General features: G+C 46.7%; 101 protein-coding genes, 9 tRNA genes, 6 rRNA genes and 2 riboswitches (2 of these 118 cut by a window edge). Of the genes, 37 read left to right on the top strand and 79 right to left on the bottom strand.

The genetic code is table 11. The features are described 5' to 3' along the window. A protein-coding gene (btuB, locus tag VEA_RS02770) for a TonB-dependent vitamin B12 receptor (protein WP_012841303.1) crosses the window boundary here: on the bottom strand, nt 1–1,407 show its 5' portion. The gene continues 429 nt to the left of window position 1, outside the view; only the first 1,407 of its 1,836 coding nucleotides appear in the window; the start codon lies at nt 1,405–1,407; its stop codon lies beyond the left edge, outside the window. A 56-nt stretch (nt 1,408–1,463) separates the two neighbouring features. After that, nucleotides 1,464–1,661: riboswitch (cobalamin riboswitch) on the bottom strand. A 186-nt stretch (nt 1,662–1,847) separates the two neighbouring features. On the opposite strand from btuB, the gene trmA reads away from it, so the two are divergent. Next, nucleotides 1,848–2,957 carry a tRNA (uridine(54)-C5)-methyltransferase TrmA gene (gene trmA, locus VEA_RS02765; RefSeq protein WP_012841302.1) on the top strand — a complete coding sequence of 370 codons (1,110 nt, stop codon included), beginning with the start codon at nt 1,848–1,850 and terminating at the stop codon, nt 2,955–2,957. Nucleotides 2,958–3,023: 66 nt separating this feature from the next. Here trmA and VEA_RS02760 read toward each other — a convergent pair whose 3' ends face one another. Both VEA_RS02760 and fabR read right to left on the bottom strand, forming a co-directional pair. Continuing rightward, on the bottom strand, nt 3,024–3,389 hold the full coding sequence (locus VEA_RS02760) for a YijD family membrane protein (protein ID WP_005378634.1): 366 nt from the start codon (nt 3,387–3,389) through the stop codon (nt 3,024–3,026). Beyond that, the gene (gene fabR, locus VEA_RS02755; RefSeq protein ID WP_005378632.1) at nt 3,389–4,030 is read right to left on the bottom strand and encodes an HTH-type transcriptional repressor FabR; all 642 of its coding nucleotides are present in this window, start codon (nt 4,028–4,030) and stop codon (nt 3,389–3,391) included. The genes VEA_RS02760 and fabR overlap by 1 nt, the downstream gene beginning before the upstream one ends. 293 nt (nt 4,031–4,323) lie before the next feature. Here fabR and sthA point away from each other — a divergent pair, with 293 nt between their 5' ends. Next, the gene (sthA, locus tag VEA_RS02750) at nt 4,324–5,724 is read left to right on the top strand and encodes a Si-specific NAD(P)(+) transhydrogenase (RefSeq protein WP_012841301.1); all 1,401 of its coding nucleotides are present in this window, start codon (nt 4,324–4,326) and stop codon (nt 5,722–5,724) included. A 57-nt stretch (nt 5,725–5,781) separates the two neighbouring features. Here the strand turns inward: sthA and dinF are convergent, their stop codons facing one another. The 3 genes from dinF to lexA all read right to left on the bottom strand — a co-directional run bounded on the left by dinF (nt 5,782) and on the right by lexA (nt 8,795). Next, nucleotides 5,782–7,131 carry an MATE family efflux transporter DinF gene (dinF, locus tag VEA_RS02745; protein WP_012841300.1) on the bottom strand — a complete coding sequence of 450 codons (1,350 nt, stop codon included), beginning with the start codon at nt 7,129–7,131 and terminating at the stop codon, nt 5,782–5,784. Nucleotides 7,132–7,186: 55 nt separating this feature from the next. Continuing rightward, nucleotides 7,187–7,981 (bottom strand): class I SAM-dependent methyltransferase, encoded by a 795-nt coding sequence (locus VEA_RS02740; protein ID WP_005393777.1) that lies wholly within the window; start codon nt 7,979–7,981, stop codon nt 7,187–7,189. A 190-nt stretch (nt 7,982–8,171) separates the two neighbouring features. After that, entirely contained in the window at nt 8,172–8,795 is a 624-nt protein-coding gene (gene lexA, locus VEA_RS02735) for a transcriptional repressor LexA (RefSeq protein ID WP_005393778.1), read from the bottom strand. Between the two features lie 368 nt (nt 8,796–9,163). On the opposite strand from lexA, the gene plsB reads away from it, so the two are divergent. Beyond that, nucleotides 9,164–11,590 carry a glycerol-3-phosphate 1-O-acyltransferase PlsB gene (plsB, locus tag VEA_RS02730; protein ID WP_006742756.1) on the top strand — a complete coding sequence of 809 codons (2,427 nt, stop codon included), beginning with the start codon at nt 9,164–9,166 and terminating at the stop codon, nt 11,588–11,590. Between the two features lie 67 nt (nt 11,591–11,657). Here plsB and ubiA read toward each other — a convergent pair whose 3' ends face one another. Beyond that, entirely contained in the window at nt 11,658–12,512 is an 855-nt protein-coding gene (ubiA, locus tag VEA_RS02725) for a 4-hydroxybenzoate octaprenyltransferase (protein WP_005393780.1), read from the bottom strand. Further along, on the bottom strand, nt 12,513–13,052 hold the full coding sequence (locus VEA_RS02720; protein ID WP_005393781.1) for a chorismate lyase: 540 nt from the start codon (nt 13,050–13,052) through the stop codon (nt 12,513–12,515). Between the two features lie 161 nt (nt 13,053–13,213). On the opposite strand from VEA_RS02720, the gene VEA_RS02715 reads away from it, so the two are divergent. Continuing rightward, on the top strand, nt 13,214–13,624 hold the full coding sequence (locus VEA_RS02715; protein WP_005393783.1) for a flagellar basal body-associated protein FliL: 411 nt from the start codon (nt 13,214–13,216) through the stop codon (nt 13,622–13,624). 58 nt (nt 13,625–13,682) lie between these two features. Here VEA_RS02715 and glpG read toward each other — a convergent pair whose 3' ends face one another. The 6 genes from glpG to ftsY all read right to left on the bottom strand — a co-directional run bounded on the left by glpG (nt 13,683) and on the right by ftsY (nt 19,252). Next, nucleotides 13,683–14,525, bottom strand: a complete 843-nt coding sequence (gene glpG / locus VEA_RS02710; RefSeq protein WP_006742755.1) for a rhomboid family intramembrane serine protease GlpG — start codon at nt 14,523–14,525, stop codon at nt 13,683–13,685. Then, nucleotides 14,525–14,845, bottom strand: a complete 321-nt coding sequence (gene glpE, locus VEA_RS02705) for a thiosulfate sulfurtransferase GlpE (protein WP_005378691.1) — start codon at nt 14,843–14,845, stop codon at nt 14,525–14,527. Before glpE ends, glpG begins: the two co-directional genes overlap by 1 nt. 493 nt (nt 14,846–15,338) lie before the next feature. Beyond that, nucleotides 15,339–16,196, bottom strand: coding sequence for an RNA polymerase sigma factor RpoH (gene rpoH, locus VEA_RS02700; RefSeq protein WP_005378693.1), 858 nt, complete (start codon nt 16,194–16,196; stop codon nt 15,339–15,341). Nucleotides 16,197–16,373: 177 nt separating this feature from the next. Beyond that, nucleotides 16,374–17,342, bottom strand: coding sequence for a permease-like cell division protein FtsX (gene ftsX / locus VEA_RS02695; protein ID WP_005393793.1), 969 nt, complete (start codon nt 17,340–17,342; stop codon nt 16,374–16,376). Then, on the bottom strand, nt 17,332–18,006 hold the full coding sequence (gene ftsE / locus VEA_RS02690; protein ID WP_005393800.1) for a cell division ATP-binding protein FtsE: 675 nt from the start codon (nt 18,004–18,006) through the stop codon (nt 17,332–17,334). Before ftsE ends, ftsX begins: the two co-directional genes overlap by 11 nt. Nucleotides 18,007–18,028: 22 nt before the next feature. Further along, nucleotides 18,029–19,252 carry a signal recognition particle-docking protein FtsY gene (gene ftsY, locus VEA_RS02685; RefSeq protein WP_006743021.1) on the bottom strand — a complete coding sequence of 408 codons (1,224 nt, stop codon included), beginning with the start codon at nt 19,250–19,252 and terminating at the stop codon, nt 18,029–18,031. 230 nt (nt 19,253–19,482) lie between these two features. On the opposite strand from ftsY, the gene rsmD reads away from it, so the two are divergent. Together rsmD and VEA_RS02675 are read left to right on the top strand one after the other, a co-directional pair. Next, on the top strand, nt 19,483–20,082 hold the full coding sequence (gene rsmD, locus VEA_RS02680; RefSeq protein ID WP_012841297.1) for a 16S rRNA (guanine(966)-N(2))-methyltransferase RsmD: 600 nt from the start codon (nt 19,483–19,485) through the stop codon (nt 20,080–20,082). A 25-nt stretch (nt 20,083–20,107) separates the two neighbouring features. Continuing rightward, nucleotides 20,108–20,374, top strand: coding sequence for a DUF1145 domain-containing protein (locus tag VEA_RS02675; RefSeq protein WP_005378704.1), 267 nt, complete (start codon nt 20,108–20,110; stop codon nt 20,372–20,374). 57 nt (nt 20,375–20,431) lie between these two features. Here the strand turns inward: VEA_RS02675 and VEA_RS02670 are convergent, their stop codons facing one another. From VEA_RS02670 to VEA_RS02650, 4 genes are all read right to left on the bottom strand, one after another. Continuing rightward, complete coding sequence (locus tag VEA_RS02670; protein ID WP_005393807.1) at nt 20,432–21,016, bottom strand: YhgN family NAAT transporter; 585 nt, start codon at nt 21,014–21,016, stop codon at nt 20,432–20,434. A gap of 107 nt (nt 21,017–21,123) precedes the next feature. After that, nucleotides 21,124–21,345, bottom strand: a complete 222-nt coding sequence (locus tag VEA_RS02665; protein ID WP_005393809.1) for a YecH family metal-binding protein — start codon at nt 21,343–21,345, stop codon at nt 21,124–21,126. A 69-nt stretch (nt 21,346–21,414) separates the two neighbouring features. Continuing rightward, nucleotides 21,415–22,035 (bottom strand): lysoplasmalogenase, encoded by a 621-nt coding sequence (locus VEA_RS02660; protein WP_006743019.1) that lies wholly within the window; start codon nt 22,033–22,035, stop codon nt 21,415–21,417. Between the two features lie 1,082 nt (nt 22,036–23,117). Continuing rightward, nucleotides 23,118–23,486, bottom strand: coding sequence for a hypothetical protein (locus VEA_RS02650; RefSeq protein ID WP_005393815.1), 369 nt, complete (start codon nt 23,484–23,486; stop codon nt 23,118–23,120). 328 nt (nt 23,487–23,814) lie between these two features. Between VEA_RS02650 and VEA_RS02645 the strand changes: the two genes are divergently transcribed. Then, nucleotides 23,815–24,144, top strand: coding sequence for a DUF2500 domain-containing protein (locus VEA_RS02645; RefSeq protein WP_012841295.1), 330 nt, complete (start codon nt 23,815–23,817; stop codon nt 24,142–24,144). Here the strand turns inward: VEA_RS02645 and VEA_RS02640 are convergent. The 7 genes from VEA_RS02640 to rhtB form a co-directional block, all read right to left on the bottom strand. Continuing rightward, the gene (locus VEA_RS02640) at nt 24,141–25,154 is read right to left on the bottom strand and encodes an acyltransferase (RefSeq protein ID WP_005393819.1); all 1,014 of its coding nucleotides are present in this window, start codon (nt 25,152–25,154) and stop codon (nt 24,141–24,143) included. The two genes, VEA_RS02645 and VEA_RS02640, sit on opposite strands and share 4 nt — an antisense overlap. Nucleotides 25,155–25,429: 275 nt before the next feature. After that, entirely contained in the window at nt 25,430–26,647 is a 1,218-nt protein-coding gene (gene arsJ, locus VEA_RS02635) for an organoarsenical effux MFS transporter ArsJ (protein WP_006743018.1), read from the bottom strand. A gap of 256 nt (nt 26,648–26,903) precedes the next feature. Continuing rightward, a complete protein-coding gene (locus VEA_RS02630; protein WP_012841294.1) occupies nt 26,904–27,398 on the bottom strand; it encodes a cyclin-dependent kinase inhibitor 3 family protein in 495 nt (164 codons plus the stop codon). Nucleotides 27,399–27,410: 12 nt separating this feature from the next. Continuing rightward, nucleotides 27,411–28,412: an ArsJ-associated glyceraldehyde-3-phosphate dehydrogenase gene (locus tag VEA_RS02625; RefSeq protein ID WP_006743017.1), complete on the bottom strand. Its 1,002-nt coding sequence runs from the start codon at nt 28,410–28,412 to the stop codon at nt 27,411–27,413. A 42-nt stretch (nt 28,413–28,454) separates the two neighbouring features. Then, a complete protein-coding gene (locus VEA_RS02620) occupies nt 28,455–28,790 on the bottom strand; it encodes a metalloregulator ArsR/SmtB family transcription factor (RefSeq protein ID WP_005393826.1) in 336 nt (111 codons plus the stop codon). A 155-nt stretch (nt 28,791–28,945) separates the two neighbouring features. Beyond that, complete coding sequence (locus tag VEA_RS02615) at nt 28,946–30,169, bottom strand: EAL and HDOD domain-containing protein (protein WP_005393827.1); 1,224 nt, start codon at nt 30,167–30,169, stop codon at nt 28,946–28,948. A 24-nt stretch (nt 30,170–30,193) separates the two neighbouring features. After that, nucleotides 30,194–30,811, bottom strand: a complete 618-nt coding sequence (gene rhtB, locus VEA_RS02610; protein WP_012841293.1) for a homoserine/homoserine lactone efflux protein — start codon at nt 30,809–30,811, stop codon at nt 30,194–30,196. Nucleotides 30,812–30,876: 65 nt separating this feature from the next. On the opposite strand from rhtB, the gene VEA_RS02605 reads away from it, so the two are divergent. Both VEA_RS02605 and VEA_RS02600 read left to right on the top strand, forming a co-directional pair. Then, nucleotides 30,877–31,884, top strand: a complete 1,008-nt coding sequence (locus VEA_RS02605) for an alpha/beta fold hydrolase (protein ID WP_012841292.1) — start codon at nt 30,877–30,879, stop codon at nt 31,882–31,884. A gap of 237 nt (nt 31,885–32,121) precedes the next feature. After that, complete coding sequence (locus tag VEA_RS02600) at nt 32,122–32,946, top strand: Cof-type HAD-IIB family hydrolase (protein ID WP_005393831.1); 825 nt, start codon at nt 32,122–32,124, stop codon at nt 32,944–32,946. Between the two features lie 53 nt (nt 32,947–32,999). On the opposite strand, the gene VEA_RS02595 is transcribed toward VEA_RS02600, so the two are convergent. Continuing rightward, nucleotides 33,000–33,470 (bottom strand): EVE domain-containing protein, encoded by a 471-nt coding sequence (locus tag VEA_RS02595; protein WP_006743014.1) that lies wholly within the window; start codon nt 33,468–33,470, stop codon nt 33,000–33,002. 47 nt (nt 33,471–33,517) lie between these two features. Between VEA_RS02595 and VEA_RS02590 the strand changes: the two genes are divergently transcribed. After that, nucleotides 33,518–35,068 (top strand): COG3650 family protein, encoded by a 1,551-nt coding sequence (locus VEA_RS02590; RefSeq protein ID WP_006743013.1) that lies wholly within the window; start codon nt 33,518–33,520, stop codon nt 35,066–35,068. Continuing rightward, on the top strand, nt 35,068–35,673 hold the full coding sequence (locus VEA_RS02585; protein ID WP_012841289.1) for a tRNA-uridine aminocarboxypropyltransferase: 606 nt from the start codon (nt 35,068–35,070) through the stop codon (nt 35,671–35,673). The genes VEA_RS02590 and VEA_RS02585 overlap by 1 nt, the downstream gene beginning before the upstream one ends. Nucleotides 35,674–35,755: 82 nt before the next feature. On the opposite strand, the gene VEA_RS02580 is transcribed toward VEA_RS02585, so the two are convergent. From VEA_RS02580 to lptM, 7 genes are all read right to left on the bottom strand, one after another. After that, on the bottom strand, nt 35,756–38,242 hold the full coding sequence (locus VEA_RS02580; RefSeq protein WP_006743012.1) for an EAL domain-containing protein: 2,487 nt from the start codon (nt 38,240–38,242) through the stop codon (nt 35,756–35,758). 138 nt (nt 38,243–38,380) lie between these two features. Further along, complete coding sequence (yigB, locus tag VEA_RS02575) at nt 38,381–39,097, bottom strand: 5-amino-6-(5-phospho-D-ribitylamino)uracil phosphatase YigB (protein ID WP_006743011.1); 717 nt, start codon at nt 39,095–39,097, stop codon at nt 38,381–38,383. An 8-nt stretch (nt 39,098–39,105) separates the two neighbouring features. Beyond that, nucleotides 39,106–40,038, bottom strand: coding sequence for a tyrosine recombinase XerC (gene xerC, locus VEA_RS02570; protein WP_012841287.1), 933 nt, complete (start codon nt 40,036–40,038; stop codon nt 39,106–39,108). Next, nucleotides 40,004–40,735, bottom strand: a complete 732-nt coding sequence (locus VEA_RS02565; protein ID WP_006743009.1) for a DUF484 family protein — start codon at nt 40,733–40,735, stop codon at nt 40,004–40,006. Before VEA_RS02565 ends, xerC begins: the two co-directional genes overlap by 35 nt. Next, complete coding sequence (gene dapF / locus VEA_RS02560; RefSeq protein WP_006743008.1) at nt 40,729–41,559, bottom strand: diaminopimelate epimerase; 831 nt, start codon at nt 41,557–41,559, stop codon at nt 40,729–40,731. Before dapF ends, VEA_RS02565 begins: the two co-directional genes overlap by 7 nt. A 10-nt stretch (nt 41,560–41,569) precedes the next feature. Beyond that, nucleotides 41,570–42,823, bottom strand: coding sequence for a diaminopimelate decarboxylase (gene lysA, locus VEA_RS02555; protein WP_006743007.1), 1,254 nt, complete (start codon nt 42,821–42,823; stop codon nt 41,570–41,572). Between the two features lie 61 nt (nt 42,824–42,884). Beyond that, nucleotides 42,885–43,001, bottom strand: a complete 117-nt coding sequence (lptM, locus tag VEA_RS24670) for an LPS translocon maturation chaperone LptM (protein ID WP_005378746.1) — start codon at nt 42,999–43,001, stop codon at nt 42,885–42,887. A gap of 74 nt (nt 43,002–43,075) precedes the next feature. On the opposite strand from lptM, the gene cyaY reads away from it, so the two are divergent. Next, nucleotides 43,076–43,390 (top strand): iron donor protein CyaY, encoded by a 315-nt coding sequence (cyaY, locus tag VEA_RS02545; protein WP_012841286.1) that lies wholly within the window; start codon nt 43,076–43,078, stop codon nt 43,388–43,390. 69 nt (nt 43,391–43,459) lie between these two features. Here cyaY and VEA_RS02540 read toward each other — a convergent pair whose 3' ends face one another. Further along, a complete protein-coding gene (locus VEA_RS02540) occupies nt 43,460–45,988 on the bottom strand; it encodes a class I adenylate cyclase (RefSeq protein ID WP_006743006.1) in 2,529 nt (842 codons plus the stop codon). A gap of 346 nt (nt 45,989–46,334) precedes the next feature. Between VEA_RS02540 and hemC the strand changes: the two genes are divergently transcribed. Genes hemC through VEA_RS02520 form a run of 4 tightly spaced genes read left to right on the top strand, consistent with a single transcriptional unit; the run spans nt 46,335 to nt 50,414 of the window. Continuing rightward, a complete protein-coding gene (hemC, locus tag VEA_RS02535; protein ID WP_006743005.1) occupies nt 46,335–47,273 on the top strand; it encodes a hydroxymethylbilane synthase in 939 nt (312 codons plus the stop codon). A 2-nt stretch (nt 47,274–47,275) separates the two neighbouring features. Then, on the top strand, nt 47,276–48,004 hold the full coding sequence (locus VEA_RS02530; RefSeq protein ID WP_006743004.1) for a uroporphyrinogen-III synthase: 729 nt from the start codon (nt 47,276–47,278) through the stop codon (nt 48,002–48,004). A gap of 17 nt (nt 48,005–48,021) precedes the next feature. Next, nucleotides 48,022–49,233, top strand: a complete 1,212-nt coding sequence (locus VEA_RS02525) for a uroporphyrinogen-III C-methyltransferase (protein ID WP_012841285.1) — start codon at nt 48,022–48,024, stop codon at nt 49,231–49,233. Next, complete coding sequence (locus VEA_RS02520) at nt 49,233–50,414, top strand: heme biosynthesis protein HemY (RefSeq protein ID WP_005393852.1); 1,182 nt, start codon at nt 49,233–49,235, stop codon at nt 50,412–50,414. The genes VEA_RS02525 and VEA_RS02520 overlap by 1 nt, the downstream gene beginning before the upstream one ends. 728 nt (nt 50,415–51,142) lie before the next feature. On the opposite strand, the gene VEA_RS02515 is transcribed toward VEA_RS02520, so the two are convergent. From VEA_RS02515 to trxA, 12 genes are all read right to left on the bottom strand, one after another. After that, a tRNA-Ser gene (locus tag VEA_RS02515) sits at nt 51,143–51,233 on the bottom strand. 70 nt (nt 51,234–51,303) lie between these two features. Beyond that, nucleotides 51,304–51,420, bottom strand: a 5S ribosomal RNA gene (rrf, locus tag VEA_RS02510). 93 nt (nt 51,421–51,513) lie between these two features. Continuing rightward, nucleotides 51,514–54,403: ribosomal RNA gene (locus VEA_RS02505) — 23S ribosomal RNA — on the bottom strand. Between the two features lie 264 nt (nt 54,404–54,667). After that, nucleotides 54,668–54,743: transfer RNA gene (locus VEA_RS02500), tRNA-Ala, on the bottom strand. A 45-nt stretch (nt 54,744–54,788) separates the two neighbouring features. Next, nucleotides 54,789–54,865, bottom strand: a tRNA-Ile gene (locus tag VEA_RS02495). A gap of 67 nt (nt 54,866–54,932) precedes the next feature. Next, nucleotides 54,933–56,485: ribosomal RNA gene (locus tag VEA_RS02490) — 16S ribosomal RNA — on the bottom strand. The 16S, 23S and 5S rRNA genes sit together here with 3 tRNA genes alongside, the layout of an rRNA operon. A 486-nt stretch (nt 56,486–56,971) precedes the next feature. Continuing rightward, complete coding sequence (fre, locus tag VEA_RS02485) at nt 56,972–57,685, bottom strand: NAD(P)H-flavin reductase (protein WP_005398442.1); 714 nt, start codon at nt 57,683–57,685, stop codon at nt 56,972–56,974. A gap of 14 nt (nt 57,686–57,699) precedes the next feature. Continuing rightward, complete coding sequence (locus tag VEA_RS02480; RefSeq protein WP_012841284.1) at nt 57,700–57,969, bottom strand: 2Fe-2S iron-sulfur cluster-binding protein; 270 nt, start codon at nt 57,967–57,969, stop codon at nt 57,700–57,702. Further along, nucleotides 57,966–59,819, bottom strand: coding sequence for a 4-hydroxy-3-polyprenylbenzoate decarboxylase (gene ubiD / locus VEA_RS02475; RefSeq protein WP_012841283.1), 1,854 nt, complete (start codon nt 59,817–59,819; stop codon nt 57,966–57,968). Before ubiD ends, VEA_RS02480 begins: the two co-directional genes overlap by 4 nt. 92 nt (nt 59,820–59,911) lie before the next feature. Then, nucleotides 59,912–60,904, bottom strand: coding sequence for a hypothetical protein (locus tag VEA_RS02470; RefSeq protein WP_012841282.1), 993 nt, complete (start codon nt 60,902–60,904; stop codon nt 59,912–59,914). A gap of 104 nt (nt 60,905–61,008) precedes the next feature. Further along, on the bottom strand, nt 61,009–62,268 hold the full coding sequence (gene rho, locus VEA_RS02465; protein WP_005378757.1) for a transcription termination factor Rho: 1,260 nt from the start codon (nt 62,266–62,268) through the stop codon (nt 61,009–61,011). 196 nt (nt 62,269–62,464) lie between these two features. Then, a complete protein-coding gene (gene trxA, locus VEA_RS02460) occupies nt 62,465–62,791 on the bottom strand; it encodes a thioredoxin TrxA (protein WP_004745500.1) in 327 nt (108 codons plus the stop codon). A gap of 111 nt (nt 62,792–62,902) precedes the next feature. Between trxA and rhlB the strand changes: the two genes are divergently transcribed. Together rhlB and gppA are read left to right on the top strand one after the other, a co-directional pair. Beyond that, nucleotides 62,903–64,222: an ATP-dependent RNA helicase RhlB gene (rhlB, locus tag VEA_RS02455; protein WP_005397003.1), complete on the top strand. Its 1,320-nt coding sequence runs from the start codon at nt 62,903–62,905 to the stop codon at nt 64,220–64,222. A 19-nt stretch (nt 64,223–64,241) separates the two neighbouring features. After that, on the top strand, nt 64,242–65,735 hold the full coding sequence (gene gppA / locus VEA_RS02450) for a guanosine-5'-triphosphate,3'-diphosphate diphosphatase (protein ID WP_006743078.1): 1,494 nt from the start codon (nt 64,242–64,244) through the stop codon (nt 65,733–65,735). 180 nt (nt 65,736–65,915) lie between these two features. Here the strand turns inward: gppA and VEA_RS02445 are convergent, their stop codons facing one another. From VEA_RS02445 to recQ, 3 genes are all read right to left on the bottom strand, one after another. Then, nucleotides 65,916–66,584, bottom strand: a complete 669-nt coding sequence (locus VEA_RS02445; protein ID WP_005397008.1) for a 7-cyano-7-deazaguanine/7-aminomethyl-7-deazaguanine transporter — start codon at nt 66,582–66,584, stop codon at nt 65,916–65,918. A 282-nt stretch (nt 66,585–66,866) separates the two neighbouring features. Further along, nucleotides 66,867–67,172, bottom strand: a complete 306-nt coding sequence (locus VEA_RS02440; RefSeq protein WP_012841280.1) for a DUF3630 family protein — start codon at nt 67,170–67,172, stop codon at nt 66,867–66,869. Nucleotides 67,173–67,181: 9 nt separating this feature from the next. Further along, nucleotides 67,182–69,017 carry an ATP-dependent DNA helicase RecQ gene (gene recQ / locus VEA_RS02435; protein ID WP_005397012.1) on the bottom strand — a complete coding sequence of 612 codons (1,836 nt, stop codon included), beginning with the start codon at nt 69,015–69,017 and terminating at the stop codon, nt 67,182–67,184. Nucleotides 69,018–69,191: 174 nt separating this feature from the next. Between recQ and rarD the strand changes: the two genes are divergently transcribed. The 4 genes from rarD to ggt all read left to right on the top strand — a co-directional run bounded on the left by rarD (nt 69,192) and on the right by ggt (nt 73,618). Beyond that, nucleotides 69,192–70,109, top strand: a complete 918-nt coding sequence (gene rarD / locus VEA_RS02430) for an EamA family transporter RarD (protein ID WP_006743075.1) — start codon at nt 69,192–69,194, stop codon at nt 70,107–70,109. A gap of 73 nt (nt 70,110–70,182) precedes the next feature. Further along, the gene (locus VEA_RS02425; RefSeq protein ID WP_006743074.1) at nt 70,183–70,980 is read left to right on the top strand and encodes an AraC family transcriptional regulator; all 798 of its coding nucleotides are present in this window, start codon (nt 70,183–70,185) and stop codon (nt 70,978–70,980) included. Nucleotides 70,981–71,081: 101 nt separating this feature from the next. Next, nucleotides 71,082–71,753 (top strand): LysE family translocator, encoded by a 672-nt coding sequence (locus VEA_RS02420; protein ID WP_006743073.1) that lies wholly within the window; start codon nt 71,082–71,084, stop codon nt 71,751–71,753. A 98-nt stretch (nt 71,754–71,851) separates the two neighbouring features. Next, nucleotides 71,852–73,618 carry a gamma-glutamyltransferase gene (gene ggt / locus VEA_RS02415; protein ID WP_006743072.1) on the top strand — a complete coding sequence of 589 codons (1,767 nt, stop codon included), beginning with the start codon at nt 71,852–71,854 and terminating at the stop codon, nt 73,616–73,618. A gap of 759 nt (nt 73,619–74,377) precedes the next feature. Here ggt and uvrD read toward each other — a convergent pair. Beyond that, nucleotides 74,378–76,552 (bottom strand): DNA helicase II, encoded by a 2,175-nt coding sequence (gene uvrD / locus VEA_RS02410; protein WP_005397027.1) that lies wholly within the window; start codon nt 76,550–76,552, stop codon nt 74,378–74,380. A gap of 280 nt (nt 76,553–76,832) precedes the next feature. On the opposite strand from uvrD, the gene VEA_RS02405 reads away from it, so the two are divergent. The 4 genes from VEA_RS02405 (at nt 76,833) to VEA_RS02390 (ending at nt 79,266) form a co-directional block, all read left to right on the top strand. After that, complete coding sequence (locus tag VEA_RS02405) at nt 76,833–77,093, top strand: BufA1 family periplasmic bufferin-type metallophore (protein ID WP_031780600.1); 261 nt, start codon at nt 76,833–76,835, stop codon at nt 77,091–77,093. An 82-nt stretch (nt 77,094–77,175) separates the two neighbouring features. Then, a complete protein-coding gene (gene bufB / locus VEA_RS02400; protein ID WP_006743071.1) occupies nt 77,176–78,045 on the top strand; it encodes an MNIO family bufferin maturase in 870 nt (289 codons plus the stop codon). Next, nucleotides 78,042–78,800 (top strand): HvfC/BufC N-terminal domain-containing protein, encoded by a 759-nt coding sequence (locus tag VEA_RS02395; protein ID WP_006743070.1) that lies wholly within the window; start codon nt 78,042–78,044, stop codon nt 78,798–78,800. The genes bufB and VEA_RS02395 overlap by 4 nt, the downstream gene beginning before the upstream one ends. 10 nt (nt 78,801–78,810) lie before the next feature. Then, nucleotides 78,811–79,266 (top strand): DoxX family protein, encoded by a 456-nt coding sequence (locus VEA_RS02390; protein WP_012841278.1) that lies wholly within the window; start codon nt 78,811–78,813, stop codon nt 79,264–79,266. A 27-nt stretch (nt 79,267–79,293) separates the two neighbouring features. Here the strand turns inward: VEA_RS02390 and tsrA are convergent, their stop codons facing one another. After that, complete coding sequence (tsrA, locus tag VEA_RS02385; protein ID WP_005397034.1) at nt 79,294–79,578, bottom strand: H-NS-like global regulator TsrA; 285 nt, start codon at nt 79,576–79,578, stop codon at nt 79,294–79,296. Between the two features lie 91 nt (nt 79,579–79,669). Beyond that, nucleotides 79,670–80,830 carry a multidrug effflux MFS transporter gene (locus VEA_RS02380; RefSeq protein WP_041853009.1) on the bottom strand — a complete coding sequence of 387 codons (1,161 nt, stop codon included), beginning with the start codon at nt 80,828–80,830 and terminating at the stop codon, nt 79,670–79,672. 140 nt (nt 80,831–80,970) lie between these two features. Here VEA_RS02380 and VEA_RS02375 point away from each other — a divergent pair, with 140 nt between their 5' ends. Then, complete coding sequence (locus tag VEA_RS02375) at nt 80,971–81,912, top strand: LysR family transcriptional regulator (RefSeq protein WP_006743068.1); 942 nt, start codon at nt 80,971–80,973, stop codon at nt 81,910–81,912. A 202-nt stretch (nt 81,913–82,114) separates the two neighbouring features. After that, a complete protein-coding gene (locus VEA_RS02370; RefSeq protein WP_006743067.1) occupies nt 82,115–83,905 on the top strand; it encodes an aminopeptidase P family protein in 1,791 nt (596 codons plus the stop codon). Between the two features lie 133 nt (nt 83,906–84,038). On the opposite strand, the gene thiH is transcribed toward VEA_RS02370, so the two are convergent. From thiH to VEA_RS02285, 17 genes are all read right to left on the bottom strand, one after another. After that, nucleotides 84,039–85,151: a 2-iminoacetate synthase ThiH gene (gene thiH / locus VEA_RS02365; RefSeq protein ID WP_005447249.1), complete on the bottom strand. Its 1,113-nt coding sequence runs from the start codon at nt 85,149–85,151 to the stop codon at nt 84,039–84,041. A gap of 34 nt (nt 85,152–85,185) precedes the next feature. Beyond that, nucleotides 85,186–85,953, bottom strand: a complete 768-nt coding sequence (locus tag VEA_RS02360; protein WP_006743066.1) for a thiazole synthase — start codon at nt 85,951–85,953, stop codon at nt 85,186–85,188. 5 nt (nt 85,954–85,958) lie between these two features. Further along, complete coding sequence (thiS, locus tag VEA_RS02355) at nt 85,959–86,213, bottom strand: sulfur carrier protein ThiS (RefSeq protein WP_005378804.1); 255 nt, start codon at nt 86,211–86,213, stop codon at nt 85,959–85,961. Nucleotides 86,214–86,251: 38 nt separating this feature from the next. After that, a complete protein-coding gene (locus VEA_RS02350) occupies nt 86,252–87,025 on the bottom strand; it encodes a HesA/MoeB/ThiF family protein (protein ID WP_006743065.1) in 774 nt (257 codons plus the stop codon). After that, entirely contained in the window at nt 87,012–88,427 is a 1,416-nt protein-coding gene (locus tag VEA_RS02345; RefSeq protein WP_006743064.1) for a thiamine phosphate synthase, read from the bottom strand. Before VEA_RS02345 ends, VEA_RS02350 begins: the two co-directional genes overlap by 14 nt. Beyond that, on the bottom strand, nt 88,427–90,367 hold the full coding sequence (thiC, locus tag VEA_RS02340; protein WP_006743063.1) for a phosphomethylpyrimidine synthase ThiC: 1,941 nt from the start codon (nt 90,365–90,367) through the stop codon (nt 88,427–88,429). The genes VEA_RS02345 and thiC overlap by 1 nt, the downstream gene beginning before the upstream one ends. A gap of 164 nt (nt 90,368–90,531) precedes the next feature. Next, nucleotides 90,532–90,630, bottom strand: a riboswitch (TPP riboswitch). 60 nt (nt 90,631–90,690) lie between these two features. Further along, nucleotides 90,691–91,074 carry a fluoride efflux transporter CrcB gene (gene crcB / locus VEA_RS02335; protein WP_012841275.1) on the bottom strand — a complete coding sequence of 128 codons (384 nt, stop codon included), beginning with the start codon at nt 91,072–91,074 and terminating at the stop codon, nt 90,691–90,693. A 123-nt stretch (nt 91,075–91,197) separates the two neighbouring features. Next, complete coding sequence (locus tag VEA_RS02330; RefSeq protein WP_006743062.1) at nt 91,198–92,580, bottom strand: multicopper oxidase family protein; 1,383 nt, start codon at nt 92,578–92,580, stop codon at nt 91,198–91,200. 239 nt (nt 92,581–92,819) lie between these two features. Continuing rightward, nucleotides 92,820–92,896 (bottom strand) — tRNA-Trp (locus VEA_RS02325). A gap of 61 nt (nt 92,897–92,957) precedes the next feature. Next, nucleotides 92,958–93,034: transfer RNA gene (locus VEA_RS02320), tRNA-Asp, on the bottom strand. Nucleotides 93,035–93,080: 46 nt separating this feature from the next. Next, nucleotides 93,081–93,197 (bottom strand): 5S ribosomal RNA (gene rrf / locus VEA_RS02315). A 93-nt stretch (nt 93,198–93,290) separates the two neighbouring features. Then, nucleotides 93,291–96,179, bottom strand: a 23S ribosomal RNA gene (locus VEA_RS02310). Between the two features lie 266 nt (nt 96,180–96,445). Then, nucleotides 96,446–96,521 (bottom strand) — tRNA-Val (locus VEA_RS02305). Nucleotides 96,522–96,535: 14 nt separating this feature from the next. Further along, a tRNA-Ala gene (locus tag VEA_RS02300) sits at nt 96,536–96,611 on the bottom strand. Nucleotides 96,612–96,643: 32 nt separating this feature from the next. Continuing rightward, nucleotides 96,644–96,719: transfer RNA gene (locus tag VEA_RS02295), tRNA-Lys, on the bottom strand. A gap of 2 nt (nt 96,720–96,721) precedes the next feature. After that, a tRNA-Glu gene (locus VEA_RS02290) sits at nt 96,722–96,797 on the bottom strand. 88 nt (nt 96,798–96,885) lie between these two features. Beyond that, nucleotides 96,886–98,438: ribosomal RNA gene (locus VEA_RS02285) — 16S ribosomal RNA — on the bottom strand. A gap of 494 nt (nt 98,439–98,932) precedes the next feature. On the opposite strand from VEA_RS02285, the gene VEA_RS02280 reads away from it, so the two are divergent. Beyond that, complete coding sequence (locus VEA_RS02280; protein ID WP_012841274.1) at nt 98,933–99,481, top strand: gamma carbonic anhydrase family protein; 549 nt, start codon at nt 98,933–98,935, stop codon at nt 99,479–99,481. Nucleotides 99,482–99,488: 7 nt separating this feature from the next. Here VEA_RS02280 and VEA_RS02275 read toward each other — a convergent pair whose 3' ends face one another. The 4 genes from VEA_RS02275 to tsaC form a co-directional block, all read right to left on the bottom strand. Beyond that, the gene (locus VEA_RS02275) at nt 99,489–99,752 is read right to left on the bottom strand and encodes a DUF1488 family protein (RefSeq protein WP_012841273.1); all 264 of its coding nucleotides are present in this window, start codon (nt 99,750–99,752) and stop codon (nt 99,489–99,491) included. Between the two features lie 3 nt (nt 99,753–99,755). Then, complete coding sequence (gene aroE / locus VEA_RS02270) at nt 99,756–100,589, bottom strand: shikimate dehydrogenase (RefSeq protein WP_006742932.1); 834 nt, start codon at nt 100,587–100,589, stop codon at nt 99,756–99,758. A 101-nt stretch (nt 100,590–100,690) separates the two neighbouring features. Further along, the gene (gene hemF, locus VEA_RS02265) at nt 100,691–101,608 is read right to left on the bottom strand and encodes an oxygen-dependent coproporphyrinogen oxidase (RefSeq protein ID WP_006742931.1); all 918 of its coding nucleotides are present in this window, start codon (nt 101,606–101,608) and stop codon (nt 100,691–100,693) included. A 47-nt stretch (nt 101,609–101,655) separates the two neighbouring features. Continuing rightward, nucleotides 101,656–102,213 (bottom strand): L-threonylcarbamoyladenylate synthase type 1 TsaC, encoded by a 558-nt coding sequence (tsaC, locus tag VEA_RS02260; RefSeq protein WP_012841272.1) that lies wholly within the window; start codon nt 102,211–102,213, stop codon nt 101,656–101,658. A 199-nt stretch (nt 102,214–102,412) separates the two neighbouring features. Here tsaC and purE point away from each other — a divergent pair, with 199 nt between their 5' ends. Both purE and VEA_RS02250 read left to right on the top strand, forming a co-directional pair. Further along, a complete protein-coding gene (gene purE, locus VEA_RS02255; RefSeq protein WP_005394016.1) occupies nt 102,413–102,898 on the top strand; it encodes a 5-(carboxyamino)imidazole ribonucleotide mutase in 486 nt (161 codons plus the stop codon). Between the two features lie 4 nt (nt 102,899–102,902). Beyond that, nucleotides 102,903–104,030 carry a 5-(carboxyamino)imidazole ribonucleotide synthase gene (locus VEA_RS02250; protein ID WP_012841271.1) on the top strand — a complete coding sequence of 376 codons (1,128 nt, stop codon included), beginning with the start codon at nt 102,903–102,905 and terminating at the stop codon, nt 104,028–104,030. Between the two features lie 69 nt (nt 104,031–104,099). On the opposite strand, the gene VEA_RS02245 is transcribed toward VEA_RS02250, so the two are convergent. The 4 genes from VEA_RS02245 to VEA_RS02230 all read right to left on the bottom strand — a co-directional run bounded on the left by VEA_RS02245 (nt 104,100) and on the right by VEA_RS02230 (nt 107,417). Then, entirely contained in the window at nt 104,100–104,669 is a 570-nt protein-coding gene (locus tag VEA_RS02245) for a DNA topoisomerase family protein (RefSeq protein ID WP_012841270.1), read from the bottom strand. Nucleotides 104,670–104,747: 78 nt separating this feature from the next. Then, nucleotides 104,748–105,227 carry a DUF494 family protein gene (locus VEA_RS02240; protein ID WP_005379074.1) on the bottom strand — a complete coding sequence of 160 codons (480 nt, stop codon included), beginning with the start codon at nt 105,225–105,227 and terminating at the stop codon, nt 104,748–104,750. 2 nt (nt 105,228–105,229) lie between these two features. After that, nucleotides 105,230–106,339, bottom strand: a complete 1,110-nt coding sequence (dprA, locus tag VEA_RS02235; protein ID WP_006742929.1) for a DNA-processing protein DprA — start codon at nt 106,337–106,339, stop codon at nt 105,230–105,232. Further along, a complete protein-coding gene (locus VEA_RS02230; protein WP_012841268.1) occupies nt 106,323–107,417 on the bottom strand; it encodes a LysM peptidoglycan-binding domain-containing protein in 1,095 nt (364 codons plus the stop codon). The genes dprA and VEA_RS02230 overlap by 17 nt, the downstream gene beginning before the upstream one ends. 138 nt (nt 107,418–107,555) lie before the next feature. Here VEA_RS02230 and def point away from each other — a divergent pair, with 138 nt between their 5' ends. From def to VEA_RS02200, 6 genes are all read left to right on the top strand, one after another. Then, nucleotides 107,556–108,074: a peptide deformylase gene (def, locus tag VEA_RS02225; protein WP_005379068.1), complete on the top strand. Its 519-nt coding sequence runs from the start codon at nt 107,556–107,558 to the stop codon at nt 108,072–108,074. A 33-nt stretch (nt 108,075–108,107) separates the two neighbouring features. Next, nucleotides 108,108–109,055: a methionyl-tRNA formyltransferase gene (fmt, locus tag VEA_RS02220; RefSeq protein WP_006742927.1), complete on the top strand. Its 948-nt coding sequence runs from the start codon at nt 108,108–108,110 to the stop codon at nt 109,053–109,055. A gap of 80 nt (nt 109,056–109,135) precedes the next feature. Next, nucleotides 109,136–110,419 carry a 16S rRNA (cytosine(967)-C(5))-methyltransferase RsmB gene (rsmB, locus tag VEA_RS02215; protein WP_006742926.1) on the top strand — a complete coding sequence of 428 codons (1,284 nt, stop codon included), beginning with the start codon at nt 109,136–109,138 and terminating at the stop codon, nt 110,417–110,419. Nucleotides 110,420–110,483: 64 nt separating this feature from the next. Further along, entirely contained in the window at nt 110,484–111,860 is a 1,377-nt protein-coding gene (trkA, locus tag VEA_RS02210) for a Trk system potassium transporter TrkA (protein WP_005394041.1), read from the top strand. Between the two features lie 9 nt (nt 111,861–111,869). Continuing rightward, a complete protein-coding gene (locus VEA_RS02205) occupies nt 111,870–113,315 on the top strand; it encodes a TrkH family potassium uptake protein (protein WP_006742925.1) in 1,446 nt (481 codons plus the stop codon). 25 nt (nt 113,316–113,340) lie between these two features. Further along, complete coding sequence (locus VEA_RS02200) at nt 113,341–113,925, top strand: DUF3157 family protein (RefSeq protein WP_006742924.1); 585 nt, start codon at nt 113,341–113,343, stop codon at nt 113,923–113,925. Nucleotides 113,926–113,963: 38 nt separating this feature from the next. Here VEA_RS02200 and trhA read toward each other — a convergent pair whose 3' ends face one another. Both trhA and VEA_RS02190 read right to left on the bottom strand, forming a co-directional pair. Beyond that, complete coding sequence (gene trhA, locus VEA_RS02195) at nt 113,964–114,617, bottom strand: PAQR family membrane homeostasis protein TrhA (protein WP_005394044.1); 654 nt, start codon at nt 114,615–114,617, stop codon at nt 113,964–113,966. Between the two features lie 70 nt (nt 114,618–114,687). After that, a protein-coding gene (locus tag VEA_RS02190) for a sporulation protein (RefSeq protein ID WP_006742923.1) crosses the window boundary here: on the bottom strand, nt 114,688–115,343 show its 3' portion. The gene runs 151 nt beyond the window's last position; 656 of the gene's 807 nt are visible here — the last part of the coding sequence; its start codon lies off the right edge, out of view; the stop codon is at nt 114,688–114,690.

Below are 115,343 nucleotides of genomic sequence, written 5' to 3'. Positions count from 1 at the left end.
TTTGTATGTCGTTGGATGGTAATCGATAAGATTCGTGATTTTATAGTCATAACCCGTGACGGACCAAAAAACGCCTTGGACATCACCGCTGAATGCTAGCTCCCAAGCATCTGACTCTTCCGGCTTAAGATCTTTCTCACCGTACGTTGGGTCATACTGTTGATATAGGTTTGGAGCCTTAAACGCAGTACCAAAAGAAGCTTTAACCCCAAACTCTGGCACAAACTGGTAACCAGCCGCTAAACTGTAAGTGAACTCACTACCGTATTCTTCGTTATCATCCAAGCGAGCACTGCCCTCAAGCATTGCTTTATCAATACTAGTGGTTGCCATACCAAACAGAGCGCCATTGGTACGATCAAACGTTTTATTCGCACTCTTGTCTTTATAAGACTCATTACGCCAATCAATACCACCAGCAAACGTCGTATTGTTGTTTAGCAAGTAACTGTTGGTCCACTGGACATTTTGCTGCTCAAGTTCATCTTCAGTACCTGAGTGTTTGCCTTTTGCTTGCTCATAGTTCCAAGACTTCTGTTTCTGTGCCGTTACTTGTAGTTCTGACATCACGTTACCAGACTGATACTTACCGCCCAGAGTGGCAGAAAGGTCGTCTTTTTCTGCTTCGTAATAACCGCGACTGCCGTAGCTGCTGTCATATTGATAAACATTTTCGTAAGCACGTAGGTTACCAAATACAGACCACTGGTCATTGAAGTTATGCACGTAACCTAGCAGACCATTCTTTGTATCAAAGCCATGGCGATCGCCGTCATTAACTCCCGGTACAGGACGAACGTTATAACCATCATCACTTTCACTACCAAGCGCGATATTCAGCTGGCCGCTCTCTGTGACTTTAATGCCAGATGCCACACTCAATTCTTGGTAATCTAAGCTACCTAAACCCGCACTTAACTTCGTTCCTTCTTCGTCAGCACGCGCAATGGTGATGATATTGATCACGCCACCAATCGCTTCTGAGCCATAAAGTGACGCACGCGCACCACGCACGTACTCAATCCGTTGAACGTAAGTAAGTGGGATTTGGTTAAAGTCCACAGCGCCCTTCGCTGCTCGTGCAAAACGTACGCCATCAACCAGGACTAGAACTTGGTCGGAACTGGTACCACGAACAAATAAAGACGCTAACTGACCACGACCACCATTTTGTGAAACTTGAATCCCCGTAAGACGACGCAATACATCTGGTAGGGTTTTCGCTTGAATGCGATCGATGTCTTGTCGAGTAACCACTTCGACATCTGCCAACGTACGGCTTTCGGCTTGCTCAAAACGGTTTGCAGTCACAACGATGGTTTCGTCAGTGGAGGTTTCTTGGGCCTGTAGATAAGAGACAGGTGAAAGCAGCGATGCCAAAGTGATCGCCAGTGCGGATTTTCTCATTGTATTGTCCTAAATCGCGTAATTCCTTCCGAGCCCTGTCGTCATGACAGTCCAGTGCTGTGGCTCAGTTGCTGGCAGGTATTCGGACTCAAGAGCACGGGTGTACCGCCTACTTGCTCGACTTCCCACATAAACTAATGCAGTGTCTGATGAGCGTTCGTTCTCTTTTACCGCTGCGCGTCAGTTCTGGATTCACACCAGATTCCCATTTCAGCCATCTAGATTGCTAGATAGCACCAGCTTGAGGCAAATATTATTCAGCTATTGATTATTTGTCCAGCCAATATTGCCCTTACAAGTTGTAACGTTTTGATTAATTTTGCTTTCTACTCTGTCTGTACGCACTATCTTTAAATCAATTCCAGTACAAAACTGGACATCCTATTGAGATTGAATAAAATCTGCGCTCTTAAATTGAATGCACCATAAAAGGTAAGATCATGGCTACTCTTGATGTAAACCCACAACGCTACCAAGAACAACTGGCTGAAAAAGTCGAACGTCTCACGGATATGTTCGCGCCATACAACATGCCAGAACTGGAAGTGTTTGAATCACCAGAGCAGCACTACCGCATGCGTGCTGAGTTCCGTGTTTGGCATGAAGGCGAAGATCTTTACTACATCATGTTCAACCAAGAAACTCGTGAGAAATACCGTGTTGACCAATTTCCTGCAGCAAGCCGTCTGATCAACGATCTGATGCCGCTATTGGTTGAAGCGATGAAAGACAACGACTCGCTACGTCGTAAACTGTTCCAGGTGGATTTCCTATCGACGCTAAGTGGTGAGATTCTGGTTTCACTCCTTTACCATCGCCAACTTGATGAAGAGTGGATTGAAAACGCGAAAGCCCTTAAACAGCGCTTAAATGATGAAGGCTTCAACCTAAACATCATTGGTCGTGCTCGTAAGATGAAGATTGTCCTAGACCGCGACTACGTGATCGAGAAGCTCGATGTAAATGGTCAAAGCTACATCTACCAACAAGTAGAGAACAGCTTCACTCAGCCGAACGGCAAAGTCGCAGAGAAGATGCTGGAATGGGCGGTCGACTGTACCCAAGAAAGCACTGGCGACCTACTAGAGCTTTACTGTGGTAACGGTAACTTCTCGCTGGCGCTGGCACAGAATTTCGACCGCGTCCTGGCAACTGAGCTAGCTAAACCATCGGTTGTATCTGCACAGTACAACATCGCTGCCAATAAGATTGATAACGTACAAATCTTACGTCTATCAGCAGAGGAATTTACTCAAGCGATCGAAGGTAAGCGTGAATTCCGTCGTCTACAAGATGCAGGTGTGGATCTGAAGAGCTACAACTGCAACACGATTTTTGTCGATCCACCACGTGCTGGGATGGATGCCGATACTTGTAAAATGGTGCAAGGTTACGAGCGCATCATGTACATCTCTTGTAACCCTGAGACTCTAAAAGAGAACTTGGACATTCTATGCGAAACACACAACGTGACGCGTTTTGCTCTGTTTGACCAATTCCCTTATACCCACCATATGGAAGCGGGCGTGCTATTGGAACGCAAAGCGTAACCCACCGCGTCAAATACAAAAAAAAGCGAGCTCAATGGCTCGCTTTTTTAATTTGATTCGTTTTGCTTATTCCGCAGAAGTCTTCTTGCTGACAAAACCTAGCTTCTTACCAATCCATGCGAGTAAGATCATTGAAACCATGATCGCAAAGAAGTTTGAGCCTGCTTCTGGGTATTGCGCTTTAATAAACGCAGAGTGACCAAACGCACCTACGAAGAAACACGCCAAGCCAACTAATGGGATATCTTCTGATACCGGGTTATTTAGGTACTCTTGGTAAAGAGCTTGTACAGCCAGTACGAGTGCAATCAATGGGAAGATTGAAAACGATACTTCACTCATGGTCAACCATGACAATAAAGCATCACCACACATACCTGCAACCAGTGCCAAAATCAGCGTTTTCTTTTCAGATTTATTTCCATTCGACATTATTCTATCCCGCCTTTTAATCGGTTACGTTCACGTTCTTTGCGATACCAATAGGCCCCTTTGGCTATCATTCGCAATTGCATGATCAATCGCTCGGCGAGTTCATCGCGCTCACGTCGATCTAAATCTAAAGCTTCAGCCCCCGAACTGAAAACCAAAGTCACAGACGCTTCTGCTTGAGTATACGCCTCTTCTCTGGTCACGCCGGTGCTCATTAAATACTCGGTTAATTCTGCCGCAAAATGCTGGATTTCTCGAGCAACAGCGGTACGAAATTCAGCAGAAGTGCCGGAGCGCTCACGCAACAACAAACGAAAAACGTTCGGACTACTTTCAATGAATTCCATAAAGGTTTCGACCGAGGTACGAATTACGCTACCTTCTTTCACAATACGTTGACGCGCCTGACGCATCAGTTGACGTAGTAGCAAACCGCCTTCATCAACCATGGTTAAGCCTAGCTCATCCATATCTTTGAAGTGACGGTAAAAAGAAGTCGGTGCAATCCCTGCCTCTCGGGCGACTTCTCGCAAGCTAAGGCTGGAAAAGCTGCGATCCGCACTTAATTGACTAAATGCCGCATCGATCAATGATCGACGTGTCTTCTCTTTTTGCTGTGCGCGGATTCCCATCGATTTCATTCTTAACTTGCTCTTTTTCTGTAGGGTACAAGAGCCTCAATATAACGCAATTTGCTCCTACGGAGAAAGATATGTTGCTTCGCTCGCTCTGAGCGCCGAGAACGTTACTATTGGCATGCATCTAATTGCAATGTTCTCGATGCAATTTATAGACATACAACATACCAAATCATCCTTTTGGTCGATTCTGCGTGATCACTTCCACTCTCTAACAGGCATGACGTGTACCAATAGAGTAAATGAGTTAAAATCGCGCTAAAGCAATGTTAAGCAAATATAACAAGGAAGGCATCATGGCGCATGTTAATCACTATGACGTGATCGTAATCGGTAGTGGCCCTGGCGGAGAAGGGGCTGCAATGGGATTAACCAAAGCGGGACTGAATGTTGCCATTGTCGAGAAAGAAAGCAGTGTCGGCGGCGGTTGTACTCACTGGGGTACTATTCCATCAAAAGCGCTGCGTCATGCCGTTAGCCGCATCATCGAATTTAATAGCAACCCGTTATTTTGTCGAAACAACACCAGCGTTCATGCAACATTTTCTGACATTTTAGATCATGCTAAATCGGTCATTGATAAGCAAACTCGACTTCGTCAGGGCTTTTATGACCGTAACTCATGCACACTTTTGTTCGGAACCGCGCGATTTATCGATAACTACTCAATTGCAGTAATGCAAAGCGACGGCACAGAAGAAATCTATTCAGCGGATAAGTTTGTCATCGCGACGGGTTCTCGTCCGTATCAGCCTAACGACGTTGATTTCTTGCATGAGCGCATCTATGACAGTGATTCCATTTTGAGCCTGAAACACGACCCTCGCCATATCATCATTTACGGTGCGGGCGTTATCGGTTGTGAATACGCTTCTATCTTCCGCGGCCTTGGAGTGAAAACCGACCTTATCAATACCCGCGACCGCTTGTTGGAGTTTTTGGATAACGAAGTGTCAGATGCGCTGTCTTACCACTTCTGGAACAGCGGTGTGGTAATTCGTAATGATGAAACCTATGAAAAAATCGAAGGCACAGAAGATGGCGTGATTATTCACCTACAATCTGGCAAGAAGATGAAGGCGGATTGCTTGTTGTATGCAAATGGTCGAACAGGTAACACCGATAAGTTGAATTTAGGTGCAGTTGGTCTGGAAGCGGACTCTCGCGGACAACTAAAAGTAAACCGTAACTATCAAACCGATATTGAACACATTTATGCTGTAGGCGATGTCATCGGTTACCCTAGCCTTGCAAGCGCCGCTTATGACCAAGGGCGATTTGTCGCACAAGCCATTACGAAAGGTCAGGCAGAAAACTATCTGATTGATGATATTCCAACAGGTATCTACACCATCCCAGAGATTAGCTCTGTGGGTAAAACCGAGCAAGAGCTAACAGCTGCGAAAGTACCATATGAAGTAGGACGCTCTTCCTTCAAGCACCTAGCTCGTGCACAGATCGCAGGGAAAGACATCGGCAGCTTGAAGATATTGTTCCATCGTGAAACCAAAGAAATTTTAGGGATTCACTGTTTTGGCGAACGTGCCGCGGAAATTATCCACATCGGTCAAGCCATTATGGAGCAAAAAGGCTCAGCGAATACCATCGAGTATTTCGTCAATACCACCTTCAACTATCCGACGATGGCCGAAGCGTATCGTGTCGCTGCATTGAATGGTTTGAACCGCTTGTTCTAATCTATGCTTCTTGATAGCAAACAGAAAAACAGCAGGCTTGGACCTGCTGTTTTTATATCAACATTGTGCGAGGAAGGTATCCTTACGCCATTGGTAGAGAAAGATAACCCCTAAGCCAATACCCCGCATCAACATAAAGCTCGTCATTGCAAACCACAGAGCGTGATTTTCCCACTCGGCGAACAAATAAAAGACAACGAAGAAACTGCTGGTCGCGACAAACATACTATTGCGCATGTCTTTGCCTTTGGTTGCACCGACAAAAATGCCATCCAATAGAAAGCACCACATCGACGCAAGTGGCATCACCACCAGCCAAGGTAGATACACCGCTGCTTGCTGTTGTACAGCCTCAATTGAAGTGATCATGGCGATCAACTGCGATCCCGCCAAACCAAAGAGCGCGGTCAGTCCTAAGCAAATAACCAAACTCCAAAAAAAAGTACCGACAAGTGATGCACTCAATTGTTGCCTATCTTTGGCGCCAATCGCCTTCCCGACCATGGCCTCCATTGCATAAGCAAAGCCATCCATGCCATACGAGATAATCATCAGGAAGCTCATCAGAACCGCATTTGCAGCGACAACCTCATCACCAAAGCTTGCGCCTTGGAACGTCATAAAGCTAAAAGCCGCTTGCAGACACAAAGAGCGTAAGAAAATATCGCGATTCAATTTCACGAAGCGTCCGAACCCGTGTTGAGTGCTGGCTAGCAGCTTTTGAGGTGATGGTAATTGCCTCTCTCGCCAGGTTTTCCAGACACACATGAGACCAAAACCCATGCCTGAGTAGTCAGCAATCACCGATGCCAGCGCAGCGCCTTCTACTTTCCATCCCAAACCAATCACAAACAACAAATCGAGGGCAATATTAGTCACGTTGGTGATGATCACCATCCACATTGGGGCTTTGGAATTTTGCGTTCCGAGCAACCACCCCAACAACACAAAGTTCATTAGCGCAGCGGGGGCACTCCACACACGGATAGAGAAATATTGCATGCCGTAGTGCTTCACTTCAGCACTGGCGTCACTCCAACCAAAGATCAAATCAGCAATCGGGTTATGGGCAATAAAGAAGACTAACGCAAACAGCAGTGCCATGAGTGAGCCTTGCATAAACACCAAGGCAAGTTGCTTTCGGTCTTCACCGCCATAGGACTGCGCCGCCAACCCAGTAGTCGACATACGCAAAAAACCAAGCAGCCAAAATGTCACACTGATCATGGTACTGCCCAGCGCAACACCGCCCAAATACCAAGCGTGGTCTAGATGACCAATCACCGCAGCATCGACCAAACCGAGCAATGGAACAGTAATATTCGACAGCACCATAGGTATCGCTAAAGCTAAGACTTGGCGATGAACTTTTGGATTAGATAAAGGAGAGAAGATTGAATTTGTCACAGGCACCTCATCAGTAAGATCGACGAGTGTACCTGAGCGCTTAACGACTAGCCAATTACCACTTGATATGAACGAGGACTGGCGTGAGGCGATGCTTCAGCATTGGAATCTTATTAAGCCAACGCTGCCAAGCTTTCCAACGAGAACAGAATCTATCGAATGGCGAGAAAGCTTTCACCCACTGTGCCCATGGTAACCATTGCAATATCTGTTCTGCAGGCGCTTCAAAGCCATGAGCATAACGATCAGAGCCAAGCTTTTGTCCCCACTTGGTTTCCGTTAAATCTCCTGCCAACACCATACACAGTTCAGCAGAAACAAAATGTCGACCCAAGGTTTGAATAAATTTCGCGACTTGGCGCTCTGTGCAATCGAGCAGTGCCATTTCACATAAAATGAGTACTGGTGCTTGCTCTGGAATGGCTAACGTCTCTAGCCACGACATTTCATCCACACTGCCACAGCGGTGTTCATAACGTTCATTTTTGTGGAACAAGCGCTGACGCCATACCAAATTTTCCGTCACATCCAGCTCTATCCAATGGCAGCGTCCATTATCCAAACGATAAAAGCGGGTATCCAACCCCGCTCCGACATTGATTATCCAAGCATCGGGATACTGCTGTAAGAAGTGACTAACCTGCTGGTCACAAAGCTGAGTCAGCGTCACGTGCAGCAATTGCTTCTGCGCAATATCACCACTCAAACAATCCGGCGCCATCTTACAGCTCAAACACGCTTTAGCAGCTATCGGATCGTACACCAAGCCATTGTCGACCATGCTTTCACGGCTACGCAATAACAGTGGCTTTAATAAATGGTTAGGAACTTGATGTTTAGACTGAGACATGGGCATTTCCTGCGCCAGAGATAAAACATAGACATTGAAATAGATGATAATGAATATCAATTACATTATCAAGCTTATAAATTGCTCAAAACAAACAAGGTCAAGATGATAAGCAAGCTTTTAGAGGAAGTAGAACAAAGAGAAGAGAAAAGACAAAACAGCCCAGAAGAACTGGGCTGCTTAAACACACTTACATCCAATCGGTATTACGAATAATACCAACGGCTAAGCCTTCAATCGTAAGGTGCTGAGACGTTAAGTCCACTTGAATTGGGGCAAACTCTTCATTCTCAGCATGCAGTAATATGGTTGAACCTTTGCGCTCCAAACGCTTCACAGTCACATCATCATCAACACGCGCAACGACAACTTGACCATCTCTCACGTCTTGGGTCTTATGCACCGCGAGCAAGTCACCATCCATAATCCCGATGTCTTTCATACTTTCGCCATTTACACGAAGTAAGAAATCCGCTTGCGGTTTGAACATCGCAGGATCGACTTGGTAATGCGCTTCTACGTGTTCCTGAGCCAATATGGGCTCACCCGCAGCAACTTGACCAATCAAAGGCAAGCCCTGTTCGTCATTAGCGGCAGAGTCATCAAGTAGGATACGAATCCCACGCGATGCACCTGGGATAATTTCAATTGCTTGCTTACGAGCAAGCGCTTTTAGGTGTTCCTCTGCGGCATTCGCAGAGCGGAAGCCAAGCTCACGCGCAATCTCTGCACGAGTTGGTGGCATTCCGGTATCATCGATTTTACTTTTGATCAAATCGAAGACTTGTTGTTGGCGTGGCGTTAACGGCTTCATGTCTCACCTGTCTTTTTATACAGTTAACTGTGAGTATATCCAGTAAATGCTCAAATGAAAACCCAATTGGTTGTTTTTTAATTTATTTGTGGAGTGCACTTCGTTTGCTGCCCAAGTTCATTATTCATGCGTTTAAAACACCGCCTTTTCAGTTAATCAAAGTAAAGCAACAACTTAGGAGTTCGACTAATTTACAGCCAATAAAATTAAAAGGTTTGACCAGTTTCTGGTATCCTTGCTGCGCTTAAATTTTATCGCCTAGGCTTATTTCTTTTGCCGTACTCATTTCTTTTTCTATAGAAGACATGCAAAGCGGACACTGAAATAAGGTTAGGCCTGTTTGAATACCTATTGAGGCTGTGAACTTTATGTCTTCTGGACAATCATTTTCACGTTCATTACTAAAACTACCTTTATCGGTACTGGTAAAGGGCACCACAATCCCGTCGAACCCGATTGAAGATCTGAATATCGACCTCGCTAAGCCGATTGTATATGCCCTACCGTTCCGCTCGAACGTGGATTTGCTGACACTGCAAAAACAAGCCATGAGCCTTGGTCTGCCTGACCCGCTCAGTCCGCTGGAAATCAATGGCAAAACGCTGAACCGTTTCGTCTTTATCGCTGCGCGTCCAACTGTGATGAACAACGATAATGATGTCCCAACCGACTCTGTCTCTCTGTTCACAGACTTGCTGGAACTGCATAAACTGGACAGTGAATTAGACGTTCAAATGATCCCTGCAACCGTGCTTTGGGGTCGTAAACCAGGTAAAGAAGAAAACCAAAAGCCTTACCTTCAGCCAATGAATGGCCCGCAAAAGGCGAAAGCGGTAATGGCAGCAGGACGCGACTGCTTGGTTCGCTTTAGTCCCGTGGTATCTCTGCGTTATATGGCAGACTCTCACGGTACCGACAGCGCAATTGCGCACAAATTGGCTCGCGTGGCGCGTATCCACTTCTCTCGCCAAAAACTTGCGGCTTCAGGCCCAAACCTGCCACAACGCCAAGTGTTGTTTGCTCGTTTATTGAAATCTCCAGCTATTGAACTGGCGATCGCTGACGAAGCCAAGAGCAAAAATATCTCGATTGATAAGGCACGTAAAGAAGCCCACGACATCATGGATGAAATCGCCGCCGACTTCTCCTACGGTCTAGTGAAAAACGGCGACCGCATCCTGAGTTGGCTATGGACAAAGCTGTACCAAGGGTTGCACATCAATAACGCCTCGACTGTACGTCGTTTAGCGCAAGACGGCCACGAAATTGTGTACGTTCCGTGTCACCGTAGTCACATGGACTACCTACTGTTGTCTTACGTTTTATACCATGAAGGCATGGTGCCTCCGCACATTGCGGCAGGCATTAACCTGAACTTCTTCCCGGCCGGTCCTCTTTTCCGTCGCGGTGGGGCATTCTTTATTCGTCGTAGCTTTAAAGGTAACAAACTGTACTCAACCATTTTCCGCGAGTATCTAGCTGAGCTGTTTGCCAAAGGCTATTCAGTCGAGTACTTCAGTGAGGGGGGTCGTTCACGTACAGGTCGCTTACTGCAAGCGAAAACGGGTATGCTGGCTATGACCATCCAAGCAATGCTACGTGGTCTAAACCGCCCAGTAACACTAGTGCCAGTCTACATCGGTTACGAGCACGTCATGGAAGTAGGCACTTACGCGAAAGAGCTGCGTGGCAAACGCAAAGAGAAAGAAAACGCAGGGCTTGTACTGCGTACTCTGCGTAAACTGCGTAACTTTGGTTTGGGCTATGTGAACTTCGGTGAGCCAATTCAGCTCAACCAATACTTGAACGAGCATGCTCCTGAGTGGACGAAAGACATCGACAGCATGGGTGGTAACAAACCACAATGGATGAATCCTGTGGTCAATGACCTTGCTAATAAGATGATGACGCACATCAACGATGCGGCGGCAGCAAACGCGTTGACCTTGTGTGCAACCGCACTGCTTGCTTCTCGTCAACGTGCACTTTCTCGTGACTCGCTGATCAACCAGATTGAGTGTTACTTAAAGCTACTCAAAAACAACCCGTACTCAAGCACCTCCACTATCCCTACCGAAAGTGCTGAGGAGTTGGTCGATCATGCAATTTCGCTTGATAAGTTCGTGATTGAAACCGATAGCATGGGTGACATCATTTCGCTGGATCGTAGCCAATCGATCCTGATGACCTACTACCGCAACAACATCATCCACTTGTTTGCTCTGCCATCATTAATTGCTCAGATGATCATTCGTCAGCGCAACCTCTCGGTAGAAAAGATTCAAGCGAATGTCGCGCAAATCTACCCATTCTTGAAGAAAGAGTTGTTCTTAAGCTATCAAGAAGACGAGTTGAATGAATTGGTCGTTAAAACACTGCATGAGTTTGCCGATCAGAAAATGATTAGCCTCGATGGTGATAAGCTGGAGATCAATCAGTCGAACAACCAGCCTTTGGTTCTGCTAGGTCGTACAATCACGGAAACACTGCAGCGCTACTCTATCGCGATGAACTTGCTTGTTGCTTACCCAGAGCTCGGTAAATCGGACCTAGAACAGAAGAGCCAAGATATTGCTCAACGTTTAGGACGCTTACACGGTATTAATGCGCCAGAATTCTTCGATAAAGGTGTGTTTACCGCTATGTTCAATACACTCAAACAGCAAAAATACCTCGATAACGATGGTAACTGTGACACGAAGAAAACGCAGCAATTTGCACGATTACTATTCACTCTGCTTTATCCAGAAGTGAAACTGACGATCGAAGAGAGTATTCATCAACTTCAGTCGTAACCGTTTTACCTTCTTCCAAAATAAGAAAAAAGGCATCCAATCGGATGCCTTTTTACTATTTCTTCGCTTACCAAAATGCGACCAATAACCCTATCGCTATCACCATGCCAACATAGTTGTTGTTGAGGAAAGCCTTAAAGCACAACTCCCGCTCACGGTGACGAATTAAGTGCTGCTGATAAACAAACAACGACGCTGCAATCAAAAGGGTCCAGTAGTAACTTTGCCCCAATTGGTAGAACTGCCCTAACCAAACCAACATCGCGAGCGTAATCAGTTGCAACACACCAATAATAAGCTTGTCATGACGACCAAACAAAATTGCCGTCGATTTAATGCCAATCTTTAAATCATCATCGCGATCGACCATCGCATACTGAGTATCATAAGCAATGGTCCATAAAGCGTTAATCAGAAACACAAACCAAACTATCAGTGGTAGCTCCCCGGTTTGTGCAGCCCACGCCATTGGAATTGCCCAGCTAAAAGCTAAGCCTAAAAAGAGTTGTGGAATATGAGTGTAACGCTTCATAAATGGATAAATGAACGCCAACACGATGCCAGCGAAGGATAGCTGAATCGTCAACGGGTTCATGGTCAGCACTAACAAGAATGAGCTGATACCCAAAACCAAAAATAATCCAATCGCTTCTTTTGCTGTCACTTTCCCTGATGGCAGTGGGCGTTGCTTGGTACGTTTTACATGGCCGTCGACTTTGCGGTCAGCAAAATCATTAATCACGCACCCCGCGCTACGCATTAGGAATACACCCAATACAAACACGATAAATACATCCCAACTCGGCATCCCTTGGGCTGAGATAATTAGCGCCCAAATCGTTGGCCACATCAGTAACAGTGAACCAATCGGGCGATCCATGCGCATCAGTTGCCAATATGCTTTGGCTTTTTCTGCGGACATTTACACTGTCTCCTTAGCGTAAACTGGTGAATTAGATAAGAATAACTCGGCGACTAGCATCGGTTTGTGATTCATCCACAACCTTGAGCGTCGCGCTAACAAACGTCCTTCTGGTACGGCTACCCATCCCATTTGCAAAGAGTCCCGCTCAACGTTATCTGCGCTGAACACAGTTAGTCCTAATGGGATATCCCCTTGTTGAGCCAAATCATACTGCTGATCAACTAAGGTTGAGCGAGGAATTAATGTCCGTCCGATAACCCAGTTATCATTGTCACCACACAAAATTACCTCTCGCAGTAAGCAATCTTGTTCGGACAATAACTGGCTTTCGTCCTGTTTTAACGTCGCCGCAGTGACGATCTGATTTTGTAGCAATTCTACCGTTAATGCTTGGCAGTGTTGCTTTAAACGACGTGACAAAGACCCTTGCTCTTCAAGCCAGTGCTTGGCAAATTCATTTGGAAATTCGAATTCTTCGGGGTTTTGCCACTCTACTTCCAATAAAGAAGCAAGATAGAGTGATGTTGGCTGATTCATACTAGTATTCAATTGGAGGCTTTATGCGTACAATAAAGCAACAACTTACCGTCCATAGTAATGTATGTAACCGTAAGTTCCGTTATTTGTTATAGACGGCCCATTGTATCAAGACTGAAGCGATTCGAATATCGCGATCCAGAGAAAGAAAAGTTAGAAATATGTACAAACGTTATATAGCCCAAATTATTTTTGCGTTAACCATACTGTTCGCCGCACCAAGTTGGGCTGAAACGCAAGAAGCTGGACCTAAGTTGGCATACTTTACCCTTGAGCCTGATCTCACTACTAACTTTTACACCAAAGGCAAAAAGTTAGGTTATGTGCAAGTGCGCATCGACATCATGGTAATGAGCCAACAAGATTTATCGATTGTTGAGCATCACCAACCTTTGATTCGCGATGCAGTAATTGAATTACTGGGTAAGCAAACAGAAGATACTATTAAGTCCCTTTCTGGCCGAGAAGATCTGCGCAAAACCTTAGTGACGACCCTCAACGAAACACTTTTGCCCGAAACAGGTAAAACCATCATTGCCGATTTGTTGTTTACAAAATACCTTTACCAATAAACCCAAATCGTTTTGAACATAAAAAAGACCGCTCTTGAGCGGTCTTTTCATTTCAGATTTAGGCTTGCTGTTGGTATTTCATCTTGCCTGAATCAAACAGCGCAATCGCCATCCCCGACAGTAAACCCACCAAGTGAGCGGTGTTTGCAATCGCCATGAACGGCTGCACAAAACCAAGTACTAACCACACCAACATAAAAACGATGATTGGCTTGGGTAGCGTAAGGCCTAAATGTGGCAAGCGGTAACCCAATATCCACAAATAACCAAGCAACGCATAGACCACGCCAGACAAGCCACCGAAGTTTGCCCCTTCAACATAGAATTGGCCAGCCCCAGAAAGCGCTGCCGACACCACAAAGAGTTGCAATAGCTTACCGGAACCGAGACGACGTTCGATGTCGCCACCCAACTGCCACCACCATAGTAAGTTGAACACGATGTGAGTCACTGAAAAGTGCAGTAACGCATGGCTTAGCCATCGCCACACTTGCCATTGTTGCCCCTCAAAGGCCGGGAAGTGCAACAACTTAAACACGCCATTGCCAAAGCCAAACATTTGTAACAAGTAGATGATGGTACACACCGTCATGATCAGCAAAGTCATTGGGCCGGCTTTTGCTTTGACCATGCTCATGATACTCGGGCTAGAATAATGAAAGGTGCTCTTGCGAGTATCGGCAACGTCCCACGAGGCGGCGCTGTATTTTGAATCAGACGGGTTAGCAAGGAACTGCTTAAGTTCGGCTTCCGCTTCTATTTCATGCTGGCTATCAGTCAGCCACAGCGCAAATTGCCCGTCTCCTTCTGGCATCATCTGGATGTCAATTTGGCGAGAGGCCATATAATCAATAAAGGCTTGCGCCATACGTGGATTATTTAACGTTACCAATCTCTTCATTAACTTCTCACTATCGGTAGTTCTGCTCGGTGCCAGGCTTCAAAGCCACCATCCACACTGTACACCTGTTCAAAGCCTTGGTTAACTAAATATTGTGCGGCACCTTGGCTACTAATGCCGTGGTAACACATCACCAGAATGGGTTGTTCGAACTCCACTTCATCCATAAACGCAACGATCGTATCGTTGGTTAAGTGATACGCGGACTCCGCATGCGCAACGGCAAACGATTGAGGGTCACGGATATCTACAAGCTTCGCATCACCCTGCTCGAGCAGCGCTTGCGCACCTTGTACATCGATATGCTTAAACTGATCCATTTACTTTCTCATTGTCTTATTAATATACCCAAGCAACCTCGAACCTAACGTGCTAATCAGCACACGTGGTACAGCATAAAATCTATATTTGAAGCCGCTTGGGTATACTGCCGCTATTGTAACCTATCCAACGGCAAACTTAGACACATGGATAATCCGGGTTTTCAAAAGTGTACACATTCCAACCATTTGTGGATAAAGCTGTGAATTGCGTTGATAAAGTGTATTTGGATCTTTTGATCCACAATATGTAGTGATGATCCTGATCTAACTGTGTGTATATCTATAACTATCCCCAGATGGGAAAATGCTTGAATCCCTTATTTTGTCCGGGTTTCGAACAGTTGATAAATAATTACTTCACAGAGTTATACACAGGTAGCACATAAAATATGGATCGCAAACGCTATCGATTTTCGATCGACAATAAAAAAGCCGAGATCACATGATCTCGGCTTTCTATGAAAATCTTACTTCCAATTAGCAGTAGAAATTAAAATTCACCCACGGCCAATTTTAGTTTCTTCATTGCGTTTTTTTCTAGCTGACGAATACGCTCGGCAGACACACCAAACTCATCAGCTAAGTCTTGCAATGTTGCTTTCTCATCATCTAACCAACGAGAACGCACGATACGCTGACTACGTTCATCTAAACTCGCTAATGCATGACCCAAGCGATTGTTGGTGTGCATTTCCCAGTTTGCAGCTTCGATGTTGTCAGCCACATCAGACGATTTGTCTTCTAGGTACAGCATCGGCGCTGTGTAAGCGTTTGAGCTGTCGTCTTCATCAGTTGGCATATCAAAGGTTGAATCCACCGCCGCTAAGCGTGATTCCATCTCGCGAACTTCAGAAGGCTCAACACCTAACTCACGCGCAACGGTTTCGACTTCACCGTTGTTAAACCAACCCAAGCGCTTTTTCGACTTACGCAAGTTGAAGAACAACTTACGTTGCGCTTTAGTGGTCGCAATTTTCACGATACGCCAGTTACGTAGCACGTATTCGTGGATCTCTGCTTTGATCCAGTGGACAGCAAAAGACACCAAGCGAACCCCTACTTCTGGGTTAAAACGCTTAACGGCTTTCATTAGACCGATGTTACCCTCTTGCACAAGGTCCGCCATTGGCAAACCGTAGCCAGAGTAACCACGAGCAACGTGAACAACGAATCGTAGGTGCGAAAGAATTAGACCTTTTGCAGCCTCAATCTCACCTTTGTAGTGTAATCGTTCTGCCAGCTCACGCTCTTCGTCTGCAGTCAGCATTGGGTAGCTGTTTACTGAGCGAATATAGCTATCAAGGCTATCTTGCGTGACTAGAGCCATCGGATACGCTTCTTTTGTCATTCAATTCCTCATCAATCTCTGATCTGGAGCATTACATTGCAAATTTAGCTTCGATATCTTGAACTCAAAATGAACAAGTTTCAAGAAGGGGAAGCAATTATCCATAAACATTCGGTCTAAACAAGGGATCCAGATTAGCTAGTGCTAATAAAATCCAAGTAGTAAGACCTTCATCACTTAAACTGGTTCAATTTCTTTTAAATGTCGTTGCGCCGAAAAGCGCGCCGCAATGCATCCCAAAAGACTACCAATGATGATTAATAGCAAAGATTCATCCCAGCTTAGACCAATCAGGCGAAACTGGCTGTCGTACAATGCAGCAAGATCTTCCACCGCACTATTCATAACAATGGTCACTAAAGCCGTTACCAACCACGCGATGGTGGCACCTAATACGCCAAACCACATCCCCGTGTACAAATAAGGGCGCAGAATAAAACTGTCCGTTGCACCGATCAGTTTCATGGTTTGAATCTCTTCTTTATTCGCCAGCACATTAAATCGCAACGTGTTGCCAACGATTAAAAATACCGCACCGAGCATCAACACTGTCAGAGTAATGACAATAATACTCGCGAGAGTTTTGATCGCATCAAGACGCGCCAGCCAGTCTTCGTCAAGTCTCACATCGGTCACGTCTTGTTGCTCTCGAACGTCTTTGGCTAATGACTGAATATCACTTTTTAGCTCCGAGGCTGGCGTAATCACCAACACACCGGGTAGCGCATAGCCACTTAAAAGGCTGATAGCCTGATCGAATCCTGCATATTGGCTCAAATCAGACAGACCTTGCTGTGGAGAAATATATTCTACTTCTTTTACCAAAGGCCAAGTTTCAATTTGATCTTTGAGAACCATCACACGTGCATCCGGCATGCCTTCTACTAAGTAAGCACTAACTTGCGAGGGAGATGCCACATCTTCCGCGGCACCCGCGACGTTTTTGCCCAGTAGATACAAACAAGCTGGCATAGCAAGTGCCATTGAAATCACGGCTAGGGTCAGGATATTACCTAAAGGTCGTTGCCATAAGGCGCTAAAAGAGGATTTTGCTTGTTTTGCGTGGACAGAGAAAAAACCATCGGTATTTGCACGCTTGGCACTGCGGCCTTTCCCCTTCTTTTGGGAGTGCTTGTTACCTGCCATAGTCTTCTACCTCACTTAGGAAGCCTTGGTTTAATTCAAAATGACGATACTGTGGGCGAGTGTTTACTAACCCCACATCGTGCGTGGCGAGTAAGATGGTCACTCCAGCACGATTAAATTCTTCGAACAAACGCAATACGCGATTGGATAGTTCGGGATCGAGGTTACCTGTCGGCTCATCAGCCACCAGCAACGTTGGTCGATTGACCACGGCACGGGCAATACCGACGCGTTGTTGCTCACCACCAGAAAGTTGACTAGGTAGGCAACGAGCTTTATCGAGTAAGCCCGTTTTATCTAACGCCGCAGAAACACGGCGTTTGATTTCGTTTTCAGAAATCGATTCGATACGCATTGGCAGAGCGACATTGTCGTACACACTGCGATCCATCAATAGGCGATGATCTTGAAAAACAATCCCAATATTGCGGCGCAAAAAAGGGATGTCTTTGCTTGGAATGCGCGTGATATCGTGACCATTAAAATGGATTTTTCCATCGGTCGGGCGCTCTATCGCACAAATCAATTTCAGCAAGGTACTTTTACCAGCCCCGGAATGCCCGCCTAAAAACGCCATTTCACCGCGCCTCAGGTGAAAATCGACTTTTTGCAGTGCTTGTCGACCACCTCGGTAAGCTTTGCTCACTTGCTGAAATTTGATCACCGTTGATTTCCTCTAACTCTTTTTATTCTTCACGACTAAACAGTGCGTCAATAAACTCTTGAGTTTCAAATGGACGCAAGTCTTCGATACCTTCACCCACACCAATGTAACGAATTGGAATACCAAACTGATCGGCAATAGCGAAAATTACGCCGCCTTTCGCTGTACCATCCAGCTTAGTCAAAGTAATCCCGGTTAGAGGGGCAACATCACTGAAAAGTTTCGCTTGGCTGATGGCATTTTGCCCTGTACCTGCGTCTAGCGTCAGCATGATCTCGTGTGGTGCAGAGTCATCAATTTTCTTCATCACACGTACAATCTTACGCAGCTCTTCCATTAGGTTCGCTTTGTTCTGTAAACGACCCGCGGTATCGGCAATCACAACATCCACACCACGTGCTTTTGCCGCTTCAATCGCATCATAGATAACAGAAGCACTGTCTGCGCCAGTATGCTGGGCAATCACAGGAACGTTGTTACGTTCACCCCACACTTGTAGCTGCTCAACCGCTGCGGCACGGAAAGTATCGCCCGCTGCAAGCATCACTTTTTTGCCTTGAGTTTGGAACTGCTTGGCAAGCTTACCGATGGTCGTGGTTTTACCCACGCCATTTACACCCACCATTAAGATAACGTAAGGCGTTTTGTTGCTATCGATTTCTAGTGGCTGCTCGACTTTAGAAAGAATCTCAGCCATTTCTTCTTTCAACAAACCATAAAGGGCTTCGCCGTCTTTCAGATCGCCACGTGTGGCTTTTTCTGTCAGGTTGTTGATAATTTTTGTTGTGGTATTCATGCCCACATCAGCAATAAGCAGTTGCTCTTCTAGCTCTTCAAATAAGTCTTCATCGATTTTCTTACCGCTGAACAGACCGAAGAAGCCAGCGCCGATGTTTGCTTTTGTGCGGCTTAGGCTGCGTTTGAGGCGAGCAAAAAAGCTCTCTGTTGGCTTTTCTTGTTCTTGAACGCGAGGTGCAGCAGGCACTTGAGGCTCTTCTGCTTCTGCTTCTGCTTCTGCTTCTGCTTCTGCTTCTGCTTCTGCTGGGGCAGCCTCCGCTTTTTTCGATTCTTCTTCAAGTTCTGGCGTTGCTTCCGCTTGCTCAGCAGCCGCGTCGGTTTGCTGCTCTTCAGAAGGCGCATCCACTGCTTCTTCTTTTACTGTTTCTTCAGTTTTTGGTTTTGGGCTTTGTTCTTCGTCACCAAAACCTAGCCACGAAAGTAATCCGCGCTTCTTTTTTTCCGTCATCTGGGGCTATCCTAGATTGTTCTTTTATCTATTAATGACTCTTTTTTGACAAGATTATTATCTGTCTAAAAAAGGCTAATGACAAAGTTGTGAAAACTTTCCGATTAGGTAATTCTAATCTTATTAGTGTTACACTCTGTCATCTTGAATATTCTGGGCTGTATCCAAGCTCCAAGCTCACGGCTTGGGCGATTAGATATAGTATCACTTTATTAGCGGTCAAAAAATCTATGGTAAGACGTCGCCAGCAAAACTCATCACAAAAAAAGCCAACAACGGGCTTTGTTCGCATTATTAGTGGCTTATGGAGAGGCAGAAAACTTCCTGTACACGATGCTGAAGGCTTACGCCCAACGACCGATCGCGTCAAAGAAACGCTATTTAACTGGCTGGCTCAAGATGTGCCGCAAGCAAAATGTCTCGACTTATTTGCCGGCTCCGGCGGCTTAGGCTTTGAGTCAGCTTCGCGCCAAGCAGAGCAAGTGACCATGGTTGAGCTGAACCCACAAGCTTTTCAGCAATTACAGAAGAACGTGGCATCTCTTAACGCGAACAACATCCAAGTAGTGAATACAGATGCCTTGAGCTTTTTAAAACAGCCGGGTACTGCGCATCATGTGGTGTTTATTGACCCACCGTTTCGCAAAGGTCTGTTGGATGAGACCGTGGCTCTGCTAGAACAAAATGGCTGGCTCGCGGAAGATGCGATGATTTATATTGAAACAGAAAAAGAACTCAATATTGCCGACTTACCAGAAAACTGGCAATTACATCGAGAAAAAACAGCAGGCCAAGTGAGCTATCGTCTGTATGAACGTACCTCCGCATAACGCCTCGATTTAAAAGGACACTTAAATGAAAGCACTAATTATGCTGGCCAAAGCGGCTATCGCCTTTGTTTGGTTAGTATTGATCCTCAATATTTTTATGCCGTTTCCCGGCAATGCCGCGATTGCGCTGTACATCATGACCGCTTTTTTATTCATCATGCACGGTTTACAAATGGCCATCTTCATTGGCGCATTTGGCGACAAAATTAAAATGAGCAGTTGGGAAAAATATTCCATCCTGATCTTTGGTATTTTTGCCCTGCTCGATATTCGTCGAAAACACATGATGTAATCGCCCAAATACTAAAAAGCCGCTCACAAGAGCGGCTTTTTTATTACGTTTATTCCATCACCCAAGATAGCTCTTAACACCATCCAAAAACATTTGAGTAGAGATCATCACCAGCAACAAGCCCATTAAACGCTCTACCGCTTTTAAGCCACGCTCGCCCAACAAACGATTAAAGAAGCCATAAAACATTAGAATAAAAAATGTTGCGCCCCACGCAATCACAACTGATGCGGACATTTCCAACATTTTTTCTGGATGCTGTGAAGATAGCAAAAGCAATGCTGCAATCACGGAAGGGCCGGCGATCATAGGAATGGCCATCGGAACAATAAAGGGCTCCTCGCCTGCCGCCAGTCCAGTGATGCTGCCAGCGCTCGGAAAAATCATCTTAATCGCGATAATGAAGAGAATAATGCCACCTGAAATACTGAGCGTTTCTGGCTGGACATGCAAAAAACTTAAGATGCTTTGTCCTGCAAACAGAAACAACATCAAGATTAGTAAGGCAAACAGTAGTTCACGAATCAATACCTTACGGCGACGCTTAGGATCGATGTGCTTGAGAATAGACAACACAATCGGCAAATTACCGAGAGGGTCCATGATTAGAAACAGCATGGTCGCTGCAGAAAGAATGTCCATATTCTGGCCTCACCTAAAAAATGGCGGCCAGTGTATAGCAAACTGACAACGTGAGTACATGGCTGAGGGCGAAAACAGCATATTCACCCTCGCATTATAGCCGCCGTTTAGTGATTGCAGACACGCGCCATATTGACCACAAACTTACCTTCAAGCTCACGGATTTTGTCGCGCTTGAGCAAAAATGCTAGCAATGCATCTAAGTCTAGATCATTCAGTTTACAGGTGTGAAAGCGAACGGTGTTGCCAAAGTGCTGTGCCAGCGCTTCGCGATCCATTGGCGTTTCTCGAAGTAGGTTTAGCAGCTCGTGGGCATGGATTTCACTCATTATTGACTCCAGTCATCAAGAACAATACGTCCAGTTTACTGAAATCTTCGGGAGCTGCTTTGACTTAAATTAGTAAATGATAGAGGCAACAATGAGGGCGTGGGCAAAGAAGTAGCTACCACTTACCCACAAATAGGCGTGTTTCATCGGTTTTCGGTAACCGTGTATCGCATACGCCAACGCCGAATAGGTCAAAACTAGGGTTCCGCTGAAACCGATAGCATTGGCATAGCTCGGGGCCTGCAACCAAACTTCACCCGCCGCCCAAGCAAGCTGAACCAACATCATCCCCATGATCACAACAGGAAACACCAGAGAGTCGAGTTGAGGTAGCAACAAAAAGAACGCCACGATACTCGCTGCGAGCAGTAGGGCCAACAGCCACCAGACAATCTCACCATTAAGCTGCACCCAAAATGACTTGCTGTAGCACACCTGAGCAAGCAAATACGCAGCAAAGTAAATTAGCTTACGAGTTTTAAACGAGTGCAGCGTATCTGCCACCATAGAAACAATAAGCCCACCCGCAATCCAGTAGGTATATGTTGCGGATGCGCCTTGAGTTAACACCAACACAAGAAGAAGTAGCAGAGTAAAGATTTTAAACACGAGGGATTGTGTCGGGTTAGCTTGTTTTGCTCCCAACACGGAATACACACCTGATAGCCCTATCGCCAGCCAACTCCACATGCCGTATACACCTTTTACTTAAACTCGCCGCTAGTCTAGGTAGACCAGTTTTGATGTAAAGACACAATCTGCGAAAGTTGGATCTCGCTAGCGATTCGAAACATTTTGTAACCCTCAGTCTGCACAACAATTAAGTCGATGAGCCTTAATGACGGCCATAAATATGGGGCAGAGCCCTATCCCATGAGCCAAGTTCATCAAATCACACGGCACAATAACCCGCGCTTAGTCAGGCCATTTAACTAAAAAGCAGCCCAATGGCCTTGGTAACCCATCACGTCAAAAACTGATGACTAAACCATCAGACTGTATACATCACAGGCAACAAGAATAAATAACAGACACAAAACAGAAAATCGTCTTGGTAGCGAGCTAAGATAGTAGAAACCACCGATGAACAGATTAGAACAACATGAAAAATCAAACTTAACTCAATAACAAAAACATCAAATAACGAACGTAAGCTAATGATAAATAAAGCCACATTATCAATAACCATCGAAAACACCGACTTCATAAACCATCAAATCACTAAACACTTTTTAAGCCCATATTTTCTCATTAGATAAGAAAATTCCCCTTCCACACCTCAACTCAATGATGCACCTCCATAGCACATCTTTTTATTTTCTCAATTTTTGAGAAACACAGACAAAATCGGCAATCAACATACCAACCGAAACAAAAAACAATTTCCAAGCCAACAACAAACCAAGATTGACACTTTAAAATCATACACTTAAACAAAATACGAACAACAATCACACAATACGAGCATTTTAAATACAACACAAAAAACACAGTTTCATTAGTCAAAAACACGTAAAAAAAGACAAGTTAAGTGTATTTTTTGAAAAGATTATCGAGCATATGTTGATCAAACCCCAAAAACAGTGCTATATTAAATTCATCGAGTTCATCAAAGATTAAGGGGTAGTGTTATGATTTCATCTTCTCAAAAACAAGGGCTGGTAATGATTGCAGTGGTTGTGGGTTTAATGACACTGCCAATGATGTACTAACCTACTGATTAAAAATAAAAAAGGACGCAAATGCGTCCTTTTTTATTTATCTGTGTTTTTCTACTGTATGTGTTTGGACAAGATATCCCAATGCATATAGTAGAAACCAAGAGCGGCGAGCGTAATCAACGTCATTAGCAAAATTGCTGCACGCCAAATAAAACGAGAGCTTCTTGGCGTTAGCTCTTTTTCACAAGCGTCACATGCCGCCATAAAGCCTTTCCGATCATCCAGCTTATAATCGTCTTCGTGAACCACTTTATTACGCACAGTAGCGATAAAACGAAGCTTCGCTATCACGTCATGTGGTAAACGTTCTTCACAACTATTAATAAGTTGGTGTAACCCTTTCCCTTCTGCATGGTACTGAGTACGCAAAAGTTTTTCGATCGTTCGGGTACGCATGACTACTTTTTCAATATCTGACATCGTAACCCTCCTTACCAGACCCTTCCCGTGTTCGTTATTTTTATTCTTCTATAAATTTAGAGCTTTTTCGAGCCGTTAAGTGCAATTTTACTTTCAATTTGTGCCCTTGAGCGCATATAGCCAGACAAGTGAAAGCTGCTTAGTTCAGCTTTAGTGACGTAGCTTGCAGATGAAGCAACGATTTCATCGCGTCCCCATTGAGGTAAACCGTGAAGTGCGCCGAATAAAATTCATGTCCCTTTCATTAGATTATGAATAAGTTATCTCAACTCATCGTTTCATCAATGAGTTCTGTAGAATAGAGCTCAATGAAACATCGGAGGTTAACATGCCAATCTCACTTATTGTCGCCCTGTTCGCCCTTATTGCTTTGGGCGCATGGGTATTTTTTCGTTTCTATAGCAAGCACTATGTGGGCGAAGACGCTCCAGAACAAAGTGCACAGGTAACTATTTTAGATAAGCAAGCTATCGACGTCCCAGATGCACCACCAGGCCAAGACGACCAAGAATATTGGATTTATGTCCAACGCGGTTCTATTGGCCCTAAACGAGAGTTCCAAATTGGAGTGCACTACTACCATGCACTCAACCCTGGAGATAAAGGAACGCTAACCTATCGTGGTAACAAATTCCTTCACTTCGCCATCAAACGTTAAGGCAGTAACCAACGAGTCTTGGCAGAGCGAGAAAAGAGATAGCTCATCGCCAAGGCTCCAGCTCCACTGATAATGATCCAGACTGGAATCACCCATGCGGGATGTCCGGTGTACCAACCAAACGCTTTCATCGGCCATAAGAAAATTGGGTGAAGTAAGTAAATCCCCAAGCTGTGCTGACTGATCACACTCACCACTTTTTGTACTTTTGGTGACAAGCCTTCCCCAAAGTAACGACCGATCATGAAAATCATCGAAGCCGCTAGAATGACATTCAGTGTTTTGTAAGAAAGCCAGCGTCCAACCGTGTACTTCTCCGCCTCTAAACTGTTCGTCACGACCATAGTAAATGTCACAGCCAACGCGACGAGGCCAAACCCTGTAAATAAGGTCACCATAGAGCGGTTCAAAGGCACTTTTTGAAATAGAACATAACCCAGAGGAAGGTAACCCATGTAGAGCCACATTTGGTTACTCCACGGACCATCAATCTTGAACAAAAACAGCGTGCTGGTGAAAAGCCAAAATGCGAGATAGGTATACAACACATTGTCATCAACGTTGCGTACCATCCATTGGAACAACGGAATCACAAAATACAGCGGTATAAAGTAATAGAAGAACCCTAGGTGGTAATACGTCGCGTGGAATGGGCTATTGCTCAATACCTCTTTTACAGTTTCAAAGTCAAACCCTTGAGCCGTCCAGCCAGAGAGGTATGCATAAAACATCGACCAAATAAGAAATGGGACTAAGACTTTGCCTAAACGCCTTTTGATATAATACTTACCGTCAAATGGTCGAGTGTCACTGAGCATCAACGCTCCGGTGATCAGAATGAAAACTGGCACCGCCCAGCGGGTAACGCTATTAACGCCTACCGCCGTCAACCATTGGTCAAACGGGATCACTCCTAACTCATTTCGATAAGGGGCCAAGACGTGAATGGCGATCACTGCCACCGCAGCAAAGCAGCGCAATAAATCAAAAAACAGAACCCTTTCTCTCATACCTTTCCCTACTTTGAGTCGCTTATCGTTTATAGCATAGGGTAAATCTCAGCCAGTGAAATGGTTAACAATCTGTTTTTGCTTATTTTTAACGCAACAATGACCTACAACGGGGATTTCATCACCACTCTAATCAATTAACGAGAACCAAACATCAGCATTCACTCTCGATGCCAAACCCACACAGTTTGATTACATCAACGGCGCATAAGAAACAAAAATGGCTCCGATTTGGAGCCATTTATACCATCTACAGATAGCAATACTGGGAATAGTTACGCAGTAGCAACGTTAGCTTTTGGCAACTTAATCGAAATCAGCGTCGTCAGCGCCAAGAAAGCAAAGGAGACCCATAAGCACGCCGCAAGACCAGCCTCTTGGTAGATCCAACCCGATAATACCGTGCCAATCAAACGTCCCATCGCATTGGCCATGTAATAGAAGCCAACATCCAGAGATACGCCATCGCCTTTGGCATAGCTCACAATCAGATACGAGTGCAGCGAAGAGTTAATGGCAAACACAGCGCCAAAAATCATTAACCCCACAACAATCACCAACTCAGGCTGCCAGCCGATTTGCACACCATAAGCAATACCGCCCGTAATTAACGCAAGAATTCCTGCCCATACTAATGCTGCACTACCATCGGGCACGCGACCTTGCGCTTTACCAGTAATACGCGGCGCAAAGCCTTGCACAAACCCATAAGCAATGACCCATGCGGCTAAAAAGCCACCGACCCACAAGTGATCCCAGCCAAACACGCTACCAAGATAAATAGGCAGAGCAACGACAAACCACACATCACGAGCACCAAACAAGAACATGCGTGCTGCGGATAAAATGTTTATCGATTCAGACTTGGAGAATATTTGGCGAAACTTAGGTTTACTCTTTGCTTTACCCATGTCCGCTTCTAGCCAGATCATGCTGCAAACAAACACTAATGTAAGTACACCCGCCATAATAAACATCGAGTTTTGAAAACCCACCCAAGATAGCAGCAAGCCACCAACAAAAAAGCCCGCTCCTTTGAGTGCATTCTTCGAGCCAGTCAAAATCGCTACCCATTTGTAGAGCGCCCCTTGCTGCTCGTCTGGTACTAGCGTTTTAATCGCGCTCTTAGCACTCATTTTGTTCAGATCTTTGGCAATCCCCGACAGGGCTTGTGCTGCCATCACCCAAGGAATCGTCAGCCAAGCGTTGGGCACGGCCAACATTAACAACGCAAACACTTGCATCGCTAAACCAATGTTCATGGTTTTGTTCAGGCCTAACCTTGCGCCCAACCAACCACCAATCAAATTGGTCACCACACCAAAAAATTCATAGAAAAGGAACAGTGAGGCAATAGCTAACGTGGAATAACCCAAGTCGTGAAAATAGAGCACCACCAGCATACGCAGCGCTCCGTCGGTCACGGTAAAGTTCCAATAGTTAAACGTCACTAACATGTACTGACGAATACTTTTGCTCAATTGAGAAATCATATTGACCTCTTATGTACAGCGATAGAAGTATTTAGATCATCATGTGCCAAATGCTTATTAACCTGTACACCAACCATAAGGCGATACAACTTTAGTTCGAATTCACAAACACACCGAAATTTACAAACGGAAAAAGATAACCAATAAAAACAAAAACTTAAATTGAAACTTTTAGTTTTACTGCTGCCCTATTTTCCATTATATAAACTGGAAAATAGCTTTTGGATCATAATGTTCCAAAAGCTATTTAAGCTGATCAAGCGTCTTTCGCCACGCGTTCGATGTACTCAAGCTGCACCGGTTTTGTAAACGCACCAGGGCGAAGAGCTTGCACTTCTCGCACGATTTCTTCTAACTGCCATTTCTTCTCTAGCAACAAGTGAGCCGCAAACAAACCTGTGCGACCCGAGCCGCCCATGCAGTGCATCGCGACTTTGCCACCTTGAGCAAGAATCGCATGCAGTTCCGGGCTGGCTTGTTGCCACTTCGCCGAAAATTCTTCACTTGGTGCGCAGTCATCTTCAATCTCGATCTGGAACCATTTCATGCCCAGCTGCTGAGTGGTGTCACCCAAAGCCGCAACGTCTTTCGCTGCTAACTCGCTATCGTCCAATGCAGTAACGATCGCTTGAACCCCCTGCTCCTTCAACTGTTCCAACGACGCTTTCAACTCGACGCCTTTGGTACCCGGGCACGGTGTCAGAACTAATGCACCGGAGTCCAAATCTAATTGCCATGTAGGATGAAACATTATGAACTCCTGTTATGCCAGACCAACGTTTCGAACCAATTCTGCGGTGCGCGTTGCGTATCCCATTTCATTGTCGTACCAGGCGTAAATCTTCACCATTCGTGAGCCAACCACCATGGTGGATTGTGCATCAATGATGGTTGAGCGTTGGTCGCCTTTGTAATCGATCGACACCAACGGACGTTCCTCAAAGCCAAGAATGCCTTTTAGCTCCCCTTCCGACGCCTCTTTCAGCAAAGCATTCACTTCTTCTGCTGTGGTATCGCGTTTTACATCGAAGATGATGTCGGTCAATGACGCATTCGCCAACGGTACACGTACCGCGTGGCCGTTAATCTTGCCTTTTAAATCTGGGAAAATTTCCACAATGGCTGTCGCACTGCCGGTAGTGGTCGGGATAAGACTCATGCCGCACGCACGAGCACGACGCAGGTCTTTATGTGGCGCATCCAAAATGGTTTGCGTATTGGTCAAATCGTGAATTGTCGTGAAAGAGGATTGCTCAATGCCCAACTTCTCATGAATGACTTTCACCACAGGCGCTATACAGTTTGTTGTGCACGAAGCGGCTGTCACAATGCGATGTTTTTCAGGGTCGAAGATGTGATCGTTCACGCCAACAACAATGTTCGCAATGCCTTCTTCTTTCACTGGCGCACTCACCACCACGCGCTTCACACCTTGATCGAGGTATTGGTCTAGGTACGAGGTTTTGCGGTGTACACCTGTCGCTTCAATCACAACATCGCAGCCAGACCAGTTCACGGCGTCAATGTCACGTTGCTGAGTCGTGGCGATGCGCTTGCCATTGATGACGAGCTCATTGCCCTCAACCTGCACTTCATGGTGCCAACGACCTTGCACTGAATCGAACTCTAATAAGTGGCCAAGCGTCGCTGCATCACCTGCGACATCGTTGATTTGCACAAACTCTAACTCTGGCCAGTCGAATGCCGCTCGCAGTGCTAAACGACCAATTCGGCCAAAGCCATTAATGCCTACTTTAATTGTCATAGTTTTACCCTTTAATCTTCTACCTTGAATCTCTGTTTGCTATTAACAGCAAGCCTCACGACTTTTATCGTGTAAGCGTGTGATGTCGTCTTGGTACTCTTGCTTCAAACAGTTTGATGCCACTAAGTCTTCAATCAGCTTACGCATCCAACCTGGTAGTTGCTGCGATAACTCGTAGTACACCCATTGCCCTCGGCGTTTATCCACCAAGATGCCACTGGAGCGTAACTGAGCAAGATGACGAGAAACTTTCGGCTGACTCTCTTGCAACGCAAACGCCAAATCACCCACGCAAGTTTCGCCTTCACGGGCCACCAGCATTAAACAACGTACGCGCGTTTCATCGGATAACAGCTTGAAAAACTGATGTGGAAGCATAATAAACATACCTATATATGGATATGCGTATATATTTATTTAACTCTGAAATGTCGTCAAGAGTGATCCCATCATCGTCATAAAAGTTTCACATCGAAACAGCCAATAAAGATTGAGAGAAGAACGGTTAGAGAGAATAAAGATACGGCAGAAATTTACGCGGTTGCGACGTTTTGACTCCAGCGAACCGCTTCGCCTAACGAGAGCTTGACCTCTTCCAAAGACAATCCCAACTGCGTCGTGATTTTTTCAACGCCTGACCAGTCGGCACGCTCGTAACACTCTTCGAGAGAAATCAGCGCACCATAAACCCCCTTGCGATGTAATAAGGCTTGTTGTACGGATTCGCTAAGTGGCAATTGCTTGACTAAAGATTCCACCGACAAATCAAGCATCGCATCTAAAATCGATAATAAGCCGACCATAAACCCTTGTTCGTTGAGGTGGGAAAATGGCTGATAACGCGACATTAATTGGCAGAACTGCGCTCGTTGTAATGAAAGGTGATACAGTTCTCGAGGCTTGTTACTAGAGATATACGACGCCACGACCAAGGAGACAAACTGCTTAAGATTATCCTGACCAAGGTAGATCAAGGCCTGACGAAACGAGCTGATTTCGACAGCGAGGTTTGGCGCTTGCGTATTTACAAAGCGCAATAATTTGTACGACAACGCGACATCTTGCGTAATGATGGTTTCAATACGAGTAAAGTCTGGCTCTGGTGAGCAGACTTCACGAAAAAGCTGTAGCGCTAACACTTGCTCAGGGCTCACGTATTTTGTTTGCGAAACTAATGGCTTACTAAAAAAGTAGCCTTGGAAAAACTTAAAGCCAGCCGCTTTGGCTTGCTCAAACTCTTCTGCGGTTTCAACACGTTCCGCCAAAAAGTGGTACTTGACGCGTTTAGCAAGGTGAGCTTTGACCAACGCACACGCTTTTTCCAGCCCCATTGCCATGATATCGAGTTTAACGATGTGCACGTAAGGTAAGAAGCGACGCCACTCCGGCGTTAAGGTGAAATCATCCAGCGCGATCAAATAACCTTCTCGATACAACTCGCGAATCGCATCGAGAAGATCATCGGTCGGCTGGCAAGTTTCCAGGACTTCGACGACGATTTTGTTTTTTGGCAAGCTGCGCGGTAAGCGGCGCACCAAGCTTTGATGAGGAAAATTGATAAAGCATCGCGAAGAAGCAATCACTGGGTTAGTGCCCAGTGATAGGAAATTCTCGACAATTAATCGGTATGTTGCTCGGTTTGACTCAATATGCGAAGGGTATGCGTTACTCTCCCCATCTCGAAACAACAATTCATAACCCAGCGTCTGTCTTTTGCGGTTAAAGATCGGCTGGCGAGCAACATACGTTGTATTCATGCTAAAGAAGGACCTATAAATGGCTTATGACTTTGCAGCTGCTAATAATGCACCACAACCCATAAACATTGAACCGAAGACTTTGTTTATTTTCCCCATGATTTTATCGGAGCGAATAAAACGTCCCATTTGCGCCGCCAAGGTGGTGTAACCCAACATCACACACGCGTCGATCACAACAGTCGTAACACCAAGCACCAACAGTTGCGTCAGTTGGTCTTGTGCCGGGTCAATAAACTGTGGAAACAACGCCACCAGAAAAACAATCGATTTAGGGTTCGTCAGGTTAATCAAAATAGCTTTGTACAAGAGTGCCTTGCCAGACATGTCTTTGTGGCTCTCTGCCGCTACCAAGCTGGAGGTGTCTCGCCATTTCTGGATACCCAACCAAACCAAATAAGCCGCGCCAACCCATTTAATGACAGAAAATGCCGTTGCCGATTGTGCGACCAGCGCACCAATTCCCGCCCCAACTAACGCAATGTGAATGGCCAAACCAATTTGGAGACCGATCACAGCCCCCAAAGATTTGCGAGTACCGTAACTCAAACCATTGCTGATTGAGTTCACCGTGCCAGACCCCGGAGCCAAACTAAAAACGATTGCAGTTACTACATAAGCTAACCAGACGTGGGTATCCATTGCATTTCCTCACTAATTCTTCGATGATACATCGCGTAAACAACGTATCTTCAGGTAATCGACTAATGGCTACTAACCATTCACCTTTGACTTATACTCAAGAGTCATTATTTGAGCAAGCAATTGGTGGTCCGATCGCGGCACTTTGGCAAACTCGCCAAGAAGGCTTTGTTAAAGGAACTGAGAAAAAGAACATTTACTGGTGCAAACTGACCAACCCAGAACATAAAAAAGCCGTGCTCATCGTTAATGGGCGCATTGAGTCTTCCTGGAAATACCAAGAACTGTTTTACGATCTCTATCGCCAAGGCTTCGACGTCTATTCCTTTGACCACCGCGGACAAGGTTTATCAGATCGTCTATTGTCTGACTCAGATATGGGTCACGTCTATGACTTTACTGATTATATTGACGATATGGACGTGGTCGTAAACAAACACGACCTTAGCGACTATCAGCAATGTTTCATCATTGCCCACTCCATGGGCGGCGCAATCGCTACACGTTATCTGCAAACTCACCCAGAACATCCTTTTACCGGCTTGATTCTTAGTGCGCCTATGTTTGGTATTAATCTGCCATGGTACTTATCGCCAATAGCGATTCCAGTAACACAAATTATGTCAGCGGTATCCACTTTGCCACGTTATGCGCCAGGACATCAGGCCTACTTTCCTAAACCCTTTGAAGATAACCCGCTCAGCCAAAGCTATGGTCGCTACCAATGGTTCCGAAATCTCTATACGGAAAAACCGGAACTGCAAGTCGGTGGACCGAGCACACGATGGGTATGGCAAGGGCTAATGGCAGCAAAACAATGCTTTTTATTGACTCGCCAAGTCAAAGTACCGGTGCTCCTGATTCAAGCTGGAAACGATCGTATTGTCAGCAATCTGGCACAAAAACGTTTTATCGATAAATTGCGTAAAACCAACCCACATGCGGAGCTACTTTCTATCGAAGGCGCACAGCATGAGATCTTATTCGAGACCGACCAGTATCGTAATCAAGCACTCGATGCGATCTTCCGCTTTATGAATGACCCGAAATCATCGCCAAACGAAAGAACATAATAAGAACTCTAGGCGACCATTTCACGGCCATGATTAAAGAGGAAATGTCTGCACATTGATTTACCCTCTTTTTCATCCTCATTTTGACGTACACTGCTTGGGTCTGGCTGCGTTGAACCACGTAGATGCAACCGACCAAAATTCCCCCGCATTCGGAGCAGCATGATCTAGTCAGTCTGCTGTACTCCGTTTGCAATTCACCTGTTCCACACTATCCAAACCGTTTACGAGGACTTCATGAGCACATCGCTACCTTGCAAAGAGATCACTAAAATCGTTGCCTCTGATCTGGATGGCACGTTACTCGCACCAAACCATCAGCTCAGTGCTTACTCAAAAGAGACGCTAAAAGCGCTGCATGAAAAGGGTTACACCTTTGTCTTTGCAACAGGCCGTCACCACGTAGACGTTGCGAGCATCCGTCGTCAGGTCGGTATTCCGGCTTACATGATCACCTCGAACGGTGCCCGTGTGCATGACCAGGAAGATCAGCTGATGTACAGCGAGAATGTCCCTGCAGAACTGGTTCAAGGCGTGATCGACACGATCAAGCACGATCAAGAAATACTTATCCACATGTATCAAAATGACAGTTGGTTGATGAACAAAGACGACGAAACATTGCGTGATTTCCATGACGAATTCACATACGTCTTATTCGATGAAGACCAAGCGCCAACTGACGGTATTGCGAAAATCTTCTTCACCCACCCAGCACAAGACCACGAACGCTTGGTGGTGTTTGAAAACAAACTACGTGAACAATTTGGCGATAAGCTGAATATTGCGTTTTCAACACCATGGTGCTTGGAAGTAATGAGTGCAGGTGTGTCTAAAGGCCATGCCCTTGAAGCGGTAGCGAAAAAACTCGGCCTCACGTTAGAAAATTGCGTGGCATTTGGTGATGGCATGAATGACGTAGAAATGCTGTCGATGGCAGGTAAAGGATTGGTCATGGGTACATCACACGAGAAAGTGATGAAAGCATTGCCAAATAACGAAGTGATTGGCAGCAATGCAGAAGATGCGGTTGCACACTACCTACAAGATCACTTGCTGTAAGCTGCAATACTCCAAACAATAACAAAGGGCTGCACATTCGCAGCCCTTTTCTTTTATCGCTGACTTGGCAACTTCTCTTTGCCAAGGATCGCTTCCCACTCTTCTTCTGTCACAGGCATGATCGACAAGCGATTTCCACGTTTCACCAATGGCATGTTCTCAAGTTCTGGCATCGCTTTCATCACCGATAACGGAATCACTCGCGTCGTTTTACGCACGAATTCGACATCCACCATAATCCAACGCGGGTTGTCTGGGTCTGACTTTGGATCGTAATAATCACTTTCAGGATCGAACTGGAAATGATCGGGATAGGCTTCTCTCACGACTTTAGCAATACCGGCAACGCCAACATTCTTGCAAGAAGAGTGATAAATCAGGACGAAATCGCCCACCTTGACTTGGTCACGCATCATATTGCGCGCCTGATAATTACGAACTCCCTCCCAACATGAAACCTTTTGGGTTCGAAGCGTGTCAATAGAAAAGGTATCTGGTTCAGTTTTAAATAACCAATATGCCATAATGCCATCCGATGCCGATTGAGTAACAATAATGAGGAAGATATAACATGAAGGCTTTGAAAAACCCAGTGGCGCTTGCCACTCTGCTGGTTCTGCAAGCATGTAGTTCGCAGCCGCCACATTCTGGCGCTGCCGACCCAGCTTCTCCACCAGCCACCTTAGATAAGCCTGACACCATTCAACCTCAAACCTTTATGCTACGTGGAAAAGTGATCGTCGGTCACGAGAGCCAATACATCATGCCTTGTGGCAGCGACAAGCAATATTGGTTACAACTGTCACCACAGCAAATGCAACGAGCAATTCAGTTAAATAACGAGCCTTACCAGACCATGTATGGCGAGGTTATCGGCCATCTCAACCCACCGGGCATCGATGGGTTTTCTGCCGATTTCGATGCTAACTTTGTCGTGGAACAAGTGAACTTCCTCACAACGGAAAATCCAAACCGTTGTCAGCAACCAAACAAACCAACTCGCGTGTTTGGTAATGAGCCTTCTTGGTCGGCAAGCTTTGAGGCTAATGGACTGACATTCCAGCCAATCGGAAAACAAACCTCAAAATTAGCGATTAAGAGCAGTCAACTTCAACCTCGCCAGCGCACATATCAACTACAAGATGGTGAACTTCGCCTAACAGAAAACCTCTGTTCAGATACGATGAGTGATTCTTTGTATGGCTGGAAAGCGACGCTAAAACATGATGGCGACACTTATCAAGGTTGTGGTACGGCTGCAAACGTGGACGCTACGCTTGGCTGGGCCAATACCTATGTCGCGACTTCAACCCAATCACAAGGTTTTGAGGTGCAAATGACCTTAAGCCCAGACCACAGCGCCACAACAAAATACAGTTACGCCAATGGGCAGGCACCGTTAATCGAGCGTGGGTACTGGCAACAATTAAGTCCGTCTCAGGTTCAAGTCGTCATGACGCATCATCAACAACAAAGACTGATGTCAGAGCGACTGTTTACGCGAGAAGGCAATCAGCTCAAAGCGACCAAAGAAAAAGTCGGTAACTTGGTATACCCAATCGCCGATGGTGGTTTAGTGCTTTACCCTGCCACCACTCGTGATGAGGGCATGATGCAACCAGCCGAGAAACGCGCCAACAAGCCCATCAGCAGTGCAGACGTACCTTCTAGTGCGGAGTTTGACTCAAAAGTAGATGCCGCCGTACGCAACTACTTCTTCATTCACCAAACCAACCCCAACAACAACCAGTACCGTTGGCTAACTTATGACCTCAACGGCGATGGTAACGAAGAGCTATTAGTACAGCTGGATTGGTGTGGTTCCGGTGGCTGTACATTGCTGATCTTTGAACATCACGAAAAAGAGTGGCGCTTCAATAGCCGCATCACACTGGTACAAAGCCCGATTATGCTCGGCCAACAAACCTCCCATGGTTGGCGAGATCTGATTTTTAATGTCAGCGGTGGCGGAGCTAAAGCGGCTCAACACGTGATGCAATACACTGGGGTTAGCTATCCACTCAACCCAAGCATGGCACCAACGGCAACGCCAAACCAAATCAGTGGCGTGCGTCTGTTCTCGGATGGGGTTAGCCCTGTGCGCGAAGGAGTTCGTCTGTAATGTCGCAACCGTGTCCAAATTGTGGTTTTCAATTCAACTGTATGTGCTCACTGGTGCCGAAACTTACCAGCGAGCACAACATCTTGCTGTTGATGCATCCGAATGAACTGACGCGTGATACTAATACCGGCCAGCTACTAGAGCAGTGCCAACTCAATATTGAGCGAGTAACCTGGGACCGAAAACAACCACCAGCAGACTTGCTCGCTCGATTAGCTGATCCGTCGCTGTATCCAGTGCTTCTATTCCCAAGTGAAGAAAGCGTCACACTCGAACATGTGGCGCTCCAAAGCCAGCAACAAGCCAAAACTCCGCTGTTTATTATTTTGGACGCTACCTGGCAAGAGGCGCGCAAGATGATCAACAAGAGCCGTTGGTTAGAAAGTATCCCTACTATGGCGCTGTCTACATCGGCAGACTCGCAATATCAGCTGCGACGCAACCAACAACAAGGTAACTTGTGCACGTTTGAAGTCGCCGCACATTTACTCGGACAACTAGGCGAGCAAAATAACCAGCAAAAAATGCTCACATTCTTTGCTCACTACCTTGCACTATTTCAAGCCGAAAAAAGTGGACACGCTCTCAAGCAATCACCGAGCTAACTCAACTAAAACCGAATGGCTCAAAATAAAAAACGCAGCCAAGGCTGCGTTTTTTATTGGAATGGTTTCACGTGAAACACAACTAAAACAAACGCGTAGGTTCACCCAAGTAGTAGCCTTGCAGATAGTCGACGCCCATATCCTGCGCGATTTTGCACACCTCTCGATTGTGGACAAACTCCGCCACCGTCTCCGCATTAAACACCTGACATAAACGCACCAACTGGGAAGCTATTTTGCGCTGCTTTAAGTCTTTATCGATATCACGGATCAAGCTGCCATCGAGCTTTATGACTTCCGGCTCCAGCTTTAGGATTTCATCAATATTGGAATAGCCTGAGCCAAAATCATCAACAATGATACGCGCTCCTAAGCTTCTAAAATGACTGCATACTTCGATCATTCGACCGTAGTCTTTGATTTGCTCAGATTCCAACACTTCCAAACCAATTCGCCTAGGGTCATTGAGCTGACAAATTTCATGCTCTAAAAGCATTAAAGTTTTATCACTAAGCAAATCTTGCGGCGATAAGTTAATAGAAAAGTCACCTTGCTTATCTCGCATGTAATGTAACGTAGAATGGATCATGTGCCGACTCAATCGAGTATAAAGGTGCGTATCGGAAATAATAGGCAGGAAGCGCCCTGGCGCAATCACCGTTCCATCCTCCTCCAAAATGCGAACCAAACATTCTTGGCTTGCCAATTTATGGCTATCCGCATGCACTATCGGCTGGCTATAGGTGATGATGTTCTGTTTGAGAATGGCTTTACTGACGCAACTCAACCATCCAAGTTGCTCTTTACGCACATCCTCACTGACTTCGATGTCTTTCGCATTGCAGATATGGGTATTACTGCGCACACCGGAGCGCCTCGCTTCAATGCCTTTGAGCAATAGCTCATCCGCAGAAGCTGATGGAAAATCTCGACGACTCACTAAGCCACCGCACAGCGAGATAGAAAGATAATCTATTTCGCGCAGACCAATTGGCTCAAAATTAGTTTGCTCTACCGCGTCGGCAAAACGAGTAAAGTGCTGTTTGATGGTTTCACTGCTTTGGTCAGCTTTAAATATGAACGCCCACTCACCAACCCCAATACTATAAAGCTGCAAAGCCGTTGGCATGCCAAAACGCTTTCGCAGTCGATTCGTAAAATGCATTGAGAGGTCTTTAAGTAGCTGATCCCCTACTCTATAACCGTATTTTTCATTGATATGGCTGAAGTTAAGTAGCTTTAGAGTCAGCAAGTGCTCATCCAAATCGATGCTACTCAGCCGCTCTTGCAGCGCGACTCGGTTTTGTAATCCAGTGCGACTATCTCGCCGATAGCTTTCTTGTAACTTGCGCGTTTGGCGATCGAGTTGATACCCCATATGCGCGTTCATATGGTTGAGGTCGCCAATCGCATTTCGAATCAAGCTAAACAATGGTGAAATAGAGGAGCTAACGGGCGACTTAGGCAAGTTCAATGCTTGTACTTCGTCTCCCTCTCGCATCGCTAAATACGTCAGACTGTGATGAAGAATTTCTGGCTGTCCAATACCGCCATGCAGTTCCCCCATACAATAACTACCAAACGTCGTCGCGATATCTTTGAAGGCTTGGACTTCGTCGCTGCTGTCAATAAAGTCTAACCGTGACGCGCAGTTAAAAATCATCACGACTTCAGGTTGGTGCATGGCTAACTCAACCACACCATGTCGCACCTGTTCGAGCGTTAATGAGGGGTGGTTATAGCAAAATTGTACTTCGTCACCAAGACACCAAGGCCTGTCGAAACTCATACTGCCATCAGCGTGTAGCTCCGTTACCGTGCAAACTTCCTTACGCCCCAAACTTTCTCGATACAAAGGAAAGCTGAGCAGTTGACTCAGCGTCACATCATGGCCATCCGCCAAATAACGCTTGTATACGTCCAACGCTTTCTGTTCACCTAAGCAATACAAGCGCGTTCCTTTTGCATGGGTGACTTTATGTGGCATGCCAATCGGGTTCCATTCCGAATACGCATCCGTCCATAGCTTCAAGGTATCGCTGTGCAAAGCTACGGCGACCACGGCATTATCGTAAACTCGGTTTTGATATAGCACCCAACAGCCATCATCAATACTCTGCGCCAACCCTCCAGAGATCACGACTTCTTCACTAGCGAAGGTTTGAAACAAGGGATAGTCACGTCGTTCAATTTGCACAGCAAAGCTGAGGATCACTTGCGAATTATGCTGCAACAGAAGCGAGCGTTTGAGCTCTCCACCATCAATATCGGGGGAGTAAGAGTAGGTTTGTACAGCAGAAGTAAGCGTGGTTTGTTCGAACTCAGTCACACTGATCAGGCAGCCAGAGGTAAATATCTCCCCCTCCAGAATGACATTACGCGTACTATGCCCCACGACATGAGCATTCGGCAGCAACAATAAAACAGCGTCCGCAAGTGTGGTCGTAAAGTCGCGTGATTGAGTCGACAATATTTGCACCAAATATTGTTTACTTGAAGATAACTGAGAAGTGACTAAAAAGTCATTTAACTGACTGACATCATAAACCAGTTTTGAAAAAGCTCGCATGCACCTACCACTGCCGTAACACTATCTTCACCACGACGTGTGGCGTTACTCTTTTTACTTAATAGTGAATAATTTACGTGGCTTTACGCTGCTTTTCTAGACACAAAATGAGATTAGAATGGATTAATGCGAAAGCAATTAAAAAAGTGTGAGTAACGGCTGCAAACTATTGATTTCAATATCAGGTAAAGTACGTGTTTTTGAATGGTTAATGACATTTTTATTCATATCATTGAACCAACAAGCCGCAAAACCAGCCGACTTTGCACCATGCACATCCGTGGTTAGGTGATCACCGACATGCAGAATATTCTCTGCTGGAATATCCAAGAACCGTTTCGCCTTAGTAAACATATCGGTGGCGGGTTTCGCTAACCCATCTGGCCCCGCTTTGAGTACACATTGAAAATATGGCGTTAAGCCAATTTTATCTAAATCGACGTTGCCGTTTGTGATCGCCACGAGCGGAACTCGCTCTCCCAGTTGTGTCAAAACATCTAAGCTTGATTGGGGCACTTCAAACTGACTGCGCCAATCCAAAGCGAGCTGCACACCCTCTTCAGCTGCGGCTTGAGCTTGAGCTTCATCATAGCCAACTGAAAGAAAACCATGCTTTAGCTGCACTAAACGCCAAAGCGTCACATCGCTTCTGAGATCCGGTCTCTGCTGGAGCACATGTTTTTTTACCTGCATCCAATCAGCCTTATCCATGTGCGCCACGGCAGGATGTGTTTGCTGCAACCAAGCCAGCAACTCACGCTCCATACGGATAATCACCGGGTAATTGTCATACAGCGTGTCATCAAGATCGAAGGTCATGGCCTTAATAGGCTCGATACGGCGATAAAATTTCATACTTCGGCTCACTCCCCGTTCTTTTTACGTGCGCGTGGGTGGGCTTGGTCGTAGGCTTGCGCTAAATGTTGGAAATCCAAATGCGTGTAGATTTGGGTCGTCGAAATGTTCTCGTGCCCTAAAAGCTCTTGCACCGCACGTAAGTTATTGCTGGATTCGAGCATATGTGTCGCAAACGAGTGACGCAATTTATGCGGACTAATATGGCTCGCCACAGACTGTTTCTGTCCCCATTCTGCCATACGTTTTTGCACGCTACGGTGCGAAATACGCGTTCCGAGTTTAGACACAAACAAGGCGGGTTCACCTGGTGCAGCAAGGTCACCCCTGACTTTCAACCACTTGGCAACCCATTCAGTTGCCATGCCAGAAAATGGTACTTTACGTTCTTTATCGCCTTTACCGATAACACGAAGCTCGCCACTGCGCAGTTGTACATCACGTACATCCACACTCACCAACTCAGCCAAACGCAAGCCTGCACCGTACATCAGCTCCATCATGGCGCGATCACGCACAGCCAACGGGTCGTCTTCGTTAACCTCAAGCAGTTGGCTCACTTCATCAACATCGAGGTTTTTCGGCAACGGGCGCTTTTTACGTGGCGCTGAAACCCCTTTGGCAGGGTTAGCTGACATCTCGCCACGCAGAATAAGGAAATCGAAAAAGCTACGCAGCGATGAGAGGCGCGTCGCTAAACTGCTGGCTTTCATGCCTTCCCGCATGCCCTTACCTGCTAATTGGCGCACCCAGCCTGCATCAACTTGAGACCAATCTTTAAGTCCCATTTCAGCCAAGTGCTGCGCCATGGTTTCTAGCTGCTGTTTGTAATTGCGTTGAGTATGTAGGCTGAGCCCCTTTTCGCTTCGTAAGAATTCATAGAAGCGCTCAAGAGGCTTTTGCAGACTATTTGGCAGAGGAGTGTTGGGAGTTGTCGTCATCGTAACTTTGCCATACCAATGTTTGAGCGAGATGTGCCACTACTAATGATAGGTGACGCAAAAACAAGGTATCCATATCTGGTTGAAAATGGCCGCCATCCTCACTAGAGAACGCTAGCACGCCCAGTGTTTGCTGTTTCACGAGCGGCAGTACCACATAGGACCCCATTTCCGGCACATCCATATTGCCAAACAAAGCTTCACGATCCACTTTGCGAAGACGTCCTAGGTACGCGTCTTTGCCATTTAAGTGAGTGGTCGCAAAACGTTGATAACTTTCCTTACTCAATTGAATCGATGCGTCGCATTGACTAAACAATCGAACAAACGCACGTAAGCCCAGTGCTTTAGCTTTCTCTTCAATAGAATGAATGACTTGTTTAAAGTCACCACACTTTAGAATCTGCCCCTGCAAATCCATAAATTCGTAAAAGGTGCGATCGTTGTTCGCCGCAAGCGACATCAGTGTGGTGATCTCTTCCTCTAACTCTTCAATGCGCTGACGTTGGCGATTCATTTGTATGTGCACCAAAGACACGGCACCCAAGTCTGAGTGTGGGAAAGATAGACGATCCACAAGCTCCGGACGCTGCACAAAAAAATCGGGATGATCTTTGAGGTACTCGGCCACCACTTCAGCCGTTAAGGCATCTGCTTCTACTTGAGACAAACCGTTTCCTTTTTCTTCTACTAGCAAGACAATTGACCATCAAATACATGCGTTGTAGGTCCGGTCATAAACAACGGCTTACCCGGACCTTGCCACGCAATTCGCAGTTCACCACCTGGTAGAGAAACCTTAACGTTTTCATCCAGCAGACCCTGAAGAATCCCTACCGCTACCGCCGCGCATGCGCCACTACCACAAGCTTGTGTTTCACCTGCGCCTCGCTCGTAAACTCGAAGACGAATATGGTCACGACTCACCACCTGCATAAAGCCAGCGTTGACGCGCTCTGGGAAACGCTCGTGCGACTCAAGCAGCGGGCCTAATGTATCGACATCAGCAGTATCCACGTCATCGACCACCGTCACCACATGCGGGTTACCCATGCTTACCGCGCCACAGAACAGCGTTTTTTCACCAGCGCGCATGATGTAGGTTTTCTCTTTTTGCTTGGCTTTGAAAGGAATTTTGTTCGGCTCAAACTCTGGCACACCCATGTTGACCGTCACTTCTCCATCATCTTCGATGTTGAGAATCATCTTTCCTTTTTTGGTGCTTACGCTGATGCTGTATTTATTGGTCAACCCTTTCAAGCGAACAAAGCGCGCGAAGCAGCGCGCGCCATTCCCGCACTGCTCGACTTCACTACCATCGGCATTGAAAATCCGATAATGGAAATCAGTTTCAGGGTCGTAAGGGGCTTCTACCACGAGCAATTGGTCAAAACCAACGCCGGTATGACGATCCGCCAAACGGCGGATCAGGTCTTGCGAGAAAAACACGTTCTGGGTAATACAGTCGACGACCATGAAGTCGTTGCCCAAACCGTGCATTTTGGAAAAGTGGAAATGCATTTGTTGTGTGTTACTCCGGTAGAATCTGTTCCAGCTGCCACAAACTGGTCAGCTCCTCACGCTGGCGAACTAAGTGGCTTTGTTTACCATCCACCATTACTTCTGCCGCTCGGGTACGAGTATTGTAGTTCGAAGACATAACAAAACCATAGGCACCTGCTGAACGAACCGCGAGTAGATCACCTTCTTGCAAAACGAGTGCGCGATCTTTACCCAAGAAGTCGCCGGTTTCACAAATAGGGCCAACCAAATCGTAAGTCTGAGCTTCACCCGTGCGCGGCGAAACTGGCACGATATCTTGCCATGCTTGGTATAGTGCAGGACGCATCAAGTCGTTCATTGCCGCATCGATGATGGCAAAGTTCTTGTGCTCAGTATGTTTTAAAAACTCAACACGCGTTAGCAAGATACCTGCATTCGCAGCAATTGCTCGGCCCGGCTCAAAAATCAGCTCCAAGTCTTGGTGATTTTCAAGACGACCTAGTAACGCTTTGGCGTAATCTGAAGGCTGTGGTGGTAACTCATCACGATAGACCACACCCAAACCACCGCCGACATCAAGGTGACGAATGTTAATGCCTTGCGCTTTTAAATCATCAATCAGAGCTAATAAACGGTCTGTCGCGTCGATAAATGGGTCGATATTGGTCAGCTGAGAACCAATGTGGCAGTCGATGCCTTGCACATTCAAGTTCGGCAGGCTTTGCGCGAATTTATAAACATCTGGCGCACGATCAAATGCAATGCCGAATTTATTGTCGCGAAGACCAGTCGAAATGTAAGGGTGTGTTTTCGCGTCGACATCTGGATTGATACGCAGAGAAATTGGCGCAATCACACCAAGCTCACCCGCAACCTTGTTCAAACGTTCTAGCTCTGGCTCAGATTCAACGTTGAAACATTTGATACCTAGCTCAAGAGCGCGCTTCATTTCTGCAGGTGTTTTCCCAACACCAGAGAAGACGACTTTCTTCGGATCACCGCCTGCGGCAATCACACGCTCAAGTTCACCACCTGATACGATATCAAAGCCCGAACCCAAACGCGCCAGTGCGTTCAATACGCCTAGGTTTGAGTTCGCTTTCACCGCGTAGCAAACTAGATGAGGATGTTGACCCACAGCACTATCAAACGCCTTCCAGTGGCGCTCTAGCGTGGCTCGAGAATATACGTAAAGAGGAGTGCCATATTGCTCTGCAAGAGCTTGAAGTGGGACGTCTTCGGCCCAAAGCTGGCCATCATCCTGATAGTTGAAGTAATCCAAAATTCGCTTCCCTTATTTTATTCGACTGCTGAACCCTAATTTCACCCTAAGGCGCGGTTATTTATTGTGATTGCTCATTCTGTTGAGTGTCATCTGGAATGTATAGTGAGCCAGACTGGCCACATCCCGCTAACGTCGCGGCAACCATCACAAACAACACAGTAACTAATTTTTTCATTTCGCATATCGTGATTATTGAATCAATGCCCCCTATAATCGCACCACACTCAGGAAAAGCAATAGGATAGACGGATGAACGATACTGAATTTCATCAACTGGTGGATGCACAGATGCAAATCATCGAAGAATCCATCGATGATTCAGGCGCAGACATTGATTACGAAGTCACTGGCAACGTAATGACATTGGAATTTGAAGACCGCAGCCAAATCATCATTAACCGCCAAGAGCCGATGCATGAGATCTGGCTAGCGTCCAAATCTGGTGGTTTCCACTTCAAGCTTATTGAAGATAAATGGACCTGCTCAAAAACGGGCATGGAGCTATTTGAAATGGTGAAGCAAGAGTGTGAAAAGCACGCGGGCGAAGCCATTGATTGGGCATAATGTCCGTCAATCGTCACCAAAACAAAAAGAGCACCGAAGTGCTCTTTTTGTTTATTGATACGGGTTTAATTACGCGTTCACCGCTTTCGTCGGACGATGCGGCGAGCAACCATCATTACGATAAGGGATGATATAAGCATTGCCCTCTTCAGGATGGATAATCTGGTAGTACTGCGGCAGGTTAAAGTTGATAAATTTCGACGCAACACGACTGTCATCTTTTACGGATGTGTAAAAGCTGTTCACAGACGAAATCATCTCGTCTTTAGAGCCACTGAATTGGTGATACACTTCAACTTGGTTTGACTCATCCAACACATAAATATTGAAGCCATCTTCATTATCTTCAAAGAAGAATTGCACCAGACCTTCACTGGCAAAACCATCCACCGCTTCTGGCATTTGATACTCTTGCTCACGATCGAGCATTAATAGCGGCGAGCCTTTAAGTTTGTTAGTAGAAATGCTGCGATAGAAATCAATGGAGTTTTCTAACTTCTGCACCGACACACCACGACGTTCAAAGAACAGCCCGTAAGTTTGGTTACCAAGGCGCATCGCTTTAAAGCGGCGGCGTTTTTCTTGCTCTACTGGCTTCAAGCGTAAGTCGATGCATTCCGCTAAAAGCTGGTAGACCATATTACGCATCACACCACGCATGTTCTTCGCATAACAGAACACATCCACCGATTCTGGTGGCAACGCGTCTTGGTGCATTTTGCCCAGAATGGTTTTTAGTGCGTCCAGCATCGCCGTTTCCCCTTTGAAATGCAGCGTACGCACTTCATGCCAGGAATTACGGTAAACCAAGTCGACACTGCCGACTAAGTTTTTATGTTCCGGACCAAAACTGAAGATATCGGTATTTTTTACATCCACTTTCAGTGAACGGCCCGAAAGCTCTGACGTAGGATCATTTTCAAAGTTGATGAACATCGCTAACTGGCTGATCTCACATGGGCTCGCTAATGCCTGCATCGTCGGACGGCGCTTACGCAGCGCAAAGGTATTTCGTAAGTCGCTCACCATTTGGTAGAACTTATCGATATCCAGTTGCGCTTCACGCACCACCGCGTGCAAACGAGTCGACTCGGTGATTAAACCATTAAAGAATGCCCAAGAGACTAACTTGCTCAAGTATTCATGATGTTCTAAGTATGGCTGCCCCAAAATGCGGTGCGCGATCAGAGGTTGTTTATAGAGATACCAACCAGACTTGTTCACACCACCATCTTTCACTTCGATGAAGCTTAAATCCGGTTCATGCAAATCAGGGGAAATCTGTGGGTTGAGCAACGTCACTTTGCCCGGCAATACTTCAAAAGCGGCGTAAAGCTTACGCGCCAAAATACTGATGTCTTGCGGGCTGATAGCGGAGGTAATGTCGTTGCGACGCGCAAATTGAATCAAATTACGGTAGCTCTGCATCAACGCATCCAGCAACGCATGATGCACCACTTTTACCTGTTCAACTTTCCAGTTGCGGCGATCATCGAGCTCAGCAACAACGCTGGCATCCCAATCCCATTTTGCAATCATGTCGCTCAGCGCTTCACGGCGCCAAGCCACTGAACCGACATCCGGTTCACGCGACAACTTTTCGTGGGTTTTGAGATAGAAGCAACGGCGCACCAAATCCAAACGAGTGTCGTCTTGGATTCGCTCTAAATAGCGAGTCACTTTTTCCAGCATTAAGTAGTACGCATCCATGCCATAGAGGTCTGGCTCATGGGCAAAGAAACGACGTTTGGTATCGATGCTTAACAGTTGCGTATGTGGGTATTCCCACGAATAAGCTTCAAGCAGAATGGCTTTTAATACCGATTTGTAGGGAGAATCGATACTTTTGTATAGCTGCCACAAGTTCGAGCCGAAGTACTCTTCAGCAGGAATGCGGTTCAATTTACCAAAGTCGATCCATTCACTACAGTCGATGTAACCATCACTGCACAATTGAGAAACATACTCGTCGTAACACTCTTCCATTTCTGGCGGCACTATTTGCCATAATAAACGCTGTCCAGCAATACGCACCGCGCTGCGATAGAATTCATCAAGCAAAAGTAAGTGCTGAGATGAGCCACAGTTATCACCCGTCATCTCTTCAGAATGGTTGCTTCTAAAGCGTTCTTCATCCATTAAGAAGAAGTTCGCCTCCACCCCTTGGCTTTGTGCCCAGTCGGTGATCAGCAAGCATTTATTGGTCAGCAATTCTCGCTCGTCACAATCCATATCTGGCGAAATACACACCCAAATATCTAAATCACTAGAAGTACTTTGACCAATTGATGAGGTACTGCCCATGGTGTATAAGCCCAAGATAGCCGGCTTCTCTGCCGTCTTAAGTGGCTGACCAATCGCAAGTTGAATGTCATCAATGAATTGCTGCTGAATGCTATTTAGCGCCAGCCCATGCACACCAAACGGGACATCGGCATCGTAATAGCCAGGAATCACAGGGTGGTTGTAGTTCAACAAGGCAGGAATCAAGTGGAAGACTTGCTGGCTTTGCGAATCCATAAGCGCCAGCGCGCGATCAACTCGCTGCTGATTCAAATTATCTAGTCGCTGAATGATTTTTTGGGTGTAAGCCTGCAAGGGGAATTCCTTGGTTGAACAATCACGAAAATCTGCTGACGTTTTAAACCAAAATGGCCTAAAAACGTGATCAATTTAACACTTTTATTGGTGCGGGTAAAGTTTCACGCCCACGCACCACTCAGGATGCAAAACCATACTTTAGTCACAAAATTAATCGCGCGGTAGTGTCGCTCTTATTACCTATTACTAATAATAGTCCTTAGTCTAATTGAGAATCCAGTCACACTATTTTCATAACGTCATGTAATTCCATTCATAGCTCTCAGAGATAACGAACTAACAGTAAGCATTTCTTGATGAGAATGGTAGGATAAACCCAAATCCAAACAGCATTGAGAAGATCATGACACAATCCACACCTATTCGCATTGCAACTCGAAAAAGCCCTCTTGCTTTATGGCAAGCTTACTTTGTCAAAGACGCCCTTCAAGCAGCTCACCCTGGTTTGGAAGTCGAGTTAGTAACTATGGTGACCAAAGGTGACGTGATTTTAGATACACCGCTAGCAAAAGTTGGCGGCAAAGGCTTATTCGTAAAAGAGCTTGAAGTCGCAATGCTAGAAGGCCGTGCAGACCTTGCCGTTCACTCAATGAAGGACGTGCCCGTCGATTTCCCGGAAGGTCTTGGCCTCGTGACCATTTGTGAACGTGAAGACCCTCGTGATGCTTTCGTTTCCAATACCTATAGCAACATTGATGAACTCCCTCAAGGTGCAGTGGTTGGTACTTGCAGTTTGCGCCGTCAATGCCAACTGAAAGAATATCGTCCAGATATCATCATTAAAGAGCTTCGCGGTAATGTGGGCACTCGCCTTGGTAAACTAGATGCGGGTGAATACGATGCGATCATTCTTGCTGCGGCAGGCCTTAAACGATTGAAGCTTGAAGAGCGTATTCGTAGCTTTATCGAGCCAGAGCAATCATTACCTGCGGTTGGCCAAGGGGCCGTCGGTATCGAGTGCCGCCTTGACGATGAAAGACTGCTTAAGCTACTAGAGCCACTTAACCACCAAGACACCGTAGACCGCGTTTTGTGTGAGCGCGCAATGAACCTGACGCTAGAAGGCGGCTGTCAGGTACCTATCGGCAGCTATGCCCTGCTAGACGGCGACAACATTTGGCTACGCGCATTAGTTGGCGAACCAGATGGCAGCGAAATTGTTCGTGGTGAAATTCGTGGCCATCGTAAAGATGGCGAAGCATTAGGAGTGCAGCTAGCCAATGAGCTGCTAGATAACGGCGCTCGTGAAATCCTAACTAAGCTGTACGCAGATCACGAATAACCATGGCAGTGTTGGTCACTCGGCCGGGAGAGCAAGGCAACGCGCTTTGCTCTCTGCTCGAAAGGCACGGCATTTCCGCATATCACCATCCTCTGATCGACATTGTCGCCGATCTCACGGACACGCACCTCTCTAAACATCTACATCAAGCTCAAATTGTTATCGCTGTTAGTCGACATGCAGTGCAATGTGCACAGCAAATCTTAGCCAGCAACGGGATGTCATGGCCGAAACAAGCCATTTACCTTGCCGTTGGTCAAAAAACAGCACACTATTTAAGCAAATGTACCCAACAGAAAGTACACTATCCCCAAGTCAGTGATAGTGAACACTTATTGCGACTGCCAGAGCTCAACAATGTGGCCCAACAACAAGTTCTTATCCTTCGTGGTAACGGCGGAAGAGAGCTGATCAAAGATGCATTGGTGAGACGTGGCGCAAAAGTTCACTATAGTGAGACTTACAAGAGAGAATTCATCCCATTCGATCCAGTAAGCTGTGTCTCACTATGGAAAACCCTACAAATTGACCAGATCATCGTCACCAGTGGTGAGCAACTGGATTATTTGTGCAGCCAATTGACGTCAGAGCAATTGACTTGGCTTAATCAACAAGAGTTGTATATCCCCAGTCAGCGTATCGCTGACATCGCACTTCAAAGGGGGTTCACTCGGGTGAGATGCACGGGAAGCGCATCCAACCAAGAATTACTGGCGGCTCTCCAGCCCTAGCTACACAGGATATAGGCATGACAAGTAAAAATAACGACCAAAAAAATAACGATAAAAACCTTTCCGAAGAAACCTCATCGGCACCGCTAGCCGAAAAAAGCACATCGCAGCAGGATGCGGCCCCTAAAAAAGAACAGCCAAAAGTGGCCGAGCCCCCAAAAACAGCCGAGCCAGCCAAAGTCGAATTTGAAGAAAAACAAGGCAAGCGCGGAGTTAAACTAGGCACAGTCGCTATCATCTTATCGATTATTTTTGGCGGTGGCCTCGCATACAAGCTACATCAGCAGCAAGCCGATTACCAAGCGCAGATCGCCCAACTAAAAAGTCAGCTAGAAAGCACTCAAGCTTCCATGAAGCAAGAGCTCAGCCGGGTACAAGAAGAAACCATCGAGAAAGCAACGACCGTGACACACAAAGCGGAAGTGGTACTTGGACAGCAACAGAAGAGCATTGAAAGCTTACAGCTCGCCGTTGCCGATGTGAAAGGTCGTCGACCAAACGACTGGCTACTTGCTGAAGCCGATTACCTCGTCAAATTAGCAGGTCGTAAACTGTTCTTAGAGCATGACGTAGAAAGCGCCACTCAACTAATGGAAAGTGCTGATCAACGCATTGCCGCACTGAATGACCCTAGCCTCGTCAAACTACGTAAAGCAATGGCGAACGATATCACCAAACTTCGTACTATCCCGCTGATTGACCGTGATGGATTGGTACTACGCTTAACTGCTCTGCAACAGCAAGTAGACAAGCTACCTCTCGCCAATGCACTACTCCCAGAAGCAGAAGCCGTAGAGAACACTGAAGTGTCGGAAGATATTGCAAACTGGCAAGATAACTTAATGACCTCTCTGAAGGACTTTTCAGAAAACTTCATTACCTTCCGCACGCGCGATGGTAACGTCATTCCACTGCTTTCTCCTGAGCAACACTTTTACCTAAAAGAAAACATCAAAGCCAAATTGGAGACCGCAATAAAAGCGGTGTACCAAGAGCAAGGTGAAATTTACACCACGTCTCTAAAAACGGCCGACAAATGGGCATTAGCTTTCTTCAACCAAGACGATAATTCCGTTAAAGAGTTCAACAAAACTGTTAACCAGTTAAGCCAGCAAAACATACAAGTGGAATACCCAACGAAACTGCAAAGTCAGTCTCAACTATCAGATGTCATCCGTGAGCGCCTACGTCGCGAAGTCACAACGATGACAGGTATGGAGGATAAGTAATGTTTCGTCTTATTTTCCTATTTGTTGTACTAGGTGCAGGACTATTTGTTGGCACTCAATTTTCTGGTCAGCAAGGCTATGTACTCATCTCCATCGCTGAGAAAACGATCGAGATGAGCGTAACGACATTGGTCGTATTCGTTATCGCAGCACTCGCAGGCCTTTTTCTACTTGAGTACCTAATTAAAAAGCTAGTTTACGCAAGTTCTACAACATGGAACTACTTCAGCGTGCGCAAAATGCGCCATTCCCGTCGATACACCAATGAAGGCATTATTAAACTCCTAGAAGGAGACTGGAAAGGTGCCGAGAAAAAAGTGACTCGTTGGGCGAATCATCACGACATGCCACTACTTTGTTACTTAGTTGCGTCTGAAGCTGCACAAGGTCAAGGTGATAAAGCAAAACGTGATCACTACCTAGAGCTAGCAAGCCAGCAAGAGAATGCTCATCTCGCAGTAGAGCTAACTCGTGCTAAACAGTTTATTCGCGATAACGAGTTCGAGGCTGCTTTCGATACTTTGCAATCGTTAAAAGGTCAGTATGCGAGTAATTCGATTGTATTGAACTTGCTGAAAACAACGTACATGCAGCTAAAATTGTGGCAACCTCTTATTGACCTCTTGCCACAACTCACCAAAGCAAAACTCATCACGGAAGAAGAACACGCAGAGCTGATTCAAAAGGCGCAATGCGGCTTACTCCATGAAGTGGCACAGCAGCAAGGTAGCGAAGGGCTTATTTCTCATTGGAATGGCCTTGCACGCAAAGTAAAACAAGACACACACCTAGTCGCCTGTTTTGCTCGTGAGTTGATAGCCCGGAAAGCAGATGCTGAAGCCTTTACTGTGCTAAAAGAAGCATTGAAAAAGCAACCGGCTCCTGAGCTTTATCAACTACTGCCAGATCTAAACCTGCCAGATATCCACCCTGTCGTGGTTTTCTTAGAGGGAGTAGTGAAGAAAGAGCCAGATAACGCCGCTGCGCATAGCGCATTAGCGCACTTCTATTTCCGTCAAGAGAAGTGGCAAGAAGCCCAAGACCACTTTGAGATCGCCTTAAAGCTTCGCTCTGACGTCTCTGATTATGCATTCCTAGCAGATACACTAGAGAAGCAGAATCTAACTAAAGCCGCTCACGAAGTCTCTCGTAAAGCTCTCACGCTCGTCCAGAACGACTAAGTAGCGGTCATTTAACCAAGCCGGCAGTTTACTGTCGGCTTTTTTATTGCCTGTCATTTATCAACACTCCACAAACCTGCAATATCCACTAGAGCTAATGCCCTGCAATCGCCTGAACTTCATTAGGAGGCCCCAGCAAAGCTTCTTTAGTTCGTTCCCAGCAGCACTCCATTAAGCTCACTAAAAGCCTCTAAAAAATAGCTTGCTCACTTTCTTCAAGGCGAACAACCAAATATAAGTTTCTAGGAAGGAACTCTACTAGCAAAATGCAGATAACTTGAAATAGTGTAGGAAGCAAAATAGGTACATAAGCTCCGATACTCTCCATTCTCTTTAGTGAGGACTGTCCTATACAATACTTAGAGCGTATTTATTGTACCAACCAGGGCAAGATAGCGAAGAGCCACTAGGTAACACTAAGAGCGCTAACGCACGTAATATAGAGTAAAGGCACGTCCCTTGTTAACAGAAACACTTCACCCTTAGAGGTAGGAATGCCAATACTCAGACTTGATGGCTCTCGTTAGAAGATAAAGTTATGAACTTCTGTTGCTGCACAACCCGTGGATAGCGAGAACGCGCTTAAAGCAAGGCTTCTCAAGTGACATAGTGCTGGGATACCTAGTCCGGGGATACGATCAACTAAGGGATGGATCCCAGTCCCTAACGAATTTCCAAGCGTCAGAAACGAAGAAAGCCTCGCTATTTCTAGCGAGGCTTCTGAATAGTGGCGGAGAGATAGGGATTTGAACCCTAGATACGCTATTAACGTATGCCGGTTTTCAAGACCGGTGCTTTCAACCACTCAGCCATCTCTCCACAAATTGTCATCAACAGATTAGTACACTGATGATGTTGTTACTTGTCTATGCAAATAACGATATTTAAAGCCTGGCGATGTCCTACTCTCACATGGGGAAGCCCCACACTACCATCGGCGCTATTTCGTTTCACTTCTGAGTTCGGCATGGAAATCAGGTGGGTCCAAAACGCTATGGTCGCCAAGCAAATTCTTTAATTCGGAAAGCTGTTTCTTAATTCTCGTTCTTACACATTCAACGTTCTTTCATTGAGTCCATCAAAACCCCTTGGGTGTTGTATGGTTAAGCCTCACGGGCAATTAGTACAGGTTAGCTCAACGCCTCACAACGCTTACACACCCTGCCTATCAACGTCGTAGTCTACGACAACCCTTTAGGATACTTAAAGTATCAGGGAGAACTCATCTCAAGGCTCGCTTCCCGCTTAGATGCTTTCAGCGGTTATCGATCCCGAACTTAGCTACCGGGCAATGCGTCTGGCGACACAACCCGAACACCAGAGGTTCGTCCACTCCGGTCCTCTCGTACTAGGAGCAGCCCCTTTCAATTCTCCAACGCCCACGGCAGATAGGGACCGAACTGTCTCACGACGTTCTAAACCCAGCTCGCGTACCACTTTAAATGGCGAACAGCCATACCCTTGGGACCGACTTCAGCCCCAGGATGTGATGAGCCGACATCGAGGTGCCAAACACCGCCGTCGATATGAACTCTTGGGCGGTATCAGCCTGTTATCCCCGGAGTACCTTTTATCCGTTGAGCGATGGCCCTTCCATTCAGAACCACCGGATCACTATGACCTGCTTTCGCACCTGCTCGAATTGTCATTCTCGCAGTCAAGCGGGCTTATGCCATTGCACTAACCTCACGATGTCCAACCGTGATTAGCCCACCTTCGTGCTCCTCCGTTACGCTTTGGGAGGAGACCGCCCCAGTCAAACTACCCACCAGGCACTGTCCGCAACCCCGATAAGGGGTCGACGTTAGAACATCAACACTACAAGGGTGGTATTTCAAGGACGGCTCCACGCAATCTAGCGACTGCGCTTCAAAGCCTCCCACCTATCCTACACATGTAGGGTCAATGTTCAGTGCCAAGCTGTAGTAAAGGTTCACGGGGTCTTTCCGTCTAGCCGCGGGTACACTGCATCTTCACAGCGATTTCAATTTCACTGAGTCTCGGGTGGAGACAGCGTGGCCATCATTACGCCATTCGTGCAGGTCGGAACTTACCCGACAAGGAATTTCGCTACCTTAGGACCGTTATAGTTACGGCCGCCGTTTACCGGGGCTTCGATCAAGAGCTTCGACCGAAGTCTAACCCCATCAATTAACCTTCCGGCACCGGGCAGGCGTCACACCGTATACGTCATCTTACGATTTTGCACAGTGCTGTGTTTTTAATAAACAGTTGCAGCCACCTGGTATCTGCGACTCTCAATAGCTCCATCCGCAAGGGACTTCACCGTCGAGAGCGTACCTTCTCCCGAAGTTACGGTACCATTTTGCCTAGTTCCTTCACCCGAGTTCTCTCAAGCGCCTTGGTATTCTCTACCCGACCACCTGTGTCGGTTTGGGGTACGATTCCTTACAATCTGAAGCTTAGAGGCTTTTCCTGGAAGCATGGCATCAATGACTTCACATCCGTAGATGCTCGACGTCGTGTCTCAGCCTTAAGAGAAACCGGATTTACCTAATTTCTCAGCCTACGCACTTGAACCTGGACAACCGTCGCCAGGCCCACCTAGCCTTCTCCGTCCCCCCATCGCAATTGTAAGAAGTACGGGAATATTAACCCGTTTCCCATCGACTACGCCTTTCGGCCTCGCCTTAGGGGTCGACTTACCCTGCCCCGATTAACGTTGGACAGGAACCCTTGGTCTTCCGGCGAGGAGGTTTTTCACCCCCTTTATCGTTACTCATGTCAGCATTCGCACTTCTGATACGTCCAGCATGCGTTACCACACACCTTCAACCGCTTACAGAACGCTCCCCTACCCAATACTCAAAGAGTATTGCCGCAGCTTCGGTTTACTACTTAGCCCCGTTACATCTTCCGCGCAGGCCGACTCGACCAGTGAGCTATTACGCTTTCTTTAAATGATGGCTGCTTCTAAGCCAACATCCTGGCTGTCTGAGCCTTCCCACATCGTTTCCCACTTAGTAGTAATTTGGGACCTTAGCTGGCGGTCTGGGTTGTTTCCCTCTCCACGACGGACGTTAGCACCCGCCGTGTGTCTCCCGGATAGTACTTACTGGTATTCGGAGTTTGCAAAGGGTTGGTAAGTCGGGATGACCCCCTAGCCTTAACAGTGCTCTACCCCCAGTAGTATTCGTCCGAGGCGCTACCTAAATAGCTTTCGGGGAGAACCAGCTATCTCCAGGTTTGATTGGCCTTTCACCCCTAGCCACAAGTCATCCGCTAATTTTTCAACATTAGTCGGTTCGGTCCTCCAGTTGATGTTACTCAACCTTCAACCTGCCCATGGCTAGATCACCTGGTTTCGGGTCTATATCCAGAGACTGAACGCCCAGTTAAGACTCGGTTTCCCTACGGCTCCCCTAGATGGTTAACCTTGCCACTGAATATAAGTCGCTGACCCATTATACAAAAGGTACGCAGTCACAGGACAAAGCCTGCTCCTACTGCTTGTACGTACACGGTTTCAGGTTCTATTTCACTCCCCTCACAGGGGTTCTTTTCGCCTTTCCCTCACGGTACTGGTTCACTATCGGTCAGTCAGTAGTATTTAGCCTTGGAGGATGGTCCCCCCATATTCAGACAGGATATCACGTGTCCCGCCCTACTCGATTTTACTGAATATGCGTCGTCAGTTACGGGGCTATCACCCTGTATCGCCAAGCTTTCCAGCTTGTTCACCTAACGCGTATAAAGCTTAAGGGCTAGTCCAATTTCGCTCGCCGCTACTTTCGGAATCTCGGTTGATTTCTTTTCCTCGGGGTACTTAGATGTTTCAGTTCCCCCGGTTCGCCTCGTTATGCTATGTATTCACATAACGATACTTACTTATGTAAGTGGGTTTCCCCATTCGGAAATCCCAGACTCAAGTGGTTTTTACTACCTAATCTGGGCTTATCGCAAGTTAATACGTCCTTCATCGCCTCTGACTGCCAAGGCATCCACCGTGTACGCTTAGTCACTTAACCATACAACCCGAAGGAGTTTCGAGTTGATGTTCAAATCACCAAAGTTGTCTCTCATTATTTGAATGAGCGAGAGACATTTCGATTTTGCCGGACTCAAATTCCAAGAACACTTGAATGTGTTTTTAGTTGTATTCATAAATGAATACTTTGAGAACTTTACAAACAACAATAAATTGTTGTTTTGTCAGCTTTCCAAATTGTTAAAGAGCTAGATTTTCTGATGAAAACCATTTTTAAAGATTCTTTTTCAAGAACATTTAAAGATGGTGGAGCTATGCGGGATCGAACCGCAGACCTCCTGCGTGCAAGGCAGGCGCTCTCCCAGCTGAGCTATAGCCCCATCAAGGTGTGTCGATACTGTATGCCAATTCCTTGGGAAGGAAATTGGTGGGTCTGAGTGGACTCGAACCACCGACCTCTCGCTTATCAGGCGAACGCTCTAACCACCTGAGCTACAGACCCAGTATCGTCTTTTAAACTTCATAAACCGTATCAATCTGTGTGAACACTCATCGCAATAATCATCGTATAAGGAGGTGATCCAGCGCCAGGTTCCCCTAGCGCTACCTTGTTACGACTTCACCCCAGTCATGAACCACAAAGTGGTAAGCGTCCCCCCGAAGGTTAAACTACCTACTTCTTTTGCAGCCCACTCCCATGGTGTGACGGGCGGTGTGTACAAGGCCCGGGAACGTATTCACCGTGGCATTCTGATCCACGATTACTAGCGATTCCGACTTCATGGAGTCGAGTTGCAGACTCCAATCCGGACTACGACGCACTTTTTGGGATTCGCTCACTTTCGCAAGTTGGCTGCCCTCTGTATGCGCCATTGTAGCACGTGTGTAGCCCTACTCGTAAGGGCCATGATGACTTGACGTCGTCCCCACCTTCCTCCGGTTTATCACCGGCAGTCTCCCTGGAGTTCCCGACATTACTCGCTGGCAAACAAGGATAAGGGTTGCGCTCGTTGCGGGACTTAACCCAACATTTCACAACACGAGCTGACGACAGCCATGCAGCACCTGTCTCAGAGTTCCCGAAGGCACCAATCCATCTCTGGAAAGTTCTCTGGATGTCAAGAGTAGGTAAGGTTCTTCGCGTTGCATCGAATTAAACCACATGCTCCACCGCTTGTGCGGGCCCCCGTCAATTCATTTGAGTTTTAATCTTGCGACCGTACTCCCCAGGCGGTCTACTTAACGCGTTAGCTCCGAAAGCCACGGCTCAAGGCCACAACCTCCAAGTAGACATCGTTTACGGCGTGGACTACCAGGGTATCTAATCCTGTTTGCTCCCCACGCTTTCGCATCTGAGTGTCAGTATCTGTCCAGGGGGCCGCCTTCGCCACCGGTATTCCTTCAGATCTCTACGCATTTCACCGCTACACCTGAAATTCTACCCCCCTCTACAGTACTCTAGTCTGCCAGTTTCAAATGCTATTCCGAGGTTGAGCCCCGGGCTTTCACATCTGACTTAACAAACCACCTGCATGCGCTTTACGCCCAGTAATTCCGATTAACGCTCGCACCCTCCGTATTACCGCGGCTGCTGGCACGGAGTTAGCCGGTGCTTCTTCTGTCGCTAACGTCAAATAATGCAGCTATTAACTACACTACCTTCCTCACGACTGAAAGTGCTTTACAACCCGAAGGCCTTCTTCACACACGCGGCATGGCTGCATCAGGCTTGCGCCCATTGTGCAATATTCCCCACTGCTGCCTCCCGTAGGAGTCTGGACCGTGTCTCAGTTCCAGTGTGGCTGATCATCCTCTCAGACCAGCTAGGGATCGTCGCCTTGGTGAGCCCTTACCTCACCAACTAGCTAATCCCACCTAGGCATATCCTGACGCGAGAGGCCCGAAGGTCCCCCTCTTTGGCCCGTAGGCATCATGCGGTATTAGCCATCGTTTCCAATGGTTATCCCCCACATCAGGGCAATTTCCTAGGCATTACTCACCCGTCCGCCGCTCGACGCCGTTATCGTTCCCCGAAGGTTCAGATAACTCGTTTCCGCTCGACTTGCATGTGTTAGGCCTGCCGCCAGCGTTCAATCTGAGCCATGATCAAACTCTTCAATTTAAGATTTTGTTCGGCTCAATGAATACTGAACATTACATAAAGTAATGTTTGAATTGACTGTGCTGAATCCGAAGATTCAATGGTCACTTCGTTTCATTGAAACCTAATTTGAAACCGCTCTTTATTAAGAGAAATTTCTAATTGGATTATCATCAACGAGTGCCCACACAGATTGATAGGTCTATATTGTTAAAGAGCTTGCTTTGCGAGAAGCTTTTCTCTCAAAGCGGAGGTGCATTCTAGCGATTTAATTGACAGTGTCAAACACTTTTTCAATTTTATTTTCGTAGAAGCTTTTTACCTCTCCGACCCTGCTGAAGCCTTATCGCGTCTGCCGTGTCGGTGGATGCGCATTATAGGGAACTCAGATCCGTTCGCAACCCTTTTTTGGAAAAAAATGGAAAAAACTGACTGTTCGATGACTATTTCATCAAAAAAGCAAAAAAGAGGGTAAAAAACCCTCTTTTTTTGCCTCATAAGCCGTATTTAAATGAATGCGTACGCGTCTGCGAACATACGTTCGCTCTTCGCTTTCTTGTTCTGAGTGAACTGTTCACGTGCTGCACCAGCCATTTCGAAGCGACCTGCAATATAGATATCGTAGTTTTCTAAGCTTTCGAAATCTTCACTCACCGCTTGTAGCACGTTACCAACCTTACCTTGCCAATCAGCAGGTGCTTCTTCTACTACTGGAACAAAGTGAACGTTAGTAAACTTATCAGCGATCTCGACCAGTTCTTCTTTTGCATAAAGTTGGCAGTTATCGCGCGCGCCCCAATATAGATAGATAGGGTTGGTTTTGTTCTGCGCTACGCAGTGATCCAGAATCGAGCGCACGTAACTAAAACCTGTACCACCAGCAATTAATAATAGTGGACGTTCACTTTCTTCTTGAACCCAAGCATCACCATGCGGGGCATCAATTTCAATCTGACCATCAGTTTCAAGCGCCGCTTGCATTGCTTCGACAACTTCTTGAGCGTAAGCGTTGTGTTCCGCCGCACCGATATGCAGTTCAAGTTCACCTTCATGACGGCAAGGGCTGCTCGCGATAGAGAAAGGACGTTTGTCTTTTTCACCCATCACTACCATTAGGTACTGACCCGCTTTAAAAGGCACTGGTGATTCTGGGTGAAGAAGGATTTGGTAAGTATTACAAGCTAACGGCTGAATAGACTTTACTTTACATTGGATGGTCATGGTGTTCCTCTCGCTTACTCATCAAAAGTAAGCACTAAATTACTTTCTGTATAGGCTTGACAAGGGAATATCCAACCTTGCTGTTGCTCTTTTTCGGTTAGCATCGGTTCGAGGTGGTAATTCACCTCGCCCGTTAGCTTTTTACACATGCACATGGCGCAAGCGCCAACTTGGCAACGGTGTGGGAAGCGAATATTGTTGTTGAGCGCAGCTTCCAACACCGTCTCCCCTTCTTTTACTGGAAACGTAACGTCCATTGGTAGAAGGTGGACTTGATGACTCATAGAATACCTAACTGGTCCCAAATCTCATCGACTTTAGCCACAAGTTTAGGATCTTTTTTGATAGGCGTACCCCACTCGCGCGTGACTTCAGATTCGAACTTGTTGGTCGCATCCAATCCTAATTTGGATGAACTCTCAGTATTACCACGCACTTGAGTTGTGTCTCTATCTGGGTCCATTCGAGTTGTTACAGCCCAAATGATGTCATTCCAATCTCGTGCATTGACGTCATCGTCGCACAAGATAATGAATTTGTTATCCGCGTACTGAGAAAAGAATCCCCATAAATATTCCATCAATTCTTGAGATTGACCAGCTTGGTCTTTCTTCATAGTCACGACAGCAAATTGGTTGTTTGCTGCAGCTGGTAGATAGACGTCAACAATCTCAGGACATTGCTGTTTTAATGCATCCAGATCCGCTTCGGTAATCGCTTTATTGTCACGCTCGGTAACCTTGGTTCGTGTCGCCAGCTCGGCATCCCATTTAATGGTCGCATCCAAGCCCATCTTAGAGCCAAGCCCAACCACTGGCGAAGCAAAGTCGAGCGAGTCGATTGGCGTGTTGTCTATCATCAAGGTATCACGTACAGGATCCATATGCTCTGACATGGCTTTAACGACATCATTCCAATCTCGCGCGTTTACCGATTCATCGCACACAATAACAAACTTGGTGTACATGAATTGACGTAAGAAAGACCACACCCCCATCATTACGCGCTTGGCATGACCTGGGTACTGCTTCTTCATGGTGACGACTGCCATTCGGTACGAACAACCTTCAGGCGGTAGATAGAAGTCTTCAATTTCTGGGAACTGCTTTTGCAGAATCGGCACAAACACTTCGTTTAATGCCACCCCCAATACAGCAGGTTCATCTGGCGGACGACCTGTGTAGGTACTGTGATAGATTGGGTCTTTACGCATAGTAATGTGCGTAATGGTAAACACGTGATGCTTTTCTTTTTCGTTGTAGTAGCCCGTGTGATCACCATAAGGACCTTCATCAGCAAACTCGTTCGGGTCGATATAGCCTTCCATGACGATTTCCGCGCTTGCTGGCACTTCCAGATCATTGCTGACTGACTTAACGACTTCAGTTTTGCTTCCACGCAGCAAACCTGCAAACGCGTACTCCGATAGCGTATCTGGCACTGGTGTTACTGCGCCAAGAATGGTTGCAGGGTCTGCGCCAAACGCAACCGAAACCGGAAAAGGTTTACCTGGATTGGTTTCCATCCAATCACGTAGGTCAAGCGCACCACCACGGTGAGCTAACCAACGCATGATGATTTTGTTCTTGGCAATTTTCTGCTGACGATAAATGCCTAGGTTCTGACGTTTCTTGTTTGGACCTTTGGTCACGGTTAAGCCCCACGTAAGCAGTGGTGCAACGTCTTCCGCCCAGCAACTCATTACCGGGATTTTGTCCAAGTCGACTTCATCACCTTGCCACACAATCTCTTGGCACGATGCTTTTCTTAAGCGCTTGGCTGGCATGTTCAATACTTGCTTGAACACTGGCAATTTTTCCAATGCGTCTTTGAAGCCTTTTGGTGGCTCAGGTTCTTTCAAATAAGCCAGCAGCTTACCGACTTCTCTTAATTCTTTAACGTCTTCACGTCCCATACCAATCGCGACACGCTCTGGTGTACCAAATAGGTTGGTCAGAACGGGGACGTTGTAGCCGATCGGATTCTCGAATAACAAAGCAGGGCCACCAGCACGCAAGGTGCGGTCACTGATTTCTGTCATTTCGTAAGCGGGATCGACAGGGTGAGCAATGCGTTTAAGTCGACCTTTCTGTTCTAGGTGGTCGATAAATTCGCGTAAATCCTTAAAACTCATAGGCCTTCATGACTGGCTGATTAAACTGTCCGCAGTATAACAAATAGGAGGACGCTAAGATCCTCCTATTTTGTGTGGGTATGTGAGCCAGATTACTTTAATACTTGCTCTATCTGCCGAGTCTTCACTTGATGGTTGTTAGAGACTAACTCTTCCAACCAGGTTTGATGCCCTTGCTGCGCCAGCTCTCGAGCGACCATGGTAGCTTCTTCCGATAGTGCCATTTTGCTCACTAGAAACTGTTTCACTTGCGGAGATAAAGGGTTGGACTTTGTAAGTAGACTAATGGCTTCTGGTTTGAGTGACGGATTGACGGTGGAGTTCATCAATTGCTGAATTGAAAAAACGTCCCCAACCGTAGCTAAACGCTCGAGTTCGGACTGGCTGTTGTAATCCGCTCTCATCCGCCAGAGTAAGTTGTACACTTCCTCATCTTGACTTACTTGCGCTAATCTCACGATCACGGCTGTCGATGGTAGCCAACTGGTCACATTCGCTTTGGTTAACTGAGTGGTTAATGCGGCAAGCGCATGCGGTGATAAGCTGTCCAACTCTCGAATCAAAAGTGCTTCACGCGCCTGAACTTGTTGAGATTGCCCTGTAAGCCATTGCTTTAAGTCGAGCTCTTTTCGCTCAGCTTGTAGTACAAAGTCCAAGGTACTTTGGTCTTGCTTCCAACGCTTAATCAAGCGGCTCGCAATGGCAGGAAAGTTAAAGGCAGGCACACTAAACTCATACCCGTCCCCTCGCTCTAGAACCTGATAAGTAGGAGTCATACGGATCTGAGACTCAACAAACAGAGCCATTCTAGGCGTGAGAATCACATCTTGCTTCTCAAGCTTTTCCAATAACCGAAAACGCACGACCTCTTGTTGAGGTAAAGCTAGTCGATCAAGGGCAAATTTAAGCGAGTCGACTTCATCCCTGACAACGTAATCAAGCAGTTCAGAGACTTTAGCCTGTATTTGAGTATCCTGAAGCCACTGTTCTACTACAGACTCCTGCATTTCCTTGGCAGATAACGTCGCGGGTAGTGTGATAAGTGACAAGCTCAGGAGTAATGACGACAACATTCCTTGTTGCATGTTAACCTCCCGATAACATTTTCCTCATTCTGATGCTTCCATCGGGAGAAAGCAACAAAAAAGCCACCGTTAACGGTGGCTTTTTTAGAATAAGGACTCAGCTATCACTGACGACGCATCGCATCGAAGAACTCATCGTTGGTCTTCGTCATCGCTAGCTTATCAATGAGGAATTCCATCGCGTCGATTTCGCCCATTGGGTGAACGATCTTACGCAGAATCCACATTTTCTGTAGTTCATCAGTCTTCGTCAGTAGCTCTTCACGACGTGTACCTGAACGGTTGAAGTCAATCGCAGGGAATACACGCTTCTCAGCAATCTTACGGTTCAAGTGCAGTTCCATGTTACCTGTACCCTTGAACTCTTCGTAGATAACTTCATCCATCTTAGAACCAGTATCTACTAGTGCCGTTGCGATGATCGTTAGGCTACCGCCCTCTTCAACATTACGTGCTGCACCAAAGAAACGCTTAGGACGGTGTAGTGCGTTTGCATCCACACCACCTGTCAGTACTTTACCTGATGAAGGTACTACGGTGTTGTAAGCACGAGCGAGACGAGTGATAGAGTCAAGCAGGATAACCACGTCTTTCTTGTGTTCAACAAGACGTTTCGCTTTCTCGATTACCATTTCCGCTACTTGTACGTGACGAGATGCTGGCTCATCGAAAGTCGACGCGACTACTTCACCTTTAACTAGACGCTGCATCTCTGTTACTTCTTCTGGACGTTCGTCGATAAGAAGTACCATCAACTCACACTCTGGGTGGTTGTATGCGATGCTTTGAGCAATATTTTGCAGAAGCATTGTCTTACCCGCTTTTGGCGGAGCAACAATCAGACCACGTTGACCCTTACCGATAGGCGATGCCAAATCTAAAACACGTGCTGTGATGTCTTCTGTAGAACCGTTACCACGCTCCATTACCATGCGTTCATTTGCATGCAGAGGGGTAAGGTTTTCAAATAGGATCTTGTTACGAGCGTTGTCTGGTTTGTCGTCGTTAACGGTATTGACTTTTAGAAGGGCAAAGTAGCGTTCACCGTCTTTTGGTGGACGAATTTTACCAGCGATAGAGTCACCAGTACGTAGGTTAAAGCGACGAATCTGACTTGGTGATACGTAGATATCGTCCGGACCCGCAAGGTATGAACTATCTGCACTGCGTAGGAAACCAAAGCCGTCTTGCAGAATTTCCAGAACCCCATCGCCAAAGATGTCTTCGCCGCCTTTAGCGTGCGCTTTTAAAATCGCGAAGATGATGTCTTGTTTTCTTAAGCGAGCTAGGTTCTCTAATCCTAAGCTTTCGCCCAGTTTTACAAGGTCAGACACAGGTCTGTTCTTCAGTTCGGTAAGGTTCATGGTGGTGGATTCTTGTTTAGTCAAAATAAGATCTGTTTTCTAGTTAAGATGGATTTGGTCTCAGGATCGACCAAGAAGAGAAATTTGTTCAATTAACGCGCGATAAGTTAGCACTAATTAGTATTCTAGTCCAGAGTTAGAAAAACAAAACCGTGCGTTGTTACTTTGCACGGTTTTATCTGTAATCACTTGGTGATTATAAGTTTGCGTCCAAAAACTCTTTTAGTTGAGTTTTAGACAGAGCACCAACTTTCGTTGCCGCTACGTTGCCGTCTTTGAATAGCAGTAGCGTTGGAATGCCGCGAATACCAAACTTAGGTGGTGTACCTGCGTTATGGTCGATGTTTAGTTTACCGATAGTGAGTTTGCCTTCGTACTCGTCTGCGATTTCGTCCAGAATAGGAGCGATCATTTTACAAGGACCACACCATTCTGCCCAGAAATCCACTAGAACCGGGCCTGCAGCGTTGATTACATCGTTTTCAAAACCGTCATCAGTTAGCTGCAAAATCTTATCACTCATCTTCCACTCCAATGTGTTTTTCGAAACTGGTTGGATGATAACCAGTAATTAGATGCCCTATTGGAATGTATTTACTTTCGTATTGCAAGCTTTAGCTGATATTCTATAGCCATGAAAAAGACGCATATCACAGAGCAAAAGTTCGCCGATTTGGGCTTAAAGCCCCAAGTTATTGAAGGATTGGACAAAAAAGGGTTCGAATTTTGTACCCCTATCCAAGCCTTGGCGTTGCCGGTCCTGCTCACCGGCCAAGACATCGCAGGCCAGGCCCAAACGGGTACTGGTAAAACGCTCGCGTTTCTTACTGCTACATTCAACCACCTTCTGACGACACCAGAGCATGAAGGTCGTAAGCCTACGCAGCCACGCGCAATCATTATGGCACCAACACGTGAGCTTGCTATTCAGATTTACAATGATGCAGAAGCATTAACTGAGAGCACTGGTCTAAAAACCGCTTTGGCTTACGGTGGTGAAAGCTACGATAAGCAATTGAATAAGCTGCAAGATGGTGTCGATATTCTGATTGGTACGACAGGCCGTATCATCGATTTCTACAAACAGCGCGTATTCAACCTTAACAACATTCAAGCCGTTGTTCTGGATGAAGCCGACCGCATGTTCGATCTTGGCTTTATTAAAGACATTCGCTTCTTGTTCCGTCGTATGCCTGAGCCAAAAGAGCGTTTGAACATGCTGTTCTCAGCGACGCTTTCTTACCGTGTTCAAGAACTGGCATTTGAGCACATGAACACCCCTGAGCATGTTGTGGTAGAACCAGAACAGAAAACTGGTCACCGTATTCAGGAAGAACTTTTCTACCCTTCTAACGAAGATAAAATGGCCCTCCTTCAAACTTTGATTGAAGAAGAATGGCCAGATCGCGCCATCATTTTTGCGAACACGAAACACAAGTGTGAATCGGTTTGGGGTCACTTGGCTGCCGATGGACACCGTGTCGGTCTTCTTACTGGTGATGTACCGCAGAAGAAACGTGAAAAGATTCTTGAGCAATTCACCAAAGGTGATGTCGACATTCTTGTTGCAACTGACGTTGCTGCGCGTGGTCTGCATATTCCTCAAGTGACGCACGTTTTCAACTACGACCTTCCTGACGACTGTGAAGATTACGTTCACCGTATTGGCCGTACCGGTCGTGCTGGTGCAAGCGGCCACTCGATCAGTTTTGCTTGTGAAGAGTACGCAATTAACCTGCCTGCAATCGAAGAATACATTGAGCACACTATCCCAGTTTCAGAATACGATTCGTCAGCGCTGATCCAAGATCTGCCAGCGCCAATTCGTATGCGTGCGCCACGCAACCAACAGCGTCGTACGAATACTGGCGGTACTCGTTCAGGTTCAGGTAACCGCAAGCCGCAAGGACGTCGTCCGCGCCAACCGCGTCAATCGGCACCAAAACAATCGTAAAAGGAAACTGAGTTCGTTTATGAGTCAAGCAGGATCATCGCCGCTATACGCCGCCATCGACCTCGGGTCGAACAGTTTTCACATGCTCGTTGTGCGTCATATCGATGGCAGCGTTCAAACAATGGCTAAAATTAAGCGCAAGGTTCGTCTAGCAGCGGGCCTAGATGAACATAATTCTCTTAGTATGGAAGCTATGCAGCGAGGATGGGACTGCTTAAGTCTATTTGCGGAACGCTTGCAGGATATTCCTAAACAAAACATTCGTATTGTAGGCACAGCCACTTTACGTACCGCCACGAATGTAGATGTGTTTCTGGAGAAAGCGAACCAGATTCTTGGTCAACCAATCGACGTTATCTCCGGTGAAGAAGAAGCGGCCACTATCTATAAAGGTGTCGCACACACTTCTGGAGGCAGCGGTCGCCGCCTTGTGGTCGATATTGGTGGCGCAAGTACCGAGCTCATCATCGGTGAAGGTTTCGAAGCCAAAGCACTGACCAGTTTAAAAATGGGTTGTGTGACTTGGCTGGAAAACTTCTTTAAAGATCGCCAGTTGAATGCGCGTAACTTTGACGCAGCAATTGAAGGCGCAAAGCAGACAATCCAGCCAATTCTAGAACGCTATACAGAAATCGGTTGGGATGTGTGCGTTGGCGCATCAGGCACCGTTCAGGCATTGCAAGAGATAATGCTAGCGCAAGGTATGGACGAAGTAATCACTCACTCCAAATTGAAACGCCTGCAGAAGCAAGCCATGTTAGCCGATCATTTAGAAGAGCTCGACATTGAAGGCTTAACGCTTGAACGTGCGTTAGTATTCCCTAGTGGCCTATCTATTTTGATTGCCGTTTTTGAATTACTGGAAATCGACGCGATGACACTCGCGGGCGGCGCACTACGTGAAGGCTTAGTCTACGAGATGGTTGAAGAGCTACGTCAAGAAGACATCCGTGCTCGCACAATTGCCAGCGTACAAAATCGTTATCAGCTCGATCACCAATATGGTGAACAAGTTGCGACACTGGCAAGCAAACTGTTGGAGCAAGCCGGCGGCGATGAGTGGATTACGGAACCTCAAGGCAAGATATTGCTTGAAACCGCCGCAAAGCTGCATGAAATCGGCTTAACGATCGATTTCAAAAAAGGCGGTGAGCACAGTGCTTACCTACTCCAGAATCTGGATTTACCTGGCTACACTCGCGCGCAGAAGTTCTTTATTGGTGAGATTGCCCGTCGTTATCGAGAACAACTCACCTCACTGCCTGAGCAACACGCGTTATCAGGCTCAAGTGCCAAGCGCGTACTGCGGTTGTTGCGCTTAGCGGTGTTGTTGACTCACCGTCGCAACCAAAACTTAGAGCCAAACGTCGTATTAACGGCTGAAGGTGACAACCTAACATTAAACATTGATGCGCAGTGGCTAGCGGCCAACCCGTTGACCGCCGCTGAGCTAGAAATCGAATCCAACCGTCAAACTGATATCGGTTGGCCATTAACGATTAACTCTGATTAATGGTTGTTATCCCATGACAAAGGCTCCTTCTGGAGCCTTTTTAATACCCGTTATTATCCTATGTACAACTCATAGAGTTTTGAGACACCGATGATCTAAATACTCATTTCGCTGTACATTTGCTTTAGAAACAACAAAGCCGCTATTAAAAGCGGCCTTGTTGCTATTAACTGATGAAAACTATGCCGTCGTAGTGACTTTAAAGTTAGGGTTCACTGCCGTTAGCTTCTTAATTAAGTAATTCAGTAGTACGCCGTACATAGGCACAAACAGACCAAGACTAATCACTAACTTAAAGCCGTAGTCCACCAGCGCGATTTCCGTCCAATGTTCCGCCATAAATGGATCTGGACTTTGGTAGAACGCAATCGCGAAGAAGGCGATGGTATCCAGTGCATTACCAAAAAGCGTTGAACACGTTGGGGCCACCCACCACTGTTTCATTTGACGTAGGCGGTTGAACACGTGCACATCCATAATCTGACCAAGTAGATACGCCATGAAGCTAGCAATCGCGATACGAGCAACGAATAAGTTAAATTCCCCTAAGTGACCAAAACCTTGGAACTGCCCCTCGAAGAACACCACCGATAAGAAGTAAGAGACAGCCAAAGCAGGCAACATTACTAAGAAAATGATCTTACGCGCCAACTGAGCACCGAAAATACGTACGGTTAAATCCGTCGCAAGGAAAATAAATGGGAAGGTGAATGCACCCCAGGTGGTATGTAAGCCAAAGATAGTAAACGGTAGCTGAACTAGGTAATTGCTGGATGCAATAATGACTAGATGAAATAAAACCAGATAGATAAGGGCGTTGCGCTGCTGCGCAGGGGTAAAGTTACTCATGCGATACCTTTTTAGTTTGGTTTGGGGGCGAGGGAACCCAAATCGAGCGTTTTCTACAGAGAAAAGCACTCTTACCAACAATGTAAAAAATGACGATTAAACTAGCTTAACTCATTCAGAGTAAAGCGGTGGGCGATTATACATTAACCAATTTTACTCACAAGCGGTGTTTTATACGCAAACGTTTCTTCGCGAACATCACGTCAAAACCAAGGGCTTTGATGCAAAAATAAGAAAGGGTGTTTCATGTGAAACACCCTTTAAAGAATAGATAACTTGAATTTAGAAGCCGCGTTGGAACAATCCGGCTAAATAGTCGAGCTCTTCCCTACTCTCTTCTATTGTTAGCGCTTCAAACCAAATCGCTTCGCTGTAGTGCTCCGCTTTCATAAACAAGCGGCAGCCTTCAAAATCGATCAACCAAGAGTGAATATCCGCATCCCACTGTTTTTCTACCACAGACGCAGATAATAATTTCACCAAACGCTCACCCAATGCCGGAAAAGTATCGAGGTCGAAGCTTGGAGCGGTAATAATAAGACGCCCTTCTTCAACAATGTAATCAGCGAGACCAAATTCCTTGTACATATGGATTCCTTATCCGTGGTGAGTAATGTGTTCTTGGATCAGATCCAAGAATGGATCGGCGTATTTTTCTAGTTTACGTTGACCAACGCCACTAACCGCTAACATTTCGCCGTATGACGTTGGCAGCATTTCTGCCATATCAATCAAGGTCGCATCACTGAATACCACGTATGGTGGCAAACCGTCTTCATCGGCGATCGACTTACGTAGCTTACGTAGTTTGGCAAACAACTTCTTATCGTAGTTTTTGCTGGTCAGTTTATCCGACTTCGCGGCACGTGCAGCGGTATCTAAACGTGGAACTGCAAGTTCTAAAGACACATCACCACGTAGTAATGGACGTGCTTCTTCGGTTAATTGCAACGTCGAGTTACGAGTGATGTTTTGAAATAGCAGCCCTTTATGAATTAACTGGCGGAAGATACTCACCCAGTAATCATGGCTGTGATCACGACCAATGCCGTAAGTCGAAATTTTATCGTGGCCGTGTTCGCGCACACGAATGTTTTGCATCCCACGCAGCACCTCAACCACATACGTCATACCAAAACTTTGGTTAACGCGGTAAACACACGACAACGCTTTACGCGCTTCTTCGGTCGCATCAAAGTGTTTTGGTGGGTCCAGGCAGATATCGCAGTTACCACACGGCTTTTCGCGATACTCTCCAAAATAGTTGAGCAGTACCTGACGACGACAGGTTTGCGCTTCCGCAAAAGCACTCATCGCATTGAGTTTGTGGCTTTCTACCTGCTTCTGCGGTCCATCATCTTTTTCATCCAACATACGACGCAACCAACTGATGTCTGCTGGGTCGTATAGCATCATCGCTTCGGCAGGCAGGCCATCTCGCCCTGCTCGACCGGTTTCCTGATAATAGGACTCGATGTTACGTGGAATATCAAAATGCACGACAAAGCGCACGTTTGGCTTATTGATACCCATACCGAATGCAACCGTCGCAACGACGATTTGAATGTCATCACGTTGAAAAGCTTCCTGAACGTAAGCTCGCTCTTCCGTATCCATCCCTGCATGATAACCAGCAGCGCGGATATGGTTGTTGCATAGCTTCTCGGTCACCATTTCAACTTTCTTACGACTGCCGCAGTAAATAATGCCGCAGCTTCCCTTCTGGGTGGCTAGATAGCGAATGATTTGAGAAACCGGTTTGTGCTTTTCCACCAAGGTGTAACGAATGTTGGGACGATCAAAGCTTCCTAGATACACCTGAGGTTCATGTAAGCGTAAGCGTTCTAGAATATCACGACGCGTCGCATCATCGGCGGTGGCTGTGAGTGCCATAAAGGGCACATGCGAAAAGTGTTGCTTTAACTGACCTAACGCCGCGTATTCTGGGCGAAAATCATGTCCCCACTGAGAGATACAATGTGCTTCATCCACGGCGATCATAGATAAGGGTAAGTTTTCTAAGCGCTCAATAAAGTCACGCATTAACACGCGCTCTGGCGAAACATACACTAGCTTAAGCTGACCAGAGTGCATGCGATTATACACACTCAGTAGCTCTTCTCGATTCATGGTCGAGTTCACACACTCCGCTGCTACACCATTGGCTTTCAGTTGATCAACTTGGTCTTTCATCAATGAAATCAGCGGTGAAATCACCAAGGTAATCCCTGAGCGCACTAACGCCGGAATTTGGTAACAGAGAGATTTACCACCACCAGTCGGCATGATGACCAAGCTGTCTTTGCCTTCGATAGCGGCTTCAATAACTTCTTGCTGACCATCACGAAACGTCTGGTAACCGAATACTTCCTCCAACACACGTTGAGGCGTTACAGGCGTATCTGATTGTTCGGCTAGCAAGGTTGAGGTCATGAATAATCTCAGATTGAGTGATCGTAGAAATGCTTTTGCATGCCCAGGCACACAAAGTGAGGGCACATTGTAATGGGGTTTCGTGGTGAATAAAACCGCAAATTGCTAGGTGTTTCGCATCACGACTCGTATACTGATTTTCTGCTCTATAAACACACAATTAGGTGACACCTCATGACACCAGAAGACGAACAACAACGCGCTCGGCAAGGTATCTTGCTGGCGATTGGTGCCTATACCATGTGGGGCATTGCGCCGATGTATTTTAAATCCATCGCACAAGTATCCCCTTTGGAGATTCTGAGCCACCGGGTGATTTGGTCTTTCTTTTTGCTTGCCGCACTCCTTCACTTTGGCCGTCACTGGCGCTCGGTTTACTACATCGCGAAAGACAAAACGAAGATCGCTTACCTGATCGCAAGTTCTGTATTAATTGGCGGAAACTGGCTGATTTTCATCTGGGCGGTCAATTCCAATCATATGCTTGACGCGAGCTTAGGCTATTACATTAACCCATTAATCAATGTCTTGCTCGGCATGGTCTTTTTGGGAGAGCGACTTCGTAAGTTGCAATGGTTTGCTGTCGTATTAGCGGGCTGTGGTGTACTGGTCCAATTGATTGTATTCGGCTCCGTGCCCGTTGTTGCGATGGCGTTAGCAATGAGTTTCGGCTTCTATGGCCTCTTAAGGAAGAAAGTCAGTGTCGATGCAAAAACAGGATTGTTTATCGAAACATTACTTCTTCTGCCTGTCGCCGCCGTGTATCTGCTGTTTATTGCAGAAACCCCAACGTCGAATATGCTCACTAACCCGTTAGCATTAAATAGCTTGTTGATTGCAGCAGGGGTGATTACCACACTGCCCCTACTTTGTTTTACGGGTGCGGCAACAAGACTCAAATTATCAACATTGGGCTTTTTCCAGTACATTGGCCCAAGCTTGATGTTCTTACTTGCAGTACTGATGTATGGCGAACCCTTTACCATGGATAAAGCGATTACCTTTGCCTTTATTTGGGGAGCGCTAGTCGTATTTAGCTTTGATGGACTGCGCAACAACCGTCGCTCACGCCGAATCGTTCAGCCACAGTGATCGTTTTTTACAAGACAAGTTAGAAATTGCCAGATAAGCTTGGTCATAATGTGACCAAGCTTTTTTGTATGTAATGGAACAGATTCAATACTACGCAACCGACCATGATCAGCTGAGCCTGATCGAGGCGAAATACCAGAAGTTTGCTTTTCAAAGGCACTATCATCTGGATTTTCACCTCGGTCTGATCACGCATGGCACGCAAAAGTTCCAATATCAAGGCTGTAGCCATCAAGTGGGTCATGGGCAAATCGTAATTATGCCGCCAGATGAACTGCACGACGGGCACTCTAAGCTCGAAAGTGGCTATGAAGTGAATGTATTTGCGATCGAGCCGCACCTACTCAGCGATCTTGCCGATCTTAGTCAAAATGGTCAAATAATCCGCTTTAATGAATTGATCATCTCAGATCCACAGATATTTTCACAACTTAGTAACTTGCATGCTCTTCTTCGCCGCGAGAACCTCAGCCAACTCACCAAAGATTGCCTTCCTTTTGAAGGATTTAATCAACTTTTTGATCGCTACGGATCACTCGCGAGGCAAAAAGTGGTTCCGCTTGGAAAACAGTCTTTGCATACCTTAAAAGATTACTTAATGGCGAATCTCGACCAAACAGTTCGTTTAGATGCACTATCAGAGCTCTGCCAACTGAGCCCCACGCAGTTTCAACGCCATTTCAAAGCGCAAACGGGGATGACTCCCTACGCTTGGTTTGCTCGCTTGCGATTAGAGCAAGGAATGAAACTACTCCAAGCAGGATGGTGTGGTACGGACGTCGCCTATCAAGTGGGTTTTTATGATCAGGCCCACTTTAGTAAAGCGTTTAAACAAACCTATGGCGTCTCGCCTTCACAAGTGGCACGCTAATACCTCATACGCTGTGGTATTCAGTACTGCTAGTTTTTTACAAGCACTACCGAATAAGAATCACGACAATAGCTCATATCCACTATGTTTTGAGATGTGTTATGAATGAATCGACTATCCTTTTAACGCTTGCCAGTATCCACTTCATTGCCTTAATGAGCCCAGGTCCGGATTTTGCGCTTGTGGTACAAAATGCCACCCGTCATGGCCGTCAAACTGGCTTATACATTGCGCTTGGCTTATCAGTCGGTATTTTGCTGCATTCTTTATTCAGCCTAACTGGGGTGAGCTATTTAGTTCACCAGCATCCTCTGCTCTACTCCGTCTTACAATTGCTTGGGGGCAGCTATCTGTTGTATTTGGGTATCGGTGCACTGCGCGGCGTGATCGCGACGATCAAAAAACCACTTTCTGATCAGCCAAGCAAAAACAGTAACCTTGTGATCGGTAATAAACGTCAGGCGTTTACCAAGGGGTTCGCAACCAATATTCTCAACCCCAAAGCCTTAGTATTTTTTGTGAGTTTAATGTCGAGCCTTGTCCCAGTGGGCATGTCGGTGACAGGAAAAGGAATTGCTCTGGTGATTTTGTTTGGTTTGTCGCTACTCTGGTTTTCTAGCCTTGCATGGATGCTGTCAACGCAGCGCTTGCAAACAAGATTGCAGCAAGCCGGCATTTATATAGATGGTTTATGTGGTGTGGTATTTACCCTAGTTGGCAGCAGTATTTTAGTGCAAACCTTCCGCTCCTTTCTCGATAACTCTCTGATTTAAAAGCGTCGCACACTCGACATTTCTTTAATAGGAAACTCGACGACTATCTCCGTGGCTGCCAAGCTGAATAACCTTAGTTGGCAACATGGAGAGTCATCATGCAATGGACATTTAACCGACTCGTACTCTCGGGTCTTTTTCTTACTTCCCCTTTCACCTTCACTGGACAAGCCTTCGCTAACCAAGCTGCAGATTCGGTCGCACCAGAGCACAGCACTGGCATTGAGCAAAAGCAGCTGGTCAAAGCTAAAGATTATATGGTTACCGCTGCTAACCCACTGGCGACTCAAGCGGGTGCAGACGTACTTGAGCAAGGCGGGAATGCGATAGATGCCATGGTCGCGGTGCAATTGATGCTCGGCTTAGTTGAACCCCAGTCATCAGGCGTTGGTGGTGGTGCGTTCTTAGTGTATTGGGATAGTGAAAAGCAAAAACTGACCACTTACGACGGACGTGAAACCGCCCCCCTCGCCGTAACGCCAAAGCTATTTTTAGATGAGAACGGTCAGCCATTGCAATTCTACGATGCCGTGGTTGGAGGACGCTCTGTCGCAACACCAGGCACCGTGAAACTATTGTGGGATACCCACCAGAAATACGGCAAGCTGGAATGGAAAAAGATCATTCAGCCTGTTATCTCGCTTGCGGAGCAAGGATTCAAAGTCAGTCCTCGCCTAGCAAGCTTGATAGAAAAAGACGCCGAGCGTTTATCACGCTTTCCAGTAACAAAAGCCTATTTCTTTAACTCGGATGGCTCGCCAAAAACCGAAGGTACGCTATTAAAAAACCCTGAATACGCACAAACGCTGAGTGCTATTGCTAAGCAAGGCGCCCAAGCCTTCTACCATGGGGACATAGCCAGAGACATTATCAAGACGGTACAAAACGCGCCGGGTAACCCCGGCGTATTAGCCCAACCCGACTTTGATACCTACCAAATCAGACAACGTGAGCCGGTTTGTGCAGCATACCAAAGCTATGACATTTGCGGCATGGGACCACCAAGCTCTGGCGCGCTCACCATTGGTCAGATTTTGGCGATCACTGAACAGTACGATCTCAAAGGCTGGGGGGCTAACAGCATTAAATCTTGGCAAGTACTCGCCGATGCATCGCGTCTAGCGTTTGCTGACCGTGGTAAATACATGGCAGACCAAGATTACGTGCCGATGCCAACGCAAGGCTTGCTTGATGAAAGCTACCTCCAGCAGCGAGCAGAGCTGATCCAAGTCGGCAAAGCACTAAGCAAAGTTGAAGCGGGCAATCCTCCGTGGTCGCACGCAATGAAATTAAGCATGGACGAGTCCATTGAACTCCCTTCCACCAGCCATTTCAATATCGTCGATAAGCAAGGCAATGTGGTTTCAATGACGACCACCATTGAGAATGCGTTTGGCTCGCGCTTAATGGTGCGTGGCTTCTTGCTCAATAATGAACTGACCGATTTCTCTTTCCGTACTCATAACGACGGAATCCCAATCGCCAACCGCATAGAACCAGGCAAGCGTCCACGATCTTCAATGGCCCCGACCATTATGATGAAAGATAACAAACCTTACATGGCGATAGGTTCTCCGGGTGGCAGTCGAATCATCGGTTACGTGGCGCAAACCATCATTGCCCACACGCAATGGGATATGAATATCCAACAAGCTATCAATCAACCACGATTACTCGACCGTTTTGGCACCTTAGATATTGAGCAAGGTACCGCTGCAGAAGGCTTACAGCCAGAGCTGGAGAAGATGGGCTTTAAAACCAATGTTCGTGATTTGAATTCTGGACTGCATGCGATACGCATAACAAAAGATGGACTAGAAGGTGCCGCAGATCCTCGTCGAGAAGGAGCAGCAATCGGCAAATAGGCCTGTTTTGCTCGACTCCTTGTGCGAGATCTCTCACAAGGAGTGGAGCAAACCTCTCTTTTTTAATGGTAAAACAGCCCAGAAACAAACATAAGATATTGAATAATATAAACATGTTTATTTTTCAAACGCTTTTGATTGAGAAAAATGTGGGCTTCGGCCATTGTTGAGAATCGTGAAGAGCGTAATATGAACCTTGTCGGAAGGATGCTGACACGGAACAGGAAACACCACGGATTTGGTGGACTTCAGGAAGAAGAAACGGGTATTCAGGATGAATAGTCGGGCATGGATTGCAAAACTGGACATTGAACGGAATCAATAGTAACTAGGACGGTTGCTACTAAGGACGGAAAATGGACACCTCTGGACGAGGAAAGGACTGAACATCAGGATGATGTCATGGACACCGCTCAGGGAACAAGTGATGAGAGCTAACGAGGATGGTTAGCAGACCAGGATAAGGTCAAGGACACCGCTAGGAAGGCGACGAAAGGATTAAGCTGAAGGAATGCAGCACGCTATCAAGGATTTGATGCATGGAGCACTTTTAGTAGCTGGATTGCTGCGAGTAAGACTATAACCCCGACGGGCGTAAGCCCTCGGGGTTTTTCTTTGTCTAAAGATAAGCGATTTAGACTAAGAGCCTTTTCGAATAGCGTCATTTAGCTCCCTATCTTTCAGCATTTTGTTGATTCAAAACAGCCAAAACAGAAAGAGCCACCGAAGCAGCTCTTATGTTCATTTTTTCACAAAGCCCTACAGCTTCTCCAGTCTCGCGTAAGCGGTGACTAACCATTTAATGCCTTCACCATTGAAAGCAATCTGCACTCGGCTTTGTGGGCCACTGCCCTCAAAATTGATGATTGTTCCTTCACCAAATTTCGGATGCATCACACGAGAACCTAGTGAAAAACCAGTCTCATTGAAGTTTTCTTTTACTGCGGTTTGGCTAAAACGTCCACTACTTGAAGGGCGACTCACTTGCGCCTTCATGCGCACTTCATCCAAACACGTTTCTGGTAATTCACGAATAAAGCGCGATGGTTTGTGGTATTTGTCCTGGCCATATAGGCGACGCATTTCCGCGTAAGTAATGTAGAGCTTTTGCATCGCGCGCGTCATACCCACATAACACAGACGGCGCTCTTCTTCCAAACGCCCAGCCTCTTCAGCGGACATCTGGCTTGGGAACATACCTTCTTCCACACCGACCATGAATACCAATGGGAATTCCAAACCTTTCGCACTATGCAGCGTCATCAGTTGGACTGCATCTTCAAATTCGTCCGCCTGACCTTCGCCCGCTTCCAGAGCCGCATGCGTTAAAAATGCCGTCAGCAGAGACATTTCTTCCGCTTCTTCTGGTTTTTCGAATTGGCGAGTGGCGGTAACCAGCTCCTCCAAGTTTTCTATGCGAGCTTTAGACTTTTCGCCCTTCTCTTGCTCATACATCGCAAACAAACCCGAGTACTTGATCACGTGGTCCGTTTGCTCATGCAATGGCATTTCTAGTGTATCGTCTTCCAACGCGGTGATTAATTCGACAAAACGACTTAACGCACCAGCTGCTCGACCCGTTAATACTTGCTCATCGAGCATTGCCAGACTGGCTTCCCACATAGTGCACCCTCTATCACGAGCTGCACGACGGATAGTCTCTAGCGTCTTATCGCCCAGACCACGTGTTGGGGTATTCACGACACGTTCAAACGCGGCATCATCGTTGCGATTCGCCATCAAACGCAAGTAGCTCAACGCATCTCTGATTTCTTGACGCTCGAAGAATCGCATGCCTCCGTAAATACGGTACGGTAAGCCTGCCTGAATTAATGCTTCTTCCAAAACACGAGATTGCGCGTTGTTACGATACAGCATCGCAGCATCATTCAATGCGCCGCCATTCTCTTGCCACTCTTTGATTTTATTGACCGCAAAGCGCGCTTCATCAAGCTCGTTATAAGCGCTGTAAACCGAGATCGGCTCTCCCACATTGCCATCCGTCCACAGCTCTTTACCCATACGTTCAGTGTTGTTCGCAATCAAGGTATTGGACGCTTCAAGAATCGTCTTGGTCGAACGATAGTTTTGTTCGAGACGAATGGTGTTCACGCTCGGAAACTCCAGCGTGAACTTCTCAATGTTCTCGACTTTTGCACCGCGCCAACCATAAATTGACTGGTCGTCGTCACCAACAATCATCACGTGACAATCTGGGCCAGCCATCATGCGTAGCCAAGCGTATTGAATGTTGTTGGTGTCTTGGAATTCGTCAACCAAGATATGCTTAAAGCGCGCTTGGTAGTGTTCACGCACAAACTTGTTGTCACGCAGTAGCTCATGCGCGCGCAGCAAAATTTCCGCAAAGTCCACTAAGCCAGCACGATCACACGCTTCTTGGTAAGCGGTATACAGCTGCAAATAAGTTTTGGTCACTGGATCGTGATAAGCGTCGATATGCGATGGGCGTAATCCTTCGTCCTTCTTACCATTAATCCACCATGAAACTTGGCGTGCAGGCCACTGCTTTTCATCCAAGTTTTGTGCTTTGATCAAACGCTTTAACAAGCGCTGCTGATCATCGCTGTCTATGATTTGGAAATCTTCCGGTAGCTTGGCATCAAGATAGTGTGCACGCAAAATGCGGTGACAAATACCGTGGAAAGTCCCATTCCACATGCCAGATGCACTGCCCATCATCAACTCTTCAATACGACCACGCATTTCTGCTGCCGCTTTATTGGTGAAGGTGACCGACATGATCGAGAAAGGAGAAGCTTGCTCGACTGACATAAGCCAAGCGATACGGTGAACAAGAACGCGAGTCTTACCACTCCCTGCACCAGCAAGGACAAGTAAGTTTTCTAGAGGAGCTGCAACGGCTTCACGCTGTTTATCGTTTAGACCGTCGAGTAATAGAGATGGATCCATCATGATGAGCTACTGGTTATTTATACATAAAAACCGATTATAACCTAAACAGCTGGGTGCTGTTTAGACAAAACTTGATAAAAAATTCGTTGTTTTTTTAATCTTTCATTCAAAGAGTTAACGAAGGTAATCACCCCAAAACCATTCGCGAGAGTTATTTTTATGAAAGTTTTTCTGCCTCATCTCTATCTTTTAATTTAAGCAAGTGGATAAAGGTTGTACGCCAAACGGCGAATCGACTTGCCGAATGAAAGTAAAAGGAAATCACTCAGAGGAAATTATGATGAAAAAATCGAATCTTGCTGTTACTGCTGCTGTTACTGGACTTCTTGCTCTTGGTGGCACCATGCTCACCGCAGCCCCTGCTGTCGCAGCAGAAAAAGAAAAGTGTTATGGCGTGGCGAAAGCCGGTAAAAATGACTGCGCAACGAAAAACAGCTCTTGCGCGGGCACCTCTAAAGAAGACAACCAAAAAGATGCTTTTGTTGTCGTTCCTAAAGGATTGTGTGACAAATTGGCTGGCGGTAGCACCAGTGGCTCATAACTCAACATCACAAGTTTCTGTGGGGCGCGTTGCACTTTAACCAACGCCCCCAGTTACTCGCCAATCAGAAAAGGAGTTTCACGTGAAACATCACTCTTTCCATCCTCTTGCTGGCGTTGGATTACGCTCCCCTCATCTCGATTATTTTAGCCAACACAAACCTGAGCTGTCGTGGCTAGAAATCCACAGCGAGAACTACTTTCAGCCCAACTCAGTAGAGCGCCATCAACTACAAGCATTACGCGAGCACTACCAAATTAGTTGCCACGGTATTGGTTTGTCGCTGGGTTCGGTGGAACGTGTGAACCCGAAACATTTAGCGCAACTAAAAGCATTGATAAATACAGTTGACCCGCTCTTCGTTTCTGACCATTTAAGTTGGAGTGAAAATGTTGGTCACTACTTCAATGACCTACTTCCCTTGCCTTACACGGAAGAAGCGCTGCAAGTCTTCACTCGTAACGTGCTTGAAGTGCAAGAACATCTACAACGTGAAATCTTAATTGAGAACCCATCTAGTTATGTGAAGTTTCACCATTCAACCATCAGTGAATGGGACTTTCTTACCGAAGTGCAAAAGCGCACCGACTGTCGTTTATTACTCGACTTAAATAACGTATATGTTTCCGCCTTCAATCACGGTTTTGATTGCGACACATACCTAGATGCGATTCCAGCCGACAAAGTCGACGAGATTCATTTGGCAGGTTTTACTATTAAGGCATTGGATAAAGGTGAGATTTGGATTGATACTCATAGCCGTCCCGTCAGTGATGAAGTATGGCAGCTGTTCGTTAGTTGGACACAAAAACACGGCCCTCGCCATACGCTGATTGAATGGGATTTGGATATTCCTGCACCAGAAATCCTCCTTGGCGAAGCAGAAAAAGCATCCTCACTATTGCAGAAAAATCATTTAATTGACCAAAAGAGCAAAAGGAAAGCGTCATGAATCTTGCGACCTTGCAGAGTCAATTTGCTAAAGCCCTACATTATCAAGCGCTCGGTGAAGAATGCGACATTGTGAGTGACAAGTTTACCGCAGATGAACGCATACAGATTTACTGCAATAACTTTATCATCAGCTTGAGTGAGGTATTGGCAGCAACCTACCCAATGGTTGAAGCCTTAGTTGGAAAAGAGTGCTTCGATCAAATTGCTCGCCAACACGTACTTTCTCACCCCTTAGCAGAAGGTAATGTCGTACATTATGGTGTGGGCTTTCAAGATACGATTATGCAGTTTAGTCAGGTCATGACCCAAGCCCAGTACACTCCTGAAGTCGCAAGGTTTGAATGGCATATGGACTTAGCTCGACAAATACAGAATGAGAAAGTCGAAAAACCAAATCGAATCCCTTTATCTGCACTTGCCCAAGTGACGGAAGAACAACAACCTCAATTGGTGTTTCATTTGCGCACTGGCAGCCGCAGCTTTGACTCAAACTACGCCGTATTTGATCTCTTTCATGCGATTCAACACCAAGATTTTGAACAGCTCAATATCAATCAATTACAGCGAGGTGTCATCTCGATTCAAGCCAATGGAGAAGCTCAATGTCACGCACTCGATACCGATGTTTTTCAACTGCTGCAATGTTTAGAGCAGAAGCAGAGTTTGAGCGAAATACCCGAAACTTTACTCGTTCACCTTAATAGCATCATGGCACTCGATCTCGTTGACGGCTTTACATTGAAATCAATCTAAGGAGCACTCTATGACGAACACGGTTAAAAACTTAGTCAATCGGTACGACGACTTGATCAATACCTTACAAGCTGGCTTTGTCCCTTTACTACTTCTCTTTTGTCGCTTATGGGTTGCATGGGTGTTCTTCAATTCAGGGTTAATCAAAGTTTCTTCTTGGGATAGCACGCTGTATCTATTCGAATTGGAATACCAAGTACCACTTTTGCCTTGGGAGTTAGCGGCCTACATGGGAACGGCTGCCGAGTTGATTCTGCCAGTATTTTTAGCGTTGGGATTAATTACCCGCCCGATGGCTGCGATTCTGTTTGTGTTCAATATCATCGCGGTCATCTCTTACCCTGTACTTTGGGAAAAAGGGTTCTATGACCATCAATTGTGGGGATTCATGATATTAGTGGTCATCGTATGGGGACCGGGAGTTATCTCTATTGACCATGTTATAAAGAACAAGTTGACGCGATAAAAAAATCCCCGCAGTGGCGGGGACTTTTTATTGTTTATTTAAGTAAGCAAGAAGCTCATCAGCTGAGATGCCCTGTTGAGCAAGATCTTTTGCCAACAGCTCAACTTGTTCACCTTTGCGCGACTCAATCACTTGCTGGAATTGGTACACGATATCACGCAAAATTGGCAGAGGTACTTGTTTAGCCGCACTACGAATACGCTCGGAGCTTTGATTACCCAGCTCATTAAGCAACTTGCCAAACATCACCTTTTCTGGTGAATCTTCCATTTGCTCTAGAATACGAGCCATTTCATACGTGGTTAACGACATTACTTTTTGAGTTCCGTTATGGTGTCAGGAAAAGTCTGAACGACAAATATACACGCCTTACTTACATTGGAAAATACTAAATTACACTGATTTACGCTTTCGCAAAGCTTGAATGCCAGTTCTTACCTGCTTTTGTAAACAGAACCACCAACGCAGGCAACAGCACCCACATATGAATTGCGATCAGTGTTTGAGGTTCCAAAGATAAACGCTGCAACGTACCAACCAACAAACCAGAGCCACTCATTTGGAACAACCCAAGCAGTGCCGCAGCCGTACCCGCTTTGTCACCAAACGGTTCCAATGCTTTTCCTGCTGCTGCACCCAGAATGAATGCAAAACCCACTGACGACATGAAAATAGGTAGCATAAAAGAAAGCGCGGTATTCTGACCATTCATCACTAGCATGATCACACCTGCGAGGCCCAGAGTCGAGATCCCCGTAACTAAGGTGTTGTGCGTGCCAACGCGCTCCATAAACTTAGGTGCAAGCATACAAGCCGCAATATTGATCACTGCATTTACACCAAACCAGAAGGTGAACTCATTCATCGACAACCCCATCCCTGTCATCAATATCGATGGCGCCGAGGTGACATACGCGAGAATAACCGCCATTGCCATTAAACACAGTGAAGCATGGAAGACAAAAGATGGCGTACTAAGCACTGCCCAATAACGGCTGAGCTTAAACACGGCTTGCTTTTCCGTTGATGGGTTGGTCTCTTTCATCATGAAAAACATCAATGAACCGGACACAACGGCAAAGCCAGCCATAAAGCTGAAGTTAGCTCGCCAATCAAATTGCTGAGTTAACCAGCTACCTAGAATTGGAGCTAATGCCGGAATAAAACAAATCGCGCCGTTAAGATAGCTGATCATTTTGCCGCTTTTTTCCGGGCCAAAGATATCGCGAACTGTTGCAAAGGCTGCTACCGATGTCGCACAAGCACCTAAGCCTTGTAGCAGTCGGGAAACCAACATCCATTCAATATTTTGAGCACTCCACGCCAATAAAGCGCTCATCGCATAGATAGTGATACCGCCCAATGCAACAGTTCGACGTCCGAGTTTATCTGCCAAAGGGCCAGCAAACAGTTGCCCGACACCCATCGCAAATAAGAACCAAGTGATCGTGTCTTGTGCTAGCGCATTATCGACCTGAAAAGTGGAAGCAATAAGAGGTAAAGCAGGTAGATAAATATCAATCGCAAGAGGACTGAAAAGAACCAAAAGGGTCAATAACGCCATCTGTTTTTTACTATTAGAAAACTGGCTAGGCACACAACACTCCGAATTGGATAAAGAACTTTGGATAGAGCTTAATCATCTGATGATATGAATGGAAATGATGTATAATCATGAGCATTATTCCTTAGAGGAAATTCACCGTGAACGTCGAAAAACTGGCTCGTATCGATTTAAATCTATTGGTCTGTTTTAAAGTTTTGATAGAAGAGTTAAATGTCACCCGAGCCGCCCACCGACTGTGCTTGAGTCAGTCTGCCGTGAGCAAATCACTGGCTAAACTGCGCATCCAATTTGATGACCCGCTTTTCACCCGAAACTCGCATGGATTAACACCAACGCCGCGCGCATTGTTTCTTAAGCCGAAACTGGATCTGTTGATAAACCAGTTAGAAGTACTGACTCAACCAGAAGAGTTCTCTCCACAAAGTAGCGAATACCGTTTTCAAATAGCAGCGGTTGAAAGTGTTTACCCTCTGATTCTACCTCATTTCTTACCGGCGATTTTTCAGCAAGCCCCTGGGGTAACGATCAGCACTCACCCTTGGTCCGATAATACTTTTAAAATGCTGCAACGTGGCGAGCTAGACTTAGGCTTAACTGGAAAAGATATCGATATTAATGATGCCAAGCTGACTCTGCTGCCACCCGATGACATATGCGAACTGGAAATTTATCGAGATCACCAGATGTGTATTATTCGCAAAAATCACCCAGCATTAAAACAGCCTTGGAACCTCGAAGCGTATCTCGCCCTGCGTCACGTACAAGTGCGTTGTGACGGCAACGACCGTTGGCTGTTAGATTATCGCCTTGCCGATATTGGAGCCGACCGCGATATTGCCGTCACCGTTCCGGACTTTAATAGTGCCGCAAGTTTATGTTCCTACACTGACTTTATTTTTACCGCCCCAAGCCATTTTGTGCAGCTCGCTGCTAAACAGCTTGATTTGGTCGTACTACCACTCCCGCTAGAATTTCCACCTATGGCTTACACTTTATTCTGGCACCGAGACAGAGAAAACGACCCTGCATTGGGTTGGCTACGTACGATGATCACACAAAAAACCGATCACCTTAGATAAAAATACCGCTCTCAGTTTGCGCTTAGCGGGTAAAATGAGTAGCTTAACTGTCGTAGTCCTTTTTGGCTCATCTATGGCCTAGTTGTACTCCGACTCAACCTAAGTCATTGCAAACTTGCGTTGATCATAAACTGCATGAAGCAGAAGGAAACAGCTCCCACACCTGAGCATGAAGGAGCGGTAATTTGAAGGAATAAAACAGATGCACAACGAAACTCTCAGCCGCGTGAATGCGATTCGCGAATGGCTTATACAACATAATATTAATGCCCTACTGGTTCCGCACGAGGACGAGTATTTGGGTGAATACGTCCCAGCGCACAACGAGCGCTTACATTGGTTAACAGGCTTTACTGGTTCTGCTGGTGCTGCGGTAATCACCAAAGACAAAGCCGCTATCTTTGTTGATGGCCGCTATACCGTTCAAGTCACCAAACAAGTCCCTGGTGACCTATTTGAATATCGTCACCTTATTGAAGAACCAGCTTTAGATTGGGTTCTAGACAACCTGCCAACAAACGCATCTGTCGCAATCGATCCTCGTATGCACAGCTCAGCTTGGCTAGACATGGCACAAGCTAAACTGGCTGGAAAGCTTGAGCTAAATATTCTGACCAACAACCCAATTGATGAGTTGTGGCATGACCGCCCAGCGCCTGTTGTCTCTGATGTTCGCCTGATGCCAACAGAAGCCGTCGGTCAATCAAGTGAGAGTAAGCGTCAAGAGATCGCCCAACTGGTAAAAAAAGCGGGAGCAGATAGCGCTGTGATCACAGCATTAGATTCTATTTGTTGGCTGCTGAATGTACGTGGTTTGGATGTATCACGCCTACCAGTTCTGCTTTCTCACGCGATTCTGCACTCAGATTCAAGCGTGGAATACTTCCTCGAACCTGCTCGTCTACCTGCTGATTTTGACGCTCACGTAGGCACCGGTGTGACCGTTCACCACCCAGAAGCACTTCAATCTCGCCTTGAAGCCATGACAGGTAAAAAGGTATTAGTTGACCCTGCAATCAGTAACGCTTGGTTTAAGCTAGTACTACAAAACTCTGGTGCGTCCGTGATTGCAGCAGCAGACCCATGTCTGATGCCAAAAGCGGCGAAGAACTCGGTTGAAATTGCCGGTATGAAGGCGTGTCATATCCGCGATGGCGTGGCAATGAGCAAGTTCCTATGTTGGTTAGATGCGGAAGTTGCTGCTGGTAACCTGCATGACGAAGCGACATTAGCAGACAAACTGGAAGCATTTCGTAGCGAAGACCCTACGCTAATGGATCTCAGCTTCGATACCATTTCAGCCGCGGGCGGCAACGCGGCCATGTGTCACTACAATCACGAGAACCAACCTGAACCTGGTAAGTTAGAACTGAACACGCTTTACCTTGTGGACTCAGGTGGTCAGTACCTCGATGGCACTACCGACATCACGCGTACTATCGCGATTGGTCAACCTTCTTCAGAAATGAAGAAGCAATTTACGTTGGCGCTGAAAGGTCATATTGGCGTTGCTCGAGCTCGTTTCCCGAAAGGCACACGTGGTTATCAAATCGATACTCTAGCTCGTCAGCACCTATGGGCGGAAGGTTACGATTACGATCACGGTACTGGTCACGGTGTTGGTCACTTCCTAAGTGTTCATGAAGGTCCAGCGAGCATTTCGAAAAAGCAAATCGACGTGCCTCTAACAGAAGGTATGGTGCTATCCAACGAGCCAGGTTACTACCGTGCAGATGCGTTTGGTATCCGTATTGAAAACCTAGAGCTTGTTGTTGAAACACCAACTAACGGTGACTTCCCTGTTCTGTCATTTGAGTCACTAACACGCTGCCCAATCGACAAACGCAACATCAATGTTGATATGTTAACTCGTCCAGAACTTGCTTGGCTGAATGATTACCACCAGAAAGTATGGGATGAGATCAGCCCGCTAGTCGAAGGTGATGTTAAAGAGTGGCTTCGTCAAGCAACGCTACCTGTAGCACACAGCTAGAAGCTAGAAACTAGAAGCTAGAAGCTAGAAGCTAGAAGCTAGAAAAATAGAGGGTTGATGTTTTGCATCAACCCTCTTTCTTTTCCTATGTTTCACGTGAAACATAACGATGACCAGTTGCTTTATTTGTTGCTTAACCAGAATACGCCGAGTGCCAGTCTCGCCATACTGGGTCAAAGCCTTTGGCTCGAATCATATCTTCCACAGAACCAGCACTTCGCTCATCACTGATCTCAAACTGCTCGAGTTCAACATCATCCATCGCATAACCACCCGGCTGAGTTTTCGATGCAGCAGACATACTGGTGATGCCTAACGGCAATGCGTTGTCTCTAAACTTCGGTGACTCACGCGTCGATAACGACAACTCCACTTCTGGATTCAACAAACGATAAGCGCAAATCAACTGAACAAGTTGCTTATCCGTCATGACTGATTTTGGTTGGAGCGCGCCCTCACAAGGACGCAAACGCGGGAAAGAAATTGAGTAACGAGTCTGCCAATACGTGCGCTCAAGATAGTCCAAGTGCGCTGCCACATAAAAACAATCTGTACGCCACTCTTCCAATCCTATCAAAGCGCCAATACCGATCTTATCGATGCCCGCTTTTGCAAGACGATCGGGTGTATCCAATCGGTATTCGAAATCCATCTTATTGCCACGTAAATGGTGCTCAGCATAAGTCGAAGGATGATACGTTTCTTGATAAACCATAACCGCATCCAAACCCAATGTCTTGAGCTCTGCGTATTCGTCTTGATCTAGCGGCTGCACTTCCATCGCCAAATAATTAAAGCGTTGCTTAATCATAGGCACCATTTCGCGGAAGTATTTCATGCCCACTTTGGTTTCGTGTTCGCCAGTCACCAGCAATACGCTATCGAACTTCATGCGTTTAATGGCTTCAACTTCTGCAGCCACTTCGTCCCTATTCAAGGTACGACGCTTGATTCTGTTCTCCATCGAGAAGCCACAATAAGTACAAGCATTGGCGCACAAGTTAGAAAGGTACAGTGGAATGTAAAGCGACATGGTATTGCCAAACCGCTTGCGAGTTGCCGAGTATGACAACTGCGCCATTTGCTCTAAGTATGCTTCAGCCGCGGGTGAAATTAGCGCTTTAAAGTCTTCCAAATCACGCTTGGGTTTATTCAATGCTCGCTCGACATCTTGTGCTGTTTTCGCATAGATCGACATCGAAATGTCATCCCAATTAAGCTGCTTAAATTGCTCAACAAAGCTCATGTTTTCCTCGCTTAATAGCTAAATCAATCTAGGACTAAAGCTCATCTAGGAATGACGTCAGTGGACTCGACGCAACCGCATGAGAAACCTTACCCGCAAGTCCGGCTTCATAAGCCATACGCCCCGACTCTACCGCCAACTTAAATGCTTTCGCCATCGCAACGGGATCTCTCGAAGCTGCAATCGCAGTATTGACGAGCACGGCATCCGCGCCCATTTCCATCGCACGTGCGGCATGTGAAGGAGCGCCAATACCCGCATCGACAACCACTGGAACATTAGCTTGGTCGATAATGATCTCTAGGAAATCGTGAGAAACTATCCCTTTGTTAGAACCGATCGGCGCACCTAATGGCATGACCGCAGCACAGCCTACCTCTTCCAATCGTTTACACAGAACTGGGTCAGCATGACAGTAAGGAAGCACAATGAAGCCTTCACGAACCAGTTGCTCAGCGGCTGCAAGTGTCTCAATAGGATCGGGCATCAAGTACTTCGGGTCTGGGTGAATTTCCAGTTTTAGCCAGTTGGTGCCCAACGCTTCTCGCGCCAGTTGTGCAGCAAACACAGCATCTTTAGCATTCTTTGCCCCCGAGGTGTTCGGCAACAAGTTCACACCCGCTTGTACTAACGGCAGCAAAATATCGTCTTGTTGGTCGTTCACATCCACACGCTTTAACGCCATAGTCGCAAGTTGGGAACCCGACACTTGAATCGCTTCTGCCATTAATCGGCTGTTGGCAAACTTCCCTGTTCCCGTAAACAGTCTTGATTCGAATTGTTTATCACCAATTTTAAGCATCGACTTTAACCCCCTGCGATCGCTTGAAACAAAGAGATGCTATCTCCCTGTGAAAGAACTGTGCTAGCCCACTCACTGCGCGGCACAACATTGTTATTAATTGCAAAAACACAGCCCATTTCAGGCAACGCAAATTGACTAATGATTTGCTGTAGATTCGACTCACTGGCAACTTGATGTGACTGGTCATTGATGACAATAGTGATCACATCTAGGTCAGCAGCGGTCATTTGTGTTGTTTGTTGTTCTGATAACGTCATTGCTTCCAACTCTCTTAATTCTGCCCATTACTCGTAAGCTAAACTTGAGCACACACTTGGCACTGTTTGTCTTTGCTTATCGCCATGATTTGCCATTGCATTTTCAATCCATCAAACAGATGTAACTTGGCAGTCTCGACATGAAACGCTCCCGTCGCCAGTTTTTGAATTGCCGCTATCGCTTGGTAGTTGCCAAGTGTGCCCACCACCGGACCAACAACACCGCTGTCACTGCACTTTTGAGTTTGTGGTAATTCGTCAAACGGATACAAACAGCGGTAACAGGCTTTACTCTGCGCTTCTTGTTCATTTGGTGTTTGGTAATCAAAGACAGCGAATTGCCCTTGCCAACCAATTGCTGCCGCGGAGATGAGCGGCGTATTTTGCTCGAAACAAACTTGGTTAATTAGCTGGCGCGTTGGCATGTTATCGGTGCAGTCGAGCACCACATCCGCTAGCATCACCTCAAGCTGAAGCTGTGCTTTGTCTAATCGCTTATTGAGAGCACGAATTTGAACCATAGAATTAAGTTCAGTAAGTTGCTTTACAGTCGCTTTTGTTTTCGCAACTTGGAGGTCTTGTTCACGATAAATGATCTGGCGCTGTAGGTTACTGCTATCAACCTCATCGTCATCAACAACAACCAATTTACCAACACCCGCTGACGCCAAGTACAAACTCGCTGCGCTCCCCAATCCACCACAACCGATGATCAGAACATGCGATTTGCTCAAACGCTCTTGCCCAATTTCGGCAATTTCAGGCAGAGCGACTTGACGTTGATAGCGAAGAAACTGCTTATCCGTGAGCATGCTCGCCTCTCTTGCTATGCGCCAACTCACTATTCTGATCAGTAAACGTTAGCTGTCTTTCCTTCATCAGTTGTGCGAAGAACTCGATGACGGATTGAGGTGATTCTGCCAACGTAATAGCACGCACTACTGCCAAACTAGAAACACCTGTTTGCCAAACTTGGTCAGCATTAGATTGGTCAATACCACCAATCGCAACCGTCGGAAAGCCAAGCACATAGTCACTAACTGTTTTGTATTTTGCAGGAAGGAAAACCGACTCTGTGTTTCCGTAAGGAATGCTATCAATCAGCTTTTGATACAGAGCCAAGCGCACCAAACCTTGTGGTTTCGATGGCATCTGTTTAGTGGTGGTTGGGAAAATATGCCCTAGCGCGATGTAACTAGGATGAATTTGTACAATGCGCAGTAGCTCATAATAACCATGAGTAGAAAGACCAAGACGAATGCCGGCTTTAGTTAGCTGAGCCAAATGCGATTCTTCTATGTCTTCTTGCCCTAAGTGAACGCCATAAGCGCCATGCTTGATTGCCAACTGCCAATAGTCATTGATGAACACTTGAGCTTGATACTTACGACCTAGCTCAATTGCTCGAATGATCTGTTGTTCCAAATCGGCTTGTTGTGGGTTCTTGATTCGTAGTTGAATAGTGTTGATGCCTAGTGGCAGTAAACGCTCAATCCAAGCGACATCATCAACGACTGGATAGAGCCCTAGACTTTGCTTAGTTAGAGTTGGAAAGTTAACGCTCTCTCCTTGTGCTGACCAACCAACTTGAATACCGAGTCGGTTATCTTCCAGTACAGGTGTCGGGAAATCATCAAATTGGTCAGCCCACTTAGTAGATCGTCCCTCGTCAAGCTTGTCATTCAATAGTGTTTCACGTGAAACATTAGCTTGTTGAGTTAGTATTCCTCGAGCAAGTGTTAACGCATCTTCGATAGGAAAATCGAGTGCTGTCAGCGTTACTATCCAAGCAAGGTGATGTTCGGGATCGAACATTGCGTTGGGTTTGGACTTAACGGAAAGCGCTCTCACTTCGTCGTTAAGTGGGTGACGCCAGATATCAAGCTGAAGCACTTTCTCATTTTCATCGGAAACTTGAGTATCAGCAATACCAATGTAAATCGCTTTCGACGGTTGCTTTGCGCACGCTTCTACCGATAAAGAAGAACGGTAATAAAGCACAAATGAACTCTCATGCTCAGAGTTATGTCCATCAATAAGATCAGTCGTTATATGTGTAGTCTGTTGGTCGCGAACAAGCTGAATAGATTGAGTTGGGCTCACACCCAACTCAATGTCTTCAATGCTAAAACCCTGTTCTTTCGCCAACAACAAACATTGCTGAACTAAACCTGTTAGTTCAATCAATGATGACGGAATAAGGATTTTGCTCATTAATCACTTACCTCGGCATGTGCTGCTGGGTGGTATAACTCAGAACCTGACTCTCTAAATTCTTGCGATTTCTGACGCATCCCCTCAAGAGGATCATCAAGCATTTTGATCGAGATAGCTTGGTCCGCGGCAACTTGCTCAGTGTCTTTCGCGTACTCTCGTACCTCTTGCGAAATCTTCATCGAGCAGAACTTTGGTCCACACATCGAACAAAAGTGAGCAACTTTTCCAGACTCTTGAGGCAAGGTTTCATCATGGAAAGCGCGAGCGGTTTCTGGGTCGAGTGACAAGTTGAATTGGTCTTCCCAGCGGAATTCAAAACGTGCTTTAGAAAGCGCGTTATCACGAACTTGTGCGCCAGGGTGCCCTTTCGCCAAATCAGCAGCGTGAGCAGCAAGCTTGTAAGTGATCATGCCTACCTTCACGTCTTCTTTGTTTGGTAAGCCAAGATGCTCTTTAGGTGTTACGTAACAAAGCATCGCACAGCCATACCAGCCAATCATGGCAGCGCCAATACCTGACGTAATATGGTCGTAACCAGGAGCGACGTCTGTCGTCAGTGGACCAAGGGTGTAGAACGGAGCTTCATGGCAGTGCTCTAGCTGCTCTTCCATGTTCTCTTTGATCATGTGCATTGGAACATGGCCAGGACCTTCGATAATGACCTGTACGTCGTATTCCCACGCAACCTTAGTCAACTCGCCAAGGGTACGAAGCTCCGCAAATTGCGCTTCATCGTTAGCATCGGCAACCGAACCAGGGCGCAGACCATCACCGAGAGAAAGTGCAACATCATACTTGGCACAGATTTCACAGATCTCTCGGAAGTGGGTATATAAGAAGCTTTCTTGGTGATGTGCTAAACACCATTTCGCGATGATAGAACCACCACGAGAGACGATGCCGGTAACGCGTTTTGCTGTCATTGGTACATAGCGCAGTAGTAAGCCAGCATGGATAGTGAAGTAATCAACACCCTGCTCTGCTTGCTCAATCAGAGTATCGCGCATCACTTCCCAGTTAAGGTTTTCCGCAACACCATTCACTTTCTCAAGCGCTTGGTACATAGGTACGGTACCGATCGGAACCGGGCTGTTACGCAGAATCCATTCTCGAGTTTCATGAATATTGCGACCTGTGGAGAGATCCATAACAGTATCGCCACCCCAGCGTGTCGCCCACACTAGCTTCTCAACCTCTTCCTCAATCGAAGACGTCACCGATGAGTTACCAATATTGGCGTTTACTTTGACCAAAAAGTTACGTCCAATGATCATTGGTTCGGATTCTGGGTGGTTGATATTAGAAGGGATAATAGCGCGACCTTCGGCAACTTCTTTGCGAACAAACTCGGCGGTAATGTCTTTTGGAAGATTCGCTCCAAAGCTTTGACCAGGATGCTGTTGATTCAGTACATCATCACGGTACTTGGCACGACCCATGTTTTCACGCAGCGCGATGAATTCCATTTCTGGGGTAATAATGCCTTTGCGAGCATAGTGCAGCTGAGTGACGCACTGCCCATCTTTGGCACGTCGAATACGTGGTAGATTACCGTAACGAAGATCGTCTAGTGTTTCGTCTTCTAAGCGTTCTTTGGTGTACACCGAGCTTACTTCATCGAGTAACTCTGTGTCACCGCGCTCTTCAATCCAGCTTTCTCTTAACTTAGGTAAGCCGTTATAAAGATCTATGGTGTGTTCTGGGTCAGTGTATACTCCAGAGGTATCGTAAACGCGTACTGGCTCATTAGGCTCGAAGATTGGCGCTTCTTTTGTGCCACCAATCAGGCTATCTGCTAGCGCTATTTCACGCATAGGTACACGAACATCTGGACGTGAACCTTCTACATATACTTTTGTGGAATTTGGGTACGGCTGTACCGAGAGTGTTTCAATGAACTGTTTTGCTTCCAGTCTCGCTTGTTTGCGACTCGACATAGCATTTTTCCTTGCTTTGTTATACTAGATAAAAAGTAATTGGATAAAAATGCTTGGCGGATAGATGCGACAAGAGGAGTCAAATTAAGGCTAAATAAAGCTTAAGTAATTTGCCTGTAACAACATTCGACTATTCGATAGGTCAACCAGAAAGAACTCCGGTATAAATATCTTCTCTTGTTCCCTTCGCAGATTCTAATCTGATCAGGTTCAACGGATCCCGAATTAACGGTCTCAGCCTTATGGCACTCCGACAAGTGATATCAGTATATAAAAACGGCCTGGTTAAACCAAGCCGACCTGTTTAATTTTTAACTACTTTGCTAGCTGCGCATCAATAATTGGAAACCGATCCACGCAACAGAGATGCTCAGCACCACATTTAATAAAATATTTAACCCCATCTTAAAAAATGCACCTTGCTGCATAAGCAAAACATTATCCATAGAAAAGGTGGAAAACGTCGTCAGTGCCCCTAAAAAGCCTAAACCAATCACTTGTCGCCAAGGTTCTGTTGCCAACAGTTCATTGTCGAACGCAGCAATCAACAAGCCCATGATAAATGAACCAACCACATTAACAGTTAGCGTACCGTATGGAAAACCACGCCCCAATAAAATGACACACAGTTCAGATATCAAGTAACGAGAACACGCACCGAAAGCACCACCTAGTGCAATAAAACCAAGAATGGAAAACTGCCCCATAATTCCCCCAACACTATTGATGACGATATTGTAACCAAAACTAAAGCAATATTGATGGTGAAATTTTAGAATTCGACAACGTATTGCATTTAAAACACGCTGAGATTAAAAAAGTTACAGGAGTCACTTTACTTCAATATACCCCATCAAACCGGTTTTCATATGCTCAATAACATGGCAGTGATACATCCAACGTCCAGGGTTGTTAGCAACAAAGGCAGCTTTGGCACTGCCATTTTTTCCAAGTAAAACCGTATCGGTATGGAACGGTTCGTCAAGTTTCTTGCCATCTAACTCAAGAACAGTAAATGTATGCCCATGAAGATGAATAGGATGATGATATTGAGTAACGTTCTTCAAATTGAAGATATAGGTTTTTCCAAGTTCCAATTTTGAAAGTGGTGCTGGGATATTATCTTTACTCATTCCCTCCCAAGCTCGTTTGTTCATCAGCCAGAATTTAGGTATCGCTTTGCCCGATTTATCGGCAGGAGTGATCGCCCCCTCCCATTCAAACACATAATCGATTTGCTCCGCATTTTCCAAATCAAGATCAGGCACAGGGTTGAGAGGCAATAAAGGCAGTTTCTTGTTGCTTGGCAGGTCAGACTCAACAACTTCAAACTCACACAAAGAGAATGGGAAGCGCCCTTTCATTTGACGCACATAAACACGCTCTCCAGCCTTCGGAGCAATCAATCCGATATCCAATCTCATTCCCGGACCAATTTTGTGTTGAGTGAGCCTATAAGGCGTTTTAACTGGGTTGCCATCGATGGCAATAACCCAAGCCTCTGTGCCTTCAATCGCGATCGGATAGGTAATGGTGTTATCGACATTAGCAATTCTTAATCGCGTAGTCGCGTTCTGCTTCAGCGTATAAACAGGCTCATGAATACCATTGACGCCACTCCACTCTCCTGGCGTTCCCATACGTGCACTCAAGCGCGGCACCATTAGATTCTTCCACTGTCCTTGCTTGTCTAAATGCCAATGCTTGAGGACGACTTCATGCTCTTCATCAAACTGAACAGGCTCAGCCTCTTCAACAATTATTAGCCCAACCAACCCCATACCAAGCTGCTTAACGCTGTTCATGTGTGGGTGATACCAAAACGTACCTGCATCTGGCGGAATAAACTCATACGTAAAAGTCTCTCCGGGCATGATAGGAGCCTGGCTTAAAAACGGAACTCCATCCATTTCAATAGGAATCCTCAAGCCATGCCAATGAATCGTCGTCGGCTCTGATAGCTTATTGATGAAGTTGATTGTTACCTTTTCCCCTTGTCGGCAACGAATTATCGGTGCAGGTATACGCCCATTAAAAGCTAATACCTCAGTATTGAAACCGGGCACTAGTTCAGCCGTAGAAGGCTCTGCAGTTAGATCGTAAATGTAATGCCCGTTTTTATCTTGCTGCCGCGATAAAGTACAAGCTGGTAGAACAGCTAGAGTAGAAATAGCCAAAGAAGATTGAATAAAGCGACGACGAGAGATATCCATGAATAGTTACTCATTAATCCAGATGAGTCGAGTGTAACTAAATATAAATAATGATTCTCATTTATTGCTAACATTTCGGAGCTCTTGGTTATAACGACTAGTCTAATAGGTTGGTGAGTTAATAAATACTTACAAAGAGCAGCAGGCAGCAGAAAGGCATATAGGTGGGATGAGAGGACACATGCATAGTGTCAAGCAGATACAAAAAAGGCTCTGACCTAAGTCAGAGCCTTGATATATGGCAGGGGTGGAGAGATTCGAACTCCCAACACGCGGATTTGGAATCCGCTGCTCTGCCAATTGGAGCTACACCCCTTTAGAATTCTTATATTCTAGATTTGACAAAACCTCGCATAGGCGAGGTTGTCGATATTAAGTGGCGGAGTGGACGGGACTCGAACCCGCGACCCCCGGCGTGACAGGCCGGTATTCTAACCAACTGAACTACCACTCCGCAGTGGTATCACTCGCTTGTAATCAGCAAGTGTCCATAATTTAAAGCCTGGCGATGTCCTACTCTCACATGGGGAAGCCCCACACTACCATCGGCGCTATTTCGTTTCACTTCTGAGTTCGGCATGGAAATCAGGTGGGTCCAAAACGCTATGGTCGCCAAGCAAATTCTTTAATTCGGAAAGCTGTTTCTTAATTCTCGTTCTTACACATTCAACGTTCTTTCATTGAGTCCATCAAAACCCCTTGGGTGTTGTATGGTTAAGCCTCACGGGCAATTAGTACAGGTTAGCTCAACGCCTCACAACGCTTACACACCCTGCCTATCAACGTCGTAGTCTACGACAACCCTTTAGGATACTTAAAGTATCAGGGAGAACTCATCTCAAGGCTCGCTTCCCGCTTAGATGCTTTCAGCGGTTATCGATCCCGAACTTAGCTACCGGGCAATGCGTCTGGCGACACAACCCGAACACCAGAGGTTCGTCCACTCCGGTCCTCTCGTACTAGGAGCAGCCCCTTTCAATTCTCCAACGCCCACGGCAGATAGGGACCGAACTGTCTCACGACGTTCTAAACCCAGCTCGCGTACCACTTTAAATGGCGAACAGCCATACCCTTGGGACCGACTTCAGCCCCAGGATGTGATGAGCCGACATCGAGGTGCCAAACACCGCCGTCGATATGAACTCTTGGGCGGTATCAGCCTGTTATCCCCGGAGTACCTTTTATCCGTTGAGCGATGGCCCTTCCATTCAGAACCACCGGATCACTATGACCTGCTTTCGCACCTGCTCGAATTGTCATTCTCGCAGTCAAGCGGGCTTATGCCATTGCACTAACCTCACGATGTCCAACCGTGATTAGCCCACCTTCGTGCTCCTCCGTTACGCTTTGGGAGGAGACCGCCCCAGTCAAACTACCCACCAGGCACTGTCCGCAACCCCGATAAGGGGTCGACGTTAGAACATCAACACTACAAGGGTGGTATTTCAAGGACGGCTCCACGCAATCTAGCGACTGCGCTTCAAAGCCTCCCACCTATCCTACACATGTAGGGTCAATGTTCAGTGCCAAGCTGTAGTAAAGGTTCACGGGGTCTTTCCGTCTAGCCGCGGGTACACTGCATCTTCACAGCGATTTCAATTTCACTGAGTCTCGGGTGGAGACAGCGTGGCCATCATTACGCCATTCGTGCAGGTCGGAACTTACCCGACAAGGAATTTCGCTACCTTAGGACCGTTATAGTTACGGCCGCCGTTTACCGGGGCTTCGATCAAGAGCTTCGACCGAAGTCTAACCCCATCAATTAACCTTCCGGCACCGGGCAGGCGTCACACCGTATACGTCATCTTGCGATTTTGCACAGTGCTGTGTTTTTAATAAACAGTTGCAGCCACCTGGTATCTGCGACTCTCAATAGCTCCATCCGCGAGGGACTTCACCGTCGAGAGCGTACCTTCTCCCGAAGTTACGGTACCATTTTGCCTAGTTCCTTCACCCGAGTTCTCTCAAGCGCCTTGGTATTCTCTACCCGACCACCTGTGTCGGTTTGGGGTACGATTCCTTACAATCTGAAGCTTAGAGGCTTTTCCTGGAAGCATGGCATCAATGACTTCACATCCGTAGATGCTCGACGTCGTGTCTCAGCCTTAGAAAGAGCCGGATTTACCTAACTCTTCAGCCTACGCACTTGAACCTGGACAACCGTCGCCAGGCCCACCTAGCCTTCTCCGTCCCCCCATCGCAATTGTAAGAAGTACGGGAATATTAACCCGTTTCCCATCGACTACGCCTTTCGGCCTCGCCTTAGGGGTCGACTTACCCTGCCCCGATTAACGTTGGACAGGAACCCTTGGTCTTCCGGCGAGGAGGTTTTTCACCCCCTTTATCGTTACTCATGTCAGCATTCGCACTTCTGATACGTCCAGCATGCGTTACCACACACCTTCAACCGCTTACAGAACGCTCCCCTACCCAATACTCAAAGAGTATTGCCGCAGCTTCGGTTTACTACTTAGCCCCGTTACATCTTCCGCGCAGGCCGACTCGACCAGTGAGCTATTACGCTTTCTTTAAATGATGGCTGCTTCTAAGCCAACATCCTGGCTGTCTGAGCCTTCCCACATCGTTTCCCACTTAGTAGTAATTTGGGACCTTAGCTGGCGGTCTGGGTTGTTTCCCTCTCCACGACGGACGTTAGCACCCGCCGTGTGTCTCCCGGATAGTACTTACTGGTATTCGGAGTTTGCAAAGGGTTGGTAAGTCGGGATGACCCCCTAGCCTTAACAGTGCTCTACCCCCAGTAGTATTCGTCCGAGGCGCTACCTAAATAGCTTTCGGGGAGAACCAGCTATCTCCAGGTTTGATTGGCCTTTCACCCCTAGCCACAAGTCATCCGCTAATTTTTCAACATTAGTCGGTTCGGTCCTCCAGTTGATGTTACTCAACCTTCAACCTGCCCATGGCTAGATCACCTGGTTTCGGGTCTATATCCAGAGACTGAACGCCCAGTTAAGACTCGGTTTCCCTACGGCTCCCCTAGATGGTTAACCTTGCCACTGAATATAAGTCGCTGACCCATTATACAAAAGGTACGCAGTCACAGGACAAGCCTGCTCCTACTGCTTGTACGTACACGGTTTCAGGTTCTATTTCACTCCCCTCACAGGGGTTCTTTTCGCCTTTCCCTCACGGTACTGGTTCACTATCGGTCAGTCAGTAGTATTTAGCCTTGGAGGATGGTCCCCCCATATTCAGACAGGATATCACGTGTCCCGCCCTACTCGATTTCACTGAATATGCGTCGTCAGTTACGGGGCTATCACCCTGTATCGCCAAGCTTTCCAGCTTGTTCACCTAACGCGTATAAAGCTTAAGGGCTAGTCCAATTTCGCTCGCCGCTACTTTCGGAATCTCGGTTGATTTCTTTTCCTCGGGGTACTTAGATGTTTCAGTTCCCCCGGTTCGCCTCGTTATGCTATGTATTCACATAACGATACTTACTTATGTAAGTGGGTTTCCCCATTCGGAAATCCCAGACTCAAGTGGTTTTTACTACCTAATCTGGGCTTATCGCAAGTTAATACGTCCTTCATCGCCTCTGACTGCCAAGGCATCCACCGTGTACGCTTAGTCACTTAACCATACAACCCGAAGGAGTTTCGAGTTGATGTTCAAATCACCAAAGTTGTCTCTCATTATTTGAATGAGCGAGAGACATTTCGATTTTGCCGGACTCAAATTCCAAGAACACTTGAATGTGTTTTTAGTTGTATTCATAAATGAATACTTTGAGAACTTTACAAACAACAATAAATTGTTGTTTTGTCAGCTTTCCAAATTGTTAAAGAGCTAATCACTTCTAATGAAGTAACCATTTTTAAAAGCACTCATTGAATGCGCTTAAAGATGGTGGGCGATACCGGGCTCGAACCAGTGACCCCCTGCTTGTAAGGCAGGTGCTCTCCCAACTGAGCTAATCGCCCATTGTTTCAAAATATGGTGGAGCTATGCGGGATCGAACCGCAGACCTCCTGCGTGCAAGGCAGGCGCTCTCCCAGCTGAGCTATAGCCCCATATTTTGAGTTTTAATTCCTAATGGAAGGAATGGTGGGTCGTGCAGGATTCGAACCTGCGACCAATTGATTAAAAGTCAACTGCTCTACCAACTGAGCTAACGACCCAATGGTATCCCGTAGGGGAGTCGAACCCCTGTTACCGCCGTGAAAGGGCGGTGTCCTAGGCCTCTAGACGAACGGGACACTGGATTGAAGAGTTTGGGAACTCTTCTTCTCTTTACTTTATAAACCGTATCAATCTGTGTGGGCACTCATCGCAATAATCATCGTATAAGGAGGTGATCCAGCGCCAGGTTCCCCTAGCGCTACCTTGTTACGACTTCACCCCAGTCATGAACCACAAAGTGGTAAGCGTCCCCCCGAAGGTTAAACTACCTACTTCTTTTGCAGCCCACTCCCATGGTGTGACGGGCGGTGTGTACAAGGCCCGGGAACGTATTCACCGTGGCATTCTGATCCACGATTACTAGCGATTCCGACTTCATGGAGTCGAGTTGCAGACTCCAATCCGGACTACGACGCACTTTTTGGGATTCGCTCACTTTCGCAAGTTGGCTGCCCTCTGTATGCGCCATTGTAGCACGTGTGTAGCCCTACTCGTAAGGGCCATGATGACTTGACGTCGTCCCCACCTTCCTCCGGTTTATCACCGGCAGTCTCCCTGGAGTTCCCGACATTACTCGCTGGCAAACAAGGATAAGGGTTGCGCTCGTTGCGGGACTTAACCCAACATTTCACAACACGAGCTGACGACAGCCATGCAGCACCTGTCTCAGAGTTCCCGAAGGCACCAATCCATCTCTGGAAAGTTCTCTGGATGTCAAGAGTAGGTAAGGTTCTTCGCGTTGCATCGAATTAAACCACATGCTCCACCGCTTGTGCGGGCCCCCGTCAATTCATTTGAGTTTTAATCTTGCGACCGTACTCCCCAGGCGGTCTACTTAACGCGTTAGCTCCGAAAGCCACGGCTCAAGGCCACAACCTCCAAGTAGACATCGTTTACGGCGTGGACTACCAGGGTATCTAATCCTGTTTGCTCCCCACGCTTTCGCATCTGAGTGTCAGTATCTGTCCAGGGGGCCGCCTTCGCCACCGGTATTCCTTCAGATCTCTACGCATTTCACCGCTACACCTGAAATTCTACCCCCCTCTACAGTACTCTAGTCTGCCAGTTTCAAATGCTATTCCGAGGTTGAGCCCCGGGCTTTCACATCTGACTTAACAAACCACCTGCATGCGCTTTACGCCCAGTAATTCCGATTAACGCTCGCACCCTCCGTATTACCGCGGCTGCTGGCACGGAGTTAGCCGGTGCTTCTTCTGTCGCTAACGTCAAATAATGCAGCTATTAACTACACTACCTTCCTCACGACTGAAAGTGCTTTACAACCCGAAGGCCTTCTTCACACACGCGGCATGGCTGCATCAGGCTTGCGCCCATTGTGCAATATTCCCCACTGCTGCCTCCCGTAGGAGTCTGGACCGTGTCTCAGTTCCAGTGTGGCTGATCATCCTCTCAGACCAGCTAGGGATCGTCGCCTTGGTGAGCCCTTACCTCACCAACTAGCTAATCCCACCTAGGCATATCCTGACGCGAGAGGCCCGAAGGTCCCCCTCTTTGGCCCGTAGGCATCATGCGGTATTAGCCATCGTTTCCAATGGTTATCCCCCACATCAGGGCAATTTCCTAGGCATTACTCACCCGTCCGCCGCTCGACGCCGTTATCGTTCCCCGAAGGTTCAGATAACTCGTTTCCGCTCGACTTGCATGTGTTAGGCCTGCCGCCAGCGTTCAATCTGAGCCATGATCAAACTCTTCAATTTAAGATTTTGTTCGGCTCAATGAATACTGAACATTACATAAAGTAATGTTTGAATTGACTGTGCTGAATCCGAAGATTCAATGGTCACTTCGTTTCATTGAAACCTAATTTGAAACCGAAGTCTCTAATTGGATTATCATCAACGAGTGCCCACACAGATTGATAGGTCTATATTGTTAAAGAGCTTTCCTGTTGAGCTTTGCTCAAAACAGGACGGCCATTTTAGCGAGTTAAAGTTTAGTGTCAATCACTTTTTTCAAACTTTCTTCAAGCGTTTTCGCTTGGCTAATTTGGCTTGCTAACTTGGCTTTCGTTTCTTTCGAAGCGTGCCGTGTCAGCGAGGTGGCATTATAGAGATTGCGATCACATTGGCAAGCCCTTTTTCACGTTTTTTTTGATTTTTTTATCGTTTGGGTGTTTTTTATTCTAAAAGGCGAGTTTTCACTACTATTCTACCTCCATGTCCCCAGTAATCGCCCCTAATAAGGAGAAAAGATGAGCTCAATTAGAAGCTACAAAGGTATAAAGCCTGAACTTGGTGAGCGTGTTTACGTTGACCCAACCTCTGTTTTAGTCGGTGATATCCGAATTGGCGATGATTCTAGCATTTGGCCATTGGTAGCGGCGCGAGGCGATGTAAACCACATTCACATTGGCGATCGAACGAATATTCAAGATGGTAGTGTTTTGCATGTCACCCATAAGAACGCCGAAAACCCAAACGGCTACCCATTGATTATTGGTAATGACGTTACGATTGGCCACAAAGTGATGCTTCACGGTTGTGAGATCCACGATCGTGTTTTGGTTGGTATGGGAGCTATTGTTTTAGATGCTGTTGTAATTGAGTCAGAGGTGATGATCGGAGCAGGCAGTTTAGTGCCACCTGGGAAAGTATTAGAAAGTGGCTACTTATATGTTGGAAGCCCAGTAAAACAAGCTCGCCCTCTATCAGAAAAAGAACGAGCTTTCTTGCAAAAGTCTGCCAACAACTATGTGCAGAACAAAAACGACTACTTACATGAAGTAGAAGACTTGAACTAAAGGTCTATTAGCCGATGATAATATGGCCTTCTTCGTTGAAGGCTTCATCTTCTATTAACTCTTCTGCTATTTCTTCCAGATCAAATCGGTAGTCAATAAAAGCAGAGAGCACGGCCTGCTCCGTATCTAACTCTGAGCCAGATAACTTTTCTAACTTTTGTTTCGTCACAAAGCATTCTATTAGTGCGCCTGATTGTTGCGCCGCAAAGTTTACTGATTGTGATACTTCATCCCATGATTGCATGTCTGGGAATAAGATGGATTGATTCATCGCTTATTGACCTTCAAGGTTCTTTCTTAATTCACGCAAAATCTGTTTGGCTCCAGGACGAAGACCGCGCCATAACATAAAACTCTCAGCAGCTTGGCCAACTAACATACCTAAACCATCATAAGCATGTGCCGCACCGTGTTGCTTAGCCCATTGGTTAAATGTGGTATCACCTTTGCCATACACCATGTCGTAGCTTGTACTATTGGCGGCGAACACCGAGGAAGAGATCGCAGGTAACTCACCACTCAATGATGCAGACGTAGAGTTGATTACGACGTCGTACTCTTCAGCAATGGTATTCATCTCTTTTGCTGTAACAGGGCCATACGCAGAAAACAATTCTGCCAATTCTTCGGCTTTGGAAAATGTACGATTAGTTATCGTTAGAGATGTTGGTTTTTGATCGAGCAATGGTTTAATCACTCCTCGAGCGGCACCACCAGCTCCTATGATCAGGATGCGTGCGCCTTCTAAAATGACTTGATGTTGCAACAAGTCCTGCACTAAGCCTGCACCATCAGTGTTATCACCAATGATTTCACCATCATCAAGCTTCTTAAGTGTATTCACTGCTCCAGCAAGCTGAGCACGCTCGGTCAAACGGCTGGCAAATTGATAGGCATCTTCTTTAAAAGGCAAGGTCACGTTACAGCCTTTGCCGCCGTCAGCAAAAAATGCTTTCGCCGCCTCGATAAATCCACCCACAGGCGCACATTCTGCGGTGTATGTTAGGGACTGATTAGTTTGGCGAGCAAAGAGTGTATGGATAAATGGCGACTTGCTGTGCCCAATAGGGTTACCAAACACGGCGTAACGATCGATTTGCAGGGTCATTTCCTTACCTTTATTCCTTACTTAGATATAGAGAAAACAGGGCCATCTGATTACAGATGACCCTATCACTATCTATCTATATAGAAAAGGAGATTCCGTGCTTACCATTCGCGTGGTTTCAGGTATCGATCGTAAAGTTCGGCTTCAGGCGTTCCTGCTTCTGGTTCGTAGCGGTACTCCCATCGCGCTAACGGCGGCATCGACATCAGAATCGACTCGGTACGCCCACCACTTTGTAAACCGAATAAAGTGCCACGGTCGTACACTAAGTTGAACTCAACATAACGACCACGACGGTAAAGTTGGAATTGACGTTCGCGTTCGCCATATTCGATGTCTTTACGGCGAGACACAATCGGCAAGTAAGCTTGGCAATAGCCTTCACCCACCGCTTTGATGTAATCAAAACACTTATCAAACTCCCAGTGATTCAAATCATCAAAGAACAAACCACCAACACCACGAGTTTCATTTCGATGTGGCAAGAAGAAGTACTTATCACACCACGCTTTGTGTTCAGCATATACTTCTTCACCAAATGGGGCACAGATTGCCTTAGCTGTATCGTGCCATGACTGACAATCTTCTTCGAAAGGATAGAAAGGAGTCAGGTCGAAACCACCACCAAACCACCAAATTGGTTCTTCGCCCTCTTTCTCGGCGATAAAGAAACGCACATTCGCATGAGAAGTTGGGACGTAAGGGTTTTTGGGATGGATAACCAAAGAGACCCCCATCGCTTCAAAACGGCGACCCGCTAGCTCCGGACGATGTGCCGTCGCAGATGCTGGCATTTCTTTCCCTTCTACATGCGAGAAGTTCACCCCACCTTGCTCGAAAACAAGGCCATCACGCATAACACGTGAGCGCCCACCGCCACCAAGACGTTCGCCCGGTTCACGATGCCATGCATCCTCGACAAAGACGGCCTCTCCATCTTCTTGTTCTAACTGCTGACAAATGGAGTCCTGAAGTGACATCAGGAACTGCTTTACGGCGTGCTTATCGATTGCTGACATACGTTATTACCTATTACGTGATACCGGTTGATGACTGGCAAGCAGGGTTAGCCCTGTCTTAATATTTGTGAAGTCTTGGCGTCACGAATCTCGCTGGGTTTATCACGGCCGCTGGTTTCACCACGAAGAATGGCCACCAGCTTATCACCCAATTGCTGCTCTACCTCTTCCGTGTTCATACACGGTGGCAAGCCGGAAAGATTCGCGCTGGTAGAGGTTAACGGCTTTCCGAATGCATTACACATCTTTTGAACCAAAGGATGATCAGTCACACGAACTGCAATTGAATCAAATTGCCCTGAAACCCAGTTGGAGACTTTATCGCTCGCTGGCATGATCCAAGTGTATGGACCAGGCCAAGTTGCATGAACGGTCGCTAATTGTTCTGGAGTCAGTTGAGATTCATCAATATATGGCAAGAGCTGCTCATAACTTGCAGCGATCAGAATCAGCCCTTTTTCCACCGGGCGCTGCTTGAGCTCCAGCAGTTTTTGAATTGCTTCTGGGTTATCTGGATCGCATCCGACACCAAAAACCCCTTCTGTTGGGTAGGCAATCACTTCGCCTTGTTGTAGTGCGTTGAGCACTTGTTCAAAGTTATCCACCGATTACTTCCTGATTGTCTGACTGTATTATTTTCACTAAGTGTACAAATATTCATTCTCAGACACTAAAGCAATTTTTTTATAAAATGTATCAATAGCCTCAACAACAAGACGCAAACGTTTGCTTGAGATAAAAATCCCCGTATAATGCGCACAAATTTATCAGCTCACCTAATTTTGCAGCTTGAAGGAGTTTGAGATGAAAGTCGGTATCATCATGGGTTCTAAATCCGATTGGCCAACCATGAAACTAGCAGCAGACATGCTGGATCAATTTGGCGTGTCTTACGAAACAAAGGTGGTGTCAGCTCACCGTACTCCTCAACTATTAGCCGATTACGCTAGCAGCGCGAAAGAACGCGGCATCAAAGTGATCATCGCAGGTGCCGGTGGTGCAGCTCACCTACCGGGAATGGCGGCAGCCTTCACCAGTTTGCCTGTACTTGGCGTTCCGGTTCAATCTCGCGCACTAAAAGGCATGGACTCTCTGCTATCTATTGTACAAATGCCAAAAGGCATTGCCGTCGGTACGTTAGCGATTGGCGAAGCGGGCGCTGCAAACGCAGGCATCTTAGCGGCACAAATCCTAGGCACTCATGACGAAAGCATCATGGCGAAGGTAGAAGCGTTCCGCAATGAACAGACGGAAACCGTACTGGCTAACCCAAATCCAGCTGAGGATTAATCAGATGCATGTACTGGTTCTTGGTGCGGGTCAATTGGCTCGAATGATGTCTCTGGCTGGTGCGCCACTGAACATCCAAATCTCGGCTTACGATGTCGGCAGCGGTAACGTTGTCCATCCTCTTACCCAACAGGTGCTTGGTCATGGTTTGGAAAATGCCATTGAACAAGTGGATGCGATCACCGCAGAATTCGAACATATTCCTCACGATGTACTCGACATCTGTGAATCAAGTGGCAAGCTCCTCCCTAGTACCGCAGCCATCAAAGCAGGCGGTGACCGCCGTGTTGAAAAAGCGCTACTCGATAATGCTGGCGTGCGTAATGCCAAGTACTACGTGATTGAGACACGTGAAGATTTTGAACGCGCAATTGAACATGTTGGCATGCCTATGGTGCTGAAAAGTGCATTGGGTGGTTACGATGGTAAAGGCCAATGGCGCTTGAAAGAAACGGCTCAGATCGAGACGATCTGGGCAGAAATGACGGAGTGCATTGCAGCAACACCAACTCAAGCCATTGTGGCTGAGGAGTTTGTTCCTTTTAACCGCGAAATATCACTTGTAGGTGCTCGCGGTAAAGATGGCAGCGTTGAAGTGTACCCTCTAGCAGAAAACGTTCACATCAATGGCGTACTGAGCTTATCCACCGCAATTGATGCGCCAGAACTTCAAGCGCAAGCCAAGCAGATGTTCACCGCTGTAGCTGACAGCCTGAATTATGTTGGCGTACTGGCATTAGAGTTCTTTGATGTCGATGGCACACTGTTAGTGAATGAGATTGCCCCACGCGTGCACAACTCTGGTCACTGGACACAGCAAGGTGCAGAAACGTGTCAGTTCGAGAACCACCTGCGCGCCGTATGCGGCTTGCCGTTAGGCAGCACCAAACTGATTCGCGAAACCTCGATGGTGAATATTCTTGGTGAAGATACGTTGCCAGAAGCGCTTCTCGCCATGGATGGTTGTCACATCCATTGGTACGGCAAAGAGAAGCGTGAAGGGCGAAAAATGGGTCACATCAACGTATGTGGTGACTACCCAGGAGAATTACACCGTAGGTTGTGCGCTCTCGCGGATGTCTTAGATCCAATGGCATTCCCAGCCGTGCACGAGTTTGCGAAACAAGCATAACGCTAAAATCTAGCCCCAAAAACCACAAAGGGTCGCACGATGCGACCCTTTTTAATTCCTTTGATGTATTTACCCTTGTTGGGTGTGCTGGCACTTACGATTGGCACATTGCAATTTCACACCACTGGCGAGTTTCTTCTCCACCAACAAAGTAAAACCACATTCTTCGCATCTCCCTTTAACCGGAGGGAGATTCACTGCAAATTTGCATTTAGGGTAGTTATCACATGCGTAGAAAGCTTTACCAAAGCGCGTCTTACGCTCAACTAAATGACCTTTACCACATTCAGGACACGCGTGTTGCTCTTGCGGCTGCTTTTCTGGCTCAGGTTGATTAATCGACTCAATATGATGACAAGCCGGATAGTTACTGCAACCAACAAACATACCATAACGCCCTTGGCGTAATACCAACTCGTTACCACAATCTGGACAAGGAACGCCAAGCTCTTTGACAATGTGGCCATCATTGTTATGCAGGGCTTTGATGTAATCACAGCTTGGGTAGTTGCTACAGCCAAGAAAGGGACCGTGTTTGCCATGTTTGAGGATCAACTCACTGCCACATTTAGGACACGGCTCGTGTTCCAATGCGTGTTCATGGGCAGAGAAAAGGGTGTTGTCGATTTTACTACTCATACTTACCGTTTCGTGAAAAACACACCAAAAAACAAGCTCGCGTTCTTGCTAGCTAAACTCGAACTTGCCTAGATTGGGTTAGTGAAGAATCCCTTGTTCCTTGGTGTACAACAGCTCTTCCATTAGCGTATAAGCGTTTTCATTACCAGGCACATTAAACAGCACCATCAAAATGATCCATTTGAGGTCTTCAAGCTCAAACTCGCTCGTTTCTAGACCCATCACTCGGTCAATCACCATTTCGCGAGTTTCTGTGGTTAACACATTGATTTGCTCGAGAAACAATAAAAACCCTCGGCATTCCAAATCTAAACGCTGCATCTCTTTCGCTGTGTAGATACGAGTTGATGACGAAGCCATGCAAGTCGAGATTGCAGAAGAGGTGTCACTTTGCTGCAATGCGGCAAGCTCTTCTAACCAGACAAGGGCTTTGTAGATATCTTTTTGTTGGAAGCCTGCACGGAGCAGCTCTTCTTCCAACTCGTCTTGTTCGACCTGTAACTCTGCATCGCTATGGATGTAGGTTTCGAATAGATACATCAGTATATCCATCATCATAGCTAGCCCCTCCCCTTTCGAATATAGCCACCTGAAACCGCAACGACATGCCCAGAGAGTTCTAACTCTAAGAGCTGCATCATGACTTCCTGGACAGGTATATTGGTCCTGTTTGCAAGAATATCAACCGGTGTAGCTTCACTTCCTACGTTAGCTAACAGCTGAGGAAATGGCAATTCTTCTTCATCATTTAACGTAGAAAATAAATCGGTACTCTGATTAATAGACCAATCAAGCAAAGACTGTATTTCATCTAAGACATCTTTCGTCTTTTCTACGAGGCAAGCACCATGGCGTATCAACTGGTTGCCACCGCTGGCATTAGGGGCATTTATCGAAGCTGGCAGCGCAAACACTTCTCGACCTTGCTCAAGCGCGTAACGAGCAGTAATTAACGAGCCACTCCTTTCCGCCGCTTCCACAACTAACACACCTAGCGATAATCCGCTAATAATGCGGTTTCGACGCGGGAAGTTTTCCGGGCGCGGCTTGGCGTTGGGGCGAAACTCAGACACCAAAGCCCCATGTTCAATAACACGTTGCGCTAAACCACGATGACGTGCCGGATAAATATTTTCTAAGCCAGATCCTAGCACCGCAATCGTCTTACCTTTTGCTTGCAACGCACCATCATGCGCATGGCCATCAATGCCTAAAGCGAGACCACTGGTGACAATAAAATCGTGCTGAACAAATTCTGCGGCAAAGTGGCGTGCATGCTGTAAGCCATCAATACTCGCATTTCGGCTGCCAACCATTGCTATCTGTGGCTGCGAAAGACAAGTAGAATTTCCTTGAACAAAAAGCAGAGGTGGCGGCGCAACGATTTGTTTGAGTTGAGGTGGATAAAGCGGGTCAGTCAGTGTCAGGATATGATGATTTGTAGAAGCCTCAAGCCAACTTAAACAGGCATCAACTTCTTTATCTGTTGAAGCCCAAGCTTGAATTTGCTTGGTTGTTAACCCAAGTTGTTGTAGCTGTTCGGGAGAGAAGTTTACGATGTTACGCGGCGTGTCTCTTGCCAGTAGCTTATTCATTTTGACCCCGCCAATGCCTGGTAAACAACTCAGTTTTAACCAGGCAGCGAGATCATCGTTATTTCGTCGATTCATCGATGGTTAATTCGTTCGCCAACGGTGACACCACCGAAACATCTTGGTTAATGGGTTTCGTACTGTTAGTGATCAGTGCCAAGCTAAAGTACTGATACGGACGAATCACAAGCAATTCGCCAACTTTACTCTGTGGCAGAGTAATTTTCTTATCAAGCACGCCAAACTCTTTCTTGAACTCATCGCCGTCTTTGTAAACTGGGTGCGCGTCTTCTTTTAAATCAAACACACTGCCTTGTTTCAGATTGTCTGACGTGCCTTTATCAATCACCACGACTTGGTTAGTTGAACTAAAGCGAATACCTTCGATATTGCCCAGCAACTTTGCAGAACTGCCTTGTGGCGACGGCATAGGGTAGAACGTTGTTGTGAAGTCAGTGTTCTCGACTGATTGATTTGGCAACGCGATATCGTTACGCAGGATTTCTTGCAATTGAGACGTGATCTTCAAACCAGAATAATCGCTCGAAGCTTCAACGAGCTCACCTTTGGCAATCAAACGCAGCGCGGTGATCTCTTTAGACACATCGTCACGCGAGAACGTTTCTACTGGTCGGTAAATAGCCCAGCCTGTCGCGGTCTGCTTGCCATCGATGTACAGCACATCTTCTGCTGTCAGATACTTACTGCCTTTGCTGCTACCCATCACTTTTGCTGCACTATTCAACGCATCTTGATCCAGCAATCGATCCGATTTGAGGTACGGCATCACCAAACCTTCAGCAACGGTTGGCACCGCTTTCTTTTCTGTGATGCGTGCTTTCGGGCTCAGCTTCTTTACCGGTTTTAGGCTCAATACGGGCTGACCGTTAATCCACACCAAAGACAGCTTGTCACCGGGATAAATTAAATGAGGGTTGTCGATTTCCGGGTTTACTTGCCATAAACGAGGCCACAACCACGGGCTATCCAAGTACATGGCCGAAATATCCCATAGCGTATCGCCCTTCACGACTACATATGTTTGTGGCGCATCATCTTTAACAGTCAGTGGGTTTGCATCCACATTTGCTACAGCGTTGAAAGAGAAAAGTAACTGCAACGTAACACTGGCAACGTTGCGGAAAATTCGATTCATGACCCTCGTCCTTGGTCTATTAAGCAGGAACCAGAATGGAAATTGGTGCAAGGATGCTGTCATTTAGGCTATAAAATGTCTAGAATTGAGCCAACAAGGTTTGTGCTGTTTCGGCACAGTTCAATATTTCGAGTGAATATGTCTGTATTACAAGTATTAACATTCCCGGATGATCGCCTGCGCACAGTCGCAAAGCCTGTTGAAGCGGTGACGCCTGAGATTCAAAAAATCGTCGATGACATGATTGAAACCATGTACGACGAAGAAGGTATTGGCCTTGCTGCAACGCAGGTTGATATCCACAAACGTATCGTAGTGATTGATATTTCAGAAACTCGCGATGAGCCGATGGTGCTAATCAACCCTGAGATTCTGGAAAAGCGTGGCGAAGATGGCATCGAAGAAGGCTGTCTGTCGGTACCAGGTGCACGCGCACTTGTGCCTCGCGCTGCAGAAGTTACCGTTAAAGCACTGGATCGTGATGGCAAAGAGTTCACCTTTGAAGCCGACGACCTGCTAGCGATTTGTGTTCAACACGAGCTTGATCACTTACAAGGTAAGCTGTTCGTGGATTACCTATCGCCACTGAAACGCAAACGCATTCAGGACAAGCTAGCGAAAATCAAACGCTTTAACGAGAAGCAGCAAAACGCTTAATCTCGAACCATACCAATTAGAAGGAAGCCTACCTTGAGTCAGTCTTTACGTATTGTCTTTGCAGGTACTCCGGATTTCGCCGCCCGTCACTTGGCGGCGTTGTTGTCTTCGGAGCATGAAGTCATCGCGGTTTACACAAACCCAGATCGTCCAGCGGGTCGTGGCAAGAAATTGGCTGCGCCACCGGTAAAACAACTGGCGCTGGAACACAACATCCCGGTTTACCAACCTGAAAGCTTTAAGTCCGACGAAGCGAAACAAGAACTTGCCGATCTGAACGCCGATCTCATGGTTGTCGTGGCGTACGGTATGCTACTACCACAAGCGGTTCTTGATACCCCTAAACTGGGTTGTATCAACGTACATGGTTCTATCCTACCTCGTTGGCGTGGTGCGGCTCCAATCCAACGCTCTATTTGGGCGGGCGATGCAGAAACTGGCGTGACCATCATGCAGATGGACATCGGTCTCGACACAGGAGATATGCTGAAGATTGCAACGCTGCCAATCGAAGCGACAGATACCAGCGCTTCAATGTACGAAAAATTGGCTGAGCTTGGCCCAGAAGCCCTGATTGACTGCCTAGCAGACATCGCAACAGGTAAAGCTGAGCCAGTGAAGCAAGATGACGAGCTTGCAAACTACGCGAAGAAGCTAAGCAAAGAAGAAGCACGCATTAACTGGAATGACGACGCGGCACACATTGAGCGTTGCGTTCGCGCATTCAACCCATGGCCAATGAGCCACTTTGAAGCGGCTGAAAACAGCATCAAAGTATGGCAAAGCCGTGTGGCGGAACAAACCAGTGACAAGCCAGCGGGCACTATTGTGCAAGCAGATAAAACTGGTATTTATGTTGCGACAGGCAACGGCGTACTGGTGCTAGAACAACTGCAAGTTCCTGGCAAAAAAGCCATGTCAGTTCAGGATATTCTGAATTCGCGTGCGGCTTGGTTTGAAGTTGGTACTCTGCTGGTTTAAGCCATACTAGGGGTTATCATCCCCAATAATACGAACTTTTAGAGGGCAGAGATGCCCTCCTTTACTTTAAGGTACTCATCATGAATGTTCGCGCTGCGGCTGCTAACGTCCTGTATCTTGTCGTCGACAAGGGCCACTCACTTTCAAGCGCTCTTCCAGCGGCTCAACAAACGGTACGACCTCGTGACCACGCTCTGCTACAAGAGATCTGTTACGGTGCGCTACGTTACCTACCTCGCCTAGAAATGATTGCAAACCAGTTGATGGATAAGCCGCTAAAAGGCAAACAACGCGTTTTCCATCACCTTATTTTGGTAGGCATTTATCAACTAAGCTTCATGCGTATTCCTGCGCATGCTGCAGTCGGTGAAACGGTTGAAGGTACCAAAGAGCTGAAAGGTCCTCGTCTACGCGGTCTTATTAACGCTGTATTGCGTAACTACCAGCGCAACCAAGAAGAACTCGACCAAATGGCGGTCAGCAACAACGCTGGTAAGTACGGTCACCCAAGCTGGTTACTAAAACTGCTGCAAGAGGCCTACCCACAGCAATGGGAAAGCATTGTTGAAGCGAACAACCAAAAAGCACCAATGTGGCTGCGTGTGAACCACCAACATCACACTCGTGATGAATACCTTGCGCTACTCAAAAATGAAAACATTGATAGCACGCCACACACAGAAGCAATGGACGCCATAAAATTGGCCGCACCATGTGACGTGATGAAGCTACCTGGTTTTGATAAAGGTTGGGTTTCGGTCCAAGATGCGGCAGCGCAGCTTTCGATCAACTACCTAAAACCACAAGACGGCGAACTGATTTTAGATTGCTGTGCTGCGCCAGGTGGCAAGACGGCGCACATTCTAGAGCGCACGTCGGGCAGTGAAGTGGTCGCAATTGACTGCGACGACACACGCCTGAAACGTGTGCATGAAAACCTGAAGCGTCTCAACCTTCAGGCAAAAGTGGTTTGCGGTGATGCGCGTAATCCACAAGAATGGTGGCAAGGCGAGCAATTTGATCGCATTTTGCTGGATGCCCCATGTTCTGCGACTGGCGTGATTCGTCGTCACCCAGACATCAAATGGCTACGTCGTGCAGACGACATCGCCGCATTAGCAGAGCTACAAAGTGAAATTTTTGATGCCATGTGGACGCAACTGAAACCCGGCGGCACAATGGTTTACGCGACTTGTTCAATCACACCGCAAGAAAACGTGGAGCAAGTAAAAGCGTTTTTAGCACGTACCGCGGATGCGCAACTGCTGGATTCTGATCCCGACCAGCCTGGTCGTCAAATTCTACCAGGCGAAGAAGACATGGATGGTTTCTACTACGCAGTGCTAAGCAAAACACACGCGTAACAGCATGCTAAATAGGGCGATTGGAGTGATTTCAATCGCCTTTTTCAGATAACGAGAAAAGAGTATGAAGATCATTATTCTTGGTGCAGGTCAGGTTGGCGGCACACTGGCAGAAAACCTAGTGGGTGAAAACAACGACATCACCATCGTCGATAACAATGCCGATCGACTGCGTGAATTGCAGGACAAATACGACCTGCGTGTGGTCAATGGCCATGCGAGCCACCCCGACGTGCTGCACGAAGCTGGTGCGCAAGACGCCGATATGCTCGTCGCAGTAACCAACACTGATGAAACCAACATGGCCGCCTGTCAGGTCGCGTTCACTCTATTCAACACCCCAAACCGCGTTGCACGTATTCGCTCTCCAGAATACTTGGCAGAAAAAGAAGCCCTGTTTAAATCTGGCGCCATTCCTGTCGATCACCTTATCGCACCAGAAGAACTCGTTACGAGCTACATCGAACGTCTAATCCAATACCCAGGCGCGCTGCAAGTGGTGAGCTTTGCTGAACAGAAAGTCAGCCTAGTGGCGGTAAAAGCCTACTACGGTGGACCGTTGGTGGGTAACGCGCTGTCTGCTTTGCGTGAGCACATGCCACACATCGATACCCGTGTGGCAGCGATTTTCCGTCAAGGCCGTCCGATTCGCCCGCAAGGCACTACCATCATTGAAGCCGACGATGAAGTGTTCTTCGTTGCAGCAAGTAATCATATTCGCTCAGTGATGAGTGAACTTCAGCGCCTAGAAAAACCGTACCGCCGCATCATGATTGTTGGCGGGGGTAACATTGGTGCCAGTCTCGCAAAGCGCTTAGAACAAAACTACAGCGTGAAGCTGATTGAACGTAACTACCAACGTGCAGAAAAACTGTCAGAAGAGCTAGAAAACACCATCGTGTTCTGCGGCGACGCGGCAGACCAAGAGCTTCTCTCGGAAGAGAACATCGACCAAGTCGACGTCTTCATCGCGCTGACCAACGAAGATGAAACCAACATCATGTCTGCGATGTTGGCAAAACGCATGGGCGCGAAAAAAGTAATGGTGCTGATCCAACGTGGCGCTTATGTAGATCTGGTACAAGGCGGCGTAATTGATGTGGCGATCTCACCACAACAAGCGACCATTTCCGCCTTGCTGACGCACGTTCGTCGCGCTGATATCGTGAACGTATCCTCACTTCGCCGCGGCGCTGCGGAAGCAATTGAAGCCGTCGCTCACGGTGATGAAAGTACATCCAAAGTTGTTGGACGTGCGATTGGAGATATTAAGCTCCCACCTGGGACCACCATTGGTGCTATCGTTCGTGGCGAAGAAGTCCTTATTGCCCACGACCGTACGGTCATCGAGCAGGATGACCATGTGGTGATGTTCCTGGTCAACAAAAAATACGTATCAGACGTCGAAGCGCTATTCCAGCCGAGTCCATTCTTCCTCTAGGATTTTCCTATGGTCAACTTACGTCCCGTACTGTTTGTTATCGGGCTGGTTTTATCCAAACTGGCCCTGTTTATGTACGTGCCGACTTTGGTCGCTTTCTTTACCGGTACGGGGGGATTCCTCGATTTCGCCCAAGCCGTTGTGATCACGCACCTTGCCGCCTTCATTTGCCTAACGATCGGTCGAACCGCCAAGTTCAAACTCAGCGTACGCGATATGTTCCTCATCACCAGTTTGGTTTGGACCATCGCCAGTGCGTTTGCCGCCTTGCCGTTTGTGTTCATCAACCACATCAGCTTCACCGACGCCTACTTCGAAACGATGTCGGGTATCACCACGACGGGCTCAACGGTGCTCAGTGGCCTAGACAACATGGCGCCGAGCATCTTGCTGTGGCGCTCTATTTTGCAGTGGCTTGGTGGCATTGGCTTTATCGTGATGGCGGTGGCGGTGCTACCTATGCTCAATGTCGGTGGTATGAAGCTATTCCAAACCGAATCATCCGATTGGTCGGATAAAAGTAGCCCGAGAGCAAAAACGGTCGCCAAAAACATCGTAGCAGTTTATTTGATGCTTACTGGCTTATGCATTGTGGGCTACTTGGTCACAGGCATGAACTTGTTTGAAGCGATCAACCATGCCTTTACTACGCTATCAACGGGCGGATACTCTACATCCGACGGGTCGATGAACCACTTCTCTAATGGCGCACACTGGGTGGCCACTACCTTTATGTTCTTAGGTGGCTTGCCATTTTTGCTCTTCATCGCCGCGTTACGTAAACGCCGTATTGATGTGTTGGTTAACGACGCTCAAGTTCGAGGATTCGCGTACCTGTTCGTGTTCTCAAGCTTAGTGATTTCAGCTTGGTTAGTGATTCGAGACGGATACACCATTTTGGATGCGCTACGAGTGTCGATGTTTAATATCGTCTCTGTCGTCACCACAACCGGCTTTGGCTTAGAGGACTTCACCGCGTGGGGCGCATTACCCACAACTCTTTTTGCCTTCTTGATGATGGCGGGCGCATGTTCGGGGTCAACGTCTGGTGGGATCAAAATCTTCCGTTTCCAAATCGCAATGACACTGCTGAACAAACAGATGATGAAATTGATTCACCCTTCAGGTGTGTTTGTACAGCGCTACAACCAACGCCCAGTGAATGATGACATTGTTCGCTCGGTGGTCGCGTTTGGCTTGATGTTCTTTATCACCATAATCTTCATCGCGGGTTGCTTGAGTGCGCTGGGTTTAGACCCCATCACTAGCATCTCTGGTGCCATCACTGCGGTAGCCAACGTCGGCCCGGGTATGGGAAGCGTGATTGGACCGACGGGTAACTTCGCGCCTCTGCCAGATACCGCCAAGTGGCTTCTGAGCTTTGGCATGTTGATGGGCCGCTTGGAAATTCTGACTATTCTTGTACTGTTCTTCCCTGCGTTTTGGCGCCGTTAAGCAGACACAAATAAAAGGTATAACAATGAAAACATGGATCACTCTGGCGACCCTACTTGCCGCCTCATCCACATACGCCGCTGAAGTCATCACTTTAGCCGATGGTCGAGAAGTGAAGTTAAACGATGACTTTACTTGGGAATACGTCATGAAAAAACCTGCGCAGCAAGCAACAGAGACGCAAGCGACAATAGGCGCGGTTGAAACGATCGCAGCTCCCGCAATTGCGACAATTCCAGTTGTGACGAAAACTGTTGGCACTACTGTGGTGGTAAACGCCAAAAAGCCAACCATGCAGCTGTCTGACTCTGGTGTCGACGTACTGATTGGCTCCGCGAGCTATCAAGATGGTGAGCTCGTACTGCCAACGTCCATTACCAATCAAAGCTCACAATCGGTGATTCAAGTTGAAGTGGAAGTTCTGGTATTTGATATGTCTGGCCAGCAACTGGCGAAAGAAAAAGTCACAGTTTGGCAATCCATCAAGCGAATGGCGGATACTTACCTGCGACCACAACAAGCAGAACAGGGTAAAAGCATCAAACTGGCAGTGCCGCAGTCTCAGCAATACCAGTTTTCAGCCAAAGTGTTAGAAGTGAAAACTCGTTAATGTGATAACACATGTTTTGTCGAGTTTATCTCTATCCGTTAGATAGGCTCGACAAAATAATAAATTGCGAAAAAGTGACACACACAACCCGCTAAAACGAAGCCGTGCCAAATCGCATGATTGAATGGAATACGCTTCGCAACGTAGAAAATCACTCCCAGTGAATACACAATCCCACCAGCTGCGAGTAATGTCAGTCCGCCAATATCCAAGTTGATCGCCAACTGATAAATCACAATCAACGACAGCCAGCCCATGACCAAATACGTCATCAAGGAAAGCTTTTTAAATCGGTAAACAAACGCGACTTTCATGATGATGCCGAGTAGAGCGATGGTCCAGATAACAATCATCAAACCAAACGCGAGCGGCGTACGTAAACTCACTAACAAAAAAGGCGTGTAACTGCCAGCAATGAGCAGATAAATGGCGCAGTGATCGAAAGTTTTTAGCCAGCGTTTGGCGTTGGGGTGCGGAATTGCATGGTACAGCGTCGAAGCCAAAAATAGCACGATAATACTCGCACCATAGACAGCCATACTGGCCAGCGTCAGCGTATCAGCTTGCTGGTCTATGGCTTTGATTAGCAGCAGTATCAAGCCAACAATACCAAAAATCATCCCAATGCCATGAGTGATGGTATTAGCCAGTTCTTCGCGTTGACTGTATTGAGGTTTCTGCAGTTCAGACATCAATGCGCCTATACTAGAGTTTGAAATTTGCTCTAGTATGGCACATTAGGCTTACACGTGTAAGCTTAAATTAAGACTCATGAACGGCCGTGGTTTGATCGAGGTAATTAAGTACAAGTTCGCCCACTTGATCAAGCTTAGTTGTGGCTGGAATGGTCAACTCTCGTTTGAGTTTTCCGCTACCCAGTAAGCTTGCGAGCATGCCACCCTCGCCCTTGCGTGTGCGGTCAACTTCAAACCATAATTTGAGTTGTTGCTCGCTACGATGAGCGACAAATTCTAACTCACGCCACACGCCATGGTATGGCCCGTCAGTCGGCACCATCTCAAATTCTTGCACAAATGGCAGGTCGAACCCTTTTACTTCCTCACACTCCACTTGGCGAATACGCAAACCTTGCGCTTCAAATGCGGATAACACCGCATCCATTAGTGGATCAGGTCGAACGGTGAGGATGTCTTTATCGGTCGGGTCTAAAGCAGCAGCAACGTCCAAGCCGGTTTCGAGCCACACTTTGGCGTCACCAATGGTGACAGGCGTATTCCAAGGCACATCGAGCTGAACATCGAAGGTACGCTCTTCGCCGGAATGGATGGTAAACGCATAAGGGAGGCTCCACTTAGCAAGCACATGAGTCTGAGGTACTCGGCGCATGCTGTGTCCTTCTCGCGCACCACGGTCATCAGGAGCTTCCGCGATATAGCGACAACACAGTTTTAAATCGA

The sequence above is a fragment of the Vibrio antiquarius genome (assembly GCF_000024825.1).
Lineage (GTDB): Bacteria > Pseudomonadota > Gammaproteobacteria > Enterobacterales > Vibrionaceae > Vibrio > Vibrio diabolicus.
The sequence above is the reverse complement of the archived record's forward strand: the minus strand, read 5'-3'. Positions and strand labels throughout refer to the sequence as shown.

Bases quoted from the DNA above. Each gene is read 5' to 3' on its own strand.
- def (WP_005379068.1), top strand. From the start codon at position 107,556: ATGTCTGTATTACAAGTATTAACATTCCCGGATGATCGCCTGCGCACA.
- fabR (WP_005378632.1), bottom strand. From the start codon at position 4,030: ATGAAATCGATGGGAATCCGCGCACAGCAAAAAGAGAAGACACGTCGA.
- VEA_RS02380 (WP_041853009.1), bottom strand. From the start codon at position 80,830: ATGGCGTTATTGACCCTTTTGGTTCTTTTCAGTCCTCTTGCGATTGAT.
- rsmB (WP_006742926.1), top strand. From the start codon at position 109,136: ATGAATGTTCGCGCTGCGGCTGCTAACGTCCTGTATCTTGTCGTCGAC.
- VEA_RS02250 (WP_012841271.1), top strand. From the start codon at position 102,903: ATGCATGTACTGGTTCTTGGTGCGGGTCAATTGGCTCGAATGATGTCT.
- lexA (WP_005393778.1), bottom strand. From the start codon at position 8,795: ATGAAGCCGTTAACGCCACGCCAACAACAAGTCTTCGATTTGATCAAA.
- VEA_RS02760 (WP_005378634.1), bottom strand. From the start codon at position 3,389: ATGTCGAATGGAAATAAATCTGAAAAGAAAACGCTGATTTTGGCACTG.
- VEA_RS02600 (WP_005393831.1), top strand. From the start codon at position 32,122: ATGAGCACATCGCTACCTTGCAAAGAGATCACTAAAATCGTTGCCTCT.
- gppA (WP_006743078.1), top strand. From the start codon at position 64,242: ATGAGTCAAGCAGGATCATCGCCGCTATACGCCGCCATCGACCTCGGG.
- trxA (WP_004745500.1), bottom strand. From the start codon at position 62,791: ATGAGTGATAAGATTTTGCAGCTAACTGATGACGGTTTTGAAAACGAT.
- VEA_RS02520 (WP_005393852.1), top strand. From the start codon at position 49,233: ATGTTTCGTCTTATTTTCCTATTTGTTGTACTAGGTGCAGGACTATTT.
- VEA_RS02590 (WP_006743013.1), top strand. From the start codon at position 33,518: ATGAAGGCTTTGAAAAACCCAGTGGCGCTTGCCACTCTGCTGGTTCTG.
- tsrA (WP_005397034.1), bottom strand. From the start codon at position 79,578: ATGTCGTTAACCACGTATGAAATGGCTCGTATTCTAGAGCAAATGGAA.
- rho (WP_005378757.1), bottom strand. From the start codon at position 62,268: ATGAACCTTACCGAACTGAAGAACAGACCTGTGTCTGACCTTGTAAAA.
- arsJ (WP_006743018.1), bottom strand. From the start codon at position 26,647: ATGATTTCTCAATTGAGCAAAAGTATTCGTCAGTACATGTTAGTGACG.
- thiS (WP_005378804.1), bottom strand. From the start codon at position 86,213: ATGACGTTATCAGAACAACAAACAACACAAATGACCGCTGCTGACCTA.
- hemC (WP_006743005.1), top strand. From the start codon at position 46,335: ATGACACAATCCACACCTATTCGCATTGCAACTCGAAAAAGCCCTCTT.
- VEA_RS02360 (WP_006743066.1), bottom strand. From the start codon at position 85,953: ATGCTTAAAATTGGTGATAAACAATTCGAATCAAGACTGTTTACGGGA.
- cyaY (WP_012841286.1), top strand. From the start codon at position 43,076: ATGAACGATACTGAATTTCATCAACTGGTGGATGCACAGATGCAAATC.
- VEA_RS02615 (WP_005393827.1), bottom strand. From the start codon at position 30,169: ATGAATACAACGTATGTTGCTCGCCAGCCGATCTTTAACCGCAAAAGA.
- VEA_RS02395 (WP_006743070.1), top strand. From the start codon at position 78,042: ATGAATCTTGCGACCTTGCAGAGTCAATTTGCTAAAGCCCTACATTAT.
- VEA_RS02200 (WP_006742924.1), top strand. From the start codon at position 113,341: ATGAAAACATGGATCACTCTGGCGACCCTACTTGCCGCCTCATCCACA.
- VEA_RS02280 (WP_012841274.1), top strand. From the start codon at position 98,933: ATGAGCTCAATTAGAAGCTACAAAGGTATAAAGCCTGAACTTGGTGAG.
- VEA_RS02605 (WP_012841292.1), top strand. From the start codon at position 30,877: ATGGCTACTAACCATTCACCTTTGACTTATACTCAAGAGTCATTATTT.
- VEA_RS02350 (WP_006743065.1), bottom strand. From the start codon at position 87,025: ATGCTCACGGATAAGCAGTTTCTTCGCTATCAACGTCAAGTCGCTCTG.
- ftsY (WP_006743021.1), bottom strand. From the start codon at position 19,252: ATGACGGAAAAAAAGAAGCGCGGATTACTTTCGTGGCTAGGTTTTGGT.
- glpG (WP_006742755.1), bottom strand. From the start codon at position 14,525: ATGAAGAGATTGGTAACGTTAAATAATCCACGTATGGCGCAAGCCTTT.
- VEA_RS02330 (WP_006743062.1), bottom strand. From the start codon at position 92,580: ATGGATATCTCTCGTCGTCGCTTTATTCAATCTTCTTTGGCTATTTCT.
- VEA_RS02470 (WP_012841282.1), bottom strand. From the start codon at position 60,904: ATGCAACAAGGAATGTTGTCGTCATTACTCCTGAGCTTGTCACTTATC.
- rhlB (WP_005397003.1), top strand. From the start codon at position 62,903: ATGAAAAAGACGCATATCACAGAGCAAAAGTTCGCCGATTTGGGCTTA.
- VEA_RS02230 (WP_012841268.1), bottom strand. From the start codon at position 107,417: ATGAATCGAATTTTCCGCAACGTTGCCAGTGTTACGTTGCAGTTACTT.
- VEA_RS02660 (WP_006743019.1), bottom strand. From the start codon at position 22,035: ATGTGGAGTTGGCTGGCGATAGGGCTATCAGGTGTGTATTCCGTGTTG.
- rsmD (WP_012841297.1), top strand. From the start codon at position 19,483: ATGGTAAGACGTCGCCAGCAAAACTCATCACAAAAAAAGCCAACAACG.
- ggt (WP_006743072.1), top strand. From the start codon at position 71,852: ATGCAATGGACATTTAACCGACTCGTACTCTCGGGTCTTTTTCTTACT.
- glpE (WP_005378691.1), bottom strand. From the start codon at position 14,845: ATGGATCAGTTTAAGCATATCGATGTACAAGGTGCGCAAGCGCTGCTC.
- VEA_RS02645 (WP_012841295.1), top strand. From the start codon at position 23,815: ATGCCAATCTCACTTATTGTCGCCCTGTTCGCCCTTATTGCTTTGGGC.
- ubiD (WP_012841283.1), bottom strand. From the start codon at position 59,819: ATGAGTTTTAAGGATTTACGCGAATTTATCGACCACCTAGAACAGAAA.
- VEA_RS02585 (WP_012841289.1), top strand. From the start codon at position 35,068: ATGTCGCAACCGTGTCCAAATTGTGGTTTTCAATTCAACTGTATGTGC.
- VEA_RS02345 (WP_006743064.1), bottom strand. From the start codon at position 88,427: ATGAGCAAAATCCTTATTCCGTCATCATTGATTGAACTAACAGGTTTA.
- dprA (WP_006742929.1), bottom strand. From the start codon at position 106,339: ATGAATCGACGAAATAACGATGATCTCGCTGCCTGGTTAAAACTGAGT.
- VEA_RS02715 (WP_005393783.1), top strand. From the start codon at position 13,214: ATGTACAAACGTTATATAGCCCAAATTATTTTTGCGTTAACCATACTG.
- crcB (WP_012841275.1), bottom strand. From the start codon at position 91,074: ATGGGGCAGTTTTCCATTCTTGGTTTTATTGCACTAGGTGGTGCTTTC.
- rhtB (WP_012841293.1), bottom strand. From the start codon at position 30,811: ATGGATACCCACGTCTGGTTAGCTTATGTAGTAACTGCAATCGTTTTT.
- thiC (WP_006743063.1), bottom strand. From the start codon at position 90,367: ATGTCGAGTCGCAAACAAGCGAGACTGGAAGCAAAACAGTTCATTGAA.
- VEA_RS02530 (WP_006743004.1), top strand. From the start codon at position 47,276: ATGGCAGTGTTGGTCACTCGGCCGGGAGAGCAAGGCAACGCGCTTTGC.
- VEA_RS02580 (WP_006743012.1), bottom strand. From the start codon at position 38,242: ATGCGAGCTTTTTCAAAACTGGTTTATGATGTCAGTCAGTTAAATGAC.
- VEA_RS02620 (WP_005393826.1), bottom strand. From the start codon at position 28,790: ATGCTTCCACATCAGTTTTTCAAGCTGTTATCCGATGAAACGCGCGTA.
- VEA_RS02740 (WP_005393777.1), bottom strand. From the start codon at position 7,981: ATGTCTCAGTCTAAACATCAAGTTCCTAACCATTTATTAAAGCCACTG.
- VEA_RS02675 (WP_005378704.1), top strand. From the start codon at position 20,108: ATGAAAGCACTAATTATGCTGGCCAAAGCGGCTATCGCCTTTGTTTGG.
- VEA_RS02650 (WP_005393815.1), bottom strand. From the start codon at position 23,486: ATGTCAGATATTGAAAAAGTAGTCATGCGTACCCGAACGATCGAAAAA.
- VEA_RS02665 (WP_005393809.1), bottom strand. From the start codon at position 21,345: ATGAGTGAAATCCATGCCCACGAGCTGCTAAACCTACTTCGAGAAACG.
- VEA_RS02630 (WP_012841294.1), bottom strand. From the start codon at position 27,398: ATGTTTCATCCTACATGGCAATTAGATTTGGACTCCGGTGCATTAGTT.
- dapF (WP_006743008.1), bottom strand. From the start codon at position 41,559: ATGCATTTCCACTTTTCCAAAATGCACGGTTTGGGCAACGACTTCATG.
- ubiA (WP_005393780.1), bottom strand. From the start codon at position 12,512: ATGTCCGCAGAAAAAGCCAAAGCATATTGGCAACTGATGCGCATGGAT.
- VEA_RS02595 (WP_006743014.1), bottom strand. From the start codon at position 33,470: ATGGCATATTGGTTATTTAAAACTGAACCAGATACCTTTTCTATTGAC.
- trkA (WP_005394041.1), top strand. From the start codon at position 110,484: ATGAAGATCATTATTCTTGGTGCAGGTCAGGTTGGCGGCACACTGGCA.
- uvrD (WP_005397027.1), bottom strand. From the start codon at position 76,552: ATGATGGATCCATCTCTATTACTCGACGGTCTAAACGATAAACAGCGT.
- trmA (WP_012841302.1), top strand. From the start codon at position 1,848: ATGGCTACTCTTGATGTAAACCCACAACGCTACCAAGAACAACTGGCT.
- VEA_RS02245 (WP_012841270.1), bottom strand. From the start codon at position 104,669: ATGAGTAGTAAAATCGACAACACCCTTTTCTCTGCCCATGAACACGCA.
- sthA (WP_012841301.1), top strand. From the start codon at position 4,324: ATGGCGCATGTTAATCACTATGACGTGATCGTAATCGGTAGTGGCCCT.
- VEA_RS02525 (WP_012841285.1), top strand. From the start codon at position 48,022: ATGACAAGTAAAAATAACGACCAAAAAAATAACGATAAAAACCTTTCC.
- VEA_RS02640 (WP_005393819.1), bottom strand. From the start codon at position 25,154: ATGAGAGAAAGGGTTCTGTTTTTTGATTTATTGCGCTGCTTTGCTGCG.
- lptM (WP_005378746.1), bottom strand. From the start codon at position 43,001: ATGAAAAAATTAGTTACTGTGTTGTTTGTGATGGTTGCCGCGACGTTA.
- rpoH (WP_005378693.1), bottom strand. From the start codon at position 16,196: ATGACAAAAGAAGCGTATCCGATGGCTCTAGTCACGCAAGATAGCCTT.
- VEA_RS02425 (WP_006743074.1), top strand. From the start codon at position 70,183: ATGGAACAGATTCAATACTACGCAACCGACCATGATCAGCTGAGCCTG.
- VEA_RS02670 (WP_005393807.1), bottom strand. From the start codon at position 21,016: ATGGACATTCTTTCTGCAGCGACCATGCTGTTTCTAATCATGGACCCT.
- xerC (WP_012841287.1), bottom strand. From the start codon at position 40,038: ATGACGACAACTCCCAACACTCCTCTGCCAAATAGTCTGCAAAAGCCT.
- trhA (WP_005394044.1), bottom strand. From the start codon at position 114,617: ATGTCTGAACTGCAGAAACCTCAATACAGTCAACGCGAAGAACTGGCT.
- purE (WP_005394016.1), top strand. From the start codon at position 102,413: ATGAAAGTCGGTATCATCATGGGTTCTAAATCCGATTGGCCAACCATG.
- VEA_RS02390 (WP_012841278.1), top strand. From the start codon at position 78,811: ATGACGAACACGGTTAAAAACTTAGTCAATCGGTACGACGACTTGATC.
- recQ (WP_005397012.1), bottom strand. From the start codon at position 69,017: ATGACCTCAACCTTGCTAGCCGAACAATCAGATACGCCTGTAACGCCT.
- ftsX (WP_005393793.1), bottom strand. From the start codon at position 17,342: ATGGCAGGTAACAAGCACTCCCAAAAGAAGGGGAAAGGCCGCAGTGCC.
- VEA_RS02480 (WP_012841284.1), bottom strand. From the start codon at position 57,969: ATGAGTCATCAAGTCCACCTTCTACCAATGGACGTTACGTTTCCAGTA.
- plsB (WP_006742756.1), top strand. From the start codon at position 9,164: ATGTCTTCTGGACAATCATTTTCACGTTCATTACTAAAACTACCTTTA.
- VEA_RS02240 (WP_005379074.1), bottom strand. From the start codon at position 105,227: ATGATGATGGATATACTGATGTATCTATTCGAAACCTACATCCATAGC.
- VEA_RS02720 (WP_005393781.1), bottom strand. From the start codon at position 13,052: ATGAATCAGCCAACATCACTCTATCTTGCTTCTTTATTGGAAGTAGAG.
- hemF (WP_006742931.1), bottom strand. From the start codon at position 101,608: ATGTCAGCAATCGATAAGCACGCCGTAAAGCAGTTCCTGATGTCACTT.
- VEA_RS02625 (WP_006743017.1), bottom strand. From the start codon at position 28,412: ATGACAATTAAAGTAGGCATTAATGGCTTTGGCCGAATTGGTCGTTTA.
- VEA_RS02445 (WP_005397008.1), bottom strand. From the start codon at position 66,584: ATGAGTAACTTTACCCCTGCGCAGCAGCGCAACGCCCTTATCTATCTG.
- rarD (WP_006743075.1), top strand. From the start codon at position 69,192: ATGACACCAGAAGACGAACAACAACGCGCTCGGCAAGGTATCTTGCTG.
- VEA_RS02420 (WP_006743073.1), top strand. From the start codon at position 71,082: ATGAATGAATCGACTATCCTTTTAACGCTTGCCAGTATCCACTTCATT.
- VEA_RS02205 (WP_006742925.1), top strand. From the start codon at position 111,870: ATGGTCAACTTACGTCCCGTACTGTTTGTTATCGGGCTGGTTTTATCC.
- VEA_RS02275 (WP_012841273.1), bottom strand. From the start codon at position 99,752: ATGAATCAATCCATCTTATTCCCAGACATGCAATCATGGGATGAAGTA.
- thiH (WP_005447249.1), bottom strand. From the start codon at position 85,151: ATGAGCTTTGTTGAGCAATTTAAGCAGCTTAATTGGGATGACATTTCG.
- VEA_RS02405 (WP_031780600.1), top strand. From the start codon at position 76,833: ATGAAAAAATCGAATCTTGCTGTTACTGCTGCTGTTACTGGACTTCTT.
- yigB (WP_006743011.1), bottom strand. From the start codon at position 39,097: ATGAAATTTTATCGCCGTATCGAGCCTATTAAGGCCATGACCTTCGAT.
- fre (WP_005398442.1), bottom strand. From the start codon at position 57,685: ATGACCATCCAATGTAAAGTAAAGTCTATTCAGCCGTTAGCTTGTAAT.
- aroE (WP_006742932.1), bottom strand. From the start codon at position 100,589: ATGACCCTGCAAATCGATCGTTACGCCGTGTTTGGTAACCCTATTGGG.
- VEA_RS02440 (WP_012841280.1), bottom strand. From the start codon at position 67,172: ATGTACAAGGAATTTGGTCTCGCTGATTACATTGTTGAAGAAGGGCGT.
- VEA_RS02370 (WP_006743067.1), top strand. From the start codon at position 82,115: ATGCACAACGAAACTCTCAGCCGCGTGAATGCGATTCGCGAATGGCTT.